The organism is Clostridium subterminale (assembly GCF_039521425.1).
GTDB classification, from domain to species: domain Bacteria; phylum Bacillota; class Clostridia; order Clostridiales; family Clostridiaceae; genus Clostridium_J; species Clostridium_J subterminale.
Genome location: NZ_BAAACI010000006.1, coordinates 492,065 through 607,407, shown reverse-complemented (window position 1 = coordinate 607,407; position 115,343 = coordinate 492,065). Strand labels below are relative to the sequence as shown.

Sequence of the window (115,343 nt, the reverse complement as noted above, 5' to 3'; positions counted from 1 at the left end):
CTAAGCCTATGGCAATTAAAAGCAAAATTATTGGCAATATTCTTATTCCACTTGCTAAAGTAGCAAATATGATACTTCCAAAATAGAAAACTGCAAATAGGAGCATCAATACTGTTATTACTATGGTAAGTATAATTTTTCCCATACTCTTATCATCTCCCTAAAAATATACTATAAATATTAATTATTCCATTTTACTAGACTAATATTATCATATTGTGACTACTAATACAATATTGGTAAAAATAGCTATTGATGCATTATTATTATATTTTATTTTTAGTCAATCGAGCTTATCTATATTTAATATTTATCATTTCTTTGTATACCTGTATACATATTTATTTTTCATAATAGTGTATAATTTAAAAAAATTATATAATTTCATGGGAGGAAGGATAATAATGATCAAATTAATCGGTATTATAATTGTTATCATTGGTTTTACGTTAAAACTTGATACTATTGCTGTAGTTCTTTCTGCGGGAGTTTTAACAGGACTTGTTGCTAACTTAAGTATTAATGAAATATTAACTATTATAGGAAAAACTTTTGTATCTCAAAGAGCTATTACATTATTCATATTAACTTTACCTGTAATTGGTATATGTGAAAGATATGGACTTAAAGAAAGAGCCGCAACTCTTATAAGTAATGCTAAATCTCTTTCTGCTGGAAAGCTTCTTAGTGTATATGCTTTAGTTAGGCAAGTTGCAGCTGCCCTTTCTATTAGAATGAGTGGACATCCTCAATTTGTTAGACCACTAGTTAATCCTATGGCACAAGGTGCTGCAGCTAGCAACTTTGGGAAAATTGATAAGGAAGATGAAGATAAAATAAAAGCTGCCGCTGCTGCTATGGACAACTTTGGTAACTTCTTTGGGCAAAACCTATTCATGGCTAGTTCCGGAGTTCTTTTAATAACTAGTACTCTTCAAGAGCAAGGCTATATAGTAGATGCCCTTGATGTAGCTAAAGCTTCCATCCCAATAGCTGTGATACTGTTTATAATGGTAGTAGTACAAAATCATATGTTAGATAAATCATTAATTAAAAAATATTCTAAAAAAGATAACTAAAGGAGGAATCGTTTATGGATATGGCAACACTATCAAATTTTTTATTGGAAATCTTTTATGCCTTAGTGGGCTTCCTGATGATTTCCCTAGCAGTTTATACATTTACAAATAAAGAGCACAAAGCTAGGATTGGAACTTCAATATTTTGGTCAATTCTAGGTATTATCTTCATAGCTGGGCCATATATTCCAGCCAATATAGTTGGTGCTTTAATTATAGTTCTAGGTTGTTTAACTGTCTCTAAGCAAGTTAAAATGCTACCTGCAAAGCCTCTTGATGGGGAATTTGCTAAAAAACAATCCGAAAAGCTTAAGAATAAAGTTTTCTTACCACCTCTAGTAATTGCAATTGTAGCTTTAGTTATAGCTCAATTTACTCCTATCAGTGGAACAGCTGCTATTGGTATCTCTGCTATTGTAGCTACTGTAATAACTTTAATGATCACAAAAGCTAGTCCAAAGTTTATTGTAGAAGATGGAGTTAGAATGCTTGATTCCGTTGGAGCTGTAAGTATATTACCTCAGCTTCTAACAGCTCTAGGTTCTCTATTTACAGCTGCTGGAGTTGGAACTGTTATTTCTAACGGTATCTCAAGCTTTATACCTGAAGGAAATATATTAATCGGAGTAGCTGCTTACTGCATAGGTATGGCTATCTTCACAATGATTATGGGAAACGCCTTCGCTGCCTTTGCTGTTATTACTGCTGGTATTGGTATACCTTTTGTATTCGCACAAGGTGCTAATCCAGTAATAGCAGGAGCACTAGCTCTTACTGCTGGATATTGTGGAACATTAATGTCACCAATGGGTGCTAACTTTAATATAATGCCTGCAGCTCTTCTAGAAATAGAAGATAAAAATGCAATAATTAAACGTCAATTTCCTGTGGCTATGATATTACTAATAGTTCACATAGCTTTAATGTATTTCTTAGCATTTTAGAATTTAGTACGAGGTTATAATTAAAGGAGGTGAACTTTAATGGAGCTATAGCTTCATTAAAGGTATATATGAAAATTTTGATAACTGGTTTTGATCCATTTGGTGGAGAACCTATAAATCCAGCGTTAGAAGCAGTTAAATTACTTCCAAATAATATTGCTGGAGCAGAAGTTATAAAAGTAGAAATTCCTACTGTGTTTAATAAATCTATAGTAGCTCTTGAAAAGTCTATTGAAGAGCATAAACCAGATGCAGTTATCTGTATCGGCCAAGCTGGTGGAAGATTTTCAGTAATGCCAGAGAGGGTCGCTATTAATATAGACGATGCAAGAATTAAAGATAACGAAGGAAATCAGCCAATAGATATAAAAATTAAAGAGGATGGTAAAAATTCTTATTTCTCTAACTTACCTATAAAGGCTATGGTTAAAAACATGATGGACAATGGCTTCCCAGCTGCAGTTTCTAATACTGCTGGAACCTTTGTTTGTAATCACATAATGTATGGACTACTTTATCTTATAGATAAAAAGTATTCTAATATGAAGGGTGGATTTATTCACGTTCCATATATACCAAACCAAGTGATTGCAAAACCAAATACACCTTATATGAATCTTAAGGATATTTCAAAATGTCTTGAACTTTGTATAGAAGCACTAGTTAATAATGCTGATGAAGATATTAAAACTATAGGAGGTACAATCTGCTAATGATGCACCCAACGGAAGAGAAAAAAGTATTTGTATATGGTAGCTTAAGAGAAGGCTTTTTTAACTATGATAAATACTTAAAAAATAAAGTATCATCTGCTTCTCTAGGAGAAGTAAACGGAAAGCTCTTTCATCTTTCACATAAAGGATATCCTGCTCTACTTGAAGGAAAAGATACTGTTATTGGAGAAATTATGGAAATAAAGGATTTCTATGAAAATATAGTTCCTTTAGATGAAATGGAAGGATATTTATCATTTGAAGATGTATCAAATAATGAGTATATAAGAATTATTATGGATGTTAAAAACCTCTATACCAATACTATGGAAAGTTGCTATGTATACAAATATGTAGAGTTTAATGATAAAGACTTTAATCAACATGCAATTCATGTTCCTCATGGTGATTGGAAAAAATATATGAATAACTTATAGTAATTTAAATAAAAAAATCTATCACGTATTTGATAGATTTTTTTATTATGATAAACTAAAGGTATATTTAATTTTATTAACATAATATCTTCAATAACCATAATATATAAAATAGTAATTAAGTATTTTAAGGTGAGTTTATGTGTTGTAACCTAAGTCCCGAAGAATTAGTTTTAGCAGCTGCTATACTATCTATATATATAGCTAAAAATAGAACTTCTGATGAAATTGACCTTTTAGGAAATCTTTTTCAAGCTATAGGTACCAACCTCTCAGTTATTGCTACTGTCACTCCACAAAATGAACCTAATGATAACAACGAAAATAATACCAGTGATAAAAGTGATAAAATTTAATTATAAAATAATTTCTATAATATGAATGGTTATATTAACCTTTAAATGTTTATCTTATTAAATTTAGTATAAAATATTAACCATAACTCTATTACATTGAAAAGGATGAATTAATATATGTATGAAGAATACTTTAAACACATTCCACAAGAAAAAATGAGAAACTTTTTTTTAGAAGAGCTTGCTCCTCTAGGCATTATAAAACATTATAAAAAAAATGAACATATAGATTACTTTCCTGGCGCTAAACTGTCAATAGTTATTGAAGGAAAAGTGAAAGTCTGTATCTTTACTAAAAAGGGTGTTGAAAAAATTTTATTTTTTTTAATACCGGGAGAAATATATGGTGAAGAAAGTTTATTTCACTCTCACATAGGAATTACCCCAGTTACATTAGAAAATACCTCAATCTCATTTATCGATAATGAAACTTTAAATAATTATTTAAGTAGTAACCCTAAAAATTATGAGTATTTACTTCAAAGCATATTAAGAAAATATCAAATCTCTTTGTTTCAAATGGGAGATCTCTTAAAGCGATCACCCCGAGCTCAAATTTGCTCTACTCTTTATCGGATTGTTGCTCAAACTATAGAAAACTATCCAGACTCTAATAGTCCAATTGAGCTAAGTTTTCCTCTTACCCATGAAGCTCTAGGAAATTTAATTGGCTGTTCTAGAGTCACCGTTACTAGGGTTCTTAATGAGTTGAAATCTCAAGGAATCTTAGCAAGCACCTCTAAAAAAATAATTATATTAGACTTTGAAAGATTAAAAAAATATTGTGATTAATATTGAATAAATCGTCTATTTTATATAACCTATATTTTTATTCAATTTATTTAAATTTTCCAATAAATACTTTAATATCGCATAGATTTATATTATTTTTCATTTGATTTTATGTTATCATACTATTGTAACCATTTAATTAAAAATCTGTTAGTTACACAGTTATAAGTTTAAATTAAAATTATAATTAAATTTATTCTAAGAAAAGTAGGTTGTTTAGTATGAATAATAACACAAAAGAACTTTTTAAACTTATTGATGAGGGAAACTCTATTGTACATAGCGATCCTAAAAAAGCATATGAAATAATAACAAAAGCGTTTAAGTTAGCTGAAGAACTTAATAATAAATCTGCAATAGCCTATTGCTTTATCAACTTTGCCTTAACCTACAGAGCATTATCTGATTTTCCCAACTGGGTAAATTGGGGTCATCGAGCTCTCAATATATTTATGGAATTAAATGAAGAACAAGGCATTGTTTTAGCTTTAAACCTTTTAAGTTGTGCCTATTTTCATGCTGGGCTTTATGAGGATTCTTTAATAAATTGTCTTAGAGTTTTAGATTTGTGTGTTGATGACAAACATAGCTTTATTCACATCTGCTCTCTTAATAATATGGCAGAGATTCATAGGATAACTACCCAATATAATAAAGCTCTAAAATATTATGATAAAGCTTTAGCTAAATCTAGAAAATTTAATTATCCTTCACTCTCTGCCTCTATTTTGTTTAATATAGGACAAGTTCTCCTTGAGCAGAGTAATTATGATAAAGCTTTAAATACTTTTTTAGAAAGCTATGATATGGCTCTTAATTTTAATAATTTTATAATTCTTGGTGAAATAGAAAATCATATTGGTTTAATTTACTTTCAAAATAAACAGTTTGATAAAGCTATGGAATATTATAGTAAGTCTTTAGAACACTTAGAAAAAGTTAGTAATAAATTCTACAGCATAGATTTATACTTTAACATAGGGTTTTTGAAACTTTCTACTTCCTCTAGTAATGCTAGTGATTATTTAGATAAAGCTATAGAACTTGCTGAAAAGCTTAATTGCAAAGCTAAGCTTAGTAAAATTCATTTAAGACTTTCCAAGTATTATGAATCCTTAGGAGATTTTAAAACAGCCTTAGAATATTATAAGCAATATCATTTTATAGAGGATGAAGTCTCTTCATCTACCATAGCATCAAAACTAGGAATTATAAGAATTCAATGTAATCATGCTATAGAAGCCGAAGAATTAGAACAAATTAAAATAATAAATCAAAAACTAGAAATGGAAATAGAATCTCAAAATAAAAGATTGCAGCATATGAAAAATGAAAATAAGAACTTAAGATTTAAGGCATTAAAAGATTCTCTTACTAAAATTTCAAATAGACATGCTATTGACCAAATGTTTAGTAGACTATGGAAATACTCTAAACTAAATAAAAATAATATGGTTTTATTCATGATAGATGTAGATAACTTTAAATTATATAATGATCACTGGGGCCATATGCAAGGTGATAAGTGCCTTACTAGTATTGCTCAGTGTTTAAAAGAGATCTCTACATCCCGTCACGATTTTTGTGGTAGATACGGTGGAGAAGAATTCATATACTTTGCTGAAGATCTGACCTATGAAGAAGCTATTGAACTAGGTAATCTAATTAGTTGTAAAGTTAAAGATTTAAACATAAAATCTACTAATGATAATTCTGTAATTACTGTTAGTATAGGTGGTGTCTATGGAAGCCTATCTTCTCTTAAATCAACAGACTATATGATTGAAATTGCAGATAAACAATTATACATCTCTAAAGAATCTGGAAGAGATAAAGTTACATTAATAGACACCTTAGGTGATAAATTCACTAAATGTTCAATAGATTCAATTAACTTAATAGCTTCAAATATATATTAATAGTATAAACTTTAAAGTAATTATTCTTTATAGTATTAAATCTATCTAACATAAAGATATATATAAAAAAGGACAACCTTAAAATCACTAGCTTTCAAATACTAATGAAAGCTTAATTTTTAAGACTGTCCTTTTATTAATTATTAATCGTCTTCTCTTAAAAGATTAATATCTTTTCCACTTAGAATCTTATTCATATTTCTCATTGAGCACATTTTACCACACATAGTGCAACTATCTTCATGATGTGGTGTAGACTCTTTCCTATATCTCCTTGGTTTTTCCTCATCTATAGCTAAAGTAAACATCTTTTCCCAATTAAGTTCTTGTCTTGCCTTACTCATTTCGTTATCCCACTGTCTTGATCCTTTAATTCCTTTGGCAATATCTGCTGCATGCGCTGCTATCTTAGCTGCCACTATACCTTCCTTCATATCGTCTAAATTTGGAAGTCTTAAATGCTCTGCTGGAGTTACATAGCATAAAAAGTCTGCTCCATAGCTTGCTGCAATAGCTCCACCAATGGCAGAAGTTATATGATCATAGCCCGGAGCTACATCTGTAACCAAAGGTCCTAAAACATAGAATGGTGCTCCATGGCAAAGTCTCTTTTGAAGTAACATATTAGCTTCAATTTCATTTATTGCCATATGTCCTGGACCTTCAATTATAACTTGTACATTTCTCTTCCACGCCCTTTTAGTAAGCTCCCCCAGTACCATAAGTTCCTTAATTTGTGAAGCATCTGTGGCATCAGCTATTGAGCCTGGTCTACATGCATCTCCTAAGCTTAAAGTTAAATCATATTTTTCACATATATCTAAAAGTCTATCAAAATACTCATAGAATGGGTTTTCTCTTTGATTTAATTCCATCCAAGCAAATAAAAGAGATCCTCCCCTTGAAACTATATTAGTAAGCCTCTTATTTCTTTTAAAAGTATTTATAGTTTCCCTATTTAATCCAGCATGGATAGTTACAAAGTCTACTCCATCTTGTGCATGCTTTTCTACCACTGTAAAGAATTCGTCTACAGATATGTCCTTAAGTTCCTTATCATAAAAACCAACTACATCATACATTGGTACTGTTCCAATCATGGCTGTTGACATCTCTACTAATTTTTCTCTAAACTTTGCAGTCTTTCCATAGTTAGAAAGATCCATAATAGCTTCTGCTTTCATATCTAAGGCAACCTTTACCTTTTCCATTTCTTTATCTATGTCGTCACAGTCCTTAGATATACCTAAATTTACATTTATTTTAGTTTTAAGTCCTTGTCCTACTCCCTGTGGTACAAGAGATTTATGATTTTTATTAGCAGGTATAGCTATCTTTCCTTTCGCTACTAAAGCTCTTAACTCTTGAACATCCATATTCTCTGACTTAGCAACAATATCCATCTCTCTTGTTACAATGCCTTTTTTAGCAGCATCCATTTGTGTTGTAAAATTCATACTTTTTCCTCCTTAAGTACAATAATTATTTAATTTAATAATATAGCGCCTTTATTTAGGAGAAAATAATTGCTTATATATTATTTATAAAAATTTTTATTTGATTTTATGCAAAAAATAAAGACTTACATAAGGTAAGCCTTTGGTTGAATTCATAAAATAAATATTTATAAATATCTTTATAAATAAGCTATTATTGAAATCTTTTAAAGCTTTCCTTCGATGGCATTATCCACATCAGGTTCAAGGGTTAAAGCAATTATTGCTTCTCTCAGCATTAGGCACCCCTAGCTAAATAATTATTAAATTAACTTCATTATAACATAAAAACAATAATTTTCAAATTTACTTTTTATCCGATGACTACCCGCTCTAATACTCTCATCTTCTTCAAAGTGGGAGTAAAGAGCGGCTACGTCCCTGGATAACGATTTTCCCTAAAGGACAACGACTTCTAAGTATCGAATAAATTGATACTTAGAATTCTGTTAGTAAGCTTCAAAGAAGCTAAGAACTGTGTTTATCTATAATTATCCACATTTGAAATGGAAAATTTTTAATAACATATTTTTTTCTTTCTAGGGATAAACTAAGGTAGAGTTTTCTTAAACCCTTTATTTTTCAATAGGTTATCCTTATTCTTGTTGTTCTTATCAAATTTACTCATACTTAAAAATTTAAGTAAATACTTTAAAAGGACGGTGTATTGCAATGAAAAAATCTTTAATTATGCTAACATTAGCTGGTACCATCATGGCTTCTTCTACTGCAGTCTTTGGATATGATAATATAGCAATGAATTCTAATAGTGAAAAAATGACTACTATCGAGACTCCAGCAGAAAAATCTAAGGATGCAAAACCCGCTGAAGACAAGAAAGCAACTATGACTGAGGAAGAAGATAATATAAAAAAATCAGATGAAAAGAAACAAACTATAAGTGAGTCTATGCCTGAAGAGGAAAAAGCTCCTAAACAAGAAGAAAAGAAACCAACTTTAAATGAAACTGATGAGAAAAAACAACGAGATACAAAAACTCCTGAAGCTAAGGATGAAAAGACTTCTGGTAAACATATGAAAAAACCAGAGTGTGAAAATAAGTGTAGCCCTGAAGACAATAAGTCCAGCGAAAAGAAAGCTCAATAATCAAGTATAAATTTAATTTGAACTTGATTTTAATATAGGCTATGTTTTAAAACAAGTTTAAAACATAGCCTAAATATTTATTTTAATTTTAAGATATTCTTTTTCCTTGTATATCTCTTTGAATTTTAATAAAGAATTTGTAGGTAGTTGAAGATAGCATCATTCCAAAGGCAATAGCTCCACCTACTATAATAGTTTTCATTGCACTGCTATAAGCAAGGTCATAATTTTGATCTACTATATATAATACTGTATTATAAGCCATAACTCCTGGTACTAACGGAAATATTCCTGGTATAGAAAACTGCATACTTGGAGCTTTTAACTTTCTTGCCATTACTTCACTATAAACCCCTACTACAAATGCTCCCATGAAAGTAGCTATGGTTACACTACCTCCATAATTAAATATTATTAAATATGTTATCCATGCAAAAGTTCCTGAAACTCCTGCCCAAACTAATTTTTTTCTATCTATATTAAATAATATTGCCGGAAACACACTCCCAAGAAACGCCAAAACAATTTGTTTAATCATTACGCAGCCTCTACTTTCACTTAAATATATTTTCTCTAAAAAATTCCTAGAAAATTTCTAAAGGATAATACAGTACCAATTCCTGAACCAATTGCTGTTATAATTAAAACTGCCTCTCCCACCTTTGAAATCCCAGCTGTAAAATCACCATAGATTATATCCTTTATTCCATTAGTAAGGGCTACTCCAGGCAATAGCACCATTATAGACCCTAATATAATCTTATCCTTATCCACTATAGTAATAATATTTTCGAAGAAAATACTTATACTTGCTATAAGGAATCCCGAAAAAAAGAAAATGAAAAACTGAAAAAAACCTACGTTGGATACCTTATCTACCATATAGTAAATTATCATACCTATAATAGCAGAAATAAAGGCAGCAAAAATTGTTCCATTGAAAAATAAGGAATAAATAAAACAAGTCATTCCACCAGCTAATACTCTAATTGGCAATTTAAAAGTAGGAGTTTTTCTTATATCATTTAGTCTACTCATTGCTTCGTCATAGGAGATCTTATCTTCCTCAATACTTCTAGAAAAACTATTAACTAACTCTATACTGTATAAATCAACACTCTTACTTCTAACTTTTTTTAGAGATGTAACTTTCTCTTGATCTTCATCTAAAATAGATATAAAAATTCCCTTTCCTGTAGTTATACATTCACTTTTATAATTATATGCTTTACATATCCTTTCAATAGTTTCCTCTACTCTATAGGATTCTGATCCATTACTAATAAGTAGTTCTCCTGCTGAAAGAGCTATATCTAAAACCTGTTTTGCTTTCATGATAAATCTCCTTCTAATCTTCCATATATTTAATAAATATGAATTTTATTCAGTTAACTATAATTATTTAATAGTATATTTAATATTGCACATTTATCAATGGTAATTATATCATCTTTTTTATATTTGTCTATTCATTATTTGTATATTAAATGAATTTATATTTATTATATATTAAATTTATTACTTCATTATTATCTTCTAAATATTAAGTTATACTTATCTCTAAAAATAAAAAGAACTAACTCAAATTAATTTACTTAATTTAAGCTAGTTCCTAAAAACCATGTTAATAAACTTCATATGGAGCAAACTCTATCCTAGTCTAAAAACTCTATTTATTTTTTATTTAGATACTAAACTACATCTTCTTTAATATCTTCGAATTGGCTGTTATATAAGTTTGCATAGAAGCCTTTAGCCGCAAGTAACTCATTATGATTTCCTTGTTCTACTATATCTCCATCCTTCATTACAAGAATTAAATCTGCATCTCTTATGGTAGATAATCTATGAGCAATTACAAAACTAGTTCTACCCTTCATCAAATTATCCATAGCCTTTTGTATTAAAACTTCTGTACGAGTATCTACAGAACTAGTGGCTTCGTCTAAAATTAGAATCTTAGGATCTGCAAGAATTGCACGAGCTATAGTAAGTAATTGCTTTTGACCCGCAGACACGTTATTAGCTTCTTCGTTTAAAATCATATCATATCCATCAGGCAAAGTTTTTACAAAGTGATCTACATTGGCAGCCTTTGCCGCAGCAATAACTTCTTCATCATTGGCATTTAATCTACCATATCTTATATTTTCCTTAATAGAGCCATTAAATAACCAGGTATCTTGAAGCACCATACCAAAAATGCTACGTAAATCTTGACGATTGAAATCTTGAATATTATGACTATCTATTAAGATAGCTCCACTATTTACATCGTAAAATCTCATAAGCAATTTAATCATAGTAGTTTTTCCTGCCCCAGTAGGTCCAACTATAGCAACCTTTTGTCCTGGTTTTACATGAGCTGAGAAATTATTGATAATAATTTTATCTTCTTTATATCCAAAGTGAACATTTTCAAAGTTTACTTCACCTTTAATATCTTCTCCCTCATCTTTTGCCAATAACAGATTTTTTATTTTAACAGGATTTTCTGCAAATTGTACTTCTTCCTCTTCATCTAAAAATTCAAAAACTCTTTCTGCAGCAGCCGCTGTAGATTGCATTAGGTTTGCTATCTGAGCTGACTGAGCAATAGGTTGATTAAAAGATCTTACATATTGAATGAAGGATTGAATATCTCCAACTTCAATAGTTTTCTTAATAGCAAGCCATCCACCTAGAATAGATACTACCACATAACCTAAGTTTCCTACAAATGTCATAATCGGCATCATCATTCCAGATAGGAATTGAGATTTCCATGCTGAATCATACAACTTATCATTTAATTTATTAAATTCTCTAATTGCTTCTTCTTCTCCATTGAAGGCTTTTACTATATTATGGCCTCCGTAAATCTCTTCTACTTGACCATTTACATTACCTAAATATCTCTGTTGATTTCTAAAGTGTTTTTGAGATTTCTTAACTACTATAGATATCAAGAGCATAGATATCGGTAATATAAGTAGAGTTGCTCCTGTCATAATCCCACTTATTGAAATCATCATTATTAGTACTCCAATTAATGTGGTAATCGAAGTTATAACTTGAGTCATACTTTGGTTTAAGTTTTGGCTTACAGTATCTACGTCATTAGTTACTCTTGATAGAACTTCACCATGAGTCTTATTATCAAAGTATTTAAGTGGCATTCTATTAATTTTTTCAGAAATTTCTTTTCTAAGGTTATATGAAACCTTTTGAGTTACACCTGACATTATAAATCCTTGCACAAAAGAGAATAATGTACTGATTACATATAAACCTAATAGTATTAATAAAATTCTTCCTATATATTCAAAATCTATACCTACTCCTGATCCTGTTATCTTTCCTATAAGGCCTTCAAAGATATTAGTAGTAACTTTACCTAAAATCTTAGGTCCAATAATAGAAAAGGCAGCACTTCCAATAGCAAATATTATAACAACTATTATGGATGCAGTGAAAGGTTTAAGATAACTAATAAGCTTTTTCATGGTTCCCTTAAAGTTTTTAGCCTTTTCTCCGGCACCAGCCATTGGTCCATGTCCCATAGATCCTCTACCACTAACAGAACCTTTTTTCATAGTTTCATTCTTACTCATTAGCTAACTCCTCCTTTGAAAGTTGAGACAGTGCTATTTCCTTATATACATCACAAGTTTTCATTAGCTCTTTGTGAGTTCCAATACCTGCAATCCTACCTTCATCTAGAACTATTATCTGTTCTGCATGTAGAATTGTACTAATCCTTTGAGCTACAATTAAAACTGTACTCTCCATCGTTTCTTTATTAAGTGCTTTACGTAATGCAGCATCAGTCTTAAAGTCTAAAGCTGAGAAACTATCATCGAATATATATACATCTGGATTTTTAGCAATAGCCCTTGCAATGGAAAGTCTTTGCTTTTGACCCCCAGAAACATTAGTACCACCTTGTGATATCTCAGTATTATAGCTATCCTTAGTACCTGTAATAAAATCAGTAGCTTGTGAAATTTCTGCTGCCTTAATCATATTCTCATCAGTTATATTATCACCTGCATATTTTAAGTTACTTTCAATAGTACCAGAGAATAATACACCCTTTTGAGGTACATAACCAATTTTTTCTCTTAACTTATGTTGACTTACCTTTCTAATATCAATTCCATCTAGAAGTATTTCACCTTCAGTTACATCATAAAATCTTGGTATTAGATTAATAAGTGTTGACTTACCACTTCCCGTACTACCAATAAATGCAGTAGTTTCTCCAGGCCTCGCAGTAAAGGTTATATTACTTAAAACATTTTCCTCAGCATTTGGATACTTGAAGGAAACATTATTAAACTTAAGATTTCCTTTGTTAGCTTCTACAAATTTCACTGGCTCTACTGGATCCTTAACTATATATTCAGTAGATAACACTTCATCAATACGTCCAGCTGAAACTGCAGCACGAGGTAACATTACTGAAACCATAGATATCATTAAGAAGGCCATAATAATTTGCATTGTATATTGAATAAATGCCATCATATCTCCAACTTGCATAGTTCCTGCATCGATACTATGAGATCCATTCCATACTATTAAAATAGTAATTGCATTCATAATTAACATCATTGTTGGCATCATTAAAGCCATAGTTCTATTTACAAATAAATTATTCTTAGTTAAATCACCGTTGGCTTTATCAAATCTTTTTTCCTCATGTCTTTCTGTACTAAAGGCACGAATTACCATCATACCAGTTAAAATTTCACGAGTTACTAAGTTAACTCTATCAACTAATTTTTGAACTCTCTTGAATCTTGGCATAACTGTTGTAAATAATACAATTACTACAGCTGATATAGCAACTACTGCAACAACAATAATCCAAGCCATTGAAGTTTCTGTATTTAATACCTTTATAACTCCACCAATTCCTAAAATAGGTGCATAGAATACAACTCTTAGAAGCATTACCATTAGCGTTTGAATTTGTTGAATATCATTTGTACTTCGAGTTATAAGTGAAGCTGTAGAAAACTTATCTAACTCTGCATTAGAAAAACCTATAACTTTAGAAAATACCTTACTTCTAAGGTTTTTACCAAGGGATGCTGCTACTCTAGCTCCAATAAAACCAACAGCCACTGTAGCTGCCATACTTAGAAGAGCTATAAGTACCATTAATCCTCCTGTATAAAGAAGATAGTTAGTTTGCATTTTATCTATATTCATACCTATACTGTTATACTCATCTTTCACATAACTAATAGCTGCTTGGTCTATCATAGTATTAGGTAAGTTCTCAAAATTTTTATCTATATCTTTCATCATAGCATCTAGCTGTTCCTGCGGTAACTGTGACATTACTTCCAATATATCTGCATTTTCATCTATACCCATATTAGGAGGAAATTGAGCTATAATTGCTGCTTTCATCGCCTTACTTTCTTCACTATCACTTTCAAAGCCTTGCACTACTAACATTGGCTTAGCAAATATTCCATTTAACTTCTCAATGGTTTCTTTATCCTTTTTCTTAGCTGTAAGCTTATATACACTCTCATTTTCTAAGGCAGGATACTTCTTCACATATTTATTGTATTCTTCATCACTAAGAGAATCTTTATCTAACAATGTATAATTACTCTTAATTTCTATTTTATCCTCTTCACTAATAAATAGTTCTAACTTTTCTAATTGGCTCTTTCTAATTACTTCTGGTGTAACATTTTCTACTCCACCTTGCTGAATTCCAACATTTACTATGTTAGAAGTATAGTCAGGTAAAGAAAGGTCACACACTGCTTGAACAATTAGTAATCCAATTATCATGATAATTGGTACTACTGAGTTCTTTAAATATTTAATTAACTTGAACATGTTCCTCCACTCCCTCTTACAATAATGAATAACTAATAAAATAAACTAAAAACAAAATACTTTATTGCCTATAATCTATGAACATAGATAACAATAGCATTTACAATTTTTCAGTATATTTAAAATAACCAAAAAAATTAATTATAATATTCTTATAAAATACTTATTAATTTATATAAATTATGATATTATATTATTTATAAGTATATAATAGTTATGAACATGTATTAATTATAGTTTTATAACTATTATAAGTCAATAACTATTTTGATGTGGATTTTTTAATTTTTAATTAACGACTTTAATATAAAGAAGTTCAATACTACAACCAAAGGAGAATTATTATGGATGAAAAAAATTTAGCTAAACTATCTGAGGACTTTTTTCTTCTTATGATGCTACTTCATAAAAAGATTATAAAATTAGAAGATTTTATGAAAAATACAGTTGTGCCACCATCTCATGTAAAAGTTGTTTTTTACCTTGCTCAAAATGGACCTTCATCGGTATCAAGTATAGCTAGAGACCTTTGTATATCTAAACCAAATATGACCCCAATAATAGATAAACTCCTCGAGTGTGGTTATGTTAATAGATATGAAGATCCAAAGGATAGAAGAGTTATTAGAATTGAAATAACAGAAAAAGCCCATGAAGTCTTTGAAATCAAAAAAGATTTAATGAAAAGCTTTCTTAAAGAAAAGTTATCTGTGCTACCAGATGAAGATTTAATTTCTCTTAGTGGTGCAATATCTGAATTTAAAAGAGTTATGTCTAAAATAAATTAAAATGAAAAGGTATAAAGCTGTCATAAGACTGACTTTATACCTTTTATTCTTTATACCTTATTAATATAATAAAAGTTTTATAGTACAATTTTCTACTATAATATCATTATAAATTGTCTACTCGCTTCTCAAATATTCCCCTCTCAAAAATTATGTCATTAATAGATAATAAAACTCCAATTAATACACCATACCAAATGTAATGTATCTCAAAACTATTCTTAATAACTAATACAATAAAAATAGCAATACCATATCCTATAGTACTCCATACTTTCCTCTTCTTAGATTTTGATACAAACTTCTGAATAGGTTTAAAAAGTCCAATAATACTATCATTAAGTCCTTTAAACAATATTAAGCATATAAACTCAGATACTATAATTCCTATAACTATATATAAAAAATCCATGTAGCATACCCCCTTTATCGAAAACTCCTCTATCCTATATTAATTTTATCATAAATACATTTAATATTTCCTTTAATCTCAAGGTTTTCTCTTAATATAGCACTAATATATCTACTACCTAATTCATAAAAACTTACTCTACTAAAAGGCTCTTTTAATCTATTAGAATTTATATTTACCTCTAATTTCTCTCTAATAAGATTTTCAATATATCTAGCGAGCCCTTCTTTAAATTCTTGCCACATCATATATTCTAAATCTATATAACCTAGATGTGATTTCATGATCTTATGATATTCCATCATATCCTCATATTGTAATTTACTATTCACAGCCTCTAATCGTAAAGTTTCGTCTATAAATACCTTATCCTTATAAGGAAATGGATGATTTAGCTCCCACATGAAATCATTTTTCTCTCTGGCTATTTTAGCAATTTCTAATGTTTCCTTAATTTCATTATCTCCTTGCTCCCATTGATAGCAATGAACAAATTCGTGAAATATAAATATATATCCCTCCAAGGTATTAAAGGCATCTTTAGATACTACTGCAGCAGGCTTCATACCATAAAAATCTAGTGGAAAGGATGCCAATACTTTTTCTGGTACAATCATAGGTGCTTTATATTCACCTTTAAATTCATAGCTCTTGCCATCTTCACTTAAATCAAATATAAAGAAGTACCCTTCTTCTACTACCGCCACCGTGTAGAGTTTTAATAAAGATAAATCTATATTCTTTATTTTTTCATGAATAGAAAATATCTTATTTACCTTATCTATGGTATCTACTATAAACTGATTCTCTTCTTCTTTATTCATAATTACTTACCTCTTCTATTACAATACTCTTCTAGCCATTGTTTTCCTTCTATAAACCATTTATGTGGATATAATATTAACTTATTATCTACAATATAATTCATATATGTTAAAGATGCATGATATAATGATTTATCCAATTCTTCTTTTACCAAATCATAAAAGGGAGGCCTTCCATCTTGATCCCATGAAAGTTTATCAGCTATAAATAAAGTCATCTCATATGGTGTAGGATTTAGTTTTAAGGTAGTATGACAACCTATTGCCTCTAGTATATTATTATCTTTAATATTAAATACTTCCTTTGCTAATTCAACTGAACAGCGTTGATGCAATAAAAATGGATACTTTTCTTCAGCCTCATCTATATACCAATGATTACTCCTCGCATATTGTAGCATGTCTTCAGGGCTAATAATTGTACTAATGTCATGAAGGTATCCAGCAATTTCACAAATTCTTCTATCTAAATTATATTTTCCTGCAATTATAACACTAGTTTTAGCCACATTAATACTATGCTCCAAGGTCTCTTCTCCATTATTTTTCATGAATATTCTTTCAATATTTTCTTTTATTTCTCTAGACCTATCTAAATTATTTAAATTTGTGTACTGTTTTATCATAGCTATCCTCCAATGTATTTTTAATTATCACAGTATAATAAATAGTTTTTCTAAGGCATCTGAAAATAAATAATAAGTCAAAGATGTGAAGTATATTTTGAGTTAGACAAGGAAACAGGTTCCGCAGATAGTAGCACTATCTAAGGGTTCTGTTGACGCAGTATAAAACAAAATAGACGAGCATTCTGACTTATTTATTTTTTGAAGATGCCTAGATCTAATGATTATCTTATCTTCTATGAACTCAATAGCTTATTGCTAACAATTTTCAATGTTCATTTTCTATACTATTATTTTTTTCACTCCTAATAAATCCTTTGAGTAGTATCTAATATTTTCTTCTATTTTATTTCTTACTAACACTGCTTTAATTCCAACATATTCTGGACCTCTTACATCTGCTAAAATGCTATCTCCTACCATCCATATATCCTTATAACCACAATATTTTTCTAAGGCATAATAATATATTTTAGGATTAGGCTTTTCATAGCCAACATTAGCGGATGAGATACAATCTATTATATATGGAGATAATCCTAACTCATCTACTATCTTGGGTAGTTCTGGAATATGATTTGAGAGTATGACGTTAGAATAATCTTTTTCCATGAAATATTGTAATACTTCAATTGTATCTCCATATAGTTGAAAACTTTCTCCTCTAGAAATTACTGATCTTATCTCTTTTGAATAGATTATTGCTTTTTCTTCTGATACATTTAGCTGCTTATATCCTCTTATTAATATATCCTCAGCATGTTTCCACCAAGCATCACTAGAAGTAAGATGCATATACTCTTTTTCATGTTGTTGCCAGGGAAATCCTAATAATGATATTTTTTTTAAGTCTTCAATACTTACTTCTGTATACGGCTCATACTTGCATAAAACTTTATATAAGGCTTTACTAATCATCCACTCATTATGAGCTAATGTGCCTTGAAAATCCCAAAATATTAACTTACTCATTTTAATCTCCATCTTCAATCTCTATTAAACTTTACAAAATAGAGAGTTGTCCATTGTCACAAATAATCATTTCTTCATCAGTAATTTTATAAACATTATATTTTTCTTTTTTTATTGCTTCGAAATAATACTTCTCTCTGCTTTCATTATAATGACAGAATATTATGCCATCAAATATCCCCATTGCATCAAAGTTTTCTAACCCAATTTGATTCTCATCAAAAGATAAGACATGTTCTATATTTTTTGTCGCAAGATGAGTGCCAGCGCTTCTTCCAATGTATATAACATCTCTACTTAAATATTTTGCTATTTCTGAACCAAATCCACATTCATTTATCAATTTTACTAATGTAAAAGTGTTACCGCCACATACGTAAATAATATCAATATTTAAATTGTAATATTCTTTACAGTTGTCTTCATCAAAAACAATGATATTGTCTTTACTGAAGCCAGCAACAAGCAATTCATTTATATATTTATCAGGCTGGTGCATTCCACTCAAAGCTGTTGGTATGAGAAGCAGTCTTATTATTCCTACATCCTTCTTTAATCGGCTTAATATTTTCTTTGTTACAACGGAATTTCCAAATGCTTTTGATGATAAAAACAACTTCATATAAGCTCACCTCTTCAAGTAATTTAAATAATTAATTCTTCGCAATATCTTACGATTGCGACTTACTTCATACTTCTTAATTTAAATAATTGTTCTCTTATACCATTTATTTAAATTGTTCTAAAGTAATTAATTTTATCATATAGTTCATTCAAAATTAATTACTAATTATTTCTCTAGTAATTTATAAATTTCTTCTTCCTTTTCTGCTAAATGTTTTTTCATCATAACCACCGATTCATTGTGAAGATACCATTGATAAGAATTCTTTAAGCCTTCCTCCATAGAAGTTTCTTCTTTAAATATCCTATGGATTTTTTTTACATCTAACACATTATCATAATCAAAGAATGGGAAAAAGTCTCTCTCCTTATATCCATTCTTTTCATAATAAAAATGATGTTTTATTGACTTTTGGCCAGCAGCCTTCTCACATAGTTCTATCCATCTATTAAAAGTTACAGCCTCACTATTTCCAACGTTATAAATAGATAGATTATCCTGCTTTGTCTCTAAAATTCCTGCTACTATATTGCCTAAGTCTTTAGCATAGATAAATTGTATCTTAGTTTCTCCATCATTAGGAATTAGGATAGGCCTATCATTAATAATATGATGAAATATGAATCCCTCTCTAGCTGCATAATTATTTTCTCCATATACATAAGGAGGGCGTAATAGTATAAGCTGAACATTACTATAGTTATACTTATCCTCTAGAAACTCTTCACACTCTATTTTATTTGTTCCATAATCACTCCAATATTTATTTTCTCCTAGCATAGCTGATTCTTTGAAGGGTATTTTGTAATTTTCTACATCATACACAGCACTAGAACTAATAAAAACAAATTTCTCTAGCTGTTCATAATTTAAAGCTTCATGAAGAACTTCTAACTGTTTTACATTAAGACCAGATACATCAATTATATAATTAAATTCATACTCGCTAAGGCATTTTTTCATTTCACTTAAGTTTTCTCTGTCACAAAGTATATTAGTAATTCTACTATCTTCGGTTTTTCTGCTTCCTCTATTTAAGGTGTAAATTTCATAATCTTTTTGAGAATCTAATAAGGCTTCCACAATGGCTTTTCCTATAAAATAGGTTCCGCCAAGAACTAAGATCTTTTTCATTTTATTCACCCCTATATCTATAAATCTAAAGCTTTTATAAAAAAACTTCTAAAGCCGTCTCCAACCTTTCCTTCATAACTTTCTTCATCTCCAATATCCATATAATATTTTCCTGATTTCTCATCAATAGATATAGAATCTAAAGGAAAACCCTTAATTCTATTTTTATGAGGAATAGATGTTAGAATAAATTCCTCTGAGCCTAATTCATCTCCCATAGACTCAAAAATTCTTTCTTCATCTTGAATAAAACATATGGCATTTTTATACATTGCTTTAGTTTTTCCGCCTAATTCCTTGGCAATATTTCCGTAGTACTCTATCATCTCTTCATCCTTACGCTGCTTTCCATTAACTCTTCTTACATGCACCCCTGGTTGTCTTTTGACATCTATTTCCTCTATGTACAAACCTGAATCACAAGAGAAAACAGGCATATTTACTAACTTATAATAAGCTAAGGCTTTAATCCTTGCATTTTCTAAAGGATCATTACCACTCTCATCTATTTCTCCTACTTCCATCTTAATTTCACTTAATCCAACTATCTCTACATCTAATCCTTGTAACATTTCTTTCATATGCCTTAGCTTAGCAGGATTTGATGTCCCATATAATAATCTCATTTCATCAACCTTCTCTTTATGTAAATTTTCATATTTATTAACTATATATGTTATAATATTATTTTACAGGATTAATTTGTATAAGTATATAATTAATGTAATATCATTTAAATATAAATAAATTTTTTATTAGTTAAAATCTTTACTAGCTAATAATTTTTCAAGAATGGAGTGAAGCTAAAATTGAAGAGAATATGTAATCAATGTAACTGCGAAATGGTAGATAATTGTAGCATTAGTGTAGAGGGTGCTCTCTATGGAATTAGAATTAAAAGAAAAGGAAAGGGTCTTTTTAATAGCGTTTCTGCTGTTCCTAAAGCTGCTGTATGCCCTAATTGTGGCACTGTTATATTTTATGTTGAAGATTTTCAAGGACTTGTAAAATAAATTTTTTAACATTTTCGTTATAATAAGGTTTCTACATTCTAATATATAATCAAACTATTAGAGTGTAGAAACTTTATTTATATATTACATTTTTAAGATTATTTTAAGGTAAGTATTCCATAATTAATCTCACAGGTAACCACTTAGAAAATTTAATCTCTGTTAGAAAGGAAGATTATTATGTACATCTTTAAAAATGCCTTAAAAAGTATTACAAGAGCAAAAGTTAGAAATATTTTAATTACAATTATAACAATAATTATTTCTGTTTCCGCTTGTATTGCCCTTAGTATTAGACAAAGTTCAGAAACTGCAAGGGAGGCCTCTCTTGATTCATTGGAAATTACTGCACAAATATCCGTAGACCGACAATCACTGATGAAGAATGCTGAATCCTCTAATGATAAATTAAAAACATTACAAGGTTCACAAAATTTATCATTAGAGGAAATGCAAATTTATGCACAATCTAAATTTGTAAATGATTTCCACTATACTATTACATCTTCTCTTAACGGTGATGCCACTCTATCACCCGTAGATACCTCTACTACAAATGAAGAAGATTCTATTAATCCAAATGAAATGCCAGTAAATAAACCAAATGGTAATAAAGTATTTGGTAAAATGGGGAGTCAGGGAGATTTTACTGTTGTTGGATACAGTTCCCACGATGCAATGACATCATTTAAGAATGGTACAAAAAAAATTACAGATGGAACTGTGTTTGATTCAGAGACAACAGAACCACAATGCATTGTTAGTGATGAATTAGCCATTCTTAATGAATTGAAGGTTGGAGATAGTATCACATTAGTAAATCCAAATAATGAGGAAGAAATTGTATCAATGACAGTCTGCGGTATATATAACAATAGTGAATCTTCTACCTCTCAACAAGGAAACATGATGGGTTTTAATGCTTCATCTGATCCTGCAAATCAAATTTATATAAGTTTCAATGCCTTAAACTCAATTGTTGATAAATCTAAATCAAATGCAACAGTTGAGACTGATGAAACATCAGGAATAGAAATCTCTACAGCTTTACGTGGTCAGGAAAGTGGTACATACGTGTTCTCTAATATTGAAAACTATAAGGCTTTTGAAACAGACGTTGTTGCTCTTGGTTTAGACGATACAATCTATACAATTTCATCACAAGATGTCAATTCATACGAACAAAGCCTAATACCACTAAATAACTTAAGCAATTATTCAATGTATTTTCTTTTAGTTGTTTTAATAATAGGTGCAGCTATATTAATTGTTTTCAACGTATTTGCTGCAAGAGAAAGAAAATATGAAATTGGGGTATTAGCTGCTATCGGCATGAATAAAGTAAAAATTGCAACTCAATTTATATCTGAAGCATTTATCATTACATTTATCTCCATAGTAATAAGTACTTGTATTGGTGCTACTATTTCTGTTCCAATCGCAGATAAGTTGTTAGAAAATCAAATTGCTTCTTTAGAAACATCTACCCAAACAACTAAAGAAAACTTCGGTGGTGAATTTCAAGGTAGAATGTACAGTAGCAAAGGTAGCATGTCAAGGCCATCTAATAGTACAACAAAAATTAATTATGTTAAAGATATCACAGCAAGTATAGATGTTGTTGTTTTATTCCAACTATTAGGACTAGGTATTTTACTTGCCTTGATATCAAGTGCAACAGCAGTAATATCTATTCTTAGATATGAACCATTAAAAATCTTAAGTAATCGTACTTAAAGGAGGCCGTTATTATGAGTTCTTTTATACTAAAAGATTTATGTTATTCTTATGACAATAAGCAACGTGAAATTATAAGTCACATGAATTATGAATTTAAAGATAATACAGTTTATTCTATTGTAGGAAAATCTGGCACCGGTAAAACAACCCTTCTCTCTTTATTATCTGGACTTGCCAAGCCAACACAAGGTTCCATTTTATTTGATGGAAAAGATATAAGCAAACTCAATTCTTGTAAATATAGAAGTAATTTTATTGGAGTTGTTTTTCAAAGTTTTAATCTCTTACCTCACTTAACAGCCATTGAAAATGTTATTCTTTCAATGGACATATCAGGTAAAAAAATATCAAATAAAAAAGAAAAAGCCTTAGAACTATTAAATAGTGTAGGACTGGATGAAACTACAGCTAATCGTAGAATATTAAAGTTATCCGGTGGTGAACAACAACGTGTTGCTATTGCACGAGCATTATCCTATGATCCTGCAGTAATCTTAGCAGATGAACCAACGGGAAATCTTGATGGTGAAACAGAAAATAGTATTATAAAAATATTTCAAAAATTGGCACATGATCATGGCAAATGCATAATTTTAGTTACCCATTCTCCAGAAGTTGCTAATATGTGTGATGTGGTTTATAAACTCTCATCTAAAAAATGATATTAGTTATGTAATATAAACTTATATATAAATATAAAGGTAGCCATTAAGGCTACCTTTATTACTAAAAAATATATTCATTTTATTCCCTGGAATAACTAACACTTAACCAAATCATAGATTTGGAGTGTTAGTTACATTCTTATAGCCTATATAGGTGGCGTAGAAATAACCTCCATAAATAGCTATTATCAGTAGTGCTGTTATAGTGGCTGAAGCCCCTATCTCTGCATTGCCGTAAAGAGATATAAATTCATTAGCTACACTAATTCCAACTATGGAGTGAATTATAGCTAATACTAATGGCATTGCAAAGTATATTAAAGTTTGAATAAATATGGTTTTATTTATCATCTTTCTTGAAGCTCCAATCCTTCTTAGCGATTTATATCTATCAATGCTCTCACTCGCTTCAGATAACTGTTGAAGAGCAAGGACTGCAGCACTAGATATTAAAAATACAATCCCAATATATATTCCTATATATAAAATTGTGGTAGTAGCTCCTTTTGTCATACTGTATATATCTGTTTTTGTATAACCCAATATTATAAAGTCTTTACCTGAACCATTTTCATCTCTACTATTTTTAAATACTTCTCCTATTTCTGATTCTCGTTTTTCTCTATCTTCACCTACAAAGTTACCATTTAATATAGTGTCATAGGGCTTAAGGTTTTCTAAAGCTTTATCTGGAAGTATTACTGTAAAGAAATTATTAGCAAAGCCCGTACTTTCATAAGCTTCTGTAATAAGTTCTTGATTTTTTATATTATAGTTTATATTATTTATTTTAAGTGTCTTATTTTTCTTCATATAGCTTTTAACTAAAGGCACTAATTTACTAAAGTTAGAGGTTATTAATACTTCATCTTCTTTTAAGTCTATAGAACTTTGTCCATTTAACTCCCTTAATTTATTATAATCACTTATTTTTAGTGCTGATATGTTATTATAACCATTATCTAGAAATTTATCTCCTTTACCATCTCCATATCCTCTTAATATATCACCATAACTTTCTTCTAGCCTATACTCTTGTAATACTACATACTTTTCTTTATCTGTGAAATTGAACCCTGATTCTTTAATGGCTTGTTCTATAGTTTTGTTTTCCCCACCTTCAAATTTTATAATTCTAGCTGAGACATCAAAGGGTACTGTATCCTTAAGACTACTTTCTAAAGAATTTTTAAAACTCAATCCCGTAGATAATATAGAAATAGTTATAAAGAGCATTAAACATATAACTGTTATAGATACAAAATTTGTGTTAATTTTACTACTTATCTGTCTAGTAACAAATATATTTAGTTTTTTAAGGTATATATTTTTACTATTCTTGATTACATACAATATAAATCCAGCTAATCCATAATAAAATAATATAGTTCCTAGAATCCCCAGTATTATCGAAATAGTAAATCTAGAATCAGTTATGTCTAATCCCACTTCTATTATAAACTTATAAGCAGTTATAAGTATTCCTACTCCTAAAATAAAAATAATAATTGATACTATAGGATTTTTAATCTTTATATTTTCACTTTTCTTACTAGCATTTATCATATCTATAAGTTTGTATTTTGAAATTACAAATGTATTAAATATCATTATAAGTAAAAACATTATTCCAAAATAAGCTATAGTCTTTACAGCAGCATTTTGTGAAAATACAAATTTGTATTCACTCATGCCTACCTGAAATAACTTCGCTGTAAAAAGAGATAATCCTTGTGATAAAACTATACCAAAGATTAATCCTGCTACTAAAGACATAAGTCCTATAAAAAAAGACTCAGACACTAAAATACTTGAGATTTTTCTTTTACTCATACCCAATGTCATATATACACCAAGTTCTTTTTTTCTTCGTTTTATCATAAAGTTATTAGCATAAACAATCAGTCCACCCAAAATTACTGACACAAATACAGATACCCAAGAAATAACTGTAGTTAACATATCTATAAAACTAGCTTCCTTCTTACTTATTTCAAACATTGCCTTTTGTGATTCTATAGAGTTAAAGCTATAAAATATACAAACAGCAAAGGTTAAAGTTAAAAAATATATGGTATAGTCTTTAAAGCTTTTCTTTACATTGTTTATTGCAATCTTAGAATACATCTCCACTGTCACCTCCAAGTAATGTCACTACCTCAATAATTCTATTGAAGAATTCTTTTCTACTATCGTTTCCTCTAATTAATTCATTAAATACCTTTCCATCTTTTATAAATAAAATTCTGTGAGCATAGCTAGCTGTAAAAGCATCATGAGTAACCATAAGTATAGTAGCCTCTAATTCTTCATTTAATCTCTCAAAGGAATCTAGTAATAGTCTAGAAGACTTAGAATCTAATGCTCCTGTAGGTTCATCTGCCAAAATTAGTGATGGGTTAGTGACGATAGCTCTAGCTGAAGCAACTCTTTGTTTTTGACCACCAGACATTTCATAAGGATGTTTATTTAAAATTTCACTTATACCTAACTTATTTGCTACTGCTTTAATTCTTCCATCTATACTTTTAGGTTTTACATCTTGTATGGTAAGTGCCAATGCAATATTTTCATAGGCAGTTAAAGTATCTAAAAGATTAAAATCTTGAAATATAAATCCAAGCTCATCTCTTCTAAATTTTTCAATATCACTATTCTTAAGACTAGTTATATCTTTATTATTTATAACTATGTTTCCTGTAGTTACGGTGTCAATGGTAGATATACAGTTTAAAAGAGTAGTTTTTCCACTTCCGGAAGGTCCCATTATTCCAAGAAACTCACCCTTTTCTACTCCAAAACTTATATTATCAATGGCTTTAGTCACATTTCCCTTTCCACCATAATACTTTTCTATATTATCAACTTTTAAGACATTTTTCATAATTCATCCTCCTAACGCATATTTAAGTGTTGCCTTAATTCCATGCCCTTATTATATATTCTTCTTAATGTATGTTGTATTTAATTTCATGTCATTAATCTTTCATTTTTGTAAGATAATAATGAAAGTCTAAAAAGAACTCTGTTTATCATAAAAAAAACTGATTGAGATTAATTTTTATCCAATCAGCTTATTTTAACCATTATTTAAAATTCGTAAATCTTCCTAACGGGAAATTTATATACACCTTAGTTCCATATTCCAACTTTGATTCAATATTTATCCCCAATCCAAGTCTATTGCAAAGTTTTTTACACAGATATAATCCCATTCCTGTGGATTTTCCGAATTTTCTTCCATTGTCCCCAGTAAACCCTTTTTCAAAAACTCTAAGGATATCTCTTTCTGAAATTCCAAAACCATTATCTTCTATAATTAAAGTTACTTTATTTTCCGTAGAAGCTGAATATACCTTAATTATCCCCTTTGATTCCTTAGAATACTTTATAGCATTTCCTAAAACTTGATTCAAAATGAATTCTACCCATTTTATATCACTAAAAATTTTACCTTTTATATCTCCTACCTCTAAGGATATTTTTTTATTTATAAAGTCTCTAGAATTTTTTCTTAAAATCTCCATAACAGCTTCTTCTAAATTAAATTCTTTTATAATATAGTCCTTACTTACATCATTGCTCTTTGAGTAATAAAGGACTTGTTCTATAAAATCTTCCACCTTTTTCAATTCATGACTAATCTTATTTGTTACAGTACTTTCGTTATTATCTATAATAAGTCTTGCAGAGGCAATAGGTGTCTTTACTTCATGAACCCACATTTCTATGTATTCTCTATATTCCTTTTGAGTGCATTCATATTTTTTTACATTCTCATGCATATTTTTATTGCATTCTTTAAGAACCTGATAAACTATTTCACCTTCTAAAAAGTCTGGTTTTTCCATAACCTCTGGGAGCAAATATTTTTTATCAAGACTATCTATAGTTCCTGTAATATTGTCTAGAAATTTCTTATGTTTAATAACTTCTAGGGTTATATATGTACTTAATGGAGCAAACCATAACATGAAAGCTAAAAATATTAATCCACTTCCTACATCTAAAAATATTAAAATAGCTACAAAAATCATAAATAGAACTCCATTAATTGTTAAAAACCCAATTCTAGATTTAAGATAATCTTTCAGTCTCATTTTTATCTATTCCTTTCCTACTATTTAAAGTAGTAATTCCTTCAAACCCGCATGAACAGAACAACTATTTAACTATTTATATATTTCAATAGTTCCATATTTAAATAGTTTTATATACAAAAATACAACTAGTTCTCTATATAAATATTTATATTTTTTAAGACATTATATATCCAAGTCCTCTTCTTGTTTCTATGGCCTCCTTAACTCCAATTTCATCTAATTTTTTTCTTAGTCTTGTCACATTTACTGACAAAGTATTATCATCTACGAACAAATTAGATTTCCATAAATAATCCATCAAATCCTCTCTAGATACAATGCTTCCTTTATTCTTTATAAGGTAATAAAGAATTTTTAATTCGTTTTTAGTGATTTCTAAAGTATTCTCTCCACAGTTTATGGTTCCATTAGATAGATTTAACTTTAAATCATTATATACTAAGATTTCTTGATTTCCTTCATTTCCTTGATTTACTCTCTTTAGTACTGAATTTATCCTAGCTAAAAGTATTTGTGTATTGTAAGGCTTAGTTACAAAATCATCTGCTCCTAAATTCATACTCATCAGCTCATCCATATCACTATCTCTACTTGTAACTACAATTATAGGTACTTGTGAAGTTTTCCTCACTTCCCTACAAATGTAGAATCCATCAAACACAGGTAAATTAATATCTAAGAGTATAAGATTAGGCTCTTCTTTTTCAATAATAGATATTATATTTTCAAAATCAGTAGGTGCTATGACCTCATATCCATACCTATTTAAAAATGTTGTAAGCTCTTGCCTAATAGTTTCTGTATCCTCTATTATAATAATCTTTACCACTTTATCACTTCCCATTTTATTTTCTTCTATTAAATATTTACTTTAATCCAAAGCTAAAATTTATCTACATTTAAATTAATCACAACACTATCCCAGCTTCTTATTAATAACATTATAACCAAAACATAGAGTAACTAAAAGATAATTAGCCGTTATTTGGCTTTATTTTTATTCATAAGCTCTTTATATTTTTACATTTTATGGTATAATAACCTTATTTAATAGAATTTTAGGGGGTGGATTTTGATTTGAAAAAAACTTTTACAATTCTTTTTATTATAATTTTAGGTTTAATTTTAATTTATTTACCTTATTATAAAAAAGATATTTCCTTTGAAAAAGCTTTGGAAAAGATAAATCATAAAAATTTAAATATTCCCATATCAAAATTAAATATTAAAGATTTTATATCTGAACTACCCGATGAGGATATACTTACTGCTGAAGAGCACACTCTACTTTTTTCAACACCTCAAGTAATATCTCCTACTGCTATAACCAGAAAAGAAGCTATTTATGATGTAGATCTATATTTTAAAACTTTAAAGTCTAGTTATGCTGCCTATAACTATTATGGTAGCGATGAAAAATTTTCACATGCCAAGAAATCCGTTTTAAGTTTTATTGGAGAAAATGATGTAATTAATGTAGCTGAACTAACAAAAATCTTAAAAGACAGTCTTTCTTTTATACCTGATAAACATTTTTATATAGGAAATTATAATTTAAATTTAGAAAACACCTGTAGGTATTACTCAAACTCTACTTTAGAAATTTTAAAAAATAGAGTAGGCTACTATGTAGAGTATGGAGGTGTTTATTACTACATTAGATCTATAAATAAAGATGAAAATATTGAAAATTATTTAAATCTTTCTATAAATACTTATGGAAGGCTAGTGTACAATTTAGGTATTCTAGAAAAGTACTTTGGACAAGCTTCTAGTAAATTAAATATTGTTTTTTATAGAGGTGAATCAGAATATATTAAAGATATTGATCTGAAATTATCAAATACTCTTTCAGATGAGTCTACTTCACCTTTAGAATATACAACTAGAGATAATGTTCCTATAATATCTTCCAGAGAAGTTCCCTACAATATAGATATAGATGGAATAGATTTTATTAATACTGCTTCTAAAGTAAAGGATTCTCCTGTAAGTATATTAGATTTACGTGGAAATACTGGAGGCGATATATTGACTGCTTTAAACTGGATAAATGAATATTTTGGAGTTTCATCTCAGGGAAAAGGACTCTTTCTACTTCTTTATGGAAGATCTAAAGATGCTCCCTCATACTACGATTTTAATACCTTTGATAAAGACCTAAAAGCCTTACAACTTGAAAAAATTGATGCTTATCATTACGAGCACATACCTAAAACTAAAAAAGAACTTAATAAAAACTTAAATACTATCTTTGTTCTTACAGACAAAAAAACTTCCTCTGCTGCTGAATTCTTTGTAGAGCATCTAAAAGATTTTGAAAATATTGTAGTAGTTGGCACAAATACTTATGGTAGCCTTGAAAGTTCTAATGTAGAACTCGGTTACCTTCCCCATTCCCATATTGAATTTTCCTATGGAAACTGGTTAAGGCTATATGATGAAAAATTTTTTAAAGAAGGTGAAGGTATAAAACCTGATCTATGGGTAAATGGAGAAGACGCTTTAGATCTAACTTTAAAACTCATTGAGAATTATAATTTAAAATAATTATTTAAGAGGTTGTCTCATTTTGAGATAACCTCTATTAATTTTAATTAAGCTTATTTACTTCTCGTTCTATTCTTTCTAAAGCTTCTTCAAGAACAACTCTACTAGTTCCTACATTCATTCTTTGGAACTTAGCTCCAGCATGTCCAAACATACTACCATCATTTAACCATACTTTACACTTTTTAAGGAAGAAATTACTTAATTCTTCTGGCTTCATATTTAATCCTGAACAATCAAGCCATAATAAATAGGTTCCTTCTGGTCTTCTAATCTTGATTCTAGGAATTCTTTTCTCGAAGAATTCTAAAGTGAACTCTATATTTTCTGTTAAATATTTCATAAGATCTTGATACCATTCTTCACCACTAGTATAAGCCGCTTCTTGTGCTACTGCTCCTAATGTAGTTGCTCCCTCTATACAATCTTTTTCCATTTGAAGTACATATTGATTTCGTAACATTTCATTTTTAATAATTATATTAGCAGTTTTAAATCCTGCAATATTAAAGGTTTTATTTGGTGCTGTACAGATTATGGAATTATCAGCAAACTCTTCACTGATAGATGCAAATACAGTATGTATATTAGGCTTATATACTATATCTGCATGAATTTCATCTACTACCACTAACACATTATTTTTCAAACATATTTCTCCAACCCTTTTTAATTCTTCTTTAGTCCACACTCTTCCTACTGGATTGTGAGGACTACAAAGAATTATCATCTTAGTTTTTTTACTAATTATCTTTTCTAAGTTGTTAAAATCCATTTCATACCTGCCATCTTTGCAGATTAACGGATTTTCTACAACCTGACACCCATTATTTTTAATAATACTATAAAAAGGATGATATACCGGTGTTTGGATTATAATTTCATCTCCTGGCTTTGTATATGCTGCTACTATAGTTTTTAGTCCTGGTACAACTCCTGGAGCAAACTTCATCCATGACTTTTCAACTTTCCATCCAAATCTTTTGTCAAACCAATTTATAGCAGCCTTATAACATGACAGTGGCGTAAGTGAATATCCAAAAATAGGATGTTCTAATCTCTTTCTTATAGCATCTCCTATTTCTTCTGGCACTTTAAAATCCATATCTGCTACCCATAGAGGTATAATTTCACTATCATTATATGTTCTATTTATTAAATCCCATTTTATGCAATTACTACCCAGTCTTTCTACCTTTTCATTAAAGTCATATTTCATATCTCTTATCCCCCATCTTGAAATGTTAAATAAAGCCAACAAAACCATTCTTAATCTTTAAACTTTTCTGTGCAATATAATTCTATCACTATTTTCATAAATATAGTATTGCAATCTTCTATAGATGTACTTAAGTGTATAAAATAATACTATAATTCATACTATTCCATAATTTCTATGTATAATCATATTGTAAATATTGTTACAAAATAAACATATAAAAGGAATAGGAAAATTAAAATGAAAATAAGAAAAGAACTACCCGAAATCTTTGATGATTTTGCAGAAGCTAGAAGAAATTCCTTTATTGCAGCTAAGAACCTTAAGGATCAAAATATACCTTTAGTAGGAGTATTCTGCACTTATATGCCTCAAGAATTACCACTTGCTATGGGTGCTAGTGTTGTTTCTCTTTGCTCTACTTCTGATGAAACAATTTCAGAAGCTGAAAAAGATTTACCACGTAACCTATGTCCTCTTATCAAATCAAGCTATGGTTTTGCTAAAACAGATAAATGTCCATTCTTTTACTTTTCTGATTTAGTTGTAGGTGAAACTACTTGTGATGGAAAGAAAAAAATGTATGAGTACTTAAGTGAATTCAAACCTGTTCATGTTATGGAATTACCAAACTCTCAAAGTGAAGAAGGTTTAAAACTTTGGAAGAAAGAAGTATTTAAGTTTAAAGAGGCTTTAGAAAAACAATTTGAAACTACTATAACCGATGAAAAGGTTAAGGAAGCTATTAAACTAAAAAATGAAGAAAGAAAAGCTCTTAAAACCTTTTATAGCCTTGGAAAACTAGACCCTCCAGCACTTTTAGGACAAGATATGTTTAAAGTGCTTTATGGAGCTACCTTTAATTTTGATAAATCAGAGATTCCAAAGGAAATATATGCTCTAACTAAAAAAATTGAAGCTGAATATGAAGTTGATAAAAAATATGAAAAGAAACCACGTATTCTTATAACTGGATGTCCTATTGGTGGTGCTACAGAAAAAGTTATAAAAGCCATAGAAGATAATGGCGCTCATGTAGTGGCTTTTGAAAACTGTAGTGGCGCTAAAGCTATCGATGAGCTAGTAGATGAAAATAATCCTGATATATATGAAGCTATTGCTCGTAAATACTTAAATATTGGCTGTTCATGTATGACTCCTAACCCTAATCGTATAGATTTGCTTAATAGAATTATAGATGAATACAAAGTAGATGGAGTAGTAGATGTAGTTCTTCATGCTTGCCATACCTATAATGTAGAAACATTACTAATTAAACGGTTTGTTAATAACACCAAAAATATTCCTTACATCAGCATAGAAACAGATTACTCTACTGCTGATATTGGACAACTTAACACTAGAGTGGCTGCTTTCATAGAAATGCTATAAATATATTACTTAAAGTTAAACTTCTTTAGGTATGTTAATAATAAAATCCAAAACCCCTAAGAAAAATATTTTCTTAGGGGTTTACCCTTGTAGCATGTTTTTTCTAATTAATGCTATAATACTATTAATATCAAAGAAACTAGCAAGGAGAGTTTATAATGCATAGACAATATATTAATTATTCTGCAAATATGCCTATATCTATTTCTTTTAATACCATTAAAAACTATCCAATCCATTGGCATTATTGCATCGAAATTCTTTATGTTATAAAAGGCACAATCAATCTATATATAAATACTGAAAAATATGTAATAAGTGAAAATCAAATTGAAATTATAAATATAGATGAAGTTCACAGCATAGAAAGTGATGATCCGGACAATAAAGTGCTCATATTTCAAATAGATCCCTACTTCTTTCAAAAATACTATAACGATATTGAGAATATGTTTTTTTATACCAACTCTTCTAGTAAAGCTTCTCAGCTTGGGGAAGAATATGAAGACTTAAGAGTATTTCTTTGCCAAGTGCTTTGCGAAACAGTACAAAAGCAAGATAATTATGATGAAGAGATTGAAGATATCCTTGTAAAGCTTCTTTATCATCTTATAAACAACTTCAACTATTTAATTCATGAAAAACAAGAGCTTAAAGAAAATAAAGATCAACTTCAAAGATATCATAGTATATCGAAATATATATATAATAATTATCAAAATAATATAACTCTTAAAGATATATCTAGTAACGAATATCTAAGTACTCATTATTTATCAAGAGAAATAAAATACGCTACCGGGTATTCCTTTACTGATTTTTTAAATCTTATTAGGGTTGAAGAATCTATAAAATTAATTTTAGATACAGATATGACACTATCTGAAATTTCTGAGGAGATTGGTTTTTCCCATACTAGATACTTTAATAAACACTTTAAACTTCACTATAAACTTACACCTTTACAATTCCGGAAAAAATACAAATCTACTCCTGAGTTGCTAGAAAAGTTGACTAAATATATAACTCATCCTTTAGAGGAAAGTTTAGATGATGTAATTTATTATCTGGAGGACTACGATAGGTTTAACTATGAGGATAAAATTCATCAGTTAAATATTAATATGGAAAATTACCTAGGTGAGTTTGACAAGGATTTTAATAGAGTTATAACTATTGGCGATGCTTTTGACCTTTTAATTGAAGATAATAAGGATACTCTAGAAGAACTTCAAGGCGAAATGGATTTTGAATATGGGCGAATCCTAAATTTATTTAGTACTGATATGGCCATCTTTCCTGGGTCTAAATTTCATAACTGGAATAGAGCAAAGGATGTACTAGAATTTATAGAATTCTTAGATATAATACCTATAATTGTTTTAGATATAGATAGTGCCTATGAAGAACATATGAACACCATTATTGATGAAAGCAATGAAAGTGCTACTAAAAACACCTTATCTCTTAAAAACTCTATAAATATTCATGAAGATTTTAAAAATATTCTTATATCATTTATGGAGTATTTCAGTGCTATAGAGACTCTTAATTATAAAAATTTTAGATTTCAATTTTCTTCTGCTTTTCCTGAAAATTTAAGGACTTCAATTGAAGAAATATTGATTGAAAATAAATTAGAATTTGAAGAAGACACTTTTATCATAAATAATGAAGTAAATAATATTTATGATACAGCCTACATGATTCCATTTATTCTCGACAATGTAGTTAATCATCAAGGAGATTTAAGCTTTATAAGAGCCTTTGATGTCCTTGATAAGCAAGTAAATATAACTAATGAGCTTTTCTTTGGTTATCCTGGTCTTATAAATGATAAGGGTATAAAAAAACCTGCCTTTTATGCCTATTCTCTTTTGAATAAATTAGGTAATACCTTAGTAGCAAAAGGGGATGGATATGTAGTTACTAAAACTGACAATCAATATGAAATTTTACTTTATACTTACCATGATAAAATTAATGATCTAATATCCATGGCAAGTTTTTCAAAACTTAGAGGTATAAAAAATGCTACTTCTAAAAAGTTGTCACTAAATATAACTAACATTCATTCAGATATTAATGTAACTACCTATGAAATAAATGAAAAAATCGGATCATCCTATAATTATTGGATTGATATGGGAAGACCAACTAGACTTAATAAAGATGAAAATGGAATTCTTCATAAGGCTTCTTATCCTAATATTAGATTTAAATACTTTAAGAAAAGTACAGTTATAAATATTTTAGCTACCCTAAAAACCTATGGAGCGATATTAATTATAATTAATGAAGTTCAGAAGCCTCTTAGAATTAATTAATTTTACCTCAATTTATACGTAAAATAATAAACATTCTATCAAAGTTTATTATTTTATGTATAAAACATATTGATTTTAAGTACAAAAGCATCCTTATTAAGGTGCTTTTGTGCTTTTTCCTATTTTTATCCAATAATCATTTGGGCAGAATAGTACTTTTTGATGGACACTTAAGTGAATGTTTATTTAATTGTTTTCAACTATAATGTTAATATAAGATAAAATATTTCAATAATGAATTAACAACACTTACTGCTTTCATAAAGACTGTTATTACGAATAATTAGATTGCTAAAGACCATAAGTTGAGTTATTTCATAAAATAATTTATTATTTAAATTAGACGAACTAATGAATATATTTTATAAATACTCTTGAGATTAATTAAATCTCAAGGAGATTAAAATTAACTAAACATGAAGATAAAGTGTATTTTTCTATAAACCGAAGGAAACTTTTCGTAAAATAACCCAAGAGAAATATACAGAATTTTCAAATAAATGAGGTGAAACTAATGGGAATTAACCCTAAAGTATTTTCGGATGGAAGGACATACAGAGTATTATTTAAGTTTGCTATACCTGCAATATTTTCTTTACTTGTAGCAGAACTTTATAACATGGTAGACACAGTTTTTGTTGGTAGGTATATTGGCCCTAATGCTATTGGCGCGTTAACAATTGCATTTCCAATTCAACGTTTTCTTATAGCAATCGCTTTCTTATTTGGTGTAGGAGCTTCAACCTACGTTTCTAGATATTCCGGTGAAAAACAACCTGATAAGGTTAAATCTACAATAATTAATTCAGTATCTGTTACTATAGTATCTTTAACAATAATTCCTCTACTTTTATTCTTCTTTAGAGGTGGATTGTTATATAAACTTGGTGCTAGTGAAGCTACCTTTGGATTAACTAATGATTATATATCTATAATTTTTATAGGAGCAATTTTTCAAGGATTAACTATAGTTTGCTCTCAAATAATGACAGCTCTAGGAAATTCTAAAATAGGTCTTTATGCTAACAGTATAGGTGCACTTCTAAATATTGTAGTTGACTACATATTAGTAGCTCATTTAAATATAGGTATAGCCGGTGCAGCTATCGCTACTGTAGCTTCTCAATTTGTAGGCTTAATTTTTGTTCTATACAATTTTAAAGATGTAATTAAACACTTTAAAATTAAATTTTCATTAAATAACATTTTACCAAATGTAGATATTTCATTAATTAAAGGGTTAATTGCTGTGGGATTTTCAACCTTTGTTATTGAAATATCAGATGCAGTAGTTTCTGTGGTTTTAAATAACTTATTAATTTCTAGAGGTGGTAATGAAGCTATAATAATAGTAGGTGTTATTACTAAAATATCTATGTTTATGTTTATTGCAATAATTGGTATAAGTTCTGCTATGCAACCAATTGTAGCCTTTAACTTTGGTGCAAGAAATTTTGATAGAGTCAAAAATACAGTTAAAGCATCTATAAAAACTGTAACGATAATATCTTTAGTATTTGGAGTATTTCTTATGTATTTTGCTCCACAGATGATAGGATTGTTTTTAACTGATGCAAAGTTATTGCCTGAGGCCGTTAAGGCACTTAGAATATGTATATTCCTACTTCCATTAGTGGGGTTATACTATGTAGGTATATACTACTATCAAGCTATTGGTGAGGCTAAAAAGGGATTTAGATTATCTCTATTTAGACAGTTAATAGTATTTATTCCTTTAGCTATAGTTTTTGTAAACATTTTTGGTACTATAGGTGCATGGATTGCATATCCTGCCTCAGATTTGATTTCTGCAGTTGCATCTTTTTATCTACTAAATAGCACTTGGAGAAAAGACCAAAAAGAAAAAATTACTAAAACCGTAACAGCTTAATAAAAAAAATTACTCCTTAGAAAATTATATTCTAAGGAGTTTTTATATAATATTTATAAGTCAGGCACTATTATGTAAATCCTAGTACCTTTACAATTTAAAGTTACTTTACCGTATTTTTAAATTGTAAATTACGATCATTTACATAATTACTAATAATATCAATACCTATGCATTGTCCAGAGCATAATGGTTCTTTAATAGCTAATTGAAAATAAACTGTGTCTATTCCATGAGATTCACATCCTGTATATTTTGCAATTTTAAAGTCTTCTGCCATAGGAACTTTAACCCATTTACAATTCCAAATCCATTTATATAATACTACAGACACTATATATTCTTTATTCCTGCAAAGATTATTAACTTTAATAGAAAACTTAACTATTCTACCTTTAGTTGTAGCATCGATTACAGCTACTTGTCCAAAATCTTGTGGACATTTACAAGGTATGAGAGTTACTCCTATTCCACCTTTTGGAGCTTCACCTTTTAGATGTACTTCTAAATCTTTGCCTTTCTCTGGCATTGAATTCATATATTCTGGTGTCGGATTAAAATTTTTATCTGCCATATATCTTAATGCTCTTTTTATTGTACTCATACACTACACCTCATACACTAATATATTTTGTTTTAATTACAGTACTTCCTTTATTAATATATATTTAATATCATCTGTACCTAAATAATGATTTTTTATCATTAAATTTATTCTGTCACTACAGTATATGTATTTAAAATTTCATTGTTACTCTATCTTAATATAAATAACATTTCTAATCATATAAAATAAAAAACCGTCTCAAAACACCCTAAACCTTAAGTTAAAGTTTAGTGATTTATTTTGAGACAGTCTATTTCTTATATGCACTATATCTTTTCTATTTGGTCTTTTTATTACCAACTTAATATATATTATTTATTGGTGCCATTAGTAGCAGAAAATACACCTCTATTTAAAGCATCATGTATAGCTGATGTTACCCTTCCTACTTCAACTTTTTGATCCATATCCTTAACTATAGAAGAAGGATTATGTAAATCATTAAGACTTTGTCTTATATCTTTATCCTTTAAATAGTTTATCAAAGCTTCATATTGATTTTTTATATTCTTAAATTTACCATCTTCTAAATAATTTTCATCATTATTAGATAATGCTATAAACTTAATATCTTTAATTATATTGTTAGCTAAAGTGAATTCAACTGATAATTCATCTTCATCTATATATGCACCACGATATATACCATTAGAATAATTATTGTTAGTTAAATCCATACCAAAGAGTGTATTATTATTACCATTCTTGTCACTTACACCTAGTACTCCACTTTCCTTTGTTCCATTATTAGCTGTTCCACTTTCAGTTATATTTTGAGCAACCTCACTACCAGTATTTTTATTATTTCCTGCAGTGCCATTATTAGTACATCCTATAAGCCCTGTTGTTAATGCTATTGTTGCAATTAAAAGCGCTATTCTTTTCATAATAAACCTCCTGTGCTTATTTTTATGATTATAGTATAAGCATACACTCAGTTATTATTCTAATATTATTTTTCCTATTGCACCTTTTATTGCTACAATATAAAAATAATATTACACTTACTAATCTTATTACTTGAAAAATTTTCATATCTAATCTTTAGAAATGCTTCATTTTATATTATTGAAATAAAATATGGCAAGTTGTGTTCTATCTCTAAGATTTAATTTTTCTAAAATACCACTTATATAGTTTCTTATTGTGCCCTCACTTAAAAATAATTTTGCTGATATTTCCTTATTAGAAAGACCTTGAGAAACTAAAGTAATTATTTCAATATCCCTATCAACTAAATCGTACTTTGACATATCCTTTTTATTTTCATTATTATGTAGCATAGTAGGAATTTTAGATATAATTTCTTGTCCAAAAACACTTTGTCCAAGTTCTACTGCCTTTAAAGCAGGTACTATACTTTCAAAGTGTTGTTTTAAAATATATCCCTTAGCACCAACTTTTAATGCAGTTATAATATATTCATCATCTTCAAAAGTGGTTAAAAATAATATTCTCCCCTCATTATGAGATTTTAAAATTTTCTGTGCAGCCTCTAGCCCTGACATTTCCCCCATACGAATATCCATAAGTAATATATCTGGAGTATACCTATTATAAAGCTCAATAGCTTCTTCACCACTATATCCAAGCGATATCACCTCTATATCACTTGCTGTCTCTATGATGGTCTTTAAAGATGCTGCAATAAGCTTATCATCATCTATAATAATTATTCTCATAGTTCTCCCTCCTTCATAATAGATATAAATATTTTAAACCCTTTTGAATTATCAAAATTCACAATACCATTTAAGCTATTTACCCTCTTTTCAATGCTTTGTAAGCCCATTCCACCATCCATACTTACCTTCTTTTCACTTCCATCATCTAAAATAATTACTTGATATAATTTTGGATGTTCATATAAACTTACAGTTACTGTGGTTGCATTTGAATGCTTTATTATATTAGATAGAGCCTCTTTTACAATAGCGATGACAGCATATTTAATTTTAACATCTGGATTAGAAGAAAACTCATAATTTAAAGTAGCCTTACAAAATTTAAATTCATTTATCAACTTTGAAAGTTGTACATATAAGTCAATAGAATCCTCATGTAAATTATGAATACTGCTCCTAATAGAATCCATGCCTTGATCTAATGTAGATCTAATATCCTCTAGGAACCCTTTAGTTTGCTCTTCTCTAGTAATTGCCATAATAGCACCTATTTGCAATATAGAGCTAGTCAAAAGGTGTCCTACATTATCGTGAATTTCTCTTGAAATACGATTTCGCTCCTTTAACGTTGCAAAATTAACTTCAAAGTCTTGTTTATATTGTAATTCCTTTACCTTCTCTTCTAATATTATAGATATCTCAGTTAAATCATCTCTTTGCTTTATAAATTTATCATGCAAATTTTCATATTTTAAAGTATTAAATTTTAACATTGTTGATGTACTAAGAAGTCCAAGAATTATTATACTAATCATATATGGATATTTATGTATATTCATCATGTATGGAATTAAAATTAAGATGCATATATATTTATACTTTGAAAAAATAGTATCATAAAATATTATAGGAATGCCCATCAGAAATTCAGGATATAAAATGCAAACAACACTATAACTTATTAATACTATTATATTTAATTTATCCTTGTTAAAGTATTCTAGAAAACAAGTTATTGCTACTGTAACTAAAATTGGTAAAATTGATTTTTCTATATCATAATTTTCTATAAGTAATAATGCCGAACCTATAAGTAAAATAATTTTATTTAATATATTATTCATCTATACTTCCTCACTTTATATATCTATAATAACATATACAAATTTTTTACAAAAGTTTTATATAAGGCCCTTAGATAGTGCTACTATCTGAGGAACCTATTTCCTTGTCTAACTCAAAATATGCTTACCATCTTTGACTTATTATTTATTTTCAGATGCCTAAAGTGACAAATGTAATTTAATATTCATGACAAATAGCACTTACCTACAACGAGATTCTCTAATAAACTATAAGTATAAACTAAATAAAGTAAGGAGTAATAACTATGATTGTAAAAATAGAAAACCTAGTAAAAAGATATGGAGATTTAATTGCTCTAGATCACTTAAATTTAGATATTAAAAAAGGAGAAATATTTGGTCTTTTAGGTCCAAATGGTTCTGGTAAAACTACTACTATAAACTGTATGTTATCTCTACTTAAATATGATAAAGGAACTATTGAAATCTTAGGAGAAGAAATGACTCCAACAAATTATAAAGTAAAAAAAGACATTGGTATTGTTATGCAAAATGTCGCCGTCTTTGATGAATTGACAGTATATGAAAACATTGATTATTTCTGTGGGCTATATGTAACAAATAAGAAGGAACGAAAGGTACTTGTGGAAAAGGCTATTGATTTTGTTGGACTTTCAGATTACAAAAAATTTATTCCTAAGAAGTTAAGTGGGGGACTTCTTAGAAGATTAAACATCGCTTGCGGTATAGCTCATAATCCAAAACTAATCATTTTAGATGAGCCAACGGTAGCTGTTGACCCTCAAAGTAGAAATCATATTTTAGAGGGAATAAAAAAATTAAATGCCGAAGGAGCCACAATCATATATACCTCGCACTACATGGAAGAAATTGAACAGCTCTGTACTTCAATCGCTATTATGGACAAGGGAAAAGTCATTGCAAAAGGTACAAAGGAAGAATTAAAGTCCATTATTGATTTAGGTGAAAAAATAATTATTGAAGCCTTTAATTTAAATGAAAATCATATTAAAAATATAAATGCTCTCCCTAATATTATTTCAGTAGACTATAAGAGTAATTTACTAAATATTAGAACAAAAAGTGGACATAGTTGTCTTGGGGACATTATTAGCTATATTGGAGACAATAAAATAAGTTATGGAAAAATTTATTCAGAGCAACCTACCTTAAATGATGTATTCTTGGAAATTACTGGTAAAAGACTTAGAGATTAAAAGGAGGAATATAGAATGTTTTGGCATATTTTTAAGTATCAACTTAAATGTCGTTTTAGAGATAAATTAAGTGTGTTTTGGACTTTATTATTTCCAATTGCATTAGCTACAATTTTTAATTTAGCCTTTTCAAATATACTTACCGGTGAAGAGTTTGAGAAAGTTAATATTGCTCTTGTAAATAGTAGCAAAATATCTGAAAGCTTTTCTACAGCTATGGAAGAAAGTGATTTATTTATCATAGAGAATACAGATAAGAATAAAGCAGAAGAAATGCTTTCTAAAGGTGAAATTTCAGGTTATATAACCTTTGAAGATAATATTGAAATAACTGTTGCAAAGTCTGGTATTAACGAATCCATAATAAAAACCTTTGTAGATAGTTATAGTCAAAAGTATTCCACCATATCAAATGTAGTATCCCTAAATCCAAGTATTATGAATGATGATTTTATTAGCAATCTTGCTCTTTATAATAATTACACAAAAGATAAAGAATTAAATAGTTCCACCAATGTAGTTGTAATTTATTTTTATACCCTTTTAGCTATGACTTGTATTCTAGCTTCAACCCCTGGTTGTGCTGATGTTATAAACATCCAAGGAAATCAATCTCAAAGAGCAGCAAGAATTAATATATCTCCTGTGAATAAAATAAAAACCTTTTTAGCTACTATAAGTGCTACTTTATTATTTTATTTTTCAACAGTGCTGATAGTTATAATATATATTTCCCAAGTTCTAAAAATAGATTTTGGTAACTCCATAGGTTATGTAATTTTACTTTGCTTTGTAGGTTGTTTTAATGGAATAAGTTTAGGTGCCATGGTAAGTGCTTTGATTAATAAAAAAGCTAGTATAAAGGAAGGAATTTTACTCATATTTACAATGGTGGGTTCTTTTTTATCTGGAATGATGACAGTTCAAATTAAATACTTCATTCAAGATAAATTTCCCCTTTTATCCTATATAAATCCTGTTAACTTAATTACTGATGGATTTTATTCATTATACTATTATAGTACCTATGATAGATATTTTCTTAATCTAAGTCTTCTGACATTGTATGGAATTATATTTTCAATAGTTACTTATTTAATTTTAAGGAGGCAAAAATATGCAAGTATTTAAACAGTATTTTAGAATAGTTAAAAAAAGTGCTCTTTCCTCCTTACTGCTTTATGCAGCTATATTTGTATTAATGACAATTATTTTTAGTAATGTCGGGAATTCTACAGATTCAACCTCCTTTAAAACTGAAAAATGTAAAGTTGCAATTATAAATAATGACAATTCTCCTCTATCAAATAATTTAGAGGATTATGTTGAAGCTAATTCCAAGTTAGTAAAAATTAAAACTACCGATGAAGGAATAAGAGATGCATTATTTTTTAGAGAAGCAGAAATTGTAATCACCATTCCAAAGGGATTTGAAGATAGCTTTCTTCAAGAAACTCCACTTGATCTAGAAACTCAAAGTATTCCTAACTCTTCTAGTAGCATTTTTATAAAATCAATGATAAATAATTATCTTACTACAACCAAAGTTTACATTGATAATACTAATAGCTTAGACTTTGAAAAAATTAATGAGCTAGTAAATAAAGATTTATCTATAGATACAGAAGTTACTTTAGCAATGGATAATAAAGAAGATACTAAAAATAGCGTTACCTATTACTTTAACTATTTAGCTTATCCTATTCTATGCATGTTAATACTTGGAATATCTATAGTATCAAATATTTTCAATTCACCAGATTTAAAAAGAAGAAATTTATGCTCACCTATTAATTCCTACAACTTCAACATGCAAATATTTTTAGGAGATATGGTTTTAGCATTATCTATTTGGACTATATTCATGACACTCGCCATAGTAATGTATCCACAGGATATGTTTTCTTTTAGTGGAGTGTTACATGGTATAAATTCTCTAATATTTACAATAACGTGTTTATGCCTTAGTTTCTTAATTAGCAATATATCCACTAAAAATTCCATAGTTCCAATTTCAAACCTTGTACCTGTAGGTTGTTGCTTCTTAGGGGGAGCCTTTGTTCCTCAACAACTTCTCAGCGAAACAGTGAAAAGTACTGCTATATTTAATCCAGTATATTGGTTTGTTAACGTAAATGAGAAGCTTAACTCCCTATCAACATTTAATAAGGATACTCTTACTCCAATACTATTTGAAATGTTAATAATGATAGCTTTTGCAGTAGCTTTCTTAGGAGTAGGTTTAGTTATCATGAAGCAAAGAAGAACTAAATATTAAATGCAAACAAATACCTAGCACTTTCATTATAGTGCTAGGTATTTGTCTATATAAATTTAATTTTATCCAATGCATAATCCTTGCACCCCTCTGTTAATCCGATGACTACTAGCTCTAATACTCCACATTCTTCAAGATTGGAGTAAAGAGTGGCTACGACCCTGGATAACGATTTCTCCTAAAGGACAACGACTTCTAAGTATCAAAATACTGATACTAAGAATTCTGTTAGTAAAGCTTCGAAGAAGCTAAGAACTCTGTTTATGCTAAATCCTTTTTATTATAAATAGCATAAGTAGTTACAATAGATATAGCTATTATTCCAAAGCCTAAAAGTACATATTTCATTTCAAAACCATTTTTTAGTAACTTAGCTGGAACTACATAGTCAAAGGGTGATAAATATAGAAATCCTTCTAATTCATCTTTCATCTTTCCTATGATTCCAAATATATAGGTGGTAAAGAATACTCCTAATGCAATAGATGTCCCTTGTTTACTAGATTTTATTATAACTGATAATAAAAATCCTAAAGCCATAAATATATATCCTAAAAAAGCCATTCCTATAAATAGAGTTTTTATATCCATGAGTAGTGCCATAGTTTCAATCTCTTCTGGCTTTACAGCCATAGAAACTCCAATAGTTACTCCTCCAACTATAGCTATAAACAGATAAAATATAATTGCAGAGGAAAGTAATTTTGAAGTTACTATTTTACTTCTTGTAATTGGCTTAGAGTATAAAAACTCAATGGTACCTTCACTTTCTTCTTTTACTAAAGCAGATATTCCAAGAATTATTCCATATATTCCAGCTGCCATAGATATATATTGAATTGCATATGCTAGATAATCTGAAATATTACTAAAATCTACAGCATCCTCAAGATTAAAAGCCTCTAATAATGCCGGTGGTAGAGCATCCATCTTTGTAGCAACAATTTCTTGCATTCCACTATCCTTCATGCTAGGAAATAATGCCATAAACATAATGACTAGTCCTACACATACCACAGACCAAATAATGGCAGATTTTAATAGTCTTCTAAATTCGAATTTGAATACATTCATTCTAATTCTCCCCTTTCCTCTTATAATAATCCATAAAAGTATCCTCTAGAGTATGCTCGCCTATGAGTAACTTCTCCACATTAAACTTAGCTATTTCTTTAATTAATTCATCAATATTGCCTATAAAGCTAAAGGTTATTTCGCCTTTATTGTTTTCTATAATTTCACCCTTAAGTTCTTGAACCTTGTTATTATCTATCCCTTTAGCTTTTAATGTGACTTTTACTCCTGACTTTCTTGCAATCTTATCGATTTCAATTACATCAACAATTCTTCCATCTTTTATTACTGCAACCCGATCACATAAATTTTCAACTTCAACTAAATTGTGAGAAGATAAAAATATAGTGGTTCCCTTTGCTCTCTGTTTTTCTAGTATATTAAAAAGTTTCTTCTGTATAAGTGGATCTAGTCCATTAGTAGGCTCATCTAGAATTAAAAGCTTAGGATTATGAATAAGTGCTTGCACTATAGCTACCTTTTTCTTGTTTCCAAGGCTCAATTCACTCATTTTTTTATCTAGCTCTACCTCTAGTTCTTTACATAGTTCATCTATATCTTGCTTATTAGAATTTTCATAAAAACTCTCAGCATATTTTATAATATCTTTAACTTTTGATTCATCATAAAATCTTACTTCACTAGGCACATAACCAATATACTTTTTTATTTCACTACTTTCTTTAACTATATCCTTTTCAAAAATTTTTCCATCTCCAGAAGTAGGAAAAATTAAATTTAAAAGTGTTCTTATTGTAGTAGATTTCCCTGCTCCATTAGGACCTACAAACCCAAAGATTTCCCCCTCTTTAACCTGTAAATTAACCTCTACTATTCCACGATTTTTCCCATAACTCTTTGTTAAGTTATTAGTTTCAATTATATTCATTACTATCCTCCTATTTATCATCAAACTTTGAACTTTTATATAATCTCAATTTCTCATTAAATCTTTCTCCTGAAAGCTTGTTATATAATGCAATAGACCCAGTAAATGAAACAAAGCATACAGTAAATATACATAATGCAATAATAAAATTATTACCAACACTTAAGTCGAACCAATTAAATATCCTAGCTAATATATAACCTATAAAAACAAGTATTATATAGTGAATAATTATCTTACTCCAGATATTTACCTTCATAAATATATTAGATACATATATAACATATTGAAGAAGAGTTAAAATTATAGATATAAATATCATTTGCCATATTAAGCAAAGATGAATACTTTCTTCCCCTAAAAAAGGAGCAATGAGAGTATAAATAACAACCTGAGCTGTGAAGAACATACATGCAATTATTTTTATTTCTAATGTGTTCTTAAAAAATTCCTTCATACTATCTTCCTCCTATAAATCTAATTTATTTTTTAATATAGGTACATATTGTCTTGAGACTACTAGCTTTTCACCATTATCTAAAAGTATCTCTATTCGACCTCCAAACATAGGAACTATATTTTTTACCTTTCGCAGATTTATAATTGTAGATTTAGAAGCTCTAAAAAAATCTGTATTTTTAAGCCTTTCTTCTAATTCGTATAGTCTTGAATGTGTCTCAAAAACTTCTTTATCCATATAAATAAATGTCTTTTTATCAACTGATTCAAAGTAAAATATCTCATTTGCATCTAGAATAAATATCTTTCCATCTTTATTCCCTGTTATTTTTTCTTCTAAGGCTTTAAGTTTAGATATAATTCTTGACATATTTTTATCTATTGTTTTACAGTTAATTACTATTTCTATATCTTCAATATCTTCAACTTCATTTATTATAATCTTCATTTAACTCCTTCCCATCTATATAAATTCTTTAAATAACTATAAATTTTATATTAAATTTAATCTATAATTTAAGTATATTCTTTAAATTTTTTTAACACAATCCTATCCTTCTAAGTTGCATAAATCCTATGCTAAGTTGCATATAAAAAACTTCATCCTAAAGATAATTAACTTTAGGATGAAGCTTTTTCCAACTTATTATTTGTTTTCAGAATTTAACTCACTGTTAAAATGTATTTAAATATTATTATGATATATTCATTTTACTATTTGTTCTTTCTGGCAGCTTTTCTCTTTTCTGTTTCATCTACTACTAAAGCTGCTACTGCAGAGCCTGTGACATTGGTTGCTGTTCTCATCATATCAATTATAGAATCAACCGCAATTATCATTGCCATTCCTTCTATAGGTAATCCTAATGTTGCTAATACTACTGTTGTAGACATAGTTGCTGCTCCTGGAACACCTGCAATACCTATTGAGGATATTATAGTAGTTAATATTATTAAAATATATGAGTAAATTGTCATGTCCACATTAAATACATTAGCAACAAATATAGCTACTATAGCTGGATATAATCCTCCACAACCATTCATTCCTATAGTTGATCCTAGGGGTGCCACAAAGCTAGCAATATTTTCAGAAACTCCAGCTCCTTCAACTAAAGATTTTATGGTTACTGGTAGTGTTCCATAACTACTTTGACTTGTAAAAGCCATAGTTTGAGCTGGTAAAATTCCCTTAAAGAATTTTAAAGGACTCTTTTTTGCTATAAAAGCAACAAGCGGAATATATACAATTATAAATTGAAGTATGCAAGCTATATAAACTGCTGCGATAACCCATATTAAAGATTTAATAGTCTCTAACCCATTACTTGCTACAGCCTTTGCAATTAAAGCAAAAACTCCATAAGGTATAAATCTTAATACTATTTCAGTTATTCTTGATACTATAGCATGAGCTGATAATACAAACTCTTTAAAAGGTTTTGCTTTAGAGGGATTTATATTATCTTCCTTAACTAAAGCTATAGCTACAAACAGTGAGAATATAACTACTGGAATTATTCTATTATCTACTATAGCCGCTATTGGATTTGATGGTAGCATGTCTACTAACACTTGAGTAAATGTAGGTATTTCCCTAGCTACAAAGTCTTCTGCTCCTGGAAAAGATAATCCTTGTCCTAAATTAAATATCTTAGCTACTACAATTCCTATAGTTGCCGCTATACCTGTAGTTCCTAATAATATTACTAAAGTTTTAATCCCTATAGATTTCAATGTATCTAAGTTCTTAAGTCTAACTATACTAGTAATCAATGAAACCATAACTAAAGGTACAACTATCATTTTAATTAATGACATATAACCTTTTCCAATGATATCTAAAAACAAAATGTTTTCTTTAAATATTGCTCCTAAAATAACTCCTAAAGCCAGTGCTGTTAATGTAGCATAAGTAAATTTATTAGTCTTTTCTTCGACTGCATATATGGTAAACACTGCTAGTAATGATAATATTACTGCTAATATTAAATTTATATTCATTTTAAATTCTCCTTTTATTTTTTATTTTGTTTAGTAATCTTGAATTTACTTATAAGCATTTTAGTAGAGTTTCCCTATTTTATTTATTCTTTGCTGGCCAGCAAAACTTTATAAGTTAATATTTATTATCATTAACTTATAAAATAAAAAACCTTCTGCCCCTGTAATATACAGAGGCAGAAGGTATACTTCCGCGGTTCCACTCTTATTAGATATAAAAATATCCATCTCATTTTAGGTACTGACATACCCCAACTCTGTAATGGGAGTTCCCATAAAAACCTACTTACTTCGGCTTTTCTGCTCCAAGGGGCACTTCACTAATACTTATTATAGGTTATCTCAGCATACTAACCCTCTCTGTAATAACTTATACTAATTACTTTCCCTTTTCGTTGCATTTGTAAATTCATATTTAACTGTTATCATAATATCTCATTTTATTTTAATAGTCAACACCTTTTATTCATGAAATTTTTTCCTATAGCCTTTATAATAACTGATAATCTTTACTTATACTTTTAATCAGGCTCTTATCAGATTTTATCTATAATATACTTTTGTTACCATCTACTAAAATATTTATTTTACATCCTGGGTTTTTAAATCTAAATAATTTAAGCATATTGAATGATATATCATCAATATTGCTGATATTTTTAATATGAATATCTATAGGATAAATTTTTTCAATATATAAAAGTAAGCTTTCGAAAGAAAAATAAATTCTATTCTCTTCGTCAAAGTGGTTTAAATTATCTTCAATTTTTATATTTTTATTTATAAATAATACCTTTGGCTGTATTCTTAGCAAATCTTTTAGAATAAACTCATCTAAACTCATTAGATGCTCAACTGAATACCTCTGCATAATTTTCTCCGTTATGCATGCTATACAAAAATATTTAATCTCATTTACAGGATAACACTCTACAATTACACTGCTCTTTTTAATATCTTTCTCATTAACTTTATCTCCCCTATAAGAATTTGTTTTTGTATTTTTACTATTACAAATAATACTTTTATAATATTCTGTAATTTCCTCATTGGGACGTATGTTTAATTCTTCCCTTAAAATATACTCACATTTCTCATATTCCTTCAAAGCAGCTTGTATATTGTTAGTTTGTATATGTAAATTCATTAACTCCAAATAAATATCTTCTCTATACGGATTAATTTTTAACACTTCATTTAATACTAAAATAGACTCACTATACATACTACTTTCTGAATATAGATTAGCTAATTTAAATAGCAATGTGCTGTAACTCTCCTGATATTTTTCTCTCTCATAAAAAATCCAATCATTAAAGTCAGGACAATTCTTCAAATAAAACCCCTGAAGAAATTCACCACTATAAATATCCTTGCATTTCTCTAAAGCTAATATAGGATTTTTTTCATCAGTAAAATTTTCCATTATAAAATTGAAATGTAGAACATCTATATAATAATCAAAGTCTGGATTTATCATACAACTATCCTTTGAACTAATAAATAAGTCACAATTCCCACGTTTAAATATTTTACGCAGTACCCAAAGACTATACCTTAGATTATACCTCGCATTCTCAATAGTAGTATTATTCCAAAAAAATGTACAAAGCCTATCTCTAGTAAACTTTTTACCTTTGTTAGTGCATAAAAAGCAAAGCAATGCTATAGCCTTGTTACTAAGCTTATCTGTTACACTTATACCATCTACTTCGATATCTACTTCACCTAAAAGACATATATGAACTCTACTCAATTTCTATCACCTACTAACTAATAAGTATCCGGTCTAAGTCGGTTTTCATATAGTATATTACCTTCTTTAATAGTTGCCACAACATCTATATCTTTAATTTTCTTGGAATCTATGGTAAGAGGATTTTCATTTAATATAACTAAATCGGCATACTTTCCTACTTCTATAGACCCTTTTTTATCCTCTTCAAAAACAGCATAGGCGCTATTAATAGTAAAAATTTTAATAGCTTCTAATACAGTAATTCTCTCATTTTCATTAGGATGATTTACTGCGGAGTAAATACCTAGTAATGGATTAATAGGAGTTACATCACTGTCAGAGCCTCCACAAACTATAAGGTCACTATGAATCATAGATTTATATGGATTTGTTTTACTGGTTCGCTCCTCCCCCAATCGCTTATCGTACATATTGCCTTTTCCTCCCCAGAAATATTCATAGGTAGGTTGAACAGATGCAATCAATCCTAACTCTTTTGCACGATTAATATGTTCTTTAGATGGAAGTTCAAAATGCTCTATTCGATGACGAAGATTTCTATTTGGATATATACTATTTGCAAATTCATGGGCAGTAATTATTTGTTCGATAGCTAATTCACCTATTGCATGAGTACCTAACTGAATATTATTTTCATAACATTTTAATACAAAAGCATTTAACTCTTCTTGTGTATAATATAATATCCCTGATTTAGTACTATCATCCTTATAAGGCTCACATAACGCTGCTGTTCTTGAACCAAACGATCCATCTAAAAAAATACTTCCACCAATTCTATTTAAATTTTTCTCCAGTACCTTATCTACATTAATAGTTTGATAAAATAATATAACATCTATTGGATAATCATCTTTTGTATCATAAATAAACTCCGCATCCTTATCATGGAAAGTATATCCACCCTCCATAGCATTAATTGTAGTTACTCCTGTAGCAATAGCACATTTTAGAGTATTATTTACAGCAGAGAATCGTACTTTATTACTAATACTTTCTAATATTTGCTTTCTAACTAATGCATTAGCAGTATGGGTAAGGACACCAGTGGGAACATTAGCTTTATTCTTAACCACACCTTTAAGGTTTAGAGGTATAGTAAATTTGTGTAATGCTAAAGAATTTAAAATGCTAGTATGATACTCTTTTCTATTTATCCAAACTGGATGATCTGGAGAAACGTTATCAATTTCATATCTTGTTGGAAGTCGCTTTTCTTTAAGTTTAGTTTCATCTAACCCTGCCGCTCTAACTAATGTATCCTTTGGCGTAGTATCACAATACCTCTTAATAAGTTCAAAAATTTCATCAAAACTTGTGGCATTACTTAAATCTACACCAATAGAGTTCAATCCTGTTTGCACAAGATGAACATGGCTATCATAAAATCCTGGAAGTACAGCCTTTCCTTTTAAATCAATTAGCTCTGTATTATTATCTGCTATATGTAAGTAATCATCTTCAAATCCCATTTGTGTTATTATTCTATTTTTAATTGCAATCCACTGAAAGGATTGCCTCTCTGAAAAAGTTATTATGTTTCCATTATATAAAATTAAGTCAGCCATATTAACAACCTCGAATTCTCATTATATACTACATTATAACATTTATAATTTTATTAATATATATTTAAAAGAGGCCGTTAAAACATTTTCATGAAACTTCTAACATAGCCTCTTTCTAAAAAAACTTAATAATAATCTACAAGATTCTAATTACATAGAATGTTACATAAATAATTGTAAATAGATAAAGCGGTGTCTATTACAGTATCTATCTTCACATATTCATTGCACGTATGATAGTTCCCTCCATCTGGACCAAATATTATGGTTGGAACCTTTAATCTTGAGCCTATATAATTAAAATCTCCTATACTTTTAAAATAGTCAATAGTGCACTTTCGCCTAGAAACCTCCTCCACACTTTCTATGAATTTCCCAACATATGGATTATTTTCATCAATAGTATATGGAAGAAAACCCTTAGTTTCTTCATTTGGATATTCTCTTAAGGAATATTCAACCTTAGAACTAATACCAGCTCTTTCTACAGCATTAAATAGCTCTTTCTTAACGTAATCTGCATCCTCACCATTAACCACATGTCTAAACACTGTAAAAGATGCTTCATCTGGTACACTACATGCTTCATTCTTACTATTACATCCTAAAATACATATTGAACCCTTACCTAATTTTTCATCTTCAATAAGTGCTGACTTTTCGAGCTCTATCATTAATTTTGCACAGTCAACCAATGCATTTATTCCTTTTTCGGGATTTGCTGCATGAGACGATTTACCCTTTAGGGTTACAATATAATTAAATCCACCTCTTGCTCCTAGACAAATGCAAGGAAAAGGTTTTGTACAAAATCCACTACTAGGTTCCGTCACTATAGCCACATCAATATTGTCTGCAATGCCATCTCTTATAATGGCATCTGTACCTAAACCATATGGACCTTCTTCATCAGAAACAATAGAATAAACAATTTCTCCACTAAAGTCATTGTTAAGTGACTTGAAAGCTTCAAGGGCGAGCATTATAGCTACTACGCCAGATTTCATATCCAAAGCTCCTAATCCATAAAGCTTATCCTCTTTAACTGTAGCCTTAAATGGATCTGTATCCCATCCGTTGCACTGATTTACAGTATCTACATGTCCATTAAAATAGATTTTAGGCCCATGTTTTTTCCCTTTAAGAGTACCTATAACATTTAACCCCTGGAATTGAGTAATTTTCTTTTCTTCATAGTGATGAAATTCTGGATTTAGGTTATGCTCATTTAGCCATGTATAAACAATATCCATAATTTCCCTTTCATAGAAATAAGGACTCGGAATATTAACAAGTGTTTTTAAAAGACACGTAACACTTTCTTTATTTATATAATCTATTACTGTTTTTCTCATAAGTATATCCCTCTTAACTATACAGATTTATTTTCATAAGTACTTAAAGATTTTATATCTCCTTCTTTAAATACAAACTTATCAGTATAAGCATATATAATTGTAATTAGAGGACATAGTAACGCTAAGAATACATAAGGTATATATTCAAGCGTAGAAACCCCTAAAACCCCTGAAAAATATACTCCACACAACCCCCATGGAACTAATGGTGAAGTTACCGTTGCGGAATCTTCACAAGTCCTCGAACAAACTTGAGGAAGAATTTTAAGTTTTTTATAAGCAGGCACAAGCATTCTACCCGGTATTATTAGTGCTATATATTGACTTGCAGAGAATAAATTAACTGCAATAGATGAAATAACGTGTGTAGTAATTAATCCTCCCTGTTTACTAACTAACCCTGACATTTTTTCTAATAAGACCTCTAGAACCTTAGTCTTTTCTAGTAATCCACCGAAACTTATTCCTATAAATCCAAGAGATATTGTCCACATCATACTTTGAAGCCCTCCGCGGCTTAAAAGATTATCTATCTCTGCAATTCCAGTACTAGAAACAAATCCATCATTCATGAATCCAAGCATTTCCCCAAGTCCAAATCCCTGAAATAATACAGCAAATATTAATCCTACTATAGATGCTATAACCATTACTGCAAGTCCTGAAACTTTTTTAACTGCCAGAACAACTACTATAATTGGTGGAATTAACATAAATGGATTTAATGTAAAGTTGTTTGCCAATCCGCTAAGTATAACATTTATTTGTGAAGCATCTATAGCATCAGCTTTAAATTGAAATCCTATGACTGCATAAAGCACTAAGGATATTATAAAAGCTGGTCCTGTGGTATAGCACATAGATTTAACATGATCAAAAAGGTTAGCTTCTGCTACTCCAGCTGCTAAGTTAGTAGAATCTGATAATGGAGACATTTTATCACCAAAAATAGCCCCTGAAATTACTGCACCTGCTGTTAGTGCTGGTGGAATTCCTAATCCCATTCCTATTCCCATAAAAGCAACTCCAAAGGTAGCTCCTGTAGTATAACTACTTCCTGTTGAAACTGACGCTATAGAACAAACTAGTGCTGATGTAACTAAAAAGAACGATGGTGATATCATTTTTAATCCATAATATATAAGTGTTGGTATAGTTCCAGCTGCAATCCATGTAGCAATAAGAACTCCTACAAGCATAAGTATAAGCATTGGTACTAATGCAATATTACATCCATAAACAATACCATCTTCAATGTCTTTCCATGTAAACCCAGACATTAATGCTACTACTGCAGCAACAGTTGTTACTATGATGAGCGTAATATGGGTAGCATAGTTTTGTTTAAAAACAAAAATTTGTAAAGACATTGCAATACACAAAAAAAGAATTATAAATATTGCTGCTCCAAAGCTAGGCCTTTTTTCCTGAGCACTGTTATTCGTTTTCATTATTTTCATATCCCCCTTGATTTAGGCATCTGAAAATAAATAATAAGTCAAAGAGGGGAAGTATATTTTGAGTTAGACAAGGAAACAGGTTCCGCAGATAGTAGCACTATCTAAGGGTTCTGTTGACACAGTATAACACAAAATAAACGAGCATTCTGACTTATTTATTTTTTGAAGATGCCTTATATAATAATTATCTTAATATCATCTTAACTTTTCTATGTTTATTTTACTGTTTGATATAATGTTTTATAAATAAATAAATTTTCTTAATTTATTAAGTTAATTTTCTTTTTATAATAAATTATTGTATTTATAAGTCTATTGTTGGTTTTTCTGTTGTTATTATATTTTACATAAAATAAACAATTCCACCTAAAAGATAACATTGAGTAATCTTTTGATGAAATTGTTTATCTAATACACTACTTTTTAAATAGCTTTTACATCATTTTATTTTAATAGTCAACACCTTTTATTCATGAAATTTTTTCCTATAGTTATTCACATGTTACTTTAAAATACTCACCCTTAGCTTTTACTATATGACCTGAACTATATGGCTTATTATCTATAGTTATATAAACTTTATCAACTCCGTAGTATTTTCCTATAGTATTTGTAATGCTCTCTAATATAGCACTTTCAAAACCTGATCCTGCATTCATCTCTTTTACTAAATTACTACTAAAATCTATATATACCATGCCATCATCATTTAAATATAAACTATTTATATTTACATTTTTACCTATCAATTGTCCTTTATTATTTCCGGGAAAATTCTTAAATAAATTTTGAATACTAATTTTAGTTATATCATTAGTGGCAAAAGTAAATTTTCTATCTTCATAATGAATATTATAATTTTCATCTGGATAATAACATCGTATATTTTGATTTAATCTTTCATTCTCTTCTACACTTTTTAAAGTTGAAGTAACTTTCATGCTATTAGCATCATAAATAGATTTAATTAACCCCTTATTAACAGTGTAATACTGTAAATCAATTTGGCCATTGATATTTTCTGTGGTAACTTCAAGAGCACTACACTCTCCACTGCCTATTGAAATCTTCACATCCACCTTTGAAATATATCTTTTACTTCCATCTGATAATTTCCATACTGTACCTACCACTAGAGGCTTCTTTAATAATATTTCATCTATATTAGCTACTTTATTTGTAAAATTTTCTCTATAGTAACACTCATTTCTTTGAAAAATTTTTTTAAGCTCTCCATTACTATTTTGTAAAACTGTTACTGTCTCTGTTCCTCCATTGTTACTTCTTAGTTGAACCTTATTTCCATTTATATAATCAACGTAGGTAACATATTCTGCATACTCTGAATTTGTACCAGTATAGTTATATTTTACATTTTCCTTAAAAATAAAATAGTCATCTATACTATAACTTGGCTTGCTGTTATTATTACTTTCACCTGGTTTAGTAGTATTACTCTCTTTACTAGTTTCTTTGGAACCGGTATTTTTTTCATCTTTTGAGGTATTATCAGTGTTGTTTATTACAACATTATTATTGTTTATATTAGTATCTAAATGAGTATTCTTATCTTCTTCACTATTTTTATTACCACAACCCGTAAGAAAAATTGCTGCTGTAAAAATTATTGCAAAAATCATTTTTCTTCTCACAACAATCACTCCCTAAAATATTCTCTATATAATATACGTAAATATAGCCAAAAAATCTCATGAAATAAAATTAAATTTATTCCCTTTAAATCCTATTCTCTAGATTTACTATATCTTCAGAATCAGTAGACTATAAATTTATCTTTTTATATTGTAAATTAATACTATTGAAGATAATATATAAGTGAAATTTATTTATATGGGGGATTATTATGGACGTAATTTTAGGGCTAATATTTTCTACAATTATATTTATAACTGGAGTAATTAAAAATATTGATACTGTTATATCTTTATTAATGGTACTATGCATATTCTTCTTTATTGCAATAAAAAGAGGTGTCTCTATTAGGGATGGGTTGAGATACTTAATTGAAGGAGGTAAAGAATCCTTAGGTGTATTAAAGATATTTGTATTAATAGGAGCAATCGTTTCTCTTTGGATGATTTCTGGTACAGTTCCTGCCATTGTTTATTATGGTATTAATCTTATACACCCAAGTTTTTTTGCTATAAGTGCCTTTGTTTTGTCAGCTTTTATATCCATGCTCCTTGGAACTTCCTTTGGTACCATTGGTACTGTCGGTATTTCTTTGATTGTAATGGCTAGAGCTGGTGGAGGAAATACCCTTATAATAGCTGGAGCAATTCTTTCTGGTGCCTATCTTGGAGACAGAGCATCACCTATGTCCTCTAGTGCAAATCTTGTTGCATCTATTACTAATACTAATCTTTATGATAATATTAGGCGAATGACTAAAACCTCCATAATACCACTAATTATCTCCTTGGTGTTATACTTAATTTTATCTTTATTTAATCCCGTAAATTATAGTAATTCAGATATATTATCTCAACTAACATCAACTTTCAATATAAATATAATAGCATTACTTCCTGCATTAATTATAATTGTACTATCACTTTTTAAAATTGAAGTTAAAATTTCTATGTTTATCAGTATGCTTGTAGCTGTTATAATATCTTTTATATTACAACATGCTACTTTTAGTGAAATTATTAAAACCGCTATCTTTGGTTTTCAATTACCTATTAGTAACCCACTTTACAGTGTTATAAAGGGTGGAGGTATACTATCTATGATAAAACTTGCCTTTATAGTATTTCTTTCTTCAGCTCTTACTGGAATTTTTCAAGGTGCCAATATGCTTGATTTTATAGATAAATATCTAAGTAAAATCAAAAGAGATGATACTCTATTTTTCACTACTATAGTTACTAGTATCATCAGTGCAATGGTTGGCTGTACCCAAGTTTTAGCAGTATTGCTTACAAAAATGACCATGAATAATACCTATAGTAGATTAGGTTATGATAAAGAGTGCCTTGCATTAGACCTAGAAAACTCAGCCATAGTAATAGCTCCATTGATTCCTTGGAATGTAGCTGTTTTAGTACCTTTAACTACTTTAGGTGTAGACGCAAGAGCTATTTTATTTACTTTTTATCTAATTTTATTACCTTTAATAAGTCTAATGACAATATATTTAAAAAGTAAAAAAGAATTTAATTGTATTACACATAATATTGAGAAATAACATAGTAAAAAACTTATATATCACTAAATTTTCTAGAAATAAAACAATACCTATAGACTAGACACATAACAATGTTTAAATCTATAGGTATTTATTGTAGTTATTAGTATTCATTATTCACGAATTTACCTTGCATATTATTAAAATTTATCAATTATGTTTCTTAATTAACGTAAATGCTATAGTGTTTTAAAATACGAATATTCTCTTAATCTATAAAAGTTAATGTCCTAACCATTCTATCTTCTCCTATAACACTATTTTCAAATACTTCTTTAGCATTATCTATAAACTGTGCTGGTTCTCCCATAATTGGGCTAAAATGAGTCAATATAAGCTCCTTAACTCCACCTTCCTTTGCTAGTGTAGCAGATTCTTTAAAAATCATATGCTTATTCTTCACAGCTTTATCTATATCCTCATCACTACCATAAGTACCTTCACAGATAAACAGATCACTTTCCGCTATAAAGTTCACCATGGAATCCATTGGTCTACTATCTGTTATTAAACTAATTTTAACTCCCCTTCTCTCATCTCCTAATACCATATCTCCAGTATATGTTTTACCTTCAAAGGTTACTTCTTCTTGCTTTTGGAGTTTACTCCATAAAATTTTAGGAATATTATTCTCCATAGCTTTTTCTACATTAAACTTTCTTTCTCTTTTAAAATAAAAACTATATCCCTTGCAAGGTGATGAATGGTCTACATCTATAGTGTTCAACACTATTTCACTACTATGAATTTTCGTATGTTCACTATTCTCTACCATATGTATCCCATCCTTTGACACATTAAACTCTATCTTTGAAGGGGCTTCTATGATATTCACCTCATAGGGTAAATATTCTGCAACAACCCTTAGTCCATTTACAACTCTAGTAATTCCTTCAGGTCCAATTATAGTTAGTGACTCTGTTCTCCCGCTATTCCCTATGGTTGAAAGAAGCCCAGGAAGACCTATAATATGATCTCCATGTGTGTGAGTAATACATATAATATCAATGGATTTAAAACCCCATGCCACCATTTTCATGGACACCTGAGTTCCTTCTCCACAATCTATAAGTATCTTTCTTCCCTTATAACTAATTAAAGTGGCTGAAAGATTTCTTTCTGGCATTGGCATAGAGCCTCCACAGCCTAGCAAACATACATCTATCATTGTTTTCCTCCGTTATTTCATAAGTTAGAATCTAATCTACTTTAAGAACATATATGTTATATATTATATCATTTTATGTAAATATAATAATATATTCCAAAAATTTATATGTAATTATCCTATTTATAATGCTACTGTATATTCTAGACTTTTAATATCTCTCATAGTACAATTTAGGTATGACGTAGGGGGGATATGTATGAAATTTATCGATTTAAGAAGTGACACTGTAACAGAACCAACTGAATCTATGAGAAAGGCTATGTACGAAGCTACTGTAGGTGATGACGTATATGGAGATGATGAAACCACTGTAGAACTTGAAAAATATGCAGCAGAACTTGTTGGAAAAGAAGCTGCACTATTTGTTCCTAGTGGAACCTTTGGTAACCAACTATCATTGCTTACTCACTGTAGACAAGGAAATGAGGTTATTCTAGGAAATGACTGTCATATAGTTTGTCATGAAGTCGGAGCTGCATCAATCATTGCTGGAGTTCAACTTAGAACTTTAAATAGCACTAAGGGTGAACTTTCACCTAGTGAAATAGAAGCAACTATAAGAAAGGAAGAAGATATCCATTATCCTGATACAGCCTTAATATGTCTTGAAAACGCTCATTCAAATGGAAGAGTTATTTCTCTAGAAAATATGGCTGAAATAAGAAAAGTTGCTGATAAATATAATTTACCTATTCATCTAGATGGTGCAAGACTATTTAACGCTGCTGCTTACCTGGATGTAGATGCAAAAGAAATCACTAAAAATATAGATACAGTAATGTTCTGTTTATCAAAAGGACTTTGTTCTCCTGTAGGCTCTATTTTAGCAGGTAGCAAAGATTTTATTGATAGAGCTAGAAAATATAGAAAACTAATGGGTGGTGGTTTAAGACAGTGTGGTGTACTAACTGCTGCTGGACTTGTTGCACTAAAAGATATGAGAGAAAACCTAAAGGTAGACCATGAAAAAGCTATATACTTATCTAAAGAATTAGCTAAAATACCTGGAATTAACGTAGTGGAAGATAATCTACATATAAATATGGTATTCTTTGAATTACCTACTTCTGTAAATTCTCAAAACTTAGTTCAATACCTTTTAGAAAAAGGTATAAAGGTTTGTGATGTAGAAGATGGCTTAATGAGATTTGTTACTCACTACTGGACTAGTAATGAAAACATAGATTTTGTTATAAAAATAATGAAAGAATACTTGACAGCTTAATAAATAAAAGGGATTTCTACTAATTAACTAAGTTTTTGTTTATATCTAAATTAAACTTAGTTAAATTACGGATATCCCTTTAGTAATATATTTTTATCCTTAATAAACTCATATAATTTGTATTCTAAGCGTATTTAAGTTAAACACCTAGGATATTATATTATTGCATAGTTTTCTACCACATCTATATTATTTTTGTGTTAAATGAATACAATTATAGTGAAATTATGTATACGTTGTAGTAAAATTATGTTGTTATAATAAATTATTTTAGTTAATATTTTTACTATAACCATAATTACTTAAAGATTTAACTTATATTAGGAGGTTTGATCATGGAGTTTCTACTTAAGGGCATAACGTCCGTAACCTGGCAGCAACTAATAATGTGGGGTATAGGCGCAGGACTAATATGGCTTGCTATTAAGAAAGGTTTTGAACCAGCACTTTTATTACCAATGGGGTTTGGTGCTATTCTTGTAAACTTACCGCTCTCTGGAGCTGTAACTCAAATTATCAACGGTCATGAAGAAATTGGGATAATAGATAATTTATTTAATATGGGTATAGCTAATGAGTTATTTCCACTTATTCTATTTATAGGTATTGGAGCTATGATTGACTTTGGTCCATTACTTACAAATCCAAAAATGCTTTTATTTGGTGCTGCAGCGCAATTTGGTATATTCTTTACTATTTCATTAGCAGCATTACTAGGTTTTTCATTGAAAGATGCGGCTTCTATTGGAATTATAGGTGCTGCTGATGGACCTACCTCTATCTTTGTTGCAAACTTTTTCAAAAGTAACTACATAGGCCCCATAACCGTTGCCGCCTATTCTTATATGTCTTTAGTTCCAATCATTCAACCTGCTGCTATTAAGCTAGTAACTACTAAAAAAGAAAGACAAATAAGAATGAAATACAATCCAAAATCAGTTTCTAAAGCTACAAAAATATTATTTCCAATAGTAGTTACTGTTATAGCTGGTCTTATTGCACCAACTTCTGTAGCTTTAATAGGCTTCTTAATGTTTGGTAACTTAATTAGAGAATGTGGTGTTTTAGAGAGATTATCTTCTACTGCACAAAATGAACTCGCTAACCTTGTAACTTTACTTTTAGGAATTACTATAGCTGCAAAGATGAAAGCTGAATTCTTTGTAACTCCTGAAACCTTTATGATTATAGGCCTTGGTTTAATTGCCTTTATCTTCGATACTATAGGTGGAGTTTTATTTGCTAAATTTCTCAATCTATTTGCAAAAGAAAAAATTAATCCAATGGTTGGAGCAGCTGGAATATCTGCATTCCCTATGTCAGCTAGAGTAATTCAAAAAATGGGTCAAAAGGAAGATCCTCAAAACTTCTTATTGATGCATGCAGTTGCTGCTAACGTATCTGGACAAATAGGATCTGTTATAGCCGGTGGATTAATTCTCTTCTTAGTCGGAGGTGGGATGTAATGAATATGGATGTATTCATGGAAAGTTTAGTTGTAATGGGTAAAGGTATGGGTGGAATCTTCGTAGTAATGCTTATAATATATCTATCTATTAAAGGATTAGGTTACCTATTTAAAGGAAAAGAATAAAAATAGTATTTAACTTAAAATATAGAATAAAGGAACCCTAAATGGGTTCCTTTATTCTATATTTTATTTCATGCCCATTTTCTATAGTACTAATACTTCAATAAGAAAATGCTAAGAGCTGCTATTATCTTGGAAGTAACCCATTTTAGACCTCCACTTTAACCTAATTCTTCTTTACACTCAATAATAATAAGTGGTACCATCATTTCCCACTCTGTTAGCCCAGCATGAACTCCAATAAACTTTTTATACTGAAATTCAGTATTAAATATAGCAGTCTCACCTACTGCTATTGCTAAATAGTCTCCTAGGAAATCTTTAAATCTAGAGTGTTCTTCACCATGTCCAAAAAATTTCTTTTCCAATACCTCTTTTTTAGATAAAAGTAGAAATTCATTTCCAAAGTGTTTTAAAAATGCCTGTTTAAACTTTTCCTCCATTTCTTCTTTAACATAAAATGCAAGAGAACGGGGTTCTATAGAAGGAAGCCATTTCAAGCAACTTGTAATATCTTTATAATCTTCTATTAATTCATTTTTTCCATCTATATGTCCATGATCTGCCGTAATAATTAAAAGTGTATCTTTTAATCTTCCACTTAGCTCTTCCACCATCCTATCAATTTTTTTTATCCAGTAAATACTATCCTCGCTTGTAATTCCTTTAATATGCATAGAAGAATCAGGTTCTGGCCAATACGTATAAATATACTGTTTTTCATTCTTATTACACAGAGTTTCAACTGATGACATAAGCTCATATATATCATTAATTGGGTAAGTACCAAAAGGCGATACAGAATATGCTTCTGCATTTCCTGTATCTTTAATTTTATCAATCACACTTTTATATGGAATGTAACGTCTTGCCACATGATAATCAGCAACATTCTCTCCTTTATCATTAGTATTAATAAAAATATTTACATTTTCATTAACTTCATCAAAATGCAAACTCCACCCTAACCATGAATGTTCCATTGGTGCAAGTCCACTTTCAAGAGTAGTTGTAGCGGCTGTTGTTGTAGGTGGATATATAGATGTTATTTCATCTATCATATGTTTTCTAATAAAACTATCTTTAGGCAAAATACTTTCAATATTTTTACTTCCCATAGCATCAAATACCATGACAACTACATTTTTATAGTTTTTATTCAAAATATAATCAAGTTTTGGTAATGTAGTATGAGTGTGCTCTGCTCCAAAATGATTTAAAACTGAATTCATTAGGTTCAAAATACTGTGATTGTAATCTGGATATGTTATTTTCATCTTTTTCCCCACCTTTTTTTCTGTCAAATTATTATTCATATAAAACCCAAATTGCTAAAATTACATTCTAACAATCTGGGTTTTTATTTTAATTTCCTGAAATTGTAACCCCTTTAATCTTCATCCAAGGAGCTATGGAATCTCCATTATTTATAGTCTCAATAGATATTTCCTCTATATTATTAAACATATCCTTTAAATTTGAAGTTATCATAGTTTCAGTTATTGCATACTTAATTTCTCCATTTTCAATATAAAAGCTATTCTTAGCAACCCCTGAAAAATCTCCATTTGATGCTGGCATATCTCCTGAAAATCTTCCTAGAATTATCCCTTTTTTAGTTGATTTTATTATATCTTCTATGGATTTATCTCCATTATCTACAACTATATTAAAGTTAGTTTTAGTAACCGGCTTTCCAATTTTCTTTGCAGCATATAATCCTATAATAAAGGACTTTAATATACCTTTGTCTATGATACTTATATTCTCTGTTTTATAACCATCTTCAGTTACGAAATTCTTGCTAGCAATTTCATCACATACAGGCATACATCTAACTGTAAGATTATCACTAGCAACCTTCTCATTTAATTTATCCTTCAAAATACTTGTACCACCAATTAGTGATCTATCTCCAAGAAAATTTATATTATAGTAATATAGCATTTCTACTACTAACTCTGGAGTTAAAATTATATCTCCAATAAATTTATCCTTTATTCTCTCGCAATTAAGTTGACTAACTATATCCTTAAATCTTTGTCTAACATCAGCATACTCCATAAAATCTAAAGGTAATTCATTAAATAAATAACTAAAACCTGTAATAGATGTGGATTTTTCACCTTCCTTTGCTAAGAAACCTATATCAACTCTATATATTCCTTCTACTATTTTAAAATCTACACCATTAGAATTTAAAAAATTAGTTTCACTACTATTAAATTCTAAGGCAGTTGCATCCGAAAATTTGACCTGTGGGAACTCTTCCCTTAGCTTTTTTAAAAACACACTTGTAAATTCATACATCTTATCTAAGTCTGGCTCACTAGCTCCACTACTAAACTCTTCTTTATGTTGCTCTTCTGCAATATCATTACACTGGTCACTCTCTGCTGATTCACACATTTCCATTAATTCTTTAATCTTCATATTTATTGCTTCTTCATCTAGTTTATTTAAGGCTATAGTAGATTTTTTATCATCCTTTATAGCTACTAAATCTATACTAGCATCAATTGTTGTTCTTAAAAGAGTTATATCTTCACTTCCAAAATTTAACACATATTTTTTATTATTTTTAAGAATGCATTGAGCCTTATTCGCCCCTTTCTTAACTATATTATCAATACAATATAAGGCTATCTCTCTATTTCCCATACTATTTTCCCCCTATATTTACTTTACATTTAATTGCAGGTCCACCCATACCTACAGTTATAAGTTGTTTCTTTCCACACATTCCACTATTTGACCATAAAAGGTCATCTGATACCATAGTAACCGTCTTTAACATATCAAAGGCTACTCCTGATATAGTTGTATCCTTTATAGCTTTGCCTAGCTTTCCATTCTTTATTTCATAACCCATGGTTACTCCAAACATAAACTCACTAGTAGCATCAGCTTCACCATTACCAGGATTCATTAGATAGTATCCATCCTCTACAGACGCAATCATATCTTCAAGTTTATCCGTTCCTGGAAGGATACAGGTGTTTCGCATTCTTATTATAGGCTCATCTGAAAACTCATAGGCTCTTGCATTTCCCGTTGGTGCTACATTAAACATATTTGCACTTTCTTTATTATGCATATATCCCTTTAAAATGCCCTTTTCTATTATAGTTACGTCCTCTGCCTTAGTTCCTTCATCGTCTATATATATAGGTACTAGACATGTATCACCAAAAGCTGTATTAGCATAATCTACTAAAGTAATTAACGGACTAGCTACCTCTTTGTTCATATATTCACTTGCTATAGAGCCGGCTAATACAACGTCTGCCTCTGTAGTGTGTCCAACTGCTTCATGGGCAAGTATACCAGCTAAATCTGTAGCCAATATACACTCTTTTAATCCACCACTTGCATATACTCCCTCAGCCTTTTCTCTTAGTCTTTCATAAGTCTTATCTATTTTTTCATATAGATCATCTGGTTTTGAAAATTTATCTTCAAATTGACCCAATCCACTTATAATTTCATATAATTCTACAGGTACACCATTATTATCATTAACCACTAATTCTATCATTATATTTGCTCTTGGTAAAAATGAATATAACTCAGCTCCTGAAGATGTAATAAGACTTTTTTCCATATTTAATTCATTAATTCTTATACTTCTGCTAACTAAATTACTATATTTTTTTATAATATAATTATCTATCTCTTTAGTAAATTCTATTAATTGTTTTTGAGTTAATCTTGCCTTCTTTGTAGCAAATGATTTTTCTATAGAATAGTTTGAAGTTATTAACTCTCTATGCCTACTCACTGACTTAGAATTTAAAAATTCCCCATTTTGTCTTGCAATATTTAATACTTGTCTAATACTTTCATCCTTAATATTAGAATTAGAAGCAAATCCCCATGCTCCATTTACATTTACTCTTGCAGAAATACCACTAGAAGATGATCTAATATTCTGAATCAAATTGCCATTTGTCATCATTATACCTATGGATGAATTTTCTTGGCATCGCAGTTCTGTATACCCCTTTAGCAAATTAGAATATTTACTGAAATTTGATATAATCATAAACTTCCCCCCTAAAATGAGTATTTTTATACCCTTGTTATTATTATACATTACTTACATTTATTTTAAACCGCTTTTATATATTACTTGCAATTTCAAAGGCTATCATCATATATCTTTCTCTTTCACTTAAGTCTAAATTACCAAGAATTCTTTTTTCCCACTTTTCACTATCTAAGTTATCTGCTGAGTATAGAAATTGAAAAAACTCTACTCCTCTAAACTTGCACATAGCTGCTAAAGATGCACATTCCATATCCACAGCAATACATCCTTCATCCTTTCTCTTTTGCATATTTCCTATGGTTTCTCTATAAATTGCATCAGTTGTCCAAGTCTTTCCCTTAACATAAGGGACTTCTAAATCATCTAATATTTTTGCTAATTTATCAGTATTTTCAATAGTTACATAATCACTAGGTTTCATATAGTGATAACTTACTCCTTCATCTCTATATGCTTCAGTTGGAACTATTAAATGTCCAGCTGTAATATTTTTATCTAATGAACCACAAGAGCCATATACTATAACTTTCTCTGCTCCCATAGCTATAATTTCTTCAAGGGTACCTGTTGCAAAGGAGCCTCCTACTGGAGTCATATAAAATCCTATATCCTTCCCCTTATAATTCATTTTATAAATAATTACGTCACCATTAACTGACCTTGTAATTCCTACTTGAACTACACCTTCTAACTTTGAAAAAACCTCCATTACCTTATGAGAAAAAGTAGCTATTACAACTTTAGGAAAGCCTTCAATTCTTTCTATTATTTCCTTTGGATTTATTATGGCCTCCATGCACTCATCAAAACTATGAATTATACTCATTCTTTCATCTCCTTTACATCTTCATTAATTATATCTACTTTTAACATTTTAATTTTCTTTTAAATTCTTAAGAAGCTCATCTACTTCTCTTGGATTCTTAAGTACTATTATCTTCTTTTTATCTTCATAGGATTTGAGTTTTTCTAAAACCTTAGGTCTTTCATTTTTATTAAATTTTAATACCCATTTCACAAACTCTAAATCTAGCTTTTCTTCACATCCCTCTGTCATATCCGGTCTTTTCTTTCCTTTGAACATGAATCTTCTCTTTACAATTCTATAGGTGCAAAGTAAGGTAGACATATTAAGAAATATTATTGTATCTGCTGAGTTTAACCTAATATCCATAGTTGGCCTGTAATTTCCATCTATAATCCACTGCTCTTTATTAGATAATTCTCTTACTACACTCTCCCATTTATCCTTTGGTGTTTCTCTCCAACCTGGATTCCAATATAAAGTGTCCAAATGATATACAGGGAGATTTAATATACTTCCTAACTTACGTGAAAATGTAGATTTACCTGAACCACCACTACCTATTACAGCAATCTTATTCATATTTATCAATATTCTCCTTATCCTTAATAACTTTTTACATGATAAGCACTATACTATTAAATGTTCTTATCTAAGGATAAATAAACCAATTCTTCATCTTCTCTAACCTTAGCCATTCCAACCTTATTTAATAAATTAATAGATGGCATATTATCTCTTAAGCATTCTGCAATAATTACCTTCACAGATTCCTGAGAAAATGCCCATTCTATTAAAGCATTAACGGCTTCATAGCCATACCCAAGCATTCTTTTGCTTTCAACTATGTTATAACCAATTTCAATTTCTCCAATATCATTTGGAGAACCTTTAAATCCACCATCTCCAATTATGGTATTGTCAGCCTTATCAATAAAAATCCAAGGTCCATATCCATCAGGAAGTTTCTTTTCTAGCTGAGCCTTAAATATTGGTAATGCAGGCATTATATCGGAGCTTGGCCATTCTGTATTTGAATTTACATCTATATGATCATATGCATTTATATCATTTTTTAAGACTTCTGTTATAAATCTAAGTGACATTGTTCTAATGATTAATCTCTCAGTTTCAATTCCTATAACTTGGTTTAAAATCATAATTATCTCCTTCTGATGTATCTGTTACAATACTTCTTCTCTAATATCAATCCATTCCCTTTTTAACAAATCCATATACATTACATCTGAAAACTTTCCAGTTCTACTATCAAAAAAGCCTTCTCTTATAACTCCAATTTCTTTAAAGCCTAAGGCTCTATATAAACTATGAGCTCGTTTATTATCTATCATGCTAGTAAGTTCAATCTTATTCAAATTTAAAAATCTAAACATAAAATCTATAAAATGACTTAAAGCATCTTTCCCATAACCCTTTCCTTGCACTTCTTTACAAATCTTTATTCCAAATTCACATTTTTGCTCCCTTTTATCCCATTCACAATAATTCATTTCACCTATGGGAATCATTCCATCTTTTTCACAGATCATAAATCTTTTATTGGTAGCATATAGCTGTGAACTTAGAACTTCCTTTTCTATGCTATTTCTTATTGCAGTCTTACTCTCTAGAGTACCATAAGCTAAGGTAGCATGAGCCATAAAGCTTCCATCATTCCACCATTTATATAAATACTCCTCATCTCCTAGTTCAAGTTGCCTTATAACTACACTTTTCCCCTCTATCATAATTAACTCCTTTAATATTTTAAAATCAAAACCTAAAACTTTTATATGCTCACTCTTATTTAAAGTTTTGTCCGATGACTACCAGCTCTAATACTCCTACTCCCATCTTCTTCAAAGTGGGCGTAAAGAGCTACTACATCCCTGGATAACGATTTCCTCTAAGGGACAACGACTTCTAAGTATCAAAATATTGATACTTAGAAGTCTGTTAGTAACACTTCGAAGAAGCTAAGAACTGTGTTTATCATAATTCTTTCTAAGCTGTATCATGTTTAAGTGATCAAAACCACATTCCTTATATAATTTGATGGCACTAGCATTCCTTGGAATAATTTCTTGAATAGAGCTCTGCCCATGCTGGGAAAAATCCTGAATTTATAGCAATATTTTGTGAGTGGAAATGAGATTCTGCCGTTCCATAAAAAGGAATCTTTCCTCTCTTTAAAATCTCATTTTTTAAAAGTTTAACTAAGGTGGTTCCTATTCCCTTACCTCTGTGATTTGGCAGAACATCAATACCTATTTGCCACATGGTTTTACTATCTGCACTGGCACCCGCCATACCAATTATTTCATCACCATCCCAAGCAGAAACTGCAAGCATATCTGGATGATTTTTATCAAATAAAAAGGCTTCTCCAAATCTCTTATCACCCTCAAACTTCAAAATTTCTTCTTGCTCGTACCATTTTATATCATAAATAGGTTTATCCATCTCTTGCACATCGGGATTTGGTAGATAATAATGGTGAGCATCTGCTATCTCATGTCCAACCTCATGTAGCTTTTTATCAATAGCTCTAAGTTTAGGATATTCAAATAGCCATGCAGCACTTGCATTAATAAATTTTTCTTCAAACCATGGCATCAATGTAGGGGTTGTACTAATAATTGCTTTGTTTCCAAAACATAGTATTTTAAGAGCACATCCATCATTATCATAAATTCTTCTACCTTCAACAAGTTTATTCTCAACTACTGTATTTACTTCTTTTTCAAAATCAGCTACTTCACAGCTATAATCCAGAGCTAACTGAGCCTTAGCAATTTCTATAATTTCATTTTTTGTATACATATTATCTCCCCCTCGTACTTAAATAATTACTTAAACATATCAATCTGCACTTCATGTTTATTTGATACAAATCCAAGGCTTTCATATAAATGAATTGCATATATGTTACATTCATCTGCTTGAAGAAACCCTCGCACTGCACCATTATCTTTACCATAACTCAATGCTTGTGTAACTAACTTTCTTCCAATACCCATTCTTTGATATTCAGGTCTTACCGCCACTTCTCTTATCCATACAATTGGTCCTTTTTGACTATCATGAGCATATGTGGCTACACATACTAAACCTACTATTTCCCCTAGACTATTTCTACTAATTATGATTGTGTTATTTTTTGTTCCTGTGCTTATTGCTTCTGTACCATTTAACCATGACTTTATCCACTCTGTTGTTTGCCCTGCAAAACCACGACTTTGCCCTTTGCAAGACCTAGTAACCTCAGAAGCAACTTCTGCATCAATCTGATTTAAAAACTCATATTTTAGATCACAATTTACATCTTCAAGAGTGTCATTAAAATAATCATTCCATTTAGCCCATACCTTTAATCCAGTATTCTCTAAGCCTAAAACGAATTCCTCTGGAATAAAAGTTATTAAGAAATTATCATTTTGTGTTTCTATTGCACTTATTAATATTTGTTCATCATTTGCTGCCCAATGATATTGATATATTTTACTTTCATTATTATAGCCATAAATTAATATCATATTTTTATTTTTAAGTACTATCTTAAAATTCTCTACATCATCATAATCAGTGTATTTCATTGATGAATATTTAAAGTTAATTATTTCTTTCTTAATCTCTAAAAATTCTTGTCTTGTCATAATTACCTCCTATAAACTTCCAGATAACTGTATATCACCACTATATCTTTAATCTATATTAATTTATTCTTCCATACCCTTAAGCCACTCATCCTTTAATATTGCATATACAGCTAAGTCATAAAATCCTTTGTTATCCCGCCATTCAGATTGCCTTAAGGTTCCCTCATACTTCATTCCACTTTTAATCATTACCTTTCCTGAGGCAATATTATTAGTATCATGAGTTGCTACTATTCTATTAAATCCAACTTCAGAAAATAAGTAATTAATTACGGCCTTTAATGCCTCAGTAATTATACCCATATTTCAATATTTTCTCGATATACAATATCCTACTTCACAAGAATAGTGCTTTTCATCCACTCTTACTAAAGAAATTTCACCTATAACTTCTCCAATATCATTTAACTTAATAGCCCAATCATAGTTATCATCATTCTCATACTCTAAAGTCCACTGCTTTATGACCTCTTTAGTTTCATCTACATTATGGTGTGGTTTCCAAGATAAAAATTTTGTTACTTCACTATCGGTTGCCCAATTTTTAAACATATCATGTGCATCAGTAACTTCAAGTTTTCGTAGTAAAAGCCTGTCTGTATTTATTATTTGTGTCCCTTTATGTGTAAACATATAAGTTTCCCCTTTTAATTTAAATTCATTTATTTTCTTCTAGCATTGTTTTTACCCTGTAATTTGTAAAATATAATTATTATGAATGACTATTATATAATTTATAATAACCAGACTTACACATTTTACCATCATATAGCACTACTCTGTTATCAACATAATTAAATCCAAGTTTTTTAATTACAGTTTTAGATGTTTAAAATCTTCTTTCTTTATTGTAATTCTCATTATTATCTTTACTTAGACTTGTACAATAAGTACATAAGTTTAACTAAAACTTATCTATTTTTTTACTACTCCATCCTTATAATTTGTTAAATAAGAATATTGTTTATTTATATGATTAACACTTAAAGTCATTCCAATTTACTGGGGTAGTTTTTCCATTTTGCCAATCTTCTCTTGTAATACCATAACCAATTGCATCATATAGTTTTCCATTTTTACTTCCCCATGCCTTTCGATAGTGTGCCTCTTTAACAAAACCGCACTTATGGAATACACATCTCATTGCATAATTATCCTGTCTTGTATTTCCCTCTATCCTTTCATTATCAGAGTAATTATTAAATATATAATCAACAAGCCACTTCACTGTAATTGTCCCGATTCCCATACCTTTGTACTTGCTCAAAATTTTTATGTCAAACAACGGGCTATCATCTTGTAAATCATAAATTCTTATCATTCCTACTTTTATGCCTTCATCTAAAATAACCCAAAATGTTTTGCAGTCATCCCCAGTATAATAATGGTTTTTATAGCTCTCTCTAATTCTTTCAGGGTTTTGGTTCGGTGTTCCATAAAATTCCCAAGTATCTGATGTTAAAAATCCTACAAGAGTATCAATTTCATCTTTAAATTCTTCAAAACATATTTTCATAATTTTATTTCCTCCTTTAAATTTCTTACAATTGAGTCTTTTCTTTATATCTCTCAATGTATTCTTGTTAATTACTACACTGAATATTTTCATTTAAAAAACTAATCCAAGTTTTTCTAGTAAAATTAGAACACATATTATAAGTTTGAAGTTTAATAATGTAATTTTTAAATCTTAAATAATCTATAGTAATTTTCTTATGCTTCATGATTGTCATAATATCAATAGTTTTTTCAACGTCATTAGATTTTATATAACAATAAAGACATTCCCATATCAAAGGTTCTTCAGTTTTGGATGCTTCTTCTAAATATTCACCCCATTCATACCACTCTGATTCAGATAAATCCTTTAAATTTTCAATTGGAGGATACGAAGAAAAAGAATAGTAAGAATTGCTAAAGGTAAATCCTAATTTTTGAGCTATTGCCCTAGAACCTTTATTAGAATCTACACAAAGCCAATCAATTTTTTCGTAACCATTATCAAAACAGTCTTTAATGGTTGCAGATGCAGCTGTTTTCCCGAAACCATTTTTTCTATACCTTTCATCTGTATGAATTCCAATTGCAATTGTCTTCTCAAAGCTACAATCACTCAATGACCAACTCACAATTGTCTTGTCATTACGTATCAAATATCCTGCCCCATATTTTTCGAACTTTTCATCATCACCCCAATCCTCAGCCCATTTCAATACTCTTTCTGAATTTTCAAAGATATTTTGTCTTAATAAAGCTATATCAACTTTTTCTAGTACATATCCTTCTCTCAAGGTTGAATTGCATTCCACGAACTCATCAATAGATAATACATAATGCCTTCTTTTGTATCTTCTAACAAAATGATTCTTATGAATAGTTTGTATCTTATCTATCCAATCACTTGAATCAGGAGTTAATTGATCCCAGAAATCCAATTCTGAAGACACTTCAGAATTAAATACTTCATCATTTATACTGCCAGCAATTAAATTACACTCACTAGTTTTTATCAATGCCACAGTTGGATTATCAATGTTATTTACATATATCTCACCAGGATTTTCATCATATATAACAGAAAATACAGATAATTCATCTTCTGATTTAACTAAATGGGCTATTTTCTTAAATTCTTTACTGACTAATTTAATCATTTAATCTCTCCTTTGGTTATTCTTCATTTATTTTTACATATAGCAAATTATCATAATAGTTATTCTCAAACTTCATAATCTTTTTTAATAAGCCTTCTTTTTTAAAGTTATTCTTTATAGCAACTCTTTCACTTGCTTTATTTCGTGGATCCATACGAATTTCAAGTCTTATTAACTTTAAATTATTAAAAGCAATATTTTCTAACTTCTTTACAACTTCGGTTGCAATACCTCTATTAAAAAAATTTCTATCTATGAAATATCCTATTTCTCCAATGTGAGGACTGTCTTGAAATACTTTTATGTTGCATCCACCTATCACAGCATCTTCATAGATGATTGAATAATTATACTCAAGATTATTTACTCTTTTATACTCTCTCCTTTTAATCCATTCTCTCTTCACCTCAATACTTTCAGGAATTGTTGCATAATAAAATTCAAACTTTCCTTCTGTAAGTATTCTAAAGAAGTCCTCAGCATCTTCTATTACTGGATAACGCAAATTAATCATAAAATTCCTCCTATAATCCCCATTCCTCAATAATGCTTACTTTCTTGTTTGTAGCATCAAGTTCAATCTCACATCCTATTGGTAGTGTAAACATAGGATGTGTATGACAACAATCAAAATCTGCAATGAATGGTAATTTTTTATTACCTAATACTTCTAACAATATTTCATATGGTTTTTTACCTGTATTTAAGTCATCAAACAACTCATGCTTTCCAATGATTATTCCTGAAATTCTATCAAAAACACCATTTACTTTTAAAAAAGAAAAACTTCTTTCCATTGTTGCAGCATCTTTTAAAGAATCCTCTATAAAAAGTATGTCTCCATCCTTTATTTCAGGCATGTACTTGCTTCCCCATATACCTTGCATTGTATTCAGATTTCCACCTATTACTCTACCTCTAGCAACCCCTTCATAGATCGTAATCCATTTATTTTCTCTTTCTTCTTTACTTCTATCTTGTGTTTCCCAATTAACATATTCATCTGTCCAATATTGTGGAATTTCAAAAACATAAGGAATTTTTGTTTTATCAATTGCAATTTCTTTAAAATATCTATAAGTAGAATCAACAAAGGGTGATAATTCCCCAAATGAAGCTACCAATGCAGGTCCATAATAAGTACTTATCCCTGTTTGTTCATAAATAGCAAGTAGAATTGCTGTAACATCAGAATAACCTATTATTATTTTAGGATTCTTTTTAAATGCTTCATAATCTATATAAGGAAGGAGTGAATTTGAGTTCATTCCTCCAATAGTGGACATTATACATTTTACTTTGGGATCTCTAATTAAATTATTTAACTCCTCTGCCCTCTCTTTGATACTACCTGCCCTATAGAAATCGTACTTTCCTGTTAAGTTTCCTTCTACTATTTTAAATCCTTTATCTTGTAAATATCTCTTTGCTCTTTCAAATCTTTTAGGACATGAATATGTTATTGGTGATGATGGTGAAAAAATACCAATATAATCACATTTTTTTAATTTCTCTATCTTACTCATATAATTTCCTCTCATAATTAAATTAAAATTCATTTATTTTTCTATACATTTATTAAGAATTACTTATTATTGTGACCATACCCGCTCATAGCATAAATTTCATCTGAATTCATTTCAATCATTTCCTTTGTACTAGTAAGTGAATAGTTTCTTTTAAAATATTCAACAATTCTATATCCAAAGAAATATCCTGCACACCAAGGTATTCCCACTTCATTATCACCAAACATGTATTTACAATAATCTACATCCGTCTCATTTAACAATTTAGAATAATGCTTATTCCATAATTCTTTTTCTTGTTCTCTACTTATTTGAGAAATCCACTTAGGATTTAAAGACAGATTAAAACTTTTCGCAAAGGTATCTGCTTGCCCATCGATTAACATAGATTCTATAAACTTTCCTGTACGTCCTCCATGTACAACGTGCCAATAATTCCCCCACACGCTATGATGATACTCATGAGCAAATACATAAGGTATCCACTCTAAATAATTTTTAGCTAATGGATTAATGTTTAATAAAATATTACCAAACACATTAACTCCCCACACACCATTCTGATTTTCCTTAACAATCAAATTGTCATCATCAATGGGATAGATGGCAATTACTATAGGATCATCATCATAATTAGGAAGTGCATTTACTATTTGCATAAACCTATGTTTAATATCGTTAATGTCTATATTTCTCATTACTTCAATCTGTTGTTTTAATTTAGATATGTTCTTGATTGGCTGTGGTTTTCTATCAGACATATCAAATGGTGCCCATTGGCTAATTTTATCCCAATAAGGCTGAATAGCATATTTGTCCCATAACATCTCACAATCTGCATTTTCTTTTTCCATCTCTAACAAGTATCCATCCAAATTTTCGTAAACAGCTATTATATCTAACTCCATTTCATTCTCCTTTTAACATAATTATTATTAGTTGTCATTCAATATAAAGGAAGTTTCATGAAACTTTCTTACTTTTTTTCGGTGTTATTTTATTCTTATAATTTATTAAATAAAAGCATTACGAATTACTATTATATAATTTGTAATAATTAAATTTGCACATTTCACCACAATATTGAGCCATCTTAGTACCAACATTTTGAAAACCAAGCTTTTTAACTACAGCGTTAGAAGACATATTCCCTGGCTTAACAATAGCAACTAATTCTTTCAACTCAGTATTTTTAAAAACCCACTTAATTAATGTTTTAGCTGCCTCAGTGCCGTAACCTTTACCTTGATAGTTATCTGAAACACTATATGAAATCTCAACTTCATTGTCTATTTCAGCTTTTGCATGAACTCCCACAAAGCCAATACATTTATGCTCATACTTATGCTCAATTGCTAACATTATAAATGGTTCAATAATATCAAACCGTTTATTTATCCATTGTATCCAATCGAGTGCCTCTGTATCATCATGCATAACCATATCAGCCATCCAATAGGACACTTTTGGCTGCTGACTATAATAGGCTGCATCCTTTGCATCAGATGGTAAAAAAGGTCTAATAATTAGATTATCTGTTTCAATGTTAATATTTATCATTTTAAAATCTTCTTTCTTTATTGTAATATTCATGGTTTTTAATAAAAATAGAGATATTCCCATATCAAAGATTCTTCAGTCTTGGATGTTTCTTTTATTAACTCTATTTTTTATCTTAATATTTAAAACAATATTCCTTTAAATATCTCTTTATTCACTTTTGCATATAGTAAATTATCATAATAATTATCTCCAAATTTCATGACCTTTTTTATTCAAATAATTCATTTATAATTGGAATAATATTAATTAGTGGCTCTTCATACGGATGAATTTTTTTAATAACCTTAATAGCATTCCTAACATATTCTTTTTTACATCTTATCTCAATCTTACATTCCTGACTCTCACATACCTTGTCTATCTCGCCATTAAAAGGATTTGACCCTTCTAACGGTCTCCAATGTCCTCTGACATTTGTTATAGAGATAACATTATCATAGTTTCCAATCTTGCAAGCATTCACTTTATTAAGTTCATCTCTTAATTCTATTACATATTCTTCTGGAACATATATTTCTATTTTTACTTCTTTAAATTCCATAATTACTGAATTATTATACACTTCACTCATATATTATCTTTAGTGATGGAGCATATCGCAAGTACCAACCCCTCACTAAAACTCACTTCCTTTCTTTTTATACTATTTTATGTGTATACCATATTAATAACTTTGTTGATGGTTCGTCATATGAGATTAATGTGACTAAAGATTAACTGTCAGTTCACTATATATTTCTTCATAGACTCTATTCAATAACTCAATTTCATTTTGAACTACTTTTACAATTTTATCTTTAAATTTCATTCCTTTTTCAGCCATAAAATCTACACAAAAAGCAAGAGTATATAATCTCAATATTTCTCTTTCTATTTCAGAAGCCTTCATTTCTTCCATTAGGAACTCAATATATTCTGTATCATAGCCTAAACTAATGAGTGCCATATTTGTCAATGCAACATAATACATTTTATCTCCAAAGCAAATCCAATCAAAATCAATTACTCCTGACAATTTCCCTTCATTTATTAACACATTTTTTGAACTTAGGTCATCTAAAAATGGTATGGGTTTTATAGCAGAAAGATACTTATCATACTTGTCTAATAATTTTTCAACTTTTTCTACTTTCTTATAATCAAATATTTTATTTTCTTTAATTCCATTTCTAGACCTATCAAGATGCTTTATAATAACATCCTTCCAACACTTTTTATAGTTTTCATCATCATATGAAGTTAGATATCCATATCCACGATTTCGAGGAAGTGTAGCAACAACATTTTGTATATTTACTATCTCTCTTGCAATGCCTTTTTTCTCCTCAGTGGATAAATTACCATATACATTTCCTAAATCATCTCCATCTATATGGTTCAAAATTAAATATGAAAGTGTATCATACCTTCCTTTATAAATAACTTTAGGCACTGGAATTTCTAAGCCCTTCAATTTATCCAGCCAATAAATCGTATCTTTATAAGCACTTTCATCAGAATTTATTCTTATCACGAAATTATTCTCACCAAAGCAAATTCTATAAACATAATTCCCATAACCTATTTCAAATCGCTTAATTTCATTCGGGTATTTATTGAAATTGATAAAACAAATTTCATCTATTATTGAATTATTCATCTGTATTTCTACTCCTATCCTTGTATTGTTTACCTTTTTTATTCCCTATTCTACAAATTCGCATATCTTACGATTGCGACTTACTTAATACTTTTTATTTTCTTCTTCAAGTTTCTTAATCTTTTTATCTTTCGCCATTATCATAATGTCCTTAGACTTAGAAGTCTTATCATATTTAAGCCTTTGATTCATTTCTCTACTAATCTGCAGTTGGATTATCAATGCTATTTACATATATCTCACCAGGATTTTCACCATATATAACAGAAAATACAGATAACTCATCCTCTGATTTAACTAAATGGACTATTTTCTTAAATTCTTTACTGATTAACTTAATCACTTAATCTCTCCTGCCATTACTTTCAACATTCCATTTATAAATACATAATTAGCCTTGATATATCTTAACATAATTAATTCAAGTTTCTTAAAATTCCATCCATACTTTATACATCTAAATTCATTCTTGATTTATTTTTGCATATAGAAAATTATCATAATAGTTACTTTCAAACTTCATAACCTTTTTTAATAATCCTTCTTTTATAAAATTATTCTTTATAGCAACTCTTTCACTCGCTCTGTTTTGTGGATCCATACGGATTTCGAGTCTTATTAACTTTAAATCATTAAAAGCAATGTTTTCTAACTTCTTTACAACTTCTGTTGCAATACCCCTATTAAAAAAATTTCTATCTATAAAATAACCTATTTCTCCAATGTGAGGACTGTCTTGAAATACTTTTATGTTGCATCCACCTATCACAGCATCCTCATAGATGATTGAATAATTGTATTCAAGATTATTTGCTCTTTTACACTCTCTTCTCTTAATCCATTCTCTCTCTAATTCAATACTTTCAGGAATGGCTGCATAATAAAATTCAAACTTTCCTTCGGTAAGTATTCTAAAGAAGTCCTCAGCATCTTCTATTACTGGATAACGCAAATTAATCATGAAATTCCTCTCCCTACAACCTTTGTCCATCTAATCTAAATTATTTATTTTTTATTCAAATAATTCATTTATAATTGGAATAATATTAATTAGTGGCTCTTCATACGGATGAATTTTTTTAATAACCTTAATAGCATTCCTAACATGTTCTTTTTTACATGTTATCTCTACCTTACATTCCTGACCCTCACATACCTTGTCTATTTCGCCATTAAAAGGATTTGACCCTTCTAACGGTCTCCAATATCCCCTGACATTTGTTATAGAGATAGCATTATCATAGTTTCCAATCTTGCAAGCATTCACTTTATTAAGTTCATCTCTTAATTCTATTACATATTCTTCTGGAACATATATTTCGATTTTTACTTCTTTAAATTCCATAATTATTGAACTATTATACACTTCACTCATATAAATTTTCCTCTCAAACTTTAAGTTTTCATAGTATTCTCATTATTACATTTACTCTTGTATGCTGTTCATATTTATACCTAACTACTACGGTAACTGATTTACAATCATTTACAAAATTTAACAAAATCTTTTGAAAGTAATTTCGTTAATGTCTCAATAGAATATCCTTCACTAAGATATTAAACAATATACTTTTCCATAGCTATCTGTGGTAAAAAGAAATCCTCTCCAAAAGCTTCTCCTGTGAATACTACTACTAAATCTAATTCTGGAACTACAAACGTATACTGGCCTCCAAATCCATTAGCATGAAATCCTCCAAAATTATTTTTCCACCATAGGTATCCATATCCGGCTCCAAAATTGGTGACTTCATTTAAATTATTAGGGGTATCTATATGCTTAACAGTTGAAGCCTTAGTCCACTGTTCATTAATGATTTCTTTTCCTTTCCACATCCCATTTTTTAGATACATATAACCCACTTTAGCCATATCTAGTGGTGCTATTTCTATACTTCCTAATATACCATTGTCTTCCTTTTCCCATAAAATATCTGATATATCTAAAGGATCAAATAATATTCTTTTACTAAAAGAAAGCACGTCCTCTCCAGTAACCTTTTCTAATATAAACTGAAGTATATGAACTACTCCACTACAATAATTAAACTTATTTCCTGGAATATACTCTAAAGGTCTACTAAAAAAATACTTCACAGGATCATCACTTTCCCACATTTCATCATAGTTTTCATTATCATGCCACTTCAATCCTGTTGACATAGTTAAAAGATTTTCTATAGTCATCTTCTCTATATCTCTATTTTCCTTATTAATCATTATTTCTGGAAAATAGTCTAATACCTTTTGATTAATATCTTTGATTAAACCTTGCTCAATTGCCTTTCCAATTAGTATGGATGTTATACTCTTAGAGCAAGAGTATATGGGATGTTTATCTTCATTGCTATATTTATTAAAACCTATATTCTTCACTAAATTACCGTTTTTTATAATTACTAAACCATGTATAGGTTGGTCTTCTGTTTCAATAAGATTTATAAATTCATTAATCTTACCTTCATCCATTCCTTCTTTTTCTAAGGTAGATAAATTCCAATTATGATTTTTCATTTTTCCATACCTCTTCCCTAAATATTAATTTATTTCTACAAAATAACTTGATATTAAAATGAATTACTTTATATCTTAAAGCTCTATCCAATACCTTAAAACTTCTTTATCTGAATCCTTTGAAATTATAGTATTCTCTAACTTTCCACCATTGTGCTCAATTATATTTTTAGAACCAACGTTATCAAAGTCACAGGTTATTAAAACTTTTTTAAATCCTAAAGTTCTTGCCTTTTCCAATATTAAGTTTAATATTAACTTTCCATACCCTTTTCTTCTGTATTTAGGTGATATATCATACCCAATATGTCCCCCTTCTTCATAGTTTGTTTCATTAAGCTCATATCTTAATCTCACGGTTCCTAAAATATCGTTATTTTCATTTAAAAGCCACCATTCTGATGAAGCCACACGTCCTAGCTGTAGATTAATTCCCCTAGCCCTCTCTTTAAGATAATCTACATATCTTTGAAAATCAAAATTCACCCTAGAATACCTTCTGTTAATCAAATCTTCCTCGTTGTCATTATAGTCATTAAACATTTCAATAAATTTCTCTTCAAGCCAAAGTTCTGGCTGTACTAATTCACTCATCATTTACACCTCAATCCACAATTAACTTAATACTTACTTCTCTGCTACAAACAAAAGATGATTACTTGCACCTAAAAATTCAGGCTTTTCACAGCAATAGTAATGATAATTAAGCCACTGCTTATAACTCTCATCATCCATATTGTTTATCTTATCTGCTAAAAGTTCACTTAATCCATCTGCAGCAACCTCTGAAGTAATTTTTAAGTTTGAATCTCTTATCAGCTTTCTGCACTGGTCTACTGTGTGGAAAACAAAAGGAAAATCTACAACTTTGAAGGTATCATGATTATAGTTATCTTCCTCTAAAAACCCCTCATCATAGAGCATGGTTTCCGTAGTAATCACCATGTCATTGGATATAAAGGCAAATAACATCTTTCCATCATCCTTACACACTCTTTTTACTTCTGCTATGCACTTTATTCTATCTTCAATACTGCTTAAGTGATATAAAGGACCAAAGCATAGCACTATGTCATATTCCTTGTCTTTAATCCAAGATATATCTAGAGCATTACCTTGAAATACTTCAATTGACATGTTACCTTTAACCTTTTCTTTAATTTGCATAACATGTTTTTCAACTAACTCAATAGCTGTTACCTGAAATCCCTTGCTTGCAAAATATAGGCTATACTCTCCTGTTCCAGCTCCTAAATCAAGTATTTTCATACCTGGCTTAAGATGTTTTTCAATCTGTCTTACTGTTGTTAAAAACTCCACTTGAGTTGCCTTTGTAGACAATCTTGATCCTTCATTAAAAATATTATAAAGAGCCGAAACTCTATCTGCTTCCTGTTCTATCTTTGAAATATCCTCTATCCTCATATCTTACGCCACCTTACCTAAATTTGGGATCTGACTCCTCTTTGTCCTAACTTTCTATAATTCTAGTTCCATTACCTCATTCTTAATTGAAAAGCCTTTACCTTCATAGAAATTAATAGACTTTTCACTTGACCAAATAAATAATAATTCAAAAATACACTGCATTATTTACTAAAAACAATGTTCAATATACAGTTTAATTAGTATATTTCTTTAGAATTCCTCGGCAATTCCTTGATATGCTTTATAAACGCAAAGCTTCTTTTAGCTTCATCATAATTATATTCATATCCAAATATTTTACCTACTTCAGGCGCAATCTCTTCAAACAATTGGCATGTTGTAATCAGCGCATTCCAAGAAAAATCATAATCACTCATATTAAAGGTACTCATTAGCCTTGTCCATACATCTAAATCTAAATATTCTTTTAAATGTTTATTTGCTTTTCCTATACTTACCTTAAATTCTGTTTGAATACCAACCTTCCAAGATAGCATGGTTAATAATTCTTGTCGCACATAACTATTCATTACCTCTATTGTAAAAAGAATTTCTTCCCTCCAAAGTCCCTTTGCACAGTATGGTGCTACCCACCAAAAATTATTACATCGACTAAAATATTGTCCATATGTAGGTCTTTTAACCCAATAATCTTCATCAGAGGATGCTTGAATCTGTGGTAAACAGTTGTCTTTATCAAGTAATGGAACAGTTAACTTATCCCTTCCGTATTCCTTTATTAGCATCTCCATAGGCTGAATATGCAAGTCAATTCTATTCCCATCTGTAAACTGCATTAAATATGTGTAACCATTTTTAAAATCAACATCTCTTCCTTGCATTTTATCAAGCTTATCAGGTTCTTGAAAAATAATTGGCTCTCCGAAAACACTTATCCAATCCTCATCTCTAATAAAAGATTCTGTTTTAGTAACTACATAAACAATGTCATAGTCCTGAAAAATATCTTTTTTCACATTAGGATTTACCCGAGAACCATTCATATAAACAGCTCTAATTCGGCTATCTCTATTTGCAACACTCAATATTAAATCAAACATTTCCTTTTCAGTTCTCATCATAATACTCCTTTTTATCACTTACATATATTTAAATACATTTCTTTTGTTAATCCAAAATATATTTCATCGTAATATCTACCATTGGTATAAATATTTTGTTTCAAAACTCCTTCCTGTTCACATCCAAGCTTTTTATGCATTTTAATAGATCCTTCATTTCCTTCTAAAACACTTACAGAATACTTATTTAATCTTCTTTCCATAAATCCATATTTTAAAAGTAATTTCACAGCACTTGTACCATACCCTTTACCTCTATGGTCTCTGTCAATCTTAAGTCCAATCCCAAAAGTTCCATTCTTATCATCATCTAGTAATATATTTATTCTACCAACATGTATTCCATCTAATGTATCAATAGCAAATGCTATTCTACAATTATTAGTAGATAAATTTGCAATTCTCTCAGAGTATTTTTTTGAATTTAAAGCTGTTGGTGGAAGGTCAACCTCATAGTCTGCTAATCTTCCTGCCGAAGTATCGAAATTAGTATAATAATCCCACTCCCAATCATCTTCGCTCCATGCTCTTAGTCTTACTAAATCATTTTGCCAATAATAATTATCATATATTATTTCTCTCATAAAACTCTCCTCATCTATTTTTTTACACTATAAAAATTACTTTGAGTATTACTAAAATTCATATCTATAATAATCAACTTGAAAATCAATCTGAAAACCACATTTTTTATATAAATTAAAAGCTGTTGGATTTTCTGAATCCACATCAAGGACTACTTTATCAGATTTTTTAGACCCTCATTTAACGCAAATCCAACCAGCTGTTTTCCAAATTCTTTTCCTCGATATGGTGTTGCAACGGCCACTCCATAAAGAAAAGCGTGTCCCTCTTCATAATTAAAATCAAAAACTCCTACTGGAACTTCTTCTTTGTAAGATATATATCCTTTTCTGTTTTGGGAATAAATTACTGTGTCAATAAAATTACTGCTGTCCTCTAAGTCTAGAAAAGCCTCTCGTGTAATTTTTGCAAATATTTCTTTGTTTTCATTATTAACCTGAAAAAATTTCAAATTAGGATATTCTATCCAAGTTTTAGAACCACTATAAGACATTCTGTATTCTGAATGCTCTAACTTTGCATACTTAAAGCTTTTCAAAACCTCAACACCGCTTCTGCTTTTTGATTCTACAACCAATAAAACTTTATTTATTCCTTTCAATAATAAAATTTCTTTAGCACACTGAAACAATTTTTCAAAATATCCTCTTCCTCTATACTCTGGATGTGTAACTGCTAATATTTCTCCTTCATAAGAAGTGGGAATAAAAGTAGTTAAAAAAGCAACCAGCACATCATTCTCATATCCCATGTAAAAACACTGCACTGTTTTATCAAAGTTAATTTCATTTGATAGAAAAGCATGATTTTCTAAAGCATCTTCCTTATTAGTATCAAACTTAAATCTAAATAAAAATTGTATATTACCTTTATAATAAGAAATAAAAGCCAATGTTAGAACCCACAATAAAAAATCATTTCACCATTTTCTTCAGAAATTGCAATATCCTTATCTGGATCCCAAAGTGCACCGCTTTCTCTTACTATCTTTAAACCAGCTTCTCTTATCAAACCTCTAATTTCTCTGGGATAATAATAGGTAAGTTCTTCATTTGCTTCTGCCTGTCTAATCAAAACCGTCCCATCGTATTCTTCCAATTTGATGTAATCAAGTTCCTTTTGATTAAGTAAATCATATCTTGCTGTAAAATAGTCCTTAATTATTGTTCCTTTTGATGTTTTAAAATCAAATATTTCTTCTTTACCATTTGATTCACACATAAAGGAAGTCTCTGGTATTGAACAATCAATAATGATAACTCCATTTACATTCAAGTGTCTTGCGCTATTTTTTAAGATATTCAACACATCATTCGAAGAAATGAAATGATTGATAAAATTACAGGTTAGAAGAATAACATCAAATCGCTTAAGCAAAGAATATGTTCTAGCATCTCCTTGTACAATAGAAAGATTTTCTTTCGGATACTCCTTTTCTTCTAAAACTCGAATCATATCTGCGGAATATTCTAAAGCAGTTACTTGATATCCAGCCTTTGCCAATGGAATTGAAATCCTTCCAGTCCCAGCTCCTAGTTCTAAGACTGTTTTCCCATAATCCTTCAATAACCTTGGATAAACTTTTATATCTATATTATTAGCATGTAGTAAATCATAGAATTCTGCAAAGAATCCTGCATACTCTGTTTCGTTCATTTAAATTCCTCCATATTGAGCAATCAATTATATACTGTGGATATTTATTTAATATCATCACTTATAATCTATAATCTTTCTTTAATATAGCTAATATAACATCATCCACAAATTCGCCTTTCATAACGGTTCTTTCTCTAAAAATACCCTCTTGAATAAAGTTAGCTTTTTTTAAAGCTTTTATAGAGGCATCATTACCAAGGGTTACAGTAGCTTCTATCCTATGAAAGTTCATAACATCAAATCCGAATTTCACCAAAACCTTTATAGCTTCAGTTGCATATCCTTTATTCCATTCATCACGATTAAATCCATATCCAATTTCACTTCTTATTGAATCATCATCAAAGCTCCCTAAGTTACAATATCCGATGATTTTATTATCATTCTTTCTTGCCATACCCCACGTAATCTCTTCTTTATTTTCAAATTCCTTTTTGTAACAATTTATTATTGATAGTGCATCATCTTTAGTATTAATTGGTGTAAACCAATCATATTTAGCAACTTCAGGATCACTATAAATCTTAAATACTTCTTCTACATCCTCTGAATTTACTTCTCTAAATATTAATCTTTCAGATTCAAGTTCTGGAAATATACCAAAGCAAGATTTGTTAATTTTCATTTCATGCATCTTACTATAATTTGCCACTTAATATCACTCCTATTTATTTTGAAATTAGAAAAGTTAAGGCTATATTATACTTTTCACATTACTTCTAGTTAATAATCTAATCTCATAATCTACATGTCTTTACATAATTAACAAGTGTCATTCTTTCATTTACCGGTATTAGATCACCAACTTTTTCATATCCCAATTTTTCGTATAGGTGGCAGTTGCCCTTTTCCTGAAATATTGTAGCCAAAATCCATTTCCGTGCATTAGGATAATAACTTTCTATTTGTTTCAATGCTTCTTGTGCAATTCCCCTATTTTGGTATTCTGGAAGAACACATAAAGCAGAAATCTTATATGTCATTTCCGCTAATTCTGTTACTCTAACCCAGCCAACATTAATGTCGTTCAGTTTAAAAATATAAGCTGTAGTATTGGCTCTATCAATCTTTTCTTTAATCAGCACAATGTTTTCCATTGCAGGATTTACATCATAATCATGATATTTGTATAGTAATGGTTCAAATGATTTCTTCTGTATATCATGAACAATATCTGCAATGTCGCTTGAAATCTGCATTACCTTTAGCATTTTACTCCTCCCATTATAGTGAACCTATTTTAATATCTTAATCCTCTGTATACATGGTTTTCCATGGATACTTAGAGTAAGCAGTTTTATGCTTTTTAAAATCAAGTTTTTTATAAAACTCCTCATTTCCGAAAGTAGCAGTAAGATGAATAGGCATATATTCTTCTCCTTTAAGAAGGGTACTAATTAAATTTTTCCCTACCCCTCTTTTCTGATATTCAGGCAATACACCTACATCAAATATTGAACCATAGCATATGCCATCTGATAGCATTCTACAAGCACCTATTAAATTTCCATCCTCCCATGCTGTTACAACTTTATAACTCCTTTCAAATCCGGATTGAATTTTATGATATTCATTATTCTCTATAAACCGTTTTAATAATCCAACTCTTTTATAGAGTTCAAAAAGTTTATCCCATTCAATATTTTCTAATCCAATTTTATATAATATCATTCATTCTTACTCCTTATAAAAATTATAATAATTTCATATCCTCAAGACTTGTACCATTCATATTTTGTCAATTCTAAATAGGTATCGTCTTCTTCAAGGTACGTTGGTCTTTCTCTGCTTACAAAGCCTAGCTTTTCATATAATGTCCATGCCTTTCTATTTGCAGACTGTGGTTCAACATAAACACGATTTACTTTTCCCTCTGTAAAAGCTTTATCAATAGCAAAACCTAATGCTTTTGTCGCAATTCCCTTTCCCTGTGCATTTGGAGATAATTTAATATCCATTGATGCTAAGTCATGATTGGCATCAACATCATAGAAAGTTTCTCCACAATACCCTATACCTTCAGCATATATAGAGTAATGACATCTTTGTGGCTTTTTAATTGTTACTTTAAACCATTCCTTTATTTGAGCTAATGTAATACCAAGCCCATCTGGAAAACCCACAAAAAACATAACCTCTCCATTATTCCAAAGATTCATTATATTTTCTAAATCTCTTTCTGTTGTTTCTCTAATTGTAATTTCCCCCATATACATAAATCCACCCCATTGTCTCTAATACTATTATATCTTTCTATCAGCTATTGTTTTCTTCTCAATACATTAAGAGTACGCATTGAAAAATAAACAAAATGCTATAATTCATCTTTTTTATAAATGTTATCAAATTCCTCACAAGTCATTCCATAAAGAACTTCATCATAATAATTTCCATTCGTAAAAACAGCTCTTCTAATTCTTCCTTCGTTCTGAAATTCTAAACTTTCATGAAGCTTAATTGACCTCTCATTAAATGAATAAATATATACCGTCACTTTTTGATATCTTAATTCTCTAAAATAATACTTTAAAACAATTTTTATAGCATCCTTTGCATATCCATTACCCCATTGTTCTCTGATAATACCTAATCCATATTTAAAGGTGCCAACCTTCTTATTGCAATCAAATGTATTAATACAACCAATTGTACTTCCTTCTTTATTCTCAATAATCCACATAAATTCATCATTGCTTGGCTCTCTTTTAGACATAGCTTCAACTCTTGCAATCATAGAATCATAAGAAATTGGAAAATGAATTTCATCGCAAAACCTGTCTGACTCATTGTCATAATCCGATGACCATTTGAAAAATGTACCTGCATCATTTACTTCTACTGCTCTAAGTCTTATTTTCTCACCACTCCAAAAATTGTATTTCAATATAATCCCTCCTTTTTTGTAATAGTACTTATTTTATGTAGTATCAAACTAAAGAAACTACTTTTTAGGGAAAAGTGAATCATACTCTTTTGCTCTTTCTGGATTTACATCATATAATGGCGATTCATGATATGTTCCTGTAATACCATCCAAGTCACCATAGATAAGTTCCATAGCCATAAATGAAGGGTAGTTGTCACCATTACATGTGGTAATGTTAAATTCTTTTGCCTCTTTGAATCCAAACCGCGGGTAATAAGATTGATGCCCGAAAAAAATTACTGCACCGTAGCCCAATCTAGCAGCAACTTTGAGCGAATGACGCATGAGAGCGCTACCTACACCTTGTTTTTGGAACTCAGGCAAAACGCTTAAAGGCCCAAAATTAAGAACATCGTGACGTGTCCCATCAGGTAAAAGTACATATGCCTTACTGTACATAACATTTCCTACCAATCGCCCATCAACCTCTGCCACTAAATCAAGTTCTGGTACAAATTCAGGGGCTTTACGTAATGTATTAGCCAGATAGTGCTCATCACATCCAACTCCTATTTTTGCAATACGTTCTGTTCTCCAAAATGCCTCTCGAGTGATAAGTTCAACTTCCCTCCAGTCATCTTCTTTTTCAAGTCTTAAAGCTATATCCAAATTAACACACCCTTTCACTTTCCATACACATAATATAAATAATCGTTACTTCATTCTTTAATACAATTTTTATATTTTCTTTCTCAATTTTTCTTAATATCAATTGAAATCTTCCTATTATAAAATGTAAATATAATTACATAATCACGTTTAGACTTATAATTCACTAAAAAACTCTGTAATATAGCTTATTTAAAGTGACCCTAATATTTTCTTTACAATATCAATAGAATTATTTGATGCTGATATACTGTTATTTTCAAATACTTCTATACCACATTCTTCTTCCGTATCTGTTATGGACCTTATTGCTATGAAAGGAATATCATTTGCATAACATACATGAGCAATACTTGCTGTTTCCATATCTACACAAAGTGGATTGTATTTAGAAATTATTTCAGTACGCCCACTATCACTTATAAAGGCTTCTCCAGTAACAATCTTCCCGAAAAATACTTTTTGAGTAACCTTATTTTTATTTATAACTGCTCTACATAGCTCAATTAATCTATTATCTGCTTTAAAATATATACTTTTCATCCATGGATGGTATTCTGTTAATATACCTTGGTCCACATCATGATATGCTACTTCTGTTGAAATAACAGTATCTCCAATACTTAATATATTATCTATTCCTCCTGCTACACCAGTTACAATAACATGAGTAATATTAAATTTATCTATTAATATCTGAGTTGCAATTGCTGCATTAACTTTACAGACCCCACAATATAATGCAACAACATCTATGTTTTCATATATACCACTATAGAATGTTACCATTGCTACAGTTTCTACTTTTTTATTAGAAATCTCCTTAATGAAGGGTATAATCTCATTTTCTGTTGGTCCAATAATTCCAATTTTCATTAGCTTTGCCCCCTAAGTGTATTAGAATTAATATATTTATGGGTTATTAATACTTCTTGAATCTACTTATTTCATTCAATATTTCTCTAGCTGTATTTGCAAATTTCTCATATTTAGGTATATCAATTAATCTAAAGTACAAGCTTTTCAAGAACATATTTACATTAAATGCAATGACCGAATCTTCTGGATACTTTCCTACTTTTTCTATTTTATTAAAACTTTTTATCCATTCTTCAATTTCTTCTATTGGTATTATTTCTCTTTCCAATATAGATTTAACAGCTGTTATCATACGTTCATCTTCAAAATGAATGTATCCATAGTAATTTATATTTAACTTTTTATAAAATGCATCTAGTATGTTTTTTAATCTCTCATATCCAATTTCTTCACACTTAGCAAATTCATCAAGAGCATCAGCACCATGAGCAGCTCCATGAGCCCAGCCTTTAATTTCTACATATCCTCTAACATCCTTATCTTCATTATAAAATTTCAAAAGAGTATCAAAGGCCTTTTCCATATCACTTTTAGATAAGAACTTATCACTTCTATGTCTATAGATGCATGCTGCAACTATTTCACTTGAAAAGGTTCTACCGAAAACCGAATCATCAATATTACCTAACCCCTTAAGAATATGATTTTCATCTAAAGCTATCCACAATAGCTCATTAACCTGCTTTTCTGATAGCTGATTTTCATATATCCAAGTAAATAGATTGGAAAGTATAAGCTCATCACGTAATTCACTATCAATATCACCTATGTTATCCATCATTTTCAAGGATAACTCATATGGATTAACCCCTTCTGGTACTTTATATTCATTTTCCTGTATACTCTTTAACAATTGTTTTAATTCTTGTTTTTCCAACTTATATTTCTCCCCTTTAACCTTTTATTAAATCCCCGTAATACGTCTTTAATCTATATATAAATCCATAAGAATTTCATCATCATAAATTCCATCTATGTTAAAGAAGTTTCTATGAACTCCCACTTTTTCAAATCCAAGCTTCTCATAAAGATGTTGAGCTTTTCTATTGCTAGCTTTAACACCTAAACTTATAGTTTTTATAGTTTCATGATTCTTAGCAAAGTCTATTAATACTTTCATAACTGTAGTGCCAATTCCCATGCTCCAGTATTCCTTTTTTACTGAAATAGCTAATTCACTATTATGGGCTATTCTTTTCCTATTGGGAGCACTAACTTGAGAAACACTAACTATTTGATTATCTATAATACCTAGGAGCATAAGAGCATTATTATTTATATTTACATTGTTAATATGCTCTCTTTCCTGCTCCATGGTAAGTCTAAACTCATTTTTACCGAAAAGAAGATTGTCACTTTCTCCACCAACTATATTTAGGTATTCAATCATTGCTTCTGCATCCTCTTCCTTTGGTCTTCTTAATAATAGTTCCTTACCACTTTTTAGTTTTATGATTTTTAACATGTCTTCTTTCATATTTAACCACTACCTTTTATTCGAAATTACATATATTACTTTCTATATAAAATTATTTGTATTGACTATATATTTTCATACTCCTTAGGTATCTGCCTTCTTGTTCACTACTGTAAGGCTTAGCTACAATTTCTCTTCCTATTAATTCTTCATTAGCACGTCCAAATATTTGATGCCAAAGTTCATTTCCTACTTCCTTTATACTCACTTTATGCTTAATTGCCGTTAAACCCTTGGAATATTTCTCTATGCTACTTAATGTATTTTTTACTGTTTCAAGGATCTCTATAAGAATAATTTCACCTATTTCGGTGGCTATTTTCATATCTTTTTCTTGAAATATAGGTACATTACAATATAATTTATTATCTGTTTCATCTATGTTTATGTAGTCGATCTCTTTAAGAAAAATTGCTAACTCTTTATCTTCACTTGACAACTCATTATAATTAGTTACTTCACTAAAAGTTCTCCACATTAATTGCCCACATTTTTCTGCAATGTCTTTATTAACATTATCTATAATTTTTATATATGGTAGATTTGTATCTTGGAAAGGAGTTGAATTTTTAATACTCTGTTGTGTCATTCTAAAAAATCTATACATATCTTTACGTACTCCATTAGAATCTCCAAAACTATTAAAGATAAAATTATTGCTACCATAATTATTGCTACTACATAAAAGTTTATTGCTATAACTATCAACAATATAGCTGTCTTCATATCCAATTATCATATAATTCCTATTACCTGGCTGAAGCTTAGAGCTATTAAATACATTTCTTTCTTCAAAAAAATCAAAGGCAATTCCATCAAAAATCATGTCGCAAATTATATGATATAGTAATCTTTCTTCATCAAAAATCTTATAATTTGATAAATTTTGAAGCTTCTCAACTACTAAAGGTTTTATCTTAATAATACTATCTACTATTTGCTCTCCCACATTCTTTAGATATACATCCATGATTTCAATATCACTCTCTAAAAATACTGGAAAGTTTATTTTATATTTATCTTCTTTTTGTTCTATTACATTTATTCTTTTTAAATTATTTATAATACTATTCAACCTATAATTATCAATATTTATAGATTTACTTATATCCTCCTGTGTTATTGAAAATGCCTCATTTTCTGCAATGATATATAATATTTCTGATGCAAAATTTTCATCACACACATATGCAGGGTTATATTTATCGTAAACTCCTATATCACCAAAATAATATAAGTTTAATCTTTTCATATTATTCCTCTTTTCTTTTACGCCTTTAATAAATCCTTGTTTTTTACTTTTTAGCATATTGTAAAAGTTATTTCCTACTCTTGAGATTATTACTATTTAAAAACTTAACTTTTTAAATAGCTTAAAACTTCTTTTTCTATAAGTTTAAAATCCATAGTTGCTATATCCTCTATTACATATCTCTTACTTAATTCACCTATTAGCTTAGCTCCTAAGAAATACCCCACATCACTAATACCTAAAACTTTAAACCAATCACCATAAAAATCTCTAGTTCCTTTTTCTTTCTCCTTTAAAGCTTCTACATATTTTAATTTAAGTTCTTTTTCTAAGCTTTCACAGTTAATGCTCCACTGCTCTCCCCTAGAATCAACGATACTCTCTCCTAATACTTGTTGAAAATATTGGGCAAAGCCTTCCTCATATATATTCCAAATTCCTTCATTATACTTACTCTTATCTACCTGCTTTGGTAATTTTGACTCACCTCTTATTTGGAAGTGAACTACATGACAAAGTTCATGACAAACTAAAGCATCTATTTTCTCATCCTGTTGCCATCCAAGCTTTGCAATCTTATCAACACCAAAGAGCATAGCTCTTTTCCCCTCATATTCATCTACCCATCCAGCAGAATTTAATAATCCCCTATATAGCACTATATTTATATCCATTTCAATATGAAATATAGCCTTAACTTTTTCTTCTATACCATTAAAAGTGTTTAAAAGATTCTTATAGCCTTCTATCATATTAGGGAAGTCATCCTCAGATCTATTAAATACCATAGTTAGTCCCATCTTCTTCCAGTTATACCCTTCTGATTCATAGTCTTCTTTACATTTTCTCCCCATCTCTGGAAAATTACTATTGTAAAACTTCTCCCATAACTCCATCTTTTCCTTAGGCTCTTTATTTAAGTTTTCTTCCATCAATCCCATATAATCCTTAAAAGTATCTATAATGTTTATCATCCTAAGTCACCTAGCTTTCTAAAAATTCTAAAAATTACTCTCTCTCTTTAATCCCTACTGAACAATTCTATAATCAAAATTATCTTCAATAATTTTATATCCTATCTTAGCGTAAACCCCATTAGATATAGGATTACGTTTATCTACAAAGAGGCTACAGAACTCATTTCCTCTTTCTAAATATAATTTACTTAAGCTATAAACTACAGCAACTCCATAGCCCATGCCCCTCTTTCTAGCATCTGAGTAAACTAAACTAACAGAAATTCCTTTCTTTAATTGTTTTGTAAATGCTGCCATAGAAACTGGCACATTATTTTCATCTTCGAAAATATATATAGCTCCATTTCTAATTCTAGCAACTAGCTTTTCTATAAAGTTTTCTACAACCATGTCCTCATTTAAAGCTTCTTTACCAAATTTAATATGCCAATCTATCACTAAATCTAAATCCTGCTCTGTAGCTTCTCTAAAGTACCCTTTAGGCAATGTAACAGAATTTAATTTTCTCAACTCCATAATATCCATGGCTAAGCGTTCCTTAAACTTACATTTTGTTTTTTCTTCATAATATTCAATAAATTTATCACAAACTTTTTTATTAGCATTAATACCTACTATATTAATTTTATTTTCTATCAAATAATCAACTAATGCTTTAATAGCATTATCGTATTTTTCTTTTAAATTGTTTATTTGCAAATTATATGGACTCACATTACAGAAAACAAGGGATACTCCTGACTCATCTTCTACACGCCCAAATAAAACATCACTATCAGTATCTTTTTCTCTATTTACATATCCATTAAATAGTATTAATTGATTTACCGCTTCATTATCTAGAAGTATCTCTTCATTAATGTTTAAAAAATCCTTAACCTTATCATATATAACCACCTTCATAATTTTCTTAGTATGAGACTTAACTCATACTAAATACACCTCCTTTTTCTATATAAATGATTTGTACTCTTATTGAATAAGTTTTATAATTTTATTACCATTCCATCGTAAGCAAAGCTAATATCTTCATAATGATTTTGTAACTCTAAATAATCATCATAGGATTTTCCCCAATCTTCCTCAAGATGTGTCATTATAACCTTTTTTATATTATATTTATTCTTTAACTCCACTATCTCATCCATTACAAATAATTCTTTTCTTAAAGGATTGTTCTCTTCTAGCTTAAAGTCACCCTTTAAGACATCACCAATCACCGTATTACCTATAATCATCACATCAGCCTCTTTAAAAATTTCATTCTTTTGGAAAGGCTTAACATCACAAGGAGCATATATAAGTTTCTTTTCTCCTTCTTCAAAAACAAACACTGTAGCAGATTCAGCTTTAATTAGAGTTATTTTTATTTCGCCTATTTGTATTGAATCATTAATCACACGTCTTTTTATTAAATTTCTTATTTTTTCATAGTAGTCAAAATATGAGCCATGCTTTGAGCATATGGAATTTAAATCCTCCATTACGTGCTTCATAGCTATAACTTCTATAGGACTATCACATTCTATTCCTTGGGAAATATTTAGCCAATTTAGTCGAAGCTGTTCAAACACTCTCATCCCAAGGGTATGATCTGGATCCATATGACTATATAAAACTCTATCTATTTCCTTAATTTGTCCATAATTTAAGCTTTGAGCAATATCCTCTGGGGTATCTATAAGTAGCTTAGCTTCTTCTAAATATAAGCTACATCCAAATCTTGAATAGGGATTTCCCTTCTTTCTCGCCTCCATACATACTCTACAACAACAAAGTGGCTTTGGTAGAGCAACACATCCTCCACTACCTATTATTTTAAAAATCATAGTTATCCCTCCTATTTTCTCTCTAGCTATAATTAGATTTTTTATTATATATGTTTTAATAAAATTTCTGCATTAAATTTACTTGTAATCTTAGATCACATTAGGGGATATTAGTTAATAATTCGTGATATATGAATATTGTGAATTAATATAACTTCTGATTATGCTTATTTTGCGGGAGTTAGAGGAACTTATTCATTGATGTATAATTTGATACCCGAAATCCAAGACTTTCATATAATGGTTTTCCTTTTTCAGTCGCCATTAAATCAACTGCGGCAACGCCTAATAGCTTTGCTTCTGATAAAAGTTCAGTCATAACTTTCGTCGCAATTCCTTTTCCTCTATGTTGAGGGTATGTAAAAACATTGTATACCGTACCGACAAGATATGATGAAAACGCTATTAACGGAGGTCTTTCCACGATTGACATAAATGCAGTTGCTAATACTTCATTTTCATTCTCGGCAATGATAGCAATAAATCCCTTGTTAAGGTGTTGAGTAAAATATTCTTCTAACTTCGTTCTAATATCTTGCACTTCTTCCGAAGAAGAAACACCTTTTTCTGCAAACAGGTAATCCATACGAATCTTTATGAGGAGGTCAATATCCTCTATAACCATTTTTCTTACTTTCATGTTTTTCACCACCTTATATTTATAATCTTCCGTTCGCACTTTTCTTACGATTGCGACTTTCTCATCCATAATACTTTGACTTCCTCTCCTGCAATCTCGCCATCATATTCACTAAATACTTTAAAGCCTGATTTCTCATAAGTTTTTATGGCTCTTTTATTAAATCTAGCTACTCCTAACCTTACATAATCGCCTTTATATTGATGATATTCTACTGCAAAATTAACACAAGCAGAAACAAATTCTTTTCCTAAACCTATTCCTGTTAAATTAGGTTTTAACCCAAAACCAACCCACATTTCATAAATTACATCAGGATTATCTTTCACGGTATCCATATCAACATAACCATCATCCTCTGAATCTTCTTCAATTTCTCTAAAAAAATTTATAGTTAATTCCCCTACTAAAATTTCTTTTTCATTTAAAACTGCAAATTTACTGAAACCCCAATCTTTCTTTTCCAGTAAATCTTCTGCCTCATTACAATAATCATATATGGAATATTCATTTTCATATTTCCATTCATTAATCATTGTTTTTGCATAATTATCATTCATAGGTACAAACTTAAACTTCATATTAAAACTCCTTATAAATCTATCTTATATAATTAACATAATAAGTATCATATGCTTCATCTAATACATATCCAAGCTTTTGAGCTAACTTAACAGACTCAAGATTAGCAGCATCCCAACTAGGATACTTACCCTTGCTAATGCAGTCTAAAATTAGTGCAGCAGCTGCTATAGTTGCTAACCCTTTCCTTCTGTATTCTGGAAGTGTATCAACTTCAATTTCGATTCCTTCATCGTAAACACTATAGGATGACGCTGCTGATACAATCTTTCCATTATGCAAAATACAAAATCCCATGCCTATATCAATATAATCATCTATGGACTTAAACTGGCTTGTAAAATCTTCTGATAAATCTTGTAATGACGGATTTTTTGCTAAAGATTTATCCATTTTTTTTAACTCATATCCTTCAGGTAATGTTGATAGCAATGTATTTAAATGATCATCATCTAAATTCTTAATATCCTTTTTAAATCTATAACGTTGAAACTTTTCTATACGTCCCTTATGAATAATTTCTATACGATTTTTCCACTCTTCAGTATCCACGATAACTAAAATATTTTCAGGCAAATTATATAATAGTTCTTCTGCTTCCTTACTGTTAGGGTCTCCTGCATAAAATGCAAAAACCCCTACTATAACCTGTACAACTGTTGGTTTCTCAATATCATCAACCCATGCTTTTCCCATATGTCCTTGAAGGCATGAAAGAATAAGTGTACAATCTATATTTTTAAAAACAAAACATAAATTTTTTCTTAAATTATTATCCACTTCATAAATCATTAAAATTTTCTCCTCATTTCAATTCAAATATTTCTCTTAACTTCATTTATAATTTCTTAGTTAAAAAATACTCTTTATGTCCTTTAGGGCTATCCTCTAAAATTCCAAAAACCTTATATCCATTCTTCATATAAAAGTCTGGACCTTGAAAATCGAAGGTATCTAGATGTGCTATATGACATCCTTGACTCCTTGCTGCATCCTCTGCCTCCTCTAAAAGTATTGAGCCATATCCTCTATTGCGATACTTATCATTAACCCACAATGTGTCAATATAGAAGATGTGCCAAAACACTGAGTAAGCTAATATACCTCCTATAACTTCACCCTTTTCATTCTTAATACAACGATTTATCTTAATGTATGGCTCCTCTTGTTCAAAGGGTTTAGATAACTTGTTATGTTCCATAAGCATTTCATCAATATAATCTATTTCTTCCTCATTAGGTATTTCTATTTTGATATTTTCTTTATTCATAATTTATCTTTAGTGAAAGAATGTATTGTAAGTACCAATCCATCACTAAATCTATCCTCCTTTCATTTTATACACTTTTATGTGTCTAATAAGTTGTTAATTCGATTTATAAGAACGTTATATCTCAACAATAACATTACATATTAGATTTATTTTTGTATAATATCTATACTTGATAAACTACTTTAAAATCTTCAAAAACCACTAGCATATCATCACTGAACTCATACCCTAGCTGTTTTCCATCTTCCTTGAAGAAATGAACATGTCCCTCAACCCAAGATTCCAATGTATCATCCTCGCCCTCACGCTTACAAATGTCATAAGTAATATCTGAAAATGGAATAATTGTTATCTCAGTAGTTTCAATAACACATCGTGGTACCCCTTCCCAATCAGTGACAATACTTAAATCACCAACCTGAGGTATACGCTCGCCTTCAATTTCATAACTCAATAAACTACTTGCTGTAGCCCTCTTTTGCCCAATTAACACCAAACGTAACAGTTCATTGGCCCATTTTTCAGTTAATTCAAAATGGGATACCTCTAAACACTTTGTTTTTTCATTTCTGTTCGTTTCCCTCAAAAATGTTTTCCAAAACATATCAATTTTTTCTTGTGAATATTTTTCATTTTCCATTACTGCTACCTCCCTCTAGTTTTATACTAGATTTTTTGTATTATGTAGTAATCTTTACTAAAAATAATATAACTATTACGTCATAACTACATACTTCTAATTTTATTAAATTGCTCTCCTAACCTTTTATCTTCATCTTTAAGTTCTTCCATATCACTATCTGAACATTAATAATTGTTCTATTTTAATAACATTTCCCATATAGAAAAAATGCTGAAACCTGCATGAACAGAACAACTAGTTAACTAGTTATATAGTTATATATTTAAATAGTTATATATGGAACTACTTTCCTATACAAATAGTTCCATAGTTTCATATATAAATAGTTTCCTATGAAGCTATATAACTATTTACATAGCTCATAGGCAAAATTTAATTTTAAATCGTGCATTGAATCAGAAATAAATTTTATTTTCTTGAATTATTCACAAGGACACTCCTTTTCACTTTGTTCAAATGAGTAAGTTCCCAGATCTAAATCATAGATTTAGATGTTCACTTATGCTCCTTCATTTAAGAAACTGTACTGAGCCATGTATAAGTTATAGTAGAATCCTTTAAGTTTTAATAATTCTTCATGAGTTCCACTTTCTACAATTTCACCATCATCTACTACCATAATTTTGTCACAGTCTCTTATAGTTGAAAGTCTATGGGCAATTACAAAGGAAGTTCTTCCATAAAGTAATTTATTTATACCTTTTTGAACTAATATTTCTGTTGCTGTATCTATATTAGATGTTGCTTCATCAAGGATAAGAATTCTTGGATTTGCAAGTAATGCTCTTGCAAAGGATATAAGTTGTCTTTGTCCTACTGAGAGTCTTGAACCTCTTTCGTTAACTTCTGTGTCATATCCCTTTTCTAGCTTCATAATAAATTCATGAGCATTAACTGCCTTTGCTGCTGCTATGATTTCTTCATCAGTAGCATCTAATTTTCCATATCTTATATTCTCCTTAATAGAAGTTGAGAATAAGAAAGTATCTTGAAGCATTATTCCCATTTGGCTTCTTAAAGAATAAAGATTAACCTTAGAAACATCCTTACCATCAATTAAAACTCTTCCTTCAGTGGAATCATAGAATCTACTTATCAAACTAGTTATAGTAGTTTTTCCTGCCCCTGTTGGTCCAACTAAGGCGATATTTTCACCTGGTTTTATTTTAAAGTTTACATTGTGAAGTACCTGAACATCTTTTTCATATTCAAAAGAAACGTTTTTGAACTCTACTGCTCCCCTAATAGTTGGCATATCTTCACTACCTTCCATCTCATCAATGGTTGGTACTACATCCATAATTTCAAATATTCTTTCTGCTGCTGCAAAGTTAGTAACTAATGTATTGTAGTAAGAGGCTATATTTATAATTGGTCTCCAGAACATACTTGTATAGGAAATAAAAGCTATTATGGTTCCTATGGAAACTTCTCCTCTTCTAGCTAAGGTTGCTCCATACCAAAATACTATTATGGAACTGATTCCAAAGGACATATCTATAAAGGACCAAAGCCAGTCATTATACTTAACTGCTGATAAAAATCCATCTCTAACCTCACCTACAGCTTTTTCAAATTTCTTTGTAGTTTCTCCTTCAAAGGTGAAGTTTTGAATAATCTTTATTCCTGAAAAGGATTCATGGGTAAATCCATTTAGATTGGAACGTTTTTGTCTAAACACCTGCCATTTAGCTCTGGATTTTACCATTATTGTAGATACTACAACCATAAGAACTGGTAAAATTACTATAGAAACTATAGCTAATTTCACATTCATTACAAAAAGTATTGCTCCTATAGCTATAAGATTTAACCCCTGTGGTATAACTGTAGTAACCGATTTTGAAAACAACTCTGAAAGAGAATTTACGTCTCCAACAACCCTAGCTAAAATTTTTCCTACTGGTCTATCATCAAAGAAGGAAAAGGATAGCTTTTGTATATGCACATAAAGCTCCTGCCTTATGGTATGCAATATGCTATGGGTAGTTCTATTCATTTGATAGGTAGATAATTTACTAGCATACATACCTATAACATTTATTCCTACTAGCCCTAAACTTATAACTATAAGTCCTATCACATCTTTTACTTCTATATAATTATCTATAGCAATTTTTAAAAGCATAGGGCTTAAAAGCCCTGCTCCCATTACTATTAACATAAGAAAAAGTACTAAGGATACTTTTAATTTATATGGTTTTACATATTTTATTAGTCTAAGAAGTATCTCTCTACCCTTTAAACTATTAATTTTTTCGTCTTGATTAACTGAATTCTTCGCCATTTTAGCACCTTCTTTCTTTCTTAAAAGTTAGCCACATCTTCCTCTGATAACTCTAAGAAATCCTTAAATTGAGTTTGGTATATCTCAAAATATTTACCTTTTTTACTTAAAAGTTCTTGATGATTTCCTCTTTCTAGAATCTTTCCATCCTCCATATATAAAATCACATCTGCATTTTTTACAGCTGATATTCTATGGGCAATGATAAAGGTAGTCTTCTTTGTATCTCCATGATATAGATTTTTAAGTAATTGATACTCTGTTTCCATATCTAAAGCTGAAGTGGAATCATCTAAAATTAAAATTTTACTATCTCTTAAAAGAGCTCTAGCTATACATAATCTTTGCTTTTGACCTCCTGAGAGTCCAAGACCTCTCTCACCGATCAGTGTGTCATAACCATCTTTAAGTCCATCTATAAATTCCTCTACACAAGCAAGTTCTACAGCCTTTTCTAATTCTTCTCTAGTAGCATTGCTCTTACCATACTTAAGGTTATTTTCAATGGTATCAGAGAATAGGAATGAATCCTGTGGAACTATAGAAATACTATCTCTTAAGGTTTTTAGATTTAAATCCTTAATGTTTATTCCATCTAAAGTTATTTCTCCTTCTGTAACATCATAGTTTCTTCCTAAAAGCCCCATTAATGTAGACTTTCCTGAACCTGTAGTACCCATTATAGCTACTGTAGATCCAGCCTTAATATTAAGATTTATATTATCTAATACATTCTTTTCTCCATAGGTAAAAGATATATTTTTAAGGGATAACTCCCCTTCTATATTTTCTGGAACAATTCCATCCTTAGAGTTTTCAATCGTAGTACTTACCTCTAAAATGTTATTTATCTTTCCTGCTGAAGCCTTAGTTCTAGAGAATAGATTCATAAGCCATCCAAACTCTCTCATTGGCCATATAAGCATCCATAAATAACTAGTAAATGCTACTAATTGACCTACTGTAATCTTATTGTAGATTACTAAAATCCCACCTACACAAGTTACAAGAACTACAGAAAGATTTCCTAAGAACTCCTCTAGTGGGAAGAACTTAATCCATATCTTTGTATGTTCCATTTGTAAATCAAAGTTTTTAGAATTATACTTTAAAAATTTAAGAATTTCATGCTTTTCTCTTCCAAAAGCCTTAACTAACTTAACTCCAGCAATGTTTTCTTGTGCTGTAGTATTTAACTCTGCAATATGGTCACTTATTCTGTCATATACATCATCAATCTTCTTTTCAGATTTTATTGTGATATATGCAATTATTGGCATAGTAGAAAGAGCTACTAATGTAAGCATTGGACTTATCCTTAATAATAGAACTGAAGCTATACCAAAGTAGGCTATATTTTCTATTAAAAGTCTAAAACCAAAACCCATAATGTCCATTATATTATCTGCATCCTCTCCAACCCTTGACATTAATTCACCTGTGTTTACTTTGTCAAAGTAAGAGAAGGATAAACCTTCGATATGCTTAAATAAACTTTCCTTTACTTCCTTGGAAATGGTTATTCCTAAATAATCAAATAAATACTCCTTTAAATATCCAAAGAAAAACTTTATTAGTGATATACATCCTATAAGAAACAATATTTTATTTATAATTTCATAATTTTTACCACGAAGTACATCATCTATAAATATTTCAGTTATATAGGGAATTGTTAAATCTGCTGAAATTACCAGAATCATTGAAACTATACCAAATATAGCTACCCCTAAATGATTTTTTACATAGCTCAAGATTTTTTTCACTTGAATCCCTCCTTGCAATGTGGTTATTATAATTAACCTCTTATGTTTTAATGTGTTAAATTAGTATTTGCAAGCCACCTCTTAGTCATAAAACTTCCTCCCTTTTTACCATATAATCCCCAACCATGTTAAACTCTGCTGTCTATAACTTTGCTATAGATATAATTAAAAATAAAAAAGTCATAGTCCTATACCTCTTGGTATATAGGACTATGACTTAAACCATCTATAGCGTGAATAATACTAAGGAATGAATCCTCAAATATTAAAATTCATTTTAGGCTTATGTATATCTTTATCTAGATAAAAACTTAACTTAGTAAAAATATTTATATTAAAAGCCTTATAAATATATAAAAAGTCCTAGGTTACCCTAGGACTTTTCTCACAAAATAGTATGTTAAAAATCAATCTTTTAAACCTATATTCTGAGGTAGGGTAATATTCCAAATATTAAATTGTAAAATGGGATTATTTGCACCATTAATATTGCCAGCGCCAATATTGACTCTAGCATTAGCTCTATTTATATTCATTTCACTAACTACTAATAAATTATTTAACATGTTCCTACCTCCTTTTTTAAAATTTATTTTCTAGTATTATTTAGTTTTACTAATTTTTACTACTCTTTTATTATATACAATTAATATAAATAATGTCAATAACTTTTTCTAAATTTTTTGAATTTATAAAATATACCCTCTATTCAATATAATCTTATGAAAAATAGCCACTATTAAATAGTGGCTAAGAAATCAAAATTTTAAATGTATAAACCATATTATATATTAAAATTTTACCTATTATTTAAAATATAATTATAAATTAAAATTCTGATGCTAAATCAGTTAATGCTTTATCACATACTCTATATACAGTCCATTCATCCATTGGTATTGCTCCAAGTTGCTTATAGAATTTTATTGATGGTTCATTCCAGTCAATACACCACCATTCAAATCTACCACAATCTCTTTCTACTGCTAGTTTAGCTAAGAAAGAAAGAAGAGCTTTTCCCATTCCTTTACCTCTCATTTCAGGTCTTACATATAAGTCTTCTAAATATAATCCTGGCTTACCTGTGAAGGTTGAGAAGTTGTGGAAGAATAGCGCAAAGCTTACTGGTGTACCTTCATACTCTCCAATTACTACTTGTGCTGCCTTTCTTACAAATAATGATTCCATTAAAATTTCTTCAGTAGCAACTACTTCATTTAAAAGCTTTTCATAATCCGCCAATTCCTTTATGAATCTTAGAATTAAAGGTATGTCCTTTTCTTCAGCAAACCTTAAATTATAGTTTTCTACTTTAGTTTTTATTATTCCTTCCATGTTAAAATCCCCCTATAAATTTCTTTATATTTTGAAAATTTATCTCATGTGTAGTCATTGATAAACCTTCTTCAATTATCTTAACCTTTTTTATGGGAGTTTGTAAACATGAAAATCTATTATTTAAATTTAGATAAATCCCATTTACTTGTGGTAGGCCTTTCCTTTATCTCTTTAGAAACATTTTTTATTAATAGTACAAAAGCTATAAATGATATCCCAGACACGGCAGTGTATCTTCCTATATATTCTTTCTCGCTACTAATAGTTTTTTCAATAGCTACTATATCTAGACCTTCATATTCTTCTTTTTCACTTGTCCTCATATATTCTAATGTGTCCTCTGATTCTATTAATTTTACTCCAAGAAAAGCTCCATTGCCTGCAAACCATACCATCACACAAAGAAGTATAGCAACACATGCATTTTTAAGGCCACTATTAGATAATTTGTAATTAATAAGAATATTTTTTAACATATAAATTACTGATACCACTATCAAAAGTATGTTCAAAACTGTTAATACAATACTCATATAACCCCTCCTAGCTTTTAATATAATTATACCATTTATGGAATGATATATATAATTAATTTATTAGCAATGAGTAAATCATATGTATTAATCTATGCCACTAAACCTATCACTCCTACTTGAACTTGAGACTTTTATTCCTTAGATTGTCTCCATGATGAACATGTATAAAAAAGGGGCTTTCGCAAAATATATTACTAATCTTATATAAAATATTGAAGATGCACTTTAATATTATTGTTAGCAAATGCCATTTGCAGGAATATTAGATTTACTTAGTATTTATGAATGGTAAAATCGTAAGCAACACAACTTGTTTGAGTGTATATGAGTTGTTGTGTTGTAGATTTTTTTAATAAATGCTTTAGTAAATCAATATTCCGAAACGGCTGAGCATTAATAATATAAGTGCTTATTTAATATTTATTTAGATTAGCTTATTTTGCTAAAGCCACTTTTCATTTATTTTATAATTATATTTTTTATCTAATGTTTATCTAACCTAAATTATTTCTTTCTTCTTAAAGCTACTATTCCAATTGCAGCAGTAATTACTCCACCTAAAGCCATTACGCCGCTTCCAACCATACTACCTGTTTGTGGTAGATTATTTCCCTTCTTACTTGGCTTATTTGTTTTACTTGGTTTGTTAGTGTTTGGTTTTTCTTTGCTTGGCTTATCTGGATTTTCTGGATTCTCTGTGCTTGGTTTCTTTGGCATTTTATACTCTACTACATCACTCACATTTCCAGCTTCATCTATAGCTCTTGCATATATAGTTGACTTTTCTTCCACTTTTACAGGTTCTGTATAAGCAATCCATGTTTTATTATCTAAGCTATATTCTATTTTTCCTGTATCTTCATCTGCTGCTGTTAATGTTACTTTTCCATCTTTTTCAGCTACAACTGGAGACTTAGGTGCTGTTCTATCTGGTACTGTATAGCTTGATACCTCACTCACATTTTTAACTTCATCTATAGCTCTTGCATAGATAGTTGCTTTTTCATCAACTTTTACAGGTTCTTTATAGGCAGTCCATGCTTCACTATCTAAGCTATATTCTATAATTTTTGTATCTTCATCCGCTGATGTTAATGTCACTAAACCATCCTTTTCAGTTATAACTGGAGGCTTAGGTGCTGTTCTGTCTGGAACCTTATATTCTGCTACTTCACTTACATTACCAAATTCATCTATAGATCTTGAATATATTGTTACTTTTTCATTAACTTTTACAGGTTCTGTATAGGTAGTCCATGTTTTATTGTCTAAGCTATACTCCATTTTTGCCGTATCTTCATCAACTGCTTTTAATGTTACTACACCATCTTTTTCAGTTATAACTGGAGACTTAGGCGCTGTTATATCTGGAGCTGTATATGATACTACTGCACTTACATTACCTCTTTCATCTATAGCTCTAATATATATAGTTTCTCTTTCTTTTAATGCTATTGGTTCTGTATAAGAAATCCATGTTTTATTGTCTAAGCTATATTCCATTTTTACTGTATCTTCATCTGCTGCTGTTAATGTTACTTTTCCACCTTTTTCAGCTACAACAGGCGCTGCAGGTGCTGTTGTATCAGGTATTGTATAAGTTATTGTACCACTAATGTTACCAACTTCATCTTTAGCTCTTACATGAATAGTTGCTTTTTCAGGTACTTGTACTGGTTTTGTATATATACTCCACACTTTACCATCTAAGCCATATTCTATAATTTTTGTATCCTCATCTGCTGGTGTTAATGTTACCAAACCTTTTTCTTCTTTTATTACCGGAATTCCTGGAGCTGTTCTATCCTGTACTGTATACTGTCCTACTTCACTTATATTTCCACCTTTATCAATGGATCTTGCATATATAGTTGCTTTCTCTTGAACTTTTACTGGCTCTGTATAATCAGCCCATGTTTTATTATCTAGACTATATTCCATTTTCGCTGTATCTTCATCTGCTGCTGTTAATGTTACTAAACCATTCTCTTCAGCAATAACTGGAGTTCCTGGAGGAGTAATATCAATTTCTTCAACAGTTACATTGCCATCCTTTACTGTTACAAGGAACATAGTCTTTACACCATCCGATATAACTTCTACTTTGTATGGCTCTGTTTTATTTACTAGATATAGATAAATATTTTCATCCTCTTCATGTCCTTTTGTTATATTCCAATCCACACCATCAACTTTAACACTTGTTACCTTAGGTGCTAAAATTGTTGCTTTATATGGAGTTAAATCATTTATTCCTGTTAATGTGCATTCTTCTCCATATTCACCTTTACCTATAGCTGCTCCTGTTCCTGTTGATGTTGCTTTTATTGTTCCTTTTAATATGGTTATATCTTGTTTTTTACCTCTATAACCACTACCTATCGCTGCACCATAATCACTTGAAGTTGCAGTGATAGTGCCACCCTCAATGTTTATTGTTCCAGCCTCACTACCAGTAGCTCCGCCAATAGCTGCACCTTTACTTGTAGAAGTTGCAGCTACAACTCCTCCTGAAATATTTATTGCTATTTTCCCTTTTGATGATGATCCTGCTCCTATGGCTGCTCCCGCTGAATAGGAACTTGTGCTAGTTGTTTGTGCATTTACATATCCACCTGAAATTAATATATTATAGTCCGTACTACCTCCATAGCAATCACCTATAGCTGCCCCTGAACCATTATTACTAGCTATAACTTCACCGCCCGTAACTTGAATTGATGCCGATATAGCATTAGGATTCTTTGCACTTGATCCACTACCGATAGCTGCAGAACCAATATAACTCTTAACCTCTGAAATAGCCGTTACTTTGCCACCACTTATATTTATATTACTTGCAATACCACTATCTCCACCACCTATTGCTGTACCTGCTCCACGTGTGGTTACATTAATAATGCCATCACTTATATTTATTGTACCAGAATCCATAACACCTGCTGAACTTCCACCGCCAATACATGATCCATAATTATTCTGTGCTGACTTAATATTTAGTGTACCTTTACCCAGAATCTCAAGCTCTTTTCCATAATCCACACTTATAATAGCTCGTTCTGAATAATCAGCTGTACTTGTAAGCGTATTATCACCTTTTAAGGTCAGAGTATTATTAGTTCCTTTGAATTCAATAGCATTTTTAAAGAATGAGGTTACATTAGTGTTAAAATTGTTAATTGTAAAATCTACGTTACCTTCACAATTGACATCTACATTATTATATGGATTACTTGCTGTATTTTCATTATTACCAGCAATAGATACTTTCTTAGCTGTATCTTTTATAACAACAGTTTTTCCTGATAAATTTGCTGGAAGTTTATAATTACCATCCTCATAAATTATATAAGGTGCTTTTAATTCAGTAGTAAGTTCATCTTTATTAACAACAGTTAATTTAGTAGAATCTATTTTTCCATTTACTGTAGAAACCGTAATGGTAGTTTCTCCTTTAGTCAATGCCCTCACATAACCTGTTTTACTTATAGTAGCAACATCCTCATTAGAAGAAGACCATGTTAAAGTTTTATCTTTTGAATTATATGGATTTATACTGGCATTCATCTGGAACTCTGAACCTTCCGCTAAGGTCACATCCTTATCATTCAAAGTAACACTCTTAGGATCAACTAAGCCTTCAACTAATTCAATAGGCTCAGATTCTAGTACATTTTTAGCATAATCTATAGCTATAACTTTTATATCCTCTGCTTCTATACCATCTAGTTTAAATACTTCCTCATACTCCACCCCTGACTCATCCTTATCTAATGGAATAATCTTTGTCAAAGTATTTCCTTTTCCATCTTCTAATTGCATTGCTTGTAAGTAATGGTTATCTTTCAAAGTTATATCTAAATACTTTGAACCATCAACTATTTCAACTTTAGCCTTTACTAATTCAGGAATTTTTGTATCAATAGTAACTGGTATTTCAACCTCTTGTAAATCCTTAGTTTCCCCACCTACTGGCATTCCGCTTATTTTATAAGTGTAAACTCCATCTTCAAAAGGCTTATTAACTTTACTATTTATACTATCCCAGCCATCATTATCTATAGCATAAGTAATCTTTCCAGTATTACTATTATACAATGACTTCTTTTCTCTTCTACCTTTATTCTTATAAATTTCATTTCCTTTACTATCCATTACTGAATAACTTACCTCTTTAGTATTTCTTAATAACCCAACTAATGCATTTACAGAATAAGAACCATTAATGTTAGGACCAATAGCAATTTTATCTTTATCAGCTAGTATAGGCTGACCTTTCTCAATAAAACCATTTACGCCAAGATAACTACCTTTTCCTGTACTATTATTAAAATATCCAAGAGTTGTTTCATACATCGCTGCTTTTTCATCATCATATATGGTATTGTCAAACAATGGTATAGATTCCCAATCACCATAGAATCCTAAGAATGGGATGTTAAGATTAATTTTATCCTCATTATTAGAAATGAGTGTAACAAATCCATCTATAAATGTTCCATTTTCGCAAACTTTTAGCGCATTTTTAGCTTGCTCTGTAAGTTTTAAAGAAACTATAATTGTTTTTTTATCTCCCGCTCCAACTGTAATTTTATTTCCTTCTTCCCCATCCACTGTAATTGTTACCTTAGAATCATCCAATTTCTCTGAAGCTTGAGCAAAAAATTTTCCTTCCTCTGTAGATAATATTTTTTCTGTTAAAACAGTAGTATCTACTGTATACGTTAATGATTCATTAGAAATATTATTAACATCAAAGCTAAATGAATATTCGCCAGTTAAGCTATCACCTAATTCAATCTTTGGTTTTCCAACACTTGCAGTTAAGTAGGCACCTGTTTTTATTGCACTATTAACATTAAAAAGCCCAGAACCTTGCTTACGAGGTGAATATGCAACTCCATCAGCATCAATTACTGCAGTTGCTGTACTCATTAATAAGTTAGTTAATAAATCTTCTTGCTCTTTTAAGGATAATCCATTGAACTTTTCATTTTGTCTCAAATATTGTCTTACAACTGCTGTTGCACCAGCCACATGTGGACTTGCCATAGATGTACCATTCATAGCTCCATATCCTCCACTTGATAAAGTAGAATAAATACCTCCACCTGGAGCTGTAATTTCAGGCTTTAATTTTAAATCAGCAGTTACTCCCCAAGATGAAAAATCAGACATTAACCCAGATGTATCATCTTCAAAAGATTCCATATAAGATTTTGCTATAGATATTTTTTTAGATTCTTGTTGAACTAACATTTCACCATTTGCCTTTGAAATGAAAACCATAGGTAAAAGTCCATCACTTTGCATGCTAGCTAAAGCACCATCTATATTGTCATAAACAATTAAACCAGATGCATTAGAATCTTTAGCATTCTTTTCTTTTTCTGTGAATGTTATAGATCCACGCTGAACTAACGCAATTTTTCCTGATACATCTACAGTACTAAAATCTTCTTTTGTACCTACACCTGGAACAACTACATAATCTACAGCTTGTCCTTCAAGAGAGCTAAAGACTTTCTCATTTCCTTCATTTGGATCGGCATATCTCACTTTTACTTTATCCATTAAAAAGTATGGTGAAAAAGTTTTTTTATTATTTATACTTGCAACTGAAGTTGCTGCATTATAAGTTGAAGGAGAACCAACTACACCATTATCTGGATTTGATATTAAAGGAAGATCTCCCAAATTAGAATCTGAAGTTGAACTGTTGTCATTCCCTGCTGCACATATTAAACTAATACCTGCCTCTGCAACCCTATTATAGGTAGAATTTAAAACCTCATAAGCTTCTTCTGTAAACCCTGCCGGAGAACCAAGACTCATGTTGATTGAATCTACACCTAAAGCTACAGCATCATCTAAAGCAGCAAGTATATTGTAATCTGATGCACCTCCACCCTTACTACTAAACACTTTCATACTTATAAGCTGTGCATCTGGAGCAACACCTTTTAATATCTCTGAATTTGCTGCTACAGTACCAGATACATGGGTGCCATGACTTCCTGCATCAGCCGGATTATCATCTTTATCTGCATAGTCATACGCAAAAGGAATTTTTTCACTCTTATATACATTTCCCTTAGCATTCATAGTGTTGCTACTCATAATTTCAGCAATTTCTCCAGCTGAATATTTAGAATTTTCAGGCTTATTTTGAAATGCTTCATGCTCTATAGCTAATCCTGAATCCACTACTGCAACCACTGTGCCCTTTCCCGTGTATCCTGAGGTGTTTGCTTCAGTTGCCCCAATAGTTCCATTACTATGAATCATAGTTGGCTGATTTTCTACTTCTGGCGGTGTTGGCAAATCATAAACAGTTGCAACAAAAGCATTTTTTACTCCTTCTATTTCTTTAATTGTTTCTAAATCCCTAAACTTTGCTTTTAGTGCAAATCCATTCATTGCAACGGTATACTCAGCTTGTATTTCTACTTCTGAAGACGCTTTTGATAATATTCTATTTGTTACAGTTTCTTGTTCTTTCAATAAGTCATTAGAAATTTTTTTTCCCTTTGAAGAACCTATAAATGAATGTACACTACTTGTCCCATCTTCCTTTATATAATGTTCTAGCACTGGTTCACTTTCTAACTCAACAATAATTGTTACTTCTTCATTTGCTTTATGACTCATATCTAAATCCATGTCTAAATTTGAATCAATTAGATCAATTAACTTTTCTTCTTCTTTGACCTTCATTGAATGAGCCTTACTTATGTCTAATGTTTGCTCAGTACCTGTATCTCCATATGCTACCAATATGTTATTAGTAAATACAGATGTGGTCATCACGCTAACTGCAAATGTACCAGCTATAATACTTCTTAAATACTTGTTTTTCATTTTTTCCCCCTTAATATCGTAGTAAATTATTAAATAATATTCATATACCTTTTAAAATATTCATATTTGCTTACTTTTTTTACATTTAAGAAATTTATCATATGCCTAATCTATGCCACTAGAACTATAAACTCCTGATTGAGACTTCTATCCATTATATTGTCCTCATGATGGACATGTATAGAAAAGGGGCTTTCACAAAATATATTACTAATCTTATATAAAATATTGAATATGCACTTTAATATCATTGTTAGCGAATACCGTTTGCATAAGTAAGAATATAAATCTTTGATTTAGTTATTCGAACTTAGTTCTTCTAATTTATTAGAAGAACCTCAATGAATATTTTATTACTTAGTATTTATGAATGGTAAAATCGTTAAGCAACACAACTTGTTTGAGTGAATACGAGTTGTTGTGTTGTAGATTTTTCCTTGAATAAATACTTTAGTAAATCACTATTCCGAAACGGCTGAGCGTTAATGATATAAGTGCTTATTCAATATTTATTTAGATTAGTTTATTTTACAAAAGCCCTTTTCATCTATTTTATAATTATATTTTTTATCTAATGCTTATCTAGCCTATATTATTTCTTTCTTCTTAAAACTACTGTTCCAATTACAGTTGTAATTACTCCACCCAAAGCCATTACTCCGTTCCTAACCATGCCCCCTGTTTGTGGTAGATTATTTTTCTGCTTACTTTGCTTATTTGGTTTATTACTGTTTGGGTTTTCTGGATTTTCTGTGGCTGGTTTTTCTGGCACTTTATATTCTACTACCTCACCTATATTTCCAGCTTCATCTAAAGCCCTTGCATAGATTGTTGCTTTTTCTTCAACCTTTACAGGTTCTGTATATGCAATCCATGTTTTATTATCTAAGCTATATTCGATTTTCGTTGTATCTTCATCAGCTGCTGTTAATGTTACTACACCATCTTTTTCAGTTATAACTGGAGACTTAGGTGCTGTTCTATCTGGAACCTTATATTCTATTATTTCACTTATATTACCAACTTCATCTAAAGCCCTTGCATAGATTGTTGCTTTTTCTTCAACCTTTACAGGTTCTGTATATGCAGTCCATGTTTTATTATCTAAGCTATATTCGATTTTCGTTGTATCTTCATCAGCTACTGTTAATGTTACTACACCATCTTTTTCAGTTATAACTGGAGACTTAGGTGCTGTTCTATCTGGAACCTTATATTCTACTACTTCACTTACATTACCAGCTTCATCTAAAGCCCTTGCATAGATTGTTGCTTTTTCTTCAACCTTTACAGGTTCTGTATATGCAGTCCATGTTTTATTATCTAAGCTATATTCGATTTTCGTTGTATCTTCATCAGCTACTGTTAATGTTACTACACCATCTTTCTCAGTTATAACTGGAGACTTAGGTGCTGTTCTGTCTGGAACCTTATATTCCATTATTTTACTTATATTGCCAGCTTCATCTATAGCTCTTGCATAGATAGTAGTCTTTTCTGTAACCTCAAATGGCTCTGTATATTTTATCCATTTTTCACCATCTAGACTATATTCAATTACTGCTGTGTCATCATCTGCTGCTGTTAATACTAACTTACCATCTTTCTCAGTGAAGATTGGTGTTCCAGGTGACATTGTATCTATTTCATTTACTTTATTAATGGTTAATTCTTTTACCGTAATATTGCCAGCATCGTCTACTGCTTCTACAATTATTTTATTTTCTCCATCAACTAAATCTACTTCATAAGCCAAGTCATGTTTAGCATTTGGTAACTCGTTAAAGTATGCCCAGTCTGGTGATATAGTTTTTACAACATTACCATTTACCTTAATTTTCAAGCTTGGTAGATTGTCACTTATCTTACCTGAAATTATTATTGAGTTCTTAGTAGTTTCAGTTGGTATAGATTCAAGATTAATTGTTGGAGCTGTAGTATCTACAAATACTTTATGAGCAAATTCTATCTTATTATCTGCAGCATCTCTAGCAGCAACCTTGATACTATGGTATCCATCATTTAACTCTACTTCTGTTGAGAAGTTCCAACGGCCAGTATGAGTATCAAAGGTTAATGGTATATTCTTTCCATTTATAGTAAACTCGGCTATTGCAGAAACATCCTTCACTGTACCTGCAACAGTTACTTTACCATTATTTAAAACTCCAAAGAATTCTGGACCTGTTATCATTACTGAAGGAATTGTAGTATCTCCCTGTGCCGGTCCTGTTGGTTCTTTGTATTCTCCTGTAGTCGCTTCTGTTACCTTAACAGATGTTTTATTTTGTGCATAGTCATAAACTTCTACAGAACAGTTTTTATAATCCAATTTACTTAAATCAAATTTTCCTGTTGCATTTTCTTCTACTGCTTTTCCATCACTAATAAGTACATATTTATAAACATGACCCTTATTATTGTCTTCTGCAACTACTTCTAGTTGTTTAGCATCTTTATCATAATTAACTTTGTTAACTTCAGGTGCTTTTGTATCAACATTTACTTTAAAGTCAAAGTTTTGCCATTCAGCATTTTCATAATCTACTTTTCCTTTAACTCTATAAGTATATGCACCATCTGCAACCACTTTATTGTTAGCAGTTCCATCCCAAGTAGCATCTTTACGTATACTATATTTTGCATATTTTCCATCATAGTAATGTTTTCTTACATTAAAGTCTTGAGTTAAATTTCTTATAACTTTTCCATCTTTATCTAATATTTCTATATCTAATTCCTTCATATTTCTTAAGTATGAAAGAACAGGTAATATTGTATCATTTGCTCCATCACCATTTGGTGAGAATGCAATTTTGTTACCATCTATATTTTTACCTGATAAATCTGCACCTAGGAAATCCAAATCACCGTTAACTATAGATGTAACTCCATAGAAAGAAGCTCTTTCTGTATCATAGATTGATGCATCTATAACTGGAGCTTTATCCCATTCACCTTTAAAGCCTACATATGGAATACTTAAAGTTGGATTTGTATCTGTAGGATCAGTTAAAGTTACAAAGCCTTCTACATATCCACCATTTTTAAAAACTTCTTCAATGGATGCTTTATTATAAGCAGTTATAGCATTATTTAAATCTACAGTAGCAGTAATTTGAGTTTTACCCTTTGCAGCTACTTTAATTGCATTATCACTAAAAGATATTGGAAATTTACTAGTCTTTTCATTAATTATATTTTGTGCTTCTAAATAAGTGTATTGTTCATCTACTAAGTCTGTTTGAACAGTACCTGCCACATTATAAGTTACTTCTTTGTCACTAAAGTTTTGGACCTCTATAGTAAATGTAGCATTATTACCTTTAATTTCTTTTAGATTAACCTTACATTCACCAGTAGTTGTATCTGTAACTATAGCAGGTGTAGTTGTAGAAGCTTGAAGATCCATAACTCCAGCACCTTGTCTTCTAGGTGATGTATAGTTAGATCCTGCAACAACTCCTCCTGCTTGATTTTTTCCATTATCTACATGAGCTATAGCTGTACTCATCATTAATTTTTTAGCCATTCTAGCTCTTGCTTCACCAGTTAATCCAAAGTCCTTATCTACTCTTTGAAGTACTAGTGCTGCTCCACCAGCTACATGTGGTGATGCCATAGATGTACCACTCATGTTTCCATATTTATTATCATTTAATGTTGACCATATATTTCCACCTGGTGCAGTAATTTCAGGTTTAAACTCTAAATCTGGAGTGGTTCCCCAAGATGTAAAGTCTGACATACTTCCTATGGCTGTATTAGGTACTGAAACGGTATTTCCATTTGCAACAACCTTGACTTCTGAAGTTTTTAGTTGTGCTGCAATTTTAGCACCATAGGAATTTCCTATAAATAATGCTGGTATTGTACCACCCTCTGGATACAGCATACTTATAAGTCCCTCTCCACCACTAGCATTATTATAAACTATAACTGCAATGGCACCTGCTTTTTCAGCATTTGCTATTTTATCTGTAAAATTATATCCACCACGTTGAATTAAAGCTACATTGCCCTTAACTTCTGCAGGGAAGTGTTCTGGTAACCCACCTAGTCCGCAATCTACAGCTTTAAGTTCCTGTCCCTTAAACACGGATAAAATATCTGTTCCTGATGAAGTATATGGAGCTACATTTTTTTCTCCATTAATTGAAAACTCTAACCCATAGCCACTAACAACATTGTTTTCTATGGATGCTACTTGAAGAGAATCTGTTGCTAATCCTGGGGAACCAACAACACCATAGTCAGGATTTGCAGTATATGGATTATCATGTCCATCTCCAAACACATTAGAGTTTCCTGCTGATATTGCCATAACTACACCATTATCTACAGCTCTATTAACAGCAACTTGCTCTAAGTCTGTATCATCTACAAAGGATGCTGTTGAACCTAAACTCATATTAATAACATCAGCTCCAAGAAGTACAGAATCATCTATAGCCTTAACTATAACATCACCGAAAGTAGAAGCCATAGCTGGATCATTACCAAATACCTTCATTGCAAGAATTTGTGCTTCTGGAGCAACACCTTTAATTCCATCTTTATTAGTATCTCCATTAGCTCCTACTGTTCCTGCAACGTGCATTCCATGCATTGAAGCATCTGGACCTAAATCTAAAATCTCTTGATTATTATCCATGTAGTTATATCCATAAGGAACCTTTGAGGTTCTATAAGTACCCGATAAATCATTTTTCTTAGATATAGCTTGA

General features: G+C 29.9%; 108 protein-coding genes, 2 pseudogenes, 1 riboswitch and 1 other annotated feature (2 of these 112 running past the window's edge). Of the genes and pseudogenes, 23 read left to right on the top strand and 87 right to left on the bottom strand.

Annotation, left to right across the window (positions count from 1 at the left end; all coding sequences use genetic code 11):
- Positions 1–145: the 5' portion of a hypothetical protein gene (locus ABDZ93_RS11790; protein WP_343826584.1), read on the bottom strand. It extends 80 nt beyond the left edge of the window; the window shows 145 of its 225 coding nt (coding positions 1–145); the start codon lies at positions 143–145; its stop codon lies off the left edge, out of view.
- Positions 146–407: 262 nt separating this feature from the next.
- On the opposite strand from ABDZ93_RS11790, the gene ABDZ93_RS11785 reads away from it, so the two are divergent.
- The 7 genes from ABDZ93_RS11785 (at position 408) to ABDZ93_RS11755 (ending at position 6,240) form a co-directional block, all read left to right on the top strand.
- A complete protein-coding gene (locus ABDZ93_RS11785; protein ID WP_343826999.1) occupies positions 408–1,079 on the top strand; it encodes a DUF969 domain-containing protein in 672 nt (223 codons plus the stop codon).
- A gap of 14 nt (positions 1,080–1,093) precedes the next feature.
- Positions 1,094–2,023, top strand: a complete 930-nt coding sequence (locus ABDZ93_RS11780; protein WP_343826582.1) for a DUF979 domain-containing protein — start codon at positions 1,094–1,096, stop codon at positions 2,021–2,023.
- Positions 2,024–2,091: 68 nt separating this feature from the next.
- Complete coding sequence (gene pcp / locus ABDZ93_RS11775; RefSeq protein WP_343826580.1) at positions 2,092–2,736, top strand: pyroglutamyl-peptidase I; 645 nt, start codon at positions 2,092–2,094, stop codon at positions 2,734–2,736.
- Entirely contained in the window at positions 2,736–3,173 is a 438-nt protein-coding gene (locus ABDZ93_RS11770; protein WP_343826578.1) for a gamma-glutamylcyclotransferase family protein, read from the top strand. Before pcp ends, ABDZ93_RS11770 begins: the two co-directional genes overlap by 1 nt.
- A 140-nt stretch (positions 3,174–3,313) precedes the next feature.
- Positions 3,314–3,529 carry a hypothetical protein gene (locus tag ABDZ93_RS11765; RefSeq protein ID WP_343826576.1) on the top strand — a complete coding sequence of 72 codons (216 nt, stop codon included), beginning with the start codon at positions 3,314–3,316 and terminating at the stop codon, positions 3,527–3,529.
- Positions 3,530–3,646: 117 nt separating this feature from the next.
- Positions 3,647–4,321: a Crp/Fnr family transcriptional regulator gene (locus ABDZ93_RS11760; RefSeq protein WP_343826574.1), complete on the top strand. Its 675-nt coding sequence runs from the start codon at positions 3,647–3,649 to the stop codon at positions 4,319–4,321.
- A gap of 221 nt (positions 4,322–4,542) precedes the next feature.
- Positions 4,543–6,240 (top strand): tetratricopeptide repeat-containing diguanylate cyclase, encoded by a 1,698-nt coding sequence (locus tag ABDZ93_RS11755; protein ID WP_343826572.1) that lies wholly within the window; start codon positions 4,543–4,545, stop codon positions 6,238–6,240.
- A 143-nt stretch (positions 6,241–6,383) separates the two neighbouring features.
- Here ABDZ93_RS11755 and thiC read toward each other — a convergent pair whose 3' ends face one another.
- Positions 6,384–7,697 (bottom strand): phosphomethylpyrimidine synthase ThiC, encoded by a 1,314-nt coding sequence (gene thiC, locus ABDZ93_RS11750; protein WP_343826570.1) that lies wholly within the window; start codon positions 7,695–7,697, stop codon positions 6,384–6,386.
- 197 nt (positions 7,698–7,894) lie between these two features.
- Positions 7,895–7,996: riboswitch (TPP riboswitch) on the bottom strand.
- Between the two features lie 412 nt (positions 7,997–8,408).
- On the opposite strand from thiC, the gene ABDZ93_RS11745 reads away from it, so the two are divergent.
- Positions 8,409–8,843 carry a hypothetical protein gene (locus ABDZ93_RS11745; protein WP_343826568.1) on the top strand — a complete coding sequence of 145 codons (435 nt, stop codon included), beginning with the start codon at positions 8,409–8,411 and terminating at the stop codon, positions 8,841–8,843.
- Between the two features lie 88 nt (positions 8,844–8,931).
- Here the strand turns inward: ABDZ93_RS11745 and ABDZ93_RS11740 are convergent, their stop codons facing one another.
- From ABDZ93_RS11740 to ABDZ93_RS11725, 4 genes are all read right to left on the bottom strand, one after another.
- Positions 8,932–9,381, bottom strand: coding sequence for a threonine/serine exporter family protein (locus ABDZ93_RS11740; RefSeq protein WP_343826566.1), 450 nt, complete (start codon positions 9,379–9,381; stop codon positions 8,932–8,934).
- Positions 9,382–9,416: 35 nt separating this feature from the next.
- Complete coding sequence (locus tag ABDZ93_RS11735) at positions 9,417–10,178, bottom strand: threonine/serine exporter family protein (protein WP_343826565.1); 762 nt, start codon at positions 10,176–10,178, stop codon at positions 9,417–9,419.
- Positions 10,179–10,534: 356 nt separating this feature from the next.
- Positions 10,535–12,436 carry an ABC transporter ATP-binding protein gene (locus ABDZ93_RS11730; protein ID WP_343826564.1) on the bottom strand — a complete coding sequence of 634 codons (1,902 nt, stop codon included), beginning with the start codon at positions 12,434–12,436 and terminating at the stop codon, positions 10,535–10,537.
- A complete protein-coding gene (locus ABDZ93_RS11725; RefSeq protein WP_343826563.1) occupies positions 12,429–14,690 on the bottom strand; it encodes an ABC transporter ATP-binding protein in 2,262 nt (753 codons plus the stop codon). The genes ABDZ93_RS11730 and ABDZ93_RS11725 overlap by 8 nt, the downstream gene beginning before the upstream one ends.
- Positions 14,691–15,034: 344 nt before the next feature.
- On the opposite strand from ABDZ93_RS11725, the gene ABDZ93_RS11720 reads away from it, so the two are divergent.
- Entirely contained in the window at positions 15,035–15,478 is a 444-nt protein-coding gene (locus tag ABDZ93_RS11720) for a MarR family winged helix-turn-helix transcriptional regulator (RefSeq protein ID WP_343826562.1), read from the top strand.
- Positions 15,479–15,584: 106 nt separating this feature from the next.
- Here ABDZ93_RS11720 and ABDZ93_RS11715 read toward each other — a convergent pair whose 3' ends face one another.
- The 7 genes from ABDZ93_RS11715 to ABDZ93_RS11685 all read right to left on the bottom strand — a co-directional run bounded on the left by ABDZ93_RS11715 (position 15,585) and on the right by ABDZ93_RS11685 (position 20,697).
- Positions 15,585–15,890, bottom strand: coding sequence for a hypothetical protein (locus ABDZ93_RS11715; RefSeq protein WP_343826561.1), 306 nt, complete (start codon positions 15,888–15,890; stop codon positions 15,585–15,587).
- Positions 15,891–15,919: 29 nt separating this feature from the next.
- Positions 15,920–16,714 (bottom strand): hypothetical protein, encoded by a 795-nt coding sequence (locus ABDZ93_RS11710; protein ID WP_343826560.1) that lies wholly within the window; start codon positions 16,712–16,714, stop codon positions 15,920–15,922.
- A gap of 2 nt (positions 16,715–16,716) precedes the next feature.
- Positions 16,717–17,340 (bottom strand): HD domain-containing protein, encoded by a 624-nt coding sequence (locus tag ABDZ93_RS11705; protein WP_343826559.1) that lies wholly within the window; start codon positions 17,338–17,340, stop codon positions 16,717–16,719.
- A gap of 282 nt (positions 17,341–17,622) precedes the next feature.
- Entirely contained in the window at positions 17,623–18,312 is a 690-nt protein-coding gene (locus tag ABDZ93_RS11700) for an HAD family hydrolase (protein WP_343826558.1), read from the bottom strand.
- 31 nt (positions 18,313–18,343) lie between these two features.
- Positions 18,344–18,934, bottom strand: a complete 591-nt coding sequence (locus tag ABDZ93_RS11695; protein WP_343826557.1) for a Type 1 glutamine amidotransferase-like domain-containing protein — start codon at positions 18,932–18,934, stop codon at positions 18,344–18,346.
- A gap of 168 nt (positions 18,935–19,102) precedes the next feature.
- The gene (locus ABDZ93_RS11690) at positions 19,103–20,071 is read right to left on the bottom strand and encodes an NAD-dependent epimerase/dehydratase family protein (protein WP_343826556.1); all 969 of its coding nucleotides are present in this window, start codon (positions 20,069–20,071) and stop codon (positions 19,103–19,105) included.
- Positions 20,072–20,088: 17 nt separating this feature from the next.
- Positions 20,089–20,697: a non-canonical purine NTP pyrophosphatase gene (locus ABDZ93_RS11685; protein ID WP_343826555.1), complete on the bottom strand. Its 609-nt coding sequence runs from the start codon at positions 20,695–20,697 to the stop codon at positions 20,089–20,091.
- A 183-nt stretch (positions 20,698–20,880) separates the two neighbouring features.
- Here ABDZ93_RS11685 and ABDZ93_RS11680 point away from each other — a divergent pair, with 183 nt between their 5' ends.
- The 3 genes from ABDZ93_RS11680 (at position 20,881) to ABDZ93_RS11670 (ending at position 23,486) form a co-directional block, all read left to right on the top strand.
- A complete protein-coding gene (locus tag ABDZ93_RS11680; protein ID WP_343826554.1) occupies positions 20,881–21,084 on the top strand; it encodes a nucleic acid-binding protein in 204 nt (67 codons plus the stop codon).
- A 180-nt stretch (positions 21,085–21,264) separates the two neighbouring features.
- Positions 21,265–22,821: an ABC transporter permease gene (locus tag ABDZ93_RS11675; protein ID WP_343826553.1), complete on the top strand. Its 1,557-nt coding sequence runs from the start codon at positions 21,265–21,267 to the stop codon at positions 22,819–22,821.
- Between the two features lie 14 nt (positions 22,822–22,835).
- A complete protein-coding gene (locus ABDZ93_RS11670; RefSeq protein ID WP_343826552.1) occupies positions 22,836–23,486 on the top strand; it encodes an ABC transporter ATP-binding protein in 651 nt (216 codons plus the stop codon).
- Between the two features lie 114 nt (positions 23,487–23,600).
- On the opposite strand, the gene ABDZ93_RS11665 is transcribed toward ABDZ93_RS11670, so the two are convergent.
- From ABDZ93_RS11665 to ABDZ93_RS11650, 4 genes are all read right to left on the bottom strand, one after another.
- Positions 23,601–25,616, bottom strand: a complete 2,016-nt coding sequence (locus ABDZ93_RS11665; RefSeq protein WP_343826998.1) for an FtsX-like permease family protein — start codon at positions 25,614–25,616, stop codon at positions 23,601–23,603.
- Positions 25,606–26,373, bottom strand: a complete 768-nt coding sequence (locus ABDZ93_RS11660; RefSeq protein WP_343826551.1) for an ABC transporter ATP-binding protein — start codon at positions 26,371–26,373, stop codon at positions 25,606–25,608. Before ABDZ93_RS11660 ends, ABDZ93_RS11665 begins: the two co-directional genes overlap by 11 nt.
- A 202-nt stretch (positions 26,374–26,575) precedes the next feature.
- Positions 26,576–27,589, bottom strand: a complete 1,014-nt coding sequence (locus ABDZ93_RS11655; protein WP_343826550.1) for an ATP-binding protein — start codon at positions 27,587–27,589, stop codon at positions 26,576–26,578.
- Between the two features lie 157 nt (positions 27,590–27,746).
- On the bottom strand, positions 27,747–28,421 hold the full coding sequence (locus ABDZ93_RS11650) for a response regulator transcription factor (RefSeq protein ID WP_343826997.1): 675 nt from the start codon (positions 28,419–28,421) through the stop codon (positions 27,747–27,749).
- 248 nt (positions 28,422–28,669) lie between these two features.
- Here ABDZ93_RS11650 and ABDZ93_RS11645 point away from each other — a divergent pair, with 248 nt between their 5' ends.
- Positions 28,670–30,142, top strand: a complete 1,473-nt coding sequence (locus tag ABDZ93_RS11645; RefSeq protein WP_343826549.1) for a S41 family peptidase — start codon at positions 28,670–28,672, stop codon at positions 30,140–30,142.
- Positions 30,143–30,185: 43 nt separating this feature from the next.
- Here the strand turns inward: ABDZ93_RS11645 and ABDZ93_RS11640 are convergent, their stop codons facing one another.
- The gene (locus tag ABDZ93_RS11640) at positions 30,186–31,361 is read right to left on the bottom strand and encodes a MalY/PatB family protein (protein ID WP_343826548.1); all 1,176 of its coding nucleotides are present in this window, start codon (positions 31,359–31,361) and stop codon (positions 30,186–30,188) included.
- Between the two features lie 240 nt (positions 31,362–31,601).
- Here ABDZ93_RS11640 and ABDZ93_RS11635 point away from each other — a divergent pair, with 240 nt between their 5' ends.
- The 3 genes from ABDZ93_RS11635 (at position 31,602) to ABDZ93_RS11625 (ending at position 36,971) form a co-directional block, all read left to right on the top strand.
- Complete coding sequence (locus tag ABDZ93_RS11635; protein ID WP_343826547.1) at positions 31,602–32,753, top strand: double-cubane-cluster-containing anaerobic reductase; 1,152 nt, start codon at positions 31,602–31,604, stop codon at positions 32,751–32,753.
- Positions 32,754–32,911: 158 nt separating this feature from the next.
- Entirely contained in the window at positions 32,912–35,080 is a 2,169-nt protein-coding gene (locus ABDZ93_RS11630) for a helix-turn-helix domain-containing protein (RefSeq protein WP_343826546.1), read from the top strand.
- A 514-nt stretch (positions 35,081–35,594) separates the two neighbouring features.
- Positions 35,595–36,971 (top strand): MATE family efflux transporter, encoded by a 1,377-nt coding sequence (locus tag ABDZ93_RS11625; RefSeq protein WP_343826544.1) that lies wholly within the window; start codon positions 35,595–35,597, stop codon positions 36,969–36,971.
- Positions 36,972–37,074: 103 nt separating this feature from the next.
- Here the strand turns inward: ABDZ93_RS11625 and ABDZ93_RS11620 are convergent, their stop codons facing one another.
- From ABDZ93_RS11620 to ABDZ93_RS11605, 4 genes are all read right to left on the bottom strand, one after another.
- The gene (locus tag ABDZ93_RS11620; protein ID WP_343826543.1) at positions 37,075–37,575 is read right to left on the bottom strand and encodes a hypothetical protein; all 501 of its coding nucleotides are present in this window, start codon (positions 37,573–37,575) and stop codon (positions 37,075–37,077) included.
- A gap of 314 nt (positions 37,576–37,889) precedes the next feature.
- The gene (locus tag ABDZ93_RS11615) at positions 37,890–38,465 is read right to left on the bottom strand and encodes a hypothetical protein (protein ID WP_343826541.1); all 576 of its coding nucleotides are present in this window, start codon (positions 38,463–38,465) and stop codon (positions 37,890–37,892) included.
- A gap of 168 nt (positions 38,466–38,633) precedes the next feature.
- Positions 38,634–39,260 (bottom strand): response regulator, encoded by a 627-nt coding sequence (locus tag ABDZ93_RS11610; protein ID WP_343826539.1) that lies wholly within the window; start codon positions 39,258–39,260, stop codon positions 38,634–38,636.
- On the bottom strand, positions 39,257–40,327 hold the full coding sequence (locus tag ABDZ93_RS11605) for a sensor histidine kinase (RefSeq protein WP_343826538.1): 1,071 nt from the start codon (positions 40,325–40,327) through the stop codon (positions 39,257–39,259). The genes ABDZ93_RS11610 and ABDZ93_RS11605 overlap by 4 nt, the downstream gene beginning before the upstream one ends.
- A 266-nt stretch (positions 40,328–40,593) precedes the next feature.
- Here ABDZ93_RS11605 and ABDZ93_RS11600 point away from each other — a divergent pair, with 266 nt between their 5' ends.
- The 3 genes from ABDZ93_RS11600 to ABDZ93_RS11590 are packed head-to-tail and all read left to right on the top strand — an operon-like array spanning position 40,594 to position 43,804.
- A complete protein-coding gene (locus ABDZ93_RS11600; RefSeq protein ID WP_343826537.1) occupies positions 40,594–41,526 on the top strand; it encodes an ABC transporter ATP-binding protein in 933 nt (310 codons plus the stop codon).
- Positions 41,527–41,541: 15 nt separating this feature from the next.
- Positions 41,542–42,657 carry an ABC transporter permease gene (locus ABDZ93_RS11595; protein WP_343826536.1) on the top strand — a complete coding sequence of 372 codons (1,116 nt, stop codon included), beginning with the start codon at positions 41,542–41,544 and terminating at the stop codon, positions 42,655–42,657.
- Complete coding sequence (locus tag ABDZ93_RS11590) at positions 42,644–43,804, top strand: ABC transporter permease (protein WP_343826535.1); 1,161 nt, start codon at positions 42,644–42,646, stop codon at positions 43,802–43,804. Before ABDZ93_RS11595 ends, ABDZ93_RS11590 begins: the two co-directional genes overlap by 14 nt.
- Positions 43,805–44,065: 261 nt before the next feature.
- Here the strand turns inward: ABDZ93_RS11590 and ABDZ93_RS11585 are convergent, their stop codons facing one another.
- The 10 genes from ABDZ93_RS11585 to ABDZ93_RS11540 all read right to left on the bottom strand — a co-directional run bounded on the left by ABDZ93_RS11585 (position 44,066) and on the right by ABDZ93_RS11540 (position 56,027).
- Positions 44,066–44,878 carry an ABC transporter permease subunit gene (locus tag ABDZ93_RS11585; protein ID WP_343826534.1) on the bottom strand — a complete coding sequence of 271 codons (813 nt, stop codon included), beginning with the start codon at positions 44,876–44,878 and terminating at the stop codon, positions 44,066–44,068.
- 1 nt (position 44,879) lies between these two features.
- Complete coding sequence (locus ABDZ93_RS11580) at positions 44,880–45,767, bottom strand: ABC transporter ATP-binding protein (RefSeq protein WP_343826533.1); 888 nt, start codon at positions 45,765–45,767, stop codon at positions 44,880–44,882.
- Between the two features lie 10 nt (positions 45,768–45,777).
- On the bottom strand, positions 45,778–46,224 hold the full coding sequence (locus ABDZ93_RS11575; protein WP_343826531.1) for a hypothetical protein: 447 nt from the start codon (positions 46,222–46,224) through the stop codon (positions 45,778–45,780).
- Positions 46,225–46,236: 12 nt separating this feature from the next.
- Complete coding sequence (locus ABDZ93_RS11570) at positions 46,237–46,674, bottom strand: LytTR family DNA-binding domain-containing protein (protein ID WP_343826530.1); 438 nt, start codon at positions 46,672–46,674, stop codon at positions 46,237–46,239.
- A 266-nt stretch (positions 46,675–46,940) separates the two neighbouring features.
- Positions 46,941–48,230, bottom strand: a complete 1,290-nt coding sequence (locus tag ABDZ93_RS11565; RefSeq protein WP_343826529.1) for a dicarboxylate/amino acid:cation symporter — start codon at positions 48,228–48,230, stop codon at positions 46,941–46,943.
- Between the two features lie 169 nt (positions 48,231–48,399).
- Positions 48,400–48,635 (bottom strand) — a binding site (T-box leader).
- 142 nt (positions 48,636–48,777) lie between these two features.
- Positions 48,778–49,986, bottom strand: a complete 1,209-nt coding sequence (locus ABDZ93_RS11560) for an AfsR/SARP family transcriptional regulator (protein ID WP_343826528.1) — start codon at positions 49,984–49,986, stop codon at positions 48,778–48,780.
- 17 nt (positions 49,987–50,003) lie between these two features.
- Positions 50,004–51,557 carry an amidohydrolase gene (locus ABDZ93_RS11555; RefSeq protein WP_343826527.1) on the bottom strand — a complete coding sequence of 518 codons (1,554 nt, stop codon included), beginning with the start codon at positions 51,555–51,557 and terminating at the stop codon, positions 50,004–50,006.
- A gap of 146 nt (positions 51,558–51,703) precedes the next feature.
- Positions 51,704–52,912: a M20 family metallopeptidase gene (locus tag ABDZ93_RS11550; protein WP_343826526.1), complete on the bottom strand. Its 1,209-nt coding sequence runs from the start codon at positions 52,910–52,912 to the stop codon at positions 51,704–51,706.
- Between the two features lie 17 nt (positions 52,913–52,929).
- Positions 52,930–54,366 carry a Na+/H+ antiporter NhaC gene (gene nhaC / locus ABDZ93_RS11545; RefSeq protein WP_343826525.1) on the bottom strand — a complete coding sequence of 479 codons (1,437 nt, stop codon included), beginning with the start codon at positions 54,364–54,366 and terminating at the stop codon, positions 52,930–52,932.
- Positions 54,367–54,866: 500 nt separating this feature from the next.
- On the bottom strand, positions 54,867–56,027 hold the full coding sequence (locus ABDZ93_RS11540) for a GerMN domain-containing protein (RefSeq protein WP_343826524.1): 1,161 nt from the start codon (positions 56,025–56,027) through the stop codon (positions 54,867–54,869).
- Positions 56,028–56,239: 212 nt separating this feature from the next.
- Between ABDZ93_RS11540 and ABDZ93_RS11535 the strand changes: the two genes are divergently transcribed.
- Entirely contained in the window at positions 56,240–57,586 is a 1,347-nt protein-coding gene (locus ABDZ93_RS11535; RefSeq protein ID WP_343826523.1) for a Na+/H+ antiporter NhaC family protein, read from the top strand.
- 208 nt (positions 57,587–57,794) lie between these two features.
- Here the strand turns inward: ABDZ93_RS11535 and ABDZ93_RS11530 are convergent, their stop codons facing one another.
- Complete coding sequence (locus ABDZ93_RS11530; protein ID WP_343826522.1) at positions 57,795–58,754, bottom strand: ribonuclease Z; 960 nt, start codon at positions 58,752–58,754, stop codon at positions 57,795–57,797.
- A gap of 199 nt (positions 58,755–58,953) precedes the next feature.
- Between ABDZ93_RS11530 and ABDZ93_RS11525 the strand changes: the two genes are divergently transcribed.
- The 3 genes from ABDZ93_RS11525 (at position 58,954) to ABDZ93_RS11515 (ending at position 61,576) form a co-directional block, all read left to right on the top strand.
- Positions 58,954–59,982 (top strand): threonine aldolase family protein, encoded by a 1,029-nt coding sequence (locus tag ABDZ93_RS11525; protein WP_343826521.1) that lies wholly within the window; start codon positions 58,954–58,956, stop codon positions 59,980–59,982.
- A 335-nt stretch (positions 59,983–60,317) separates the two neighbouring features.
- Positions 60,318–61,448, top strand: a complete 1,131-nt coding sequence (locus ABDZ93_RS11520) for a sodium ion-translocating decarboxylase subunit beta (protein WP_343826520.1) — start codon at positions 60,318–60,320, stop codon at positions 61,446–61,448.
- Complete coding sequence (locus ABDZ93_RS11515) at positions 61,448–61,576, top strand: OadG-related small transporter subunit (protein ID WP_343826519.1); 129 nt, start codon at positions 61,448–61,450, stop codon at positions 61,574–61,576. The genes ABDZ93_RS11520 and ABDZ93_RS11515 overlap by 1 nt, the downstream gene beginning before the upstream one ends.
- Before the next feature lie 158 nt (positions 61,577–61,734).
- On the opposite strand, the gene ABDZ93_RS11510 is transcribed toward ABDZ93_RS11515, so the two are convergent.
- From ABDZ93_RS11510 to ABDZ93_RS11245, 54 genes and pseudogenes are all read right to left on the bottom strand, one after another.
- Positions 61,735–62,850: an alkaline phosphatase family protein gene (locus ABDZ93_RS11510; RefSeq protein WP_343826518.1), complete on the bottom strand. Its 1,116-nt coding sequence runs from the start codon at positions 62,848–62,850 to the stop codon at positions 61,735–61,737.
- 88 nt (positions 62,851–62,938) lie between these two features.
- The gene (locus ABDZ93_RS11505; RefSeq protein ID WP_343826517.1) at positions 62,939–64,234 is read right to left on the bottom strand and encodes a metallopeptidase TldD-related protein; all 1,296 of its coding nucleotides are present in this window, start codon (positions 64,232–64,234) and stop codon (positions 62,939–62,941) included.
- Between the two features lies 1 nt (position 64,235).
- A complete protein-coding gene (locus ABDZ93_RS11500) occupies positions 64,236–65,618 on the bottom strand; it encodes a TldD/PmbA family protein (protein WP_343826516.1) in 1,383 nt (460 codons plus the stop codon).
- A gap of 76 nt (positions 65,619–65,694) precedes the next feature.
- Positions 65,695–66,450 (bottom strand): nucleoside phosphorylase, encoded by a 756-nt coding sequence (locus ABDZ93_RS11495; protein WP_343826515.1) that lies wholly within the window; start codon positions 66,448–66,450, stop codon positions 65,695–65,697.
- A 48-nt stretch (positions 66,451–66,498) separates the two neighbouring features.
- Positions 66,499–67,011, bottom strand: coding sequence for a DNA topology modulation protein (locus ABDZ93_RS11490; protein WP_343826514.1), 513 nt, complete (start codon positions 67,009–67,011; stop codon positions 66,499–66,501).
- A 56-nt stretch (positions 67,012–67,067) separates the two neighbouring features.
- Positions 67,068–67,589, bottom strand: coding sequence for a GNAT family N-acetyltransferase (locus ABDZ93_RS11485; protein WP_343826513.1), 522 nt, complete (start codon positions 67,587–67,589; stop codon positions 67,068–67,070).
- Between the two features lie 24 nt (positions 67,590–67,613).
- Positions 67,614–68,177 (bottom strand): GNAT family N-acetyltransferase, encoded by a 564-nt coding sequence (locus tag ABDZ93_RS11480; RefSeq protein WP_343826512.1) that lies wholly within the window; start codon positions 68,175–68,177, stop codon positions 67,614–67,616.
- Between the two features lie 313 nt (positions 68,178–68,490).
- Positions 68,491–69,252 carry a GNAT family N-acetyltransferase gene (locus ABDZ93_RS11475; RefSeq protein ID WP_343826511.1) on the bottom strand — a complete coding sequence of 254 codons (762 nt, stop codon included), beginning with the start codon at positions 69,250–69,252 and terminating at the stop codon, positions 68,491–68,493.
- Between the two features lie 26 nt (positions 69,253–69,278).
- Positions 69,279–70,085 (bottom strand): GNAT family N-acetyltransferase, encoded by an 807-nt coding sequence (locus tag ABDZ93_RS11470; protein ID WP_343826509.1) that lies wholly within the window; start codon positions 70,083–70,085, stop codon positions 69,279–69,281.
- A 63-nt stretch (positions 70,086–70,148) separates the two neighbouring features.
- Positions 70,149–70,721 (bottom strand): annotated as a pseudogene (locus ABDZ93_RS11465) (GNAT family N-acetyltransferase).
- 343 nt (positions 70,722–71,064) lie between these two features.
- Positions 71,065–71,604 carry a GNAT family N-acetyltransferase gene (locus ABDZ93_RS11460; RefSeq protein WP_343826507.1) on the bottom strand — a complete coding sequence of 180 codons (540 nt, stop codon included), beginning with the start codon at positions 71,602–71,604 and terminating at the stop codon, positions 71,065–71,067.
- Positions 71,605–71,671: 67 nt separating this feature from the next.
- Positions 71,672–72,742 (bottom strand): GNAT family N-acetyltransferase, encoded by a 1,071-nt coding sequence (locus tag ABDZ93_RS11455; RefSeq protein ID WP_343826505.1) that lies wholly within the window; start codon positions 72,740–72,742, stop codon positions 71,672–71,674.
- A gap of 16 nt (positions 72,743–72,758) precedes the next feature.
- Positions 72,759–73,256, bottom strand: coding sequence for a GNAT family N-acetyltransferase (locus ABDZ93_RS11450; RefSeq protein ID WP_343826503.1), 498 nt, complete (start codon positions 73,254–73,256; stop codon positions 72,759–72,761).
- Between the two features lie 10 nt (positions 73,257–73,266).
- Positions 73,267–74,268: a S66 family peptidase gene (locus ABDZ93_RS11445; RefSeq protein WP_343826501.1), complete on the bottom strand. Its 1,002-nt coding sequence runs from the start codon at positions 74,266–74,268 to the stop codon at positions 73,267–73,269.
- 59 nt (positions 74,269–74,327) lie between these two features.
- Positions 74,328–75,179 carry a DUF2268 domain-containing putative Zn-dependent protease gene (locus ABDZ93_RS11440; RefSeq protein WP_343826499.1) on the bottom strand — a complete coding sequence of 284 codons (852 nt, stop codon included), beginning with the start codon at positions 75,177–75,179 and terminating at the stop codon, positions 74,328–74,330.
- Between the two features lie 118 nt (positions 75,180–75,297).
- Positions 75,298–75,864 carry a GNAT family N-acetyltransferase gene (locus ABDZ93_RS11435; protein ID WP_343826497.1) on the bottom strand — a complete coding sequence of 189 codons (567 nt, stop codon included), beginning with the start codon at positions 75,862–75,864 and terminating at the stop codon, positions 75,298–75,300.
- Between the two features lie 178 nt (positions 75,865–76,042).
- Complete coding sequence (cutA, locus tag ABDZ93_RS11430; protein ID WP_425544775.1) at positions 76,043–76,405, bottom strand: divalent cation tolerance protein CutA; 363 nt, start codon at positions 76,403–76,405, stop codon at positions 76,043–76,045.
- A gap of 135 nt (positions 76,406–76,540) precedes the next feature.
- On the bottom strand, positions 76,541–77,473 hold the full coding sequence (locus ABDZ93_RS11425) for a phosphotransferase (RefSeq protein ID WP_343826495.1): 933 nt from the start codon (positions 77,471–77,473) through the stop codon (positions 76,541–76,543).
- Positions 77,474–77,557: 84 nt separating this feature from the next.
- Positions 77,558–77,680 (bottom strand): annotated as a pseudogene (locus tag ABDZ93_RS11420) (DUF6262 family protein); the annotation flags it as partial.
- On the bottom strand, positions 77,673–77,816 hold the full coding sequence (locus ABDZ93_RS11415) for a hypothetical protein (RefSeq protein WP_343826494.1): 144 nt from the start codon (positions 77,814–77,816) through the stop codon (positions 77,673–77,675). The pseudogene ABDZ93_RS11420 and the gene ABDZ93_RS11415, both read right to left, overlap by 8 nt.
- A 120-nt stretch (positions 77,817–77,936) precedes the next feature.
- Complete coding sequence (locus ABDZ93_RS11410; RefSeq protein ID WP_343826492.1) at positions 77,937–78,434, bottom strand: GNAT family N-acetyltransferase; 498 nt, start codon at positions 78,432–78,434, stop codon at positions 77,937–77,939.
- A gap of 51 nt (positions 78,435–78,485) precedes the next feature.
- Entirely contained in the window at positions 78,486–78,848 is a 363-nt protein-coding gene (cutA, locus tag ABDZ93_RS11405) for a divalent cation tolerance protein CutA (RefSeq protein WP_425544774.1), read from the bottom strand.
- Positions 78,849–79,030: 182 nt separating this feature from the next.
- Entirely contained in the window at positions 79,031–79,987 is a 957-nt protein-coding gene (locus ABDZ93_RS11400) for a serine hydrolase domain-containing protein (RefSeq protein WP_343826490.1), read from the bottom strand.
- 75 nt (positions 79,988–80,062) lie between these two features.
- Positions 80,063–80,581, bottom strand: coding sequence for a GNAT family N-acetyltransferase (locus tag ABDZ93_RS11395; RefSeq protein WP_343826488.1), 519 nt, complete (start codon positions 80,579–80,581; stop codon positions 80,063–80,065).
- Between the two features lie 33 nt (positions 80,582–80,614).
- The gene (locus ABDZ93_RS11390) at positions 80,615–81,412 is read right to left on the bottom strand and encodes a class I SAM-dependent methyltransferase (protein WP_343826486.1); all 798 of its coding nucleotides are present in this window, start codon (positions 81,410–81,412) and stop codon (positions 80,615–80,617) included.
- A 200-nt stretch (positions 81,413–81,612) separates the two neighbouring features.
- A complete protein-coding gene (locus ABDZ93_RS11385) occupies positions 81,613–82,494 on the bottom strand; it encodes an aminoglycoside 6-adenylyltransferase (RefSeq protein WP_343826485.1) in 882 nt (293 codons plus the stop codon).
- A gap of 17 nt (positions 82,495–82,511) precedes the next feature.
- Complete coding sequence (locus ABDZ93_RS11380; protein ID WP_343826483.1) at positions 82,512–83,081, bottom strand: GNAT family N-acetyltransferase; 570 nt, start codon at positions 83,079–83,081, stop codon at positions 82,512–82,514.
- Positions 83,082–83,233: 152 nt separating this feature from the next.
- Positions 83,234–83,974, bottom strand: a complete 741-nt coding sequence (locus ABDZ93_RS11375; RefSeq protein WP_343826481.1) for a GNAT family N-acetyltransferase — start codon at positions 83,972–83,974, stop codon at positions 83,234–83,236.
- Between the two features lie 2 nt (positions 83,975–83,976).
- Positions 83,977–84,738 (bottom strand): class I SAM-dependent methyltransferase, encoded by a 762-nt coding sequence (locus ABDZ93_RS11370; protein ID WP_343826479.1) that lies wholly within the window; start codon positions 84,736–84,738, stop codon positions 83,977–83,979.
- A gap of 61 nt (positions 84,739–84,799) precedes the next feature.
- Positions 84,800–85,393 carry a GNAT family N-acetyltransferase gene (locus ABDZ93_RS11365; protein ID WP_343826477.1) on the bottom strand — a complete coding sequence of 198 codons (594 nt, stop codon included), beginning with the start codon at positions 85,391–85,393 and terminating at the stop codon, positions 84,800–84,802.
- 85 nt (positions 85,394–85,478) lie between these two features.
- Positions 85,479–85,952, bottom strand: coding sequence for a GNAT family N-acetyltransferase (locus ABDZ93_RS11360; RefSeq protein WP_343826475.1), 474 nt, complete (start codon positions 85,950–85,952; stop codon positions 85,479–85,481).
- Positions 85,953–85,989: 37 nt separating this feature from the next.
- Positions 85,990–86,412 carry a GNAT family N-acetyltransferase gene (locus ABDZ93_RS11355; RefSeq protein ID WP_343826472.1) on the bottom strand — a complete coding sequence of 141 codons (423 nt, stop codon included), beginning with the start codon at positions 86,410–86,412 and terminating at the stop codon, positions 85,990–85,992.
- A gap of 41 nt (positions 86,413–86,453) precedes the next feature.
- Positions 86,454–86,951: a GNAT family N-acetyltransferase gene (locus ABDZ93_RS11350; protein ID WP_343826470.1), complete on the bottom strand. Its 498-nt coding sequence runs from the start codon at positions 86,949–86,951 to the stop codon at positions 86,454–86,456.
- Positions 86,952–87,055: 104 nt separating this feature from the next.
- The gene (locus ABDZ93_RS11345; RefSeq protein WP_343826468.1) at positions 87,056–87,625 is read right to left on the bottom strand and encodes a GNAT family N-acetyltransferase; all 570 of its coding nucleotides are present in this window, start codon (positions 87,623–87,625) and stop codon (positions 87,056–87,058) included.
- Positions 87,626–87,682: 57 nt separating this feature from the next.
- Entirely contained in the window at positions 87,683–88,276 is a 594-nt protein-coding gene (locus tag ABDZ93_RS11340; protein WP_343826466.1) for a GNAT family N-acetyltransferase, read from the bottom strand.
- A gap of 192 nt (positions 88,277–88,468) precedes the next feature.
- A complete protein-coding gene (locus tag ABDZ93_RS11335) occupies positions 88,469–89,152 on the bottom strand; it encodes a 5'-methylthioadenosine/adenosylhomocysteine nucleosidase (protein ID WP_343826465.1) in 684 nt (227 codons plus the stop codon).
- Positions 89,153–89,198: 46 nt separating this feature from the next.
- Complete coding sequence (locus ABDZ93_RS11330; protein WP_343826463.1) at positions 89,199–90,032, bottom strand: DUF2785 domain-containing protein; 834 nt, start codon at positions 90,030–90,032, stop codon at positions 89,199–89,201.
- Between the two features lie 48 nt (positions 90,033–90,080).
- Positions 90,081–90,632, bottom strand: a complete 552-nt coding sequence (locus ABDZ93_RS11325) for a GNAT family N-acetyltransferase (protein ID WP_343826462.1) — start codon at positions 90,630–90,632, stop codon at positions 90,081–90,083.
- Between the two features lie 52 nt (positions 90,633–90,684).
- Positions 90,685–91,884 carry a hypothetical protein gene (locus ABDZ93_RS11320; RefSeq protein WP_343826460.1) on the bottom strand — a complete coding sequence of 400 codons (1,200 nt, stop codon included), beginning with the start codon at positions 91,882–91,884 and terminating at the stop codon, positions 90,685–90,687.
- Between the two features lie 104 nt (positions 91,885–91,988).
- Positions 91,989–92,858, bottom strand: a complete 870-nt coding sequence (locus tag ABDZ93_RS11315; RefSeq protein WP_343826458.1) for a hypothetical protein — start codon at positions 92,856–92,858, stop codon at positions 91,989–91,991.
- A gap of 54 nt (positions 92,859–92,912) precedes the next feature.
- Entirely contained in the window at positions 92,913–93,764 is an 852-nt protein-coding gene (locus ABDZ93_RS11310; protein ID WP_343826457.1) for a GNAT family N-acetyltransferase, read from the bottom strand.
- An 83-nt stretch (positions 93,765–93,847) separates the two neighbouring features.
- Positions 93,848–94,690, bottom strand: coding sequence for an MBL fold metallo-hydrolase (locus ABDZ93_RS11305; RefSeq protein ID WP_343826455.1), 843 nt, complete (start codon positions 94,688–94,690; stop codon positions 93,848–93,850).
- A 181-nt stretch (positions 94,691–94,871) separates the two neighbouring features.
- On the bottom strand, positions 94,872–95,330 hold the full coding sequence (locus ABDZ93_RS11300) for a GNAT family N-acetyltransferase (protein ID WP_343826453.1): 459 nt from the start codon (positions 95,328–95,330) through the stop codon (positions 94,872–94,874).
- A 44-nt stretch (positions 95,331–95,374) separates the two neighbouring features.
- A complete protein-coding gene (locus tag ABDZ93_RS11295; protein WP_343826452.1) occupies positions 95,375–95,911 on the bottom strand; it encodes a GNAT family N-acetyltransferase in 537 nt (178 codons plus the stop codon).
- 19 nt (positions 95,912–95,930) lie between these two features.
- Complete coding sequence (locus tag ABDZ93_RS11290; RefSeq protein WP_343826450.1) at positions 95,931–96,704, bottom strand: GNAT family N-acetyltransferase; 774 nt, start codon at positions 96,702–96,704, stop codon at positions 95,931–95,933.
- Positions 96,705–96,750: 46 nt separating this feature from the next.
- Positions 96,751–97,182 (bottom strand): GNAT family N-acetyltransferase, encoded by a 432-nt coding sequence (locus ABDZ93_RS11285; RefSeq protein ID WP_343826448.1) that lies wholly within the window; start codon positions 97,180–97,182, stop codon positions 96,751–96,753.
- Positions 97,183–97,348: 166 nt separating this feature from the next.
- Positions 97,349–97,825, bottom strand: coding sequence for an ASCH domain-containing protein (locus ABDZ93_RS11280; protein ID WP_343826446.1), 477 nt, complete (start codon positions 97,823–97,825; stop codon positions 97,349–97,351).
- A 502-nt stretch (positions 97,826–98,327) separates the two neighbouring features.
- Positions 98,328–100,115 (bottom strand): ABC transporter ATP-binding protein, encoded by a 1,788-nt coding sequence (locus ABDZ93_RS11275; protein WP_343826444.1) that lies wholly within the window; start codon positions 100,113–100,115, stop codon positions 98,328–98,330.
- A gap of 20 nt (positions 100,116–100,135) precedes the next feature.
- Positions 100,136–101,881 (bottom strand): ABC transporter ATP-binding protein, encoded by a 1,746-nt coding sequence (locus tag ABDZ93_RS11270; RefSeq protein WP_343826442.1) that lies wholly within the window; start codon positions 101,879–101,881, stop codon positions 100,136–100,138.
- Between the two features lie 407 nt (positions 101,882–102,288).
- Positions 102,289–102,447, bottom strand: coding sequence for a hypothetical protein (locus ABDZ93_RS11265; protein WP_343826440.1), 159 nt, complete (start codon positions 102,445–102,447; stop codon positions 102,289–102,291).
- 262 nt (positions 102,448–102,709) lie between these two features.
- Positions 102,710–103,216, bottom strand: a complete 507-nt coding sequence (locus ABDZ93_RS11260; protein ID WP_343826439.1) for a GNAT family N-acetyltransferase — start codon at positions 103,214–103,216, stop codon at positions 102,710–102,712.
- 119 nt (positions 103,217–103,335) lie between these two features.
- The gene (locus ABDZ93_RS11255; protein ID WP_343826437.1) at positions 103,336–103,752 is read right to left on the bottom strand and encodes a hypothetical protein; all 417 of its coding nucleotides are present in this window, start codon (positions 103,750–103,752) and stop codon (positions 103,336–103,338) included.
- A 507-nt stretch (positions 103,753–104,259) separates the two neighbouring features.
- Positions 104,260–110,616, bottom strand: coding sequence for an OmpL47-type beta-barrel domain-containing protein (locus ABDZ93_RS11250; protein WP_343826435.1), 6,357 nt, complete (start codon positions 110,614–110,616; stop codon positions 104,260–104,262).
- 592 nt (positions 110,617–111,208) lie between these two features.
- Positions 111,209–115,343, bottom strand: the 3' portion of a protein-coding gene (locus ABDZ93_RS11245) for a S8 family serine peptidase (RefSeq protein ID WP_343826433.1). 653 nt of this gene lie beyond the right edge of the window; 4,135 of the gene's 4,788 nt are visible here — the last part of the coding sequence; the start codon falls outside the window, past its right edge; its stop codon occupies positions 111,209–111,211.

What these genes read in the sequence shown, in the direction of transcription:
- ABDZ93_RS11780 (WP_343826582.1), top strand. Translation starts at nt 1,094, where the DNA reads ATGGATATGGCAACACTATCAAATTTTTTATTGGAAATCTTTTATGCC.
- pcp (WP_343826580.1), top strand. Translation starts at nt 2,092, where the DNA reads ATGAAAATTTTGATAACTGGTTTTGATCCATTTGGTGGAGAACCTATA.
- ABDZ93_RS11770 (WP_343826578.1), top strand. Translation starts at nt 2,736, where the DNA reads ATGATGCACCCAACGGAAGAGAAAAAAGTATTTGTATATGGTAGCTTA.
- ABDZ93_RS11765 (WP_343826576.1), top strand. Translation starts at nt 3,314, where the DNA reads ATGTGTTGTAACCTAAGTCCCGAAGAATTAGTTTTAGCAGCTGCTATA.
- ABDZ93_RS11760 (WP_343826574.1), top strand. Translation starts at nt 3,647, where the DNA reads ATGTATGAAGAATACTTTAAACACATTCCACAAGAAAAAATGAGAAAC.
- ABDZ93_RS11755 (WP_343826572.1), top strand. Translation starts at nt 4,543, where the DNA reads ATGAATAATAACACAAAAGAACTTTTTAAACTTATTGATGAGGGAAAC.
- thiC (WP_343826570.1), bottom strand. Translation starts at nt 7,697, where the DNA reads ATGAATTTTACAACACAAATGGATGCTGCTAAAAAAGGCATTGTAACA.
- ABDZ93_RS11745 (WP_343826568.1), top strand. Translation starts at nt 8,409, where the DNA reads ATGAAAAAATCTTTAATTATGCTAACATTAGCTGGTACCATCATGGCT.
- ABDZ93_RS11740 (WP_343826566.1), bottom strand. Translation starts at nt 9,381, where the DNA reads ATGATTAAACAAATTGTTTTGGCGTTTCTTGGGAGTGTGTTTCCGGCA.
- ABDZ93_RS11735 (WP_343826565.1), bottom strand. Translation starts at nt 10,178, where the DNA reads ATGAAAGCAAAACAGGTTTTAGATATAGCTCTTTCAGCAGGAGAACTA.
- ABDZ93_RS11730 (WP_343826564.1), bottom strand. Translation starts at nt 12,436, where the DNA reads ATGAGTAAGAATGAAACTATGAAAAAAGGTTCTGTTAGTGGTAGAGGA.
- ABDZ93_RS11725 (WP_343826563.1), bottom strand. Translation starts at nt 14,690, where the DNA reads ATGTTCAAGTTAATTAAATATTTAAAGAACTCAGTAGTACCAATTATC.
- ABDZ93_RS11720 (WP_343826562.1), top strand. Translation starts at nt 15,035, where the DNA reads ATGGATGAAAAAAATTTAGCTAAACTATCTGAGGACTTTTTTCTTCTT.
- ABDZ93_RS11715 (WP_343826561.1), bottom strand. Translation starts at nt 15,890, where the DNA reads ATGGATTTTTTATATATAGTTATAGGAATTATAGTATCTGAGTTTATA.
- ABDZ93_RS11710 (WP_343826560.1), bottom strand. Translation starts at nt 16,714, where the DNA reads ATGAATAAAGAAGAAGAGAATCAGTTTATAGTAGATACCATAGATAAG.
- ABDZ93_RS11705 (WP_343826559.1), bottom strand. Translation starts at nt 17,340, where the DNA reads ATGATAAAACAGTACACAAATTTAAATAATTTAGATAGGTCTAGAGAA.
- ABDZ93_RS11700 (WP_343826558.1), bottom strand. Translation starts at nt 18,312, where the DNA reads ATGAGTAAGTTAATATTTTGGGATTTTCAAGGCACATTAGCTCATAAT.
- ABDZ93_RS11695 (WP_343826557.1), bottom strand. Translation starts at nt 18,934, where the DNA reads ATGAAGTTGTTTTTATCATCAAAAGCATTTGGAAATTCCGTTGTAACA.
- ABDZ93_RS11690 (WP_343826556.1), bottom strand. Translation starts at nt 20,071, where the DNA reads ATGAAAAAGATCTTAGTTCTTGGCGGAACCTATTTTATAGGAAAAGCC.
- ABDZ93_RS11685 (WP_343826555.1), bottom strand. Translation starts at nt 20,697, where the DNA reads ATGAGATTATTATATGGGACATCAAATCCTGCTAAGCTAAGGCATATG.
- ABDZ93_RS11675 (WP_343826553.1), top strand. Translation starts at nt 21,265, where the DNA reads ATGTACATCTTTAAAAATGCCTTAAAAAGTATTACAAGAGCAAAAGTT.
- ABDZ93_RS11670 (WP_343826552.1), top strand. Translation starts at nt 22,836, where the DNA reads ATGAGTTCTTTTATACTAAAAGATTTATGTTATTCTTATGACAATAAG.
- ABDZ93_RS11665 (WP_343826998.1), bottom strand. Translation starts at nt 25,616, where the DNA reads ATGTATTCTAAGATTGCAATAAACAATGTAAAGAAAAGCTTTAAAGAC.
- ABDZ93_RS11660 (WP_343826551.1), bottom strand. Translation starts at nt 26,373, where the DNA reads ATGAAAAATGTCTTAAAAGTTGATAATATAGAAAAGTATTATGGTGGA.
- ABDZ93_RS11655 (WP_343826550.1), bottom strand. Translation starts at nt 27,589, where the DNA reads ATGAGACTGAAAGATTATCTTAAATCTAGAATTGGGTTTTTAACAATT.
- ABDZ93_RS11640 (WP_343826548.1), bottom strand. Translation starts at nt 31,361, where the DNA reads ATGAAATATGACTTTAATGAAAAGGTAGAAAGACTGGGTAGTAATTGC.
- ABDZ93_RS11635 (WP_343826547.1), top strand. Translation starts at nt 31,602, where the DNA reads ATGAAAATAAGAAAAGAACTACCCGAAATCTTTGATGATTTTGCAGAA.
- ABDZ93_RS11630 (WP_343826546.1), top strand. Translation starts at nt 32,912, where the DNA reads ATGCATAGACAATATATTAATTATTCTGCAAATATGCCTATATCTATT.
- ABDZ93_RS11625 (WP_343826544.1), top strand. Translation starts at nt 35,595, where the DNA reads ATGGGAATTAACCCTAAAGTATTTTCGGATGGAAGGACATACAGAGTA.
- ABDZ93_RS11620 (WP_343826543.1), bottom strand. Translation starts at nt 37,575, where the DNA reads ATGAGTACAATAAAAAGAGCATTAAGATATATGGCAGATAAAAATTTT.
- ABDZ93_RS11615 (WP_343826541.1), bottom strand. Translation starts at nt 38,465, where the DNA reads ATGAAAAGAATAGCGCTTTTAATTGCAACAATAGCATTAACAACAGGG.
- ABDZ93_RS11610 (WP_343826539.1), bottom strand. Translation starts at nt 39,260, where the DNA reads ATGAGAATAATTATTATAGATGATGATAAGCTTATTGCAGCATCTTTA.
- ABDZ93_RS11605 (WP_343826538.1), bottom strand. Translation starts at nt 40,327, where the DNA reads ATGAATAATATATTAAATAAAATTATTTTACTTATAGGTTCGGCATTA.
- ABDZ93_RS11600 (WP_343826537.1), top strand. Translation starts at nt 40,594, where the DNA reads ATGATTGTAAAAATAGAAAACCTAGTAAAAAGATATGGAGATTTAATT.
- ABDZ93_RS11595 (WP_343826536.1), top strand. Translation starts at nt 41,542, where the DNA reads ATGTTTTGGCATATTTTTAAGTATCAACTTAAATGTCGTTTTAGAGAT.
- ABDZ93_RS11590 (WP_343826535.1), top strand. Translation starts at nt 42,644, where the DNA reads ATGCAAGTATTTAAACAGTATTTTAGAATAGTTAAAAAAAGTGCTCTT.
- ABDZ93_RS11585 (WP_343826534.1), bottom strand. Translation starts at nt 44,878, where the DNA reads ATGAATGTATTCAAATTCGAATTTAGAAGACTATTAAAATCTGCCATT.
- ABDZ93_RS11580 (WP_343826533.1), bottom strand. Translation starts at nt 45,767, where the DNA reads ATGAATATAATTGAAACTAATAACTTAACAAAGAGTTATGGGAAAAAT.
- ABDZ93_RS11575 (WP_343826531.1), bottom strand. Translation starts at nt 46,224, where the DNA reads ATGAAGGAATTTTTTAAGAACACATTAGAAATAAAAATAATTGCATGT.
- ABDZ93_RS11570 (WP_343826530.1), bottom strand. Translation starts at nt 46,674, where the DNA reads ATGAAGATTATAATAAATGAAGTTGAAGATATTGAAGATATAGAAATA.
- ABDZ93_RS11565 (WP_343826529.1), bottom strand. Translation starts at nt 48,230, where the DNA reads ATGAATATAAATTTAATATTAGCAGTAATATTATCATTACTAGCAGTG.
- ABDZ93_RS11555 (WP_343826527.1), bottom strand. Translation starts at nt 51,557, where the DNA reads ATGGCTGACTTAATTTTATATAATGGAAACATAATAACTTTTTCAGAG.
- ABDZ93_RS11550 (WP_343826526.1), bottom strand. Translation starts at nt 52,912, where the DNA reads ATGAGAAAAACAGTAATAGATTATATAAATAAAGAAAGTGTTACGTGT.
- nhaC (WP_343826525.1), bottom strand. Translation starts at nt 54,366, where the DNA reads ATGAAAACGAATAACAGTGCTCAGGAAAAAAGGCCTAGCTTTGGAGCA.
- ABDZ93_RS11535 (WP_343826523.1), top strand. Translation starts at nt 56,240, where the DNA reads ATGGACGTAATTTTAGGGCTAATATTTTCTACAATTATATTTATAACT.
- ABDZ93_RS11530 (WP_343826522.1), bottom strand. Translation starts at nt 58,754, where the DNA reads ATGATAGATGTATGTTTGCTAGGCTGTGGAGGCTCTATGCCAATGCCA.
- ABDZ93_RS11525 (WP_343826521.1), top strand. Translation starts at nt 58,954, where the DNA reads ATGAAATTTATCGATTTAAGAAGTGACACTGTAACAGAACCAACTGAA.
- ABDZ93_RS11520 (WP_343826520.1), top strand. Translation starts at nt 60,318, where the DNA reads ATGGAGTTTCTACTTAAGGGCATAACGTCCGTAACCTGGCAGCAACTA.
- ABDZ93_RS11515 (WP_343826519.1), top strand. Translation starts at nt 61,448, where the DNA reads ATGAATATGGATGTATTCATGGAAAGTTTAGTTGTAATGGGTAAAGGT.
- ABDZ93_RS11510 (WP_343826518.1), bottom strand. Translation starts at nt 62,850, where the DNA reads ATGAAAATAACATATCCAGATTACAATCACAGTATTTTGAACCTAATG.
- ABDZ93_RS11505 (WP_343826517.1), bottom strand. Translation starts at nt 64,234, where the DNA reads ATGGGAAATAGAGAGATAGCCTTATATTGTATTGATAATATAGTTAAG.
- ABDZ93_RS11500 (WP_343826516.1), bottom strand. Translation starts at nt 65,618, where the DNA reads ATGATTATATCAAATTTCAGTAAATATTCTAATTTGCTAAAGGGGTAT.
- ABDZ93_RS11495 (WP_343826515.1), bottom strand. Translation starts at nt 66,450, where the DNA reads ATGAGTATAATTCATAGTTTTGATGAGTGCATGGAGGCCATAATAAAT.
- ABDZ93_RS11490 (WP_343826514.1), bottom strand. Translation starts at nt 67,011, where the DNA reads ATGAATAAGATTGCTGTAATAGGTAGTGGTGGTTCAGGTAAATCTACA.
- ABDZ93_RS11485 (WP_343826513.1), bottom strand. Translation starts at nt 67,589, where the DNA reads ATGATTTTAAACCAAGTTATAGGAATTGAAACTGAGAGATTAATCATT.
- ABDZ93_RS11480 (WP_343826512.1), bottom strand. Translation starts at nt 68,177, where the DNA reads ATGATAGAGGGGAAAAGTGTAGTTATAAGGCAACTTGAACTAGGAGAT.
- ABDZ93_RS11475 (WP_343826511.1), bottom strand. Translation starts at nt 69,252, where the DNA reads ATGTATACAAAAAATGAAATTATAGAAATTGCTAAGGCTCAGTTAGCT.
- ABDZ93_RS11470 (WP_343826509.1), bottom strand. Translation starts at nt 70,085, where the DNA reads ATGACAAGACAAGAATTTTTAGAGATTAAGAAAGAAATAATTAACTTT.
- ABDZ93_RS11460 (WP_343826507.1), bottom strand. Translation starts at nt 71,604, where the DNA reads ATGAAAATATGTTTTGAAGAATTTAAAGATGAAATTGATACTCTTGTA.
- ABDZ93_RS11455 (WP_343826505.1), bottom strand. Translation starts at nt 72,742, where the DNA reads ATGATTAAATTAGTCAGTAAAGAATTTAAGAAAATAGCCCATTTAGTT.
- ABDZ93_RS11450 (WP_343826503.1), bottom strand. Translation starts at nt 73,256, where the DNA reads ATGATTAATTTGCGTTATCCAGTAATAGAAGATGCTGAGGACTTCTTT.
- ABDZ93_RS11445 (WP_343826501.1), bottom strand. Translation starts at nt 74,268, where the DNA reads ATGAGTAAGATAGAGAAATTAAAAAAATGTGATTATATTGGTATTTTT.
- ABDZ93_RS11440 (WP_343826499.1), bottom strand. Translation starts at nt 75,179, where the DNA reads ATGGAGTTAGATATAATAGCTGTTTACGAAAATTTGGATGGATACTTG.
- ABDZ93_RS11435 (WP_343826497.1), bottom strand. Translation starts at nt 75,864, where the DNA reads ATGAATATTACAATAAAGAAAGAAGATTTTAAAATGATAAATATTAAC.
- cutA (WP_425544775.1), bottom strand. Translation starts at nt 76,405, where the DNA reads ATGAGTGAAGTGTATAATAATTCAGTAATTATGGAATTTAAAGAAGTA.
- ABDZ93_RS11425 (WP_343826495.1), bottom strand. Translation starts at nt 77,473, where the DNA reads ATGAATAATTCAATAATAGATGAAATTTGTTTTATCAATTTCAATAAA.
- ABDZ93_RS11410 (WP_343826492.1), bottom strand. Translation starts at nt 78,434, where the DNA reads ATGATTAATTTGCGTTATCCAGTAATAGAAGATGCTGAGGACTTCTTT.
- cutA (WP_425544774.1), bottom strand. Translation starts at nt 78,848, where the DNA reads ATGAGTGAAGTGTATAATAGTTCAATAATTATGGAATTTAAAGAAGTA.
- ABDZ93_RS11400 (WP_343826490.1), bottom strand. Translation starts at nt 79,987, where the DNA reads ATGAAAAATCATAATTGGAATTTATCTACCTTAGAAAAAGAAGGAATG.
- ABDZ93_RS11395 (WP_343826488.1), bottom strand. Translation starts at nt 80,581, where the DNA reads ATGAGTGAATTAGTACAGCCAGAACTTTGGCTTGAAGAGAAATTTATT.
- ABDZ93_RS11390 (WP_343826486.1), bottom strand. Translation starts at nt 81,412, where the DNA reads ATGAGGATAGAGGATATTTCAAAGATAGAACAGGAAGCAGATAGAGTT.
- ABDZ93_RS11385 (WP_343826485.1), bottom strand. Translation starts at nt 82,494, where the DNA reads ATGAGAACTGAAAAGGAAATGTTTGATTTAATATTGAGTGTTGCAAAT.
- ABDZ93_RS11380 (WP_343826483.1), bottom strand. Translation starts at nt 83,081, where the DNA reads ATGAGAGAAATAATATATGATAATTATTATTGGCAAAATGATTTAGTA.
- ABDZ93_RS11370 (WP_343826479.1), bottom strand. Translation starts at nt 84,738, where the DNA reads ATGAACGAAACAGAGTATGCAGGATTCTTTGCAGAATTCTATGATTTA.
- ABDZ93_RS11360 (WP_343826475.1), bottom strand. Translation starts at nt 85,952, where the DNA reads ATGCTAAAGGTAATGCAGATTTCAAGCGACATTGCAGATATTGTTCAT.
- ABDZ93_RS11355 (WP_343826472.1), bottom strand. Translation starts at nt 86,412, where the DNA reads ATGATATTATATAAAATTGGATTAGAAAATATTGAATGGGATAAACTT.
- ABDZ93_RS11350 (WP_343826470.1), bottom strand. Translation starts at nt 86,951, where the DNA reads ATGGGGGAAATTACAATTAGAGAAACAACAGAAAGAGATTTAGAAAAT.
- ABDZ93_RS11335 (WP_343826465.1), bottom strand. Translation starts at nt 89,152, where the DNA reads ATGAAAATTGGAATTATTGGACCAACAGAAAATGAGATTATACCCTTC.
- ABDZ93_RS11325 (WP_343826462.1), bottom strand. Translation starts at nt 90,632, where the DNA reads ATGAAAGAAGACATGTTAAAAATCATAAAACTAAAAAGTGGTAAGGAA.
- ABDZ93_RS11320 (WP_343826460.1), bottom strand. Translation starts at nt 91,884, where the DNA reads ATGAAAAGATTAAACTTATATTATTTTGGTGATATAGGAGTTTACGAT.
- ABDZ93_RS11315 (WP_343826458.1), bottom strand. Translation starts at nt 92,858, where the DNA reads ATGATAAACATTATAGATACTTTTAAGGATTATATGGGATTGATGGAA.
- ABDZ93_RS11310 (WP_343826457.1), bottom strand. Translation starts at nt 93,764, where the DNA reads ATGAAGGTGGTTATATATGATAAGGTTAAGGATTTTTTAAACATTAAT.
- ABDZ93_RS11305 (WP_343826455.1), bottom strand. Translation starts at nt 94,690, where the DNA reads ATGATTTTTAAAATAATAGGTAGTGGAGGATGTGTTGCTCTACCAAAG.
- ABDZ93_RS11300 (WP_343826453.1), bottom strand. Translation starts at nt 95,330, where the DNA reads ATGAAAGTAAGAAAAATGGTTATAGAGGATATTGACCTCCTCATAAAG.
- ABDZ93_RS11295 (WP_343826452.1), bottom strand. Translation starts at nt 95,911, where the DNA reads ATGAAGTTTAAGTTTGTACCTATGAATGATAATTATGCAAAAACAATG.
- ABDZ93_RS11290 (WP_343826450.1), bottom strand. Translation starts at nt 96,704, where the DNA reads ATGATTTATGAAGTGGATAATAATTTAAGAAAAAATTTATGTTTTGTT.
- ABDZ93_RS11285 (WP_343826448.1), bottom strand. Translation starts at nt 97,182, where the DNA reads ATGAATAAAGAAAATATCAAAATAGAAATACCTAATGAGGAAGAAATA.
- ABDZ93_RS11280 (WP_343826446.1), bottom strand. Translation starts at nt 97,825, where the DNA reads ATGGAAAATGAAAAATATTCACAAGAAAAAATTGATATGTTTTGGAAA.
- ABDZ93_RS11275 (WP_343826444.1), bottom strand. Translation starts at nt 100,115, where the DNA reads ATGGCGAAGAATTCAGTTAATCAAGACGAAAAAATTAATAGTTTAAAG.
- ABDZ93_RS11265 (WP_343826440.1), bottom strand. Translation starts at nt 102,447, where the DNA reads ATGTTAAATAATTTATTAGTAGTTAGTGAAATGAATATAAATAGAGCT.
- ABDZ93_RS11260 (WP_343826439.1), bottom strand. Translation starts at nt 103,216, where the DNA reads ATGGAAGGAATAATAAAAACTAAAGTAGAAAACTATAATTTAAGGTTT.
- ABDZ93_RS11255 (WP_343826437.1), bottom strand. Translation starts at nt 103,752, where the DNA reads ATGAGTATTGTATTAACAGTTTTGAACATACTTTTGATAGTGGTATCA.
- ABDZ93_RS11250 (WP_343826435.1), bottom strand. Translation starts at nt 110,616, where the DNA reads ATGAAAAACAAGTATTTAAGAAGTATTATAGCTGGTACATTTGCAGTT.